Annotated in this window: 114 protein-coding genes (1 of these 114 running past the window's edge); 54 read left to right on the top strand and 60 right to left on the bottom strand. The window is 40.4% G+C overall.

Annotation, left to right across the window (positions count from 1 at the left end; genetic code table 11):
- Window positions 1-1,215: 1,215 nt before the first annotated feature.
- Together ACQQ5U_RS05170 and ACQQ5U_RS05175 are read left to right on the top strand one after the other, a co-directional pair.
- On the top strand, window positions 1,216-1,950 hold the full coding sequence (locus ACQQ5U_RS05170) for a LytR/AlgR family response regulator transcription factor (RefSeq protein ID WP_437395899.1): 735 nt from the start codon (window positions 1,216-1,218) through the stop codon (window positions 1,948-1,950).
- A 15-nt stretch (window positions 1,951-1,965) separates the two neighbouring features.
- A complete protein-coding gene (locus tag ACQQ5U_RS05175; RefSeq protein ID WP_437395900.1) occupies window positions 1,966-3,933 on the top strand; it encodes a tetratricopeptide repeat-containing sensor histidine kinase in 1,968 nt (655 codons plus the stop codon).
- Here ACQQ5U_RS05175 and ACQQ5U_RS05180 read toward each other — a convergent pair.
- A complete protein-coding gene (locus ACQQ5U_RS05180; protein ID WP_437395901.1) occupies window positions 3,923-4,495 on the bottom strand; it encodes a DUF3109 family protein in 573 nt (190 codons plus the stop codon). The genes ACQQ5U_RS05175 and ACQQ5U_RS05180 overlap by 11 nt on opposite strands.
- A gap of 122 nt (window positions 4,496-4,617) precedes the next feature.
- Between ACQQ5U_RS05180 and ACQQ5U_RS05185 the strand changes: the two genes are divergently transcribed.
- Together ACQQ5U_RS05185 and ACQQ5U_RS05190 are read left to right on the top strand one after the other, a co-directional pair.
- Entirely contained in the window at window positions 4,618-5,202 is a 585-nt protein-coding gene (locus ACQQ5U_RS05185) for a MarC family protein (RefSeq protein WP_437395902.1), read from the top strand.
- A gap of 14 nt (window positions 5,203-5,216) precedes the next feature.
- A complete protein-coding gene (locus tag ACQQ5U_RS05190) occupies window positions 5,217-5,417 on the top strand; it encodes a hypothetical protein (RefSeq protein WP_437395903.1) in 201 nt (66 codons plus the stop codon).
- Window position 5,418: 1 nt separating this feature from the next.
- Here the strand turns inward: ACQQ5U_RS05190 and ACQQ5U_RS05195 are convergent, their stop codons facing one another.
- The 4 genes from ACQQ5U_RS05195 to ACQQ5U_RS05210 all read right to left on the bottom strand — a co-directional run bounded on the left by ACQQ5U_RS05195 (window position 5,419) and on the right by ACQQ5U_RS05210 (window position 8,921).
- On the bottom strand, window positions 5,419-7,047 hold the full coding sequence (locus ACQQ5U_RS05195; protein ID WP_437395904.1) for a S41 family peptidase: 1,629 nt from the start codon (window positions 7,045-7,047) through the stop codon (window positions 5,419-5,421).
- Between the two features lie 15 nt (window positions 7,048-7,062).
- The gene (locus ACQQ5U_RS05200) at window positions 7,063-7,500 is read right to left on the bottom strand and encodes a deoxycytidylate deaminase (RefSeq protein WP_437395905.1); all 438 of its coding nucleotides are present in this window, start codon (window positions 7,498-7,500) and stop codon (window positions 7,063-7,065) included.
- Window positions 7,501-7,586: 86 nt separating this feature from the next.
- Window positions 7,587-8,171, bottom strand: a complete 585-nt coding sequence (locus ACQQ5U_RS05205) for a HupE/UreJ family protein (RefSeq protein WP_437395906.1) — start codon at window positions 8,169-8,171, stop codon at window positions 7,587-7,589.
- 12 nt (window positions 8,172-8,183) lie between these two features.
- A complete protein-coding gene (locus tag ACQQ5U_RS05210; protein WP_437395907.1) occupies window positions 8,184-8,921 on the bottom strand; it encodes a TerB family tellurite resistance protein in 738 nt (245 codons plus the stop codon).
- Window positions 8,922-9,044: 123 nt separating this feature from the next.
- Here ACQQ5U_RS05210 and ACQQ5U_RS05215 point away from each other — a divergent pair, with 123 nt between their 5' ends.
- From ACQQ5U_RS05215 to ACQQ5U_RS05230, 4 genes are all read left to right on the top strand, one after another.
- On the top strand, window positions 9,045-9,455 hold the full coding sequence (locus ACQQ5U_RS05215; RefSeq protein WP_437395908.1) for a BrxA/BrxB family bacilliredoxin: 411 nt from the start codon (window positions 9,045-9,047) through the stop codon (window positions 9,453-9,455).
- A gap of 80 nt (window positions 9,456-9,535) precedes the next feature.
- Window positions 9,536-10,270, top strand: a complete 735-nt coding sequence (locus tag ACQQ5U_RS05220; protein ID WP_437395909.1) for a lysophospholipid acyltransferase family protein — start codon at window positions 9,536-9,538, stop codon at window positions 10,268-10,270.
- Window positions 10,270-10,932, top strand: a complete 663-nt coding sequence (locus ACQQ5U_RS05225; protein ID WP_437395910.1) for an HD domain-containing protein — start codon at window positions 10,270-10,272, stop codon at window positions 10,930-10,932. The genes ACQQ5U_RS05220 and ACQQ5U_RS05225 overlap by 1 nt, the downstream gene beginning before the upstream one ends.
- A gap of 63 nt (window positions 10,933-10,995) precedes the next feature.
- On the top strand, window positions 10,996-12,420 hold the full coding sequence (locus ACQQ5U_RS05230) for a Gfo/Idh/MocA family protein (RefSeq protein ID WP_437395911.1): 1,425 nt from the start codon (window positions 10,996-10,998) through the stop codon (window positions 12,418-12,420).
- 282 nt (window positions 12,421-12,702) lie between these two features.
- Here the strand turns inward: ACQQ5U_RS05230 and ACQQ5U_RS05235 are convergent, their stop codons facing one another.
- The 9 genes from ACQQ5U_RS05235 to ACQQ5U_RS05275 all read right to left on the bottom strand — a co-directional run bounded on the left by ACQQ5U_RS05235 (window position 12,703) and on the right by ACQQ5U_RS05275 (window position 26,169).
- Window positions 12,703-13,776 (bottom strand): PA0069 family radical SAM protein, encoded by a 1,074-nt coding sequence (locus ACQQ5U_RS05235; protein WP_437395912.1) that lies wholly within the window; start codon window positions 13,774-13,776, stop codon window positions 12,703-12,705.
- 269 nt (window positions 13,777-14,045) lie between these two features.
- Entirely contained in the window at window positions 14,046-14,762 is a 717-nt protein-coding gene (locus ACQQ5U_RS05240) for a hypothetical protein (protein WP_437395913.1), read from the bottom strand.
- 183 nt (window positions 14,763-14,945) lie between these two features.
- A complete protein-coding gene (locus tag ACQQ5U_RS05245) occupies window positions 14,946-15,131 on the bottom strand; it encodes a hypothetical protein (protein ID WP_437395914.1) in 186 nt (61 codons plus the stop codon).
- A gap of 209 nt (window positions 15,132-15,340) precedes the next feature.
- Entirely contained in the window at window positions 15,341-16,891 is a 1,551-nt protein-coding gene (locus tag ACQQ5U_RS05250; protein WP_437395915.1) for a hypothetical protein, read from the bottom strand.
- Between the two features lie 24 nt (window positions 16,892-16,915).
- On the bottom strand, window positions 16,916-17,698 hold the full coding sequence (locus tag ACQQ5U_RS05255; protein WP_437395916.1) for an enoyl-CoA hydratase/isomerase family protein: 783 nt from the start codon (window positions 17,696-17,698) through the stop codon (window positions 16,916-16,918).
- Between the two features lie 48 nt (window positions 17,699-17,746).
- Entirely contained in the window at window positions 17,747-19,153 is a 1,407-nt protein-coding gene (locus ACQQ5U_RS05260) for a sensor histidine kinase (protein WP_437396670.1), read from the bottom strand.
- A gap of 114 nt (window positions 19,154-19,267) precedes the next feature.
- Window positions 19,268-19,813, bottom strand: coding sequence for a CopD family protein (locus tag ACQQ5U_RS05265; RefSeq protein WP_437395917.1), 546 nt, complete (start codon window positions 19,811-19,813; stop codon window positions 19,268-19,270).
- 18 nt (window positions 19,814-19,831) lie between these two features.
- A complete protein-coding gene (locus ACQQ5U_RS05270) occupies window positions 19,832-22,957 on the bottom strand; it encodes a VPS10 domain-containing protein (protein WP_437395918.1) in 3,126 nt (1,041 codons plus the stop codon).
- Window positions 22,958-23,034: 77 nt separating this feature from the next.
- Window positions 23,035-26,169: a WD40/YVTN/BNR-like repeat-containing protein gene (locus ACQQ5U_RS05275; protein ID WP_437395919.1), complete on the bottom strand. Its 3,135-nt coding sequence runs from the start codon at window positions 26,167-26,169 to the stop codon at window positions 23,035-23,037.
- A gap of 107 nt (window positions 26,170-26,276) precedes the next feature.
- Here ACQQ5U_RS05275 and ACQQ5U_RS05280 point away from each other — a divergent pair, with 107 nt between their 5' ends.
- The 9 genes from ACQQ5U_RS05280 to ACQQ5U_RS05320 all read left to right on the top strand — a co-directional run bounded on the left by ACQQ5U_RS05280 (window position 26,277) and on the right by ACQQ5U_RS05320 (window position 35,552).
- Window positions 26,277-27,062 carry a 3-keto-disaccharide hydrolase gene (locus ACQQ5U_RS05280; RefSeq protein ID WP_437395920.1) on the top strand — a complete coding sequence of 262 codons (786 nt, stop codon included), beginning with the start codon at window positions 26,277-26,279 and terminating at the stop codon, window positions 27,060-27,062.
- Between the two features lie 10 nt (window positions 27,063-27,072).
- Window positions 27,073-28,497 carry a Gfo/Idh/MocA family protein gene (locus ACQQ5U_RS05285; RefSeq protein WP_437395921.1) on the top strand — a complete coding sequence of 475 codons (1,425 nt, stop codon included), beginning with the start codon at window positions 27,073-27,075 and terminating at the stop codon, window positions 28,495-28,497.
- Window positions 28,498-28,499: 2 nt separating this feature from the next.
- Window positions 28,500-29,021: a DinB family protein gene (locus ACQQ5U_RS05290; protein ID WP_437395922.1), complete on the top strand. Its 522-nt coding sequence runs from the start codon at window positions 28,500-28,502 to the stop codon at window positions 29,019-29,021.
- Between the two features lie 64 nt (window positions 29,022-29,085).
- Window positions 29,086-30,159 carry a P1 family peptidase gene (locus tag ACQQ5U_RS05295; protein WP_437395923.1) on the top strand — a complete coding sequence of 358 codons (1,074 nt, stop codon included), beginning with the start codon at window positions 29,086-29,088 and terminating at the stop codon, window positions 30,157-30,159.
- A 65-nt stretch (window positions 30,160-30,224) separates the two neighbouring features.
- Window positions 30,225-31,061 carry a DUF4328 domain-containing protein gene (locus ACQQ5U_RS05300; protein ID WP_437395924.1) on the top strand — a complete coding sequence of 279 codons (837 nt, stop codon included), beginning with the start codon at window positions 30,225-30,227 and terminating at the stop codon, window positions 31,059-31,061.
- 105 nt (window positions 31,062-31,166) lie between these two features.
- A complete protein-coding gene (locus ACQQ5U_RS05305; RefSeq protein WP_437395925.1) occupies window positions 31,167-32,306 on the top strand; it encodes an SPFH domain-containing protein in 1,140 nt (379 codons plus the stop codon).
- A 188-nt stretch (window positions 32,307-32,494) separates the two neighbouring features.
- Window positions 32,495-33,589, top strand: coding sequence for a DNA helicase PriA (locus ACQQ5U_RS05310; RefSeq protein WP_437396672.1), 1,095 nt, complete (start codon window positions 32,495-32,497; stop codon window positions 33,587-33,589).
- A 3-nt stretch (window positions 33,590-33,592) separates the two neighbouring features.
- Window positions 33,593-34,525: an alpha/beta hydrolase family protein gene (locus tag ACQQ5U_RS05315; RefSeq protein WP_437395926.1), complete on the top strand. Its 933-nt coding sequence runs from the start codon at window positions 33,593-33,595 to the stop codon at window positions 34,523-34,525.
- Window positions 34,515-35,552 carry an SMP-30/gluconolactonase/LRE family protein gene (locus ACQQ5U_RS05320; protein WP_437395927.1) on the top strand — a complete coding sequence of 346 codons (1,038 nt, stop codon included), beginning with the start codon at window positions 34,515-34,517 and terminating at the stop codon, window positions 35,550-35,552. Before ACQQ5U_RS05315 ends, ACQQ5U_RS05320 begins: the two co-directional genes overlap by 11 nt.
- Here ACQQ5U_RS05320 and ACQQ5U_RS05325 read toward each other — a convergent pair.
- From ACQQ5U_RS05325 to hemH, 4 genes are read right to left on the bottom strand one after another with little or no spacing between them, the layout of a single operon-like run.
- Window positions 35,494-36,594 carry a lactonase family protein gene (locus ACQQ5U_RS05325; RefSeq protein ID WP_437395928.1) on the bottom strand — a complete coding sequence of 367 codons (1,101 nt, stop codon included), beginning with the start codon at window positions 36,592-36,594 and terminating at the stop codon, window positions 35,494-35,496. The genes ACQQ5U_RS05320 and ACQQ5U_RS05325 overlap by 59 nt on opposite strands.
- A gap of 54 nt (window positions 36,595-36,648) precedes the next feature.
- A complete protein-coding gene (locus tag ACQQ5U_RS05330; protein ID WP_437395929.1) occupies window positions 36,649-38,025 on the bottom strand; it encodes an MATE family efflux transporter in 1,377 nt (458 codons plus the stop codon).
- 53 nt (window positions 38,026-38,078) lie between these two features.
- Window positions 38,079-38,870 carry a DUF3050 domain-containing protein gene (locus ACQQ5U_RS05335; protein ID WP_437395930.1) on the bottom strand — a complete coding sequence of 264 codons (792 nt, stop codon included), beginning with the start codon at window positions 38,868-38,870 and terminating at the stop codon, window positions 38,079-38,081.
- Between the two features lie 30 nt (window positions 38,871-38,900).
- Entirely contained in the window at window positions 38,901-39,947 is a 1,047-nt protein-coding gene (hemH, locus tag ACQQ5U_RS05340; RefSeq protein ID WP_437395931.1) for a ferrochelatase, read from the bottom strand.
- A 146-nt stretch (window positions 39,948-40,093) separates the two neighbouring features.
- On the opposite strand from hemH, the gene ACQQ5U_RS05345 reads away from it, so the two are divergent.
- The 3 genes from ACQQ5U_RS05345 (at window position 40,094) to ACQQ5U_RS05355 (ending at window position 43,449) form a co-directional block, all read left to right on the top strand.
- Window positions 40,094-41,167: a mechanosensitive ion channel family protein gene (locus tag ACQQ5U_RS05345; protein WP_437395932.1), complete on the top strand. Its 1,074-nt coding sequence runs from the start codon at window positions 40,094-40,096 to the stop codon at window positions 41,165-41,167.
- An 85-nt stretch (window positions 41,168-41,252) separates the two neighbouring features.
- On the top strand, window positions 41,253-42,593 hold the full coding sequence (locus tag ACQQ5U_RS05350; RefSeq protein WP_437395933.1) for a hypothetical protein: 1,341 nt from the start codon (window positions 41,253-41,255) through the stop codon (window positions 42,591-42,593).
- Window positions 42,568-43,449 carry an N-acetylmuramoyl-L-alanine amidase-like domain-containing protein gene (locus tag ACQQ5U_RS05355; RefSeq protein WP_437395934.1) on the top strand — a complete coding sequence of 294 codons (882 nt, stop codon included), beginning with the start codon at window positions 42,568-42,570 and terminating at the stop codon, window positions 43,447-43,449. Before ACQQ5U_RS05350 ends, ACQQ5U_RS05355 begins: the two co-directional genes overlap by 26 nt.
- On the opposite strand, the gene ACQQ5U_RS05360 is transcribed toward ACQQ5U_RS05355, so the two are convergent.
- Window positions 43,435-44,193 (bottom strand): ThuA domain-containing protein, encoded by a 759-nt coding sequence (locus ACQQ5U_RS05360; RefSeq protein ID WP_437395935.1) that lies wholly within the window; start codon window positions 44,191-44,193, stop codon window positions 43,435-43,437. The genes ACQQ5U_RS05355 and ACQQ5U_RS05360 overlap by 15 nt on opposite strands.
- 10 nt (window positions 44,194-44,203) lie before the next feature.
- Complete coding sequence (locus tag ACQQ5U_RS05365; RefSeq protein WP_437395936.1) at window positions 44,204-45,082, bottom strand: helix-turn-helix transcriptional regulator; 879 nt, start codon at window positions 45,080-45,082, stop codon at window positions 44,204-44,206.
- Window positions 45,083-45,292: 210 nt separating this feature from the next.
- On the opposite strand from ACQQ5U_RS05365, the gene hemA reads away from it, so the two are divergent.
- The 15 genes from hemA to ACQQ5U_RS05440 all read left to right on the top strand — a co-directional run bounded on the left by hemA (window position 45,293) and on the right by ACQQ5U_RS05440 (window position 58,287).
- Entirely contained in the window at window positions 45,293-46,549 is a 1,257-nt protein-coding gene (gene hemA / locus ACQQ5U_RS05370; protein WP_437395937.1) for a glutamyl-tRNA reductase, read from the top strand.
- Complete coding sequence (gene hemC, locus ACQQ5U_RS05375; protein ID WP_437395938.1) at window positions 46,546-47,472, top strand: hydroxymethylbilane synthase; 927 nt, start codon at window positions 46,546-46,548, stop codon at window positions 47,470-47,472. Before hemA ends, hemC begins: the two co-directional genes overlap by 4 nt.
- Window positions 47,450-48,112: a uroporphyrinogen-III synthase gene (locus ACQQ5U_RS05380; RefSeq protein WP_437395939.1), complete on the top strand. Its 663-nt coding sequence runs from the start codon at window positions 47,450-47,452 to the stop codon at window positions 48,110-48,112. Before hemC ends, ACQQ5U_RS05380 begins: the two co-directional genes overlap by 23 nt.
- The gene (gene hemE, locus ACQQ5U_RS05385; RefSeq protein ID WP_437395940.1) at window positions 48,109-49,134 is read left to right on the top strand and encodes a uroporphyrinogen decarboxylase; all 1,026 of its coding nucleotides are present in this window, start codon (window positions 48,109-48,111) and stop codon (window positions 49,132-49,134) included. The genes ACQQ5U_RS05380 and hemE overlap by 4 nt, the downstream gene beginning before the upstream one ends.
- Window positions 49,131-49,616: a DUF6973 domain-containing protein gene (locus tag ACQQ5U_RS05390; RefSeq protein ID WP_437395941.1), complete on the top strand. Its 486-nt coding sequence runs from the start codon at window positions 49,131-49,133 to the stop codon at window positions 49,614-49,616. Before hemE ends, ACQQ5U_RS05390 begins: the two co-directional genes overlap by 4 nt.
- Window positions 49,617-49,625: 9 nt before the next feature.
- Window positions 49,626-50,153: a GNAT family N-acetyltransferase gene (locus tag ACQQ5U_RS05395; protein WP_437395942.1), complete on the top strand. Its 528-nt coding sequence runs from the start codon at window positions 49,626-49,628 to the stop codon at window positions 50,151-50,153.
- Window positions 50,143-51,045, top strand: a complete 903-nt coding sequence (gene hemF, locus ACQQ5U_RS05400) for an oxygen-dependent coproporphyrinogen oxidase (RefSeq protein ID WP_437395943.1) — start codon at window positions 50,143-50,145, stop codon at window positions 51,043-51,045. The genes ACQQ5U_RS05395 and hemF overlap by 11 nt, the downstream gene beginning before the upstream one ends.
- A 28-nt stretch (window positions 51,046-51,073) precedes the next feature.
- Complete coding sequence (locus ACQQ5U_RS05405; RefSeq protein ID WP_437395944.1) at window positions 51,074-51,862, top strand: PhzF family phenazine biosynthesis protein; 789 nt, start codon at window positions 51,074-51,076, stop codon at window positions 51,860-51,862.
- Window positions 51,863-51,930: 68 nt separating this feature from the next.
- Window positions 51,931-52,920 carry a porphobilinogen synthase gene (hemB, locus tag ACQQ5U_RS05410; protein ID WP_437395945.1) on the top strand — a complete coding sequence of 330 codons (990 nt, stop codon included), beginning with the start codon at window positions 51,931-51,933 and terminating at the stop codon, window positions 52,918-52,920.
- A gap of 11 nt (window positions 52,921-52,931) precedes the next feature.
- Entirely contained in the window at window positions 52,932-54,233 is a 1,302-nt protein-coding gene (locus ACQQ5U_RS05415) for a serine hydrolase domain-containing protein (protein ID WP_437395946.1), read from the top strand.
- 89 nt (window positions 54,234-54,322) lie between these two features.
- Entirely contained in the window at window positions 54,323-55,015 is a 693-nt protein-coding gene (locus ACQQ5U_RS05420) for an Ig-like domain-containing protein (protein WP_437395947.1), read from the top strand.
- Between the two features lie 20 nt (window positions 55,016-55,035).
- Window positions 55,036-55,893, top strand: a complete 858-nt coding sequence (locus ACQQ5U_RS05425) for a hypothetical protein (RefSeq protein WP_437395948.1) — start codon at window positions 55,036-55,038, stop codon at window positions 55,891-55,893.
- 76 nt (window positions 55,894-55,969) lie between these two features.
- Window positions 55,970-57,094, top strand: coding sequence for a CNNM domain-containing protein (locus tag ACQQ5U_RS05430; RefSeq protein WP_437395949.1), 1,125 nt, complete (start codon window positions 55,970-55,972; stop codon window positions 57,092-57,094).
- Window positions 57,094-57,564 carry a methylated-DNA--[protein]-cysteine S-methyltransferase gene (locus tag ACQQ5U_RS05435; protein WP_437395950.1) on the top strand — a complete coding sequence of 157 codons (471 nt, stop codon included), beginning with the start codon at window positions 57,094-57,096 and terminating at the stop codon, window positions 57,562-57,564. The genes ACQQ5U_RS05430 and ACQQ5U_RS05435 overlap by 1 nt, the downstream gene beginning before the upstream one ends.
- 9 nt (window positions 57,565-57,573) lie before the next feature.
- Window positions 57,574-58,287, top strand: a complete 714-nt coding sequence (locus tag ACQQ5U_RS05440) for a 3'-5' exonuclease (protein WP_437395951.1) — start codon at window positions 57,574-57,576, stop codon at window positions 58,285-58,287.
- A 185-nt stretch (window positions 58,288-58,472) separates the two neighbouring features.
- Here ACQQ5U_RS05440 and ACQQ5U_RS05445 read toward each other — a convergent pair whose 3' ends face one another.
- The 3 genes from ACQQ5U_RS05445 to ACQQ5U_RS05455 all read right to left on the bottom strand — a co-directional run bounded on the left by ACQQ5U_RS05445 (window position 58,473) and on the right by ACQQ5U_RS05455 (window position 64,536).
- The gene (locus tag ACQQ5U_RS05445) at window positions 58,473-60,668 is read right to left on the bottom strand and encodes a S8 family serine peptidase (RefSeq protein WP_437395952.1); all 2,196 of its coding nucleotides are present in this window, start codon (window positions 60,666-60,668) and stop codon (window positions 58,473-58,475) included.
- Between the two features lie 117 nt (window positions 60,669-60,785).
- Window positions 60,786-61,769: an endonuclease gene (locus ACQQ5U_RS05450; protein WP_437395953.1), complete on the bottom strand. Its 984-nt coding sequence runs from the start codon at window positions 61,767-61,769 to the stop codon at window positions 60,786-60,788.
- Between the two features lie 25 nt (window positions 61,770-61,794).
- Window positions 61,795-64,536: a M14 family zinc carboxypeptidase gene (locus ACQQ5U_RS05455; protein WP_437395954.1), complete on the bottom strand. Its 2,742-nt coding sequence runs from the start codon at window positions 64,534-64,536 to the stop codon at window positions 61,795-61,797.
- Between the two features lie 148 nt (window positions 64,537-64,684).
- Between ACQQ5U_RS05455 and hflX the strand changes: the two genes are divergently transcribed.
- Window positions 64,685-65,896 (top strand): GTPase HflX, encoded by a 1,212-nt coding sequence (gene hflX / locus ACQQ5U_RS05460; protein ID WP_437395955.1) that lies wholly within the window; start codon window positions 64,685-64,687, stop codon window positions 65,894-65,896.
- A gap of 268 nt (window positions 65,897-66,164) precedes the next feature.
- Here hflX and ACQQ5U_RS05465 read toward each other — a convergent pair whose 3' ends face one another.
- From ACQQ5U_RS05465 to ACQQ5U_RS05515, 11 genes are all read right to left on the bottom strand, one after another.
- Complete coding sequence (locus ACQQ5U_RS05465) at window positions 66,165-67,097, bottom strand: DUF3078 domain-containing protein (RefSeq protein ID WP_437395956.1); 933 nt, start codon at window positions 67,095-67,097, stop codon at window positions 66,165-66,167.
- 173 nt (window positions 67,098-67,270) lie between these two features.
- Entirely contained in the window at window positions 67,271-67,777 is a 507-nt protein-coding gene (locus tag ACQQ5U_RS05470; protein WP_437395957.1) for a DUF2480 family protein, read from the bottom strand.
- Between the two features lie 34 nt (window positions 67,778-67,811).
- A complete protein-coding gene (locus tag ACQQ5U_RS05475) occupies window positions 67,812-68,162 on the bottom strand; it encodes a four helix bundle protein (protein WP_437395958.1) in 351 nt (116 codons plus the stop codon).
- Between the two features lie 40 nt (window positions 68,163-68,202).
- Complete coding sequence (locus ACQQ5U_RS05480) at window positions 68,203-68,532, bottom strand: iron-sulfur cluster assembly protein (RefSeq protein ID WP_100816841.1); 330 nt, start codon at window positions 68,530-68,532, stop codon at window positions 68,203-68,205.
- 7 nt (window positions 68,533-68,539) lie between these two features.
- Entirely contained in the window at window positions 68,540-68,962 is a 423-nt protein-coding gene (locus ACQQ5U_RS05485) for a SufE family protein (protein ID WP_437395959.1), read from the bottom strand.
- A gap of 71 nt (window positions 68,963-69,033) precedes the next feature.
- On the bottom strand, window positions 69,034-70,260 hold the full coding sequence (locus ACQQ5U_RS05490; protein WP_437395960.1) for an aminotransferase class V-fold PLP-dependent enzyme: 1,227 nt from the start codon (window positions 70,258-70,260) through the stop codon (window positions 69,034-69,036).
- A gap of 27 nt (window positions 70,261-70,287) precedes the next feature.
- A complete protein-coding gene (sufD, locus tag ACQQ5U_RS05495) occupies window positions 70,288-71,604 on the bottom strand; it encodes a Fe-S cluster assembly protein SufD (RefSeq protein WP_437395961.1) in 1,317 nt (438 codons plus the stop codon).
- 80 nt (window positions 71,605-71,684) lie between these two features.
- Complete coding sequence (gene sufC, locus ACQQ5U_RS05500) at window positions 71,685-72,437, bottom strand: Fe-S cluster assembly ATPase SufC (RefSeq protein WP_437395962.1); 753 nt, start codon at window positions 72,435-72,437, stop codon at window positions 71,685-71,687.
- A gap of 18 nt (window positions 72,438-72,455) precedes the next feature.
- Window positions 72,456-73,334 (bottom strand): N-acyl homoserine lactonase family protein, encoded by an 879-nt coding sequence (locus tag ACQQ5U_RS05505; protein ID WP_437395963.1) that lies wholly within the window; start codon window positions 73,332-73,334, stop codon window positions 72,456-72,458.
- A gap of 12 nt (window positions 73,335-73,346) precedes the next feature.
- Entirely contained in the window at window positions 73,347-74,792 is a 1,446-nt protein-coding gene (gene sufB, locus ACQQ5U_RS05510; RefSeq protein WP_437395964.1) for a Fe-S cluster assembly protein SufB, read from the bottom strand.
- Between the two features lie 40 nt (window positions 74,793-74,832).
- Window positions 74,833-75,162, bottom strand: a complete 330-nt coding sequence (locus ACQQ5U_RS05515; protein WP_437395965.1) for a HesB/IscA family protein — start codon at window positions 75,160-75,162, stop codon at window positions 74,833-74,835.
- 249 nt (window positions 75,163-75,411) lie between these two features.
- Here ACQQ5U_RS05515 and thiL point away from each other — a divergent pair, with 249 nt between their 5' ends.
- Window positions 75,412-76,458 (top strand): thiamine-phosphate kinase, encoded by a 1,047-nt coding sequence (thiL, locus tag ACQQ5U_RS05520; protein WP_437395967.1) that lies wholly within the window; start codon window positions 75,412-75,414, stop codon window positions 76,456-76,458.
- A gap of 119 nt (window positions 76,459-76,577) precedes the next feature.
- Here thiL and ACQQ5U_RS05525 read toward each other — a convergent pair whose 3' ends face one another.
- Window positions 76,578-76,832: a hypothetical protein gene (locus ACQQ5U_RS05525; RefSeq protein WP_437395969.1), complete on the bottom strand. Its 255-nt coding sequence runs from the start codon at window positions 76,830-76,832 to the stop codon at window positions 76,578-76,580.
- A 230-nt stretch (window positions 76,833-77,062) separates the two neighbouring features.
- Between ACQQ5U_RS05525 and brnQ the strand changes: the two genes are divergently transcribed.
- Window positions 77,063-78,385 (top strand): branched-chain amino acid transport system II carrier protein, encoded by a 1,323-nt coding sequence (gene brnQ / locus ACQQ5U_RS05530; protein WP_437395970.1) that lies wholly within the window; start codon window positions 77,063-77,065, stop codon window positions 78,383-78,385.
- On the opposite strand, the gene ACQQ5U_RS05535 is transcribed toward brnQ, so the two are convergent.
- The 4 genes from ACQQ5U_RS05535 to ACQQ5U_RS05550 all read right to left on the bottom strand — a co-directional run bounded on the left by ACQQ5U_RS05535 (window position 78,382) and on the right by ACQQ5U_RS05550 (window position 81,184).
- Entirely contained in the window at window positions 78,382-78,996 is a 615-nt protein-coding gene (locus ACQQ5U_RS05535; protein ID WP_437395971.1) for a class I SAM-dependent methyltransferase, read from the bottom strand. The two genes, brnQ and ACQQ5U_RS05535, sit on opposite strands and share 4 nt — an antisense overlap.
- 8 nt (window positions 78,997-79,004) lie before the next feature.
- Window positions 79,005-79,637, bottom strand: a complete 633-nt coding sequence (locus tag ACQQ5U_RS05540; RefSeq protein WP_437395972.1) for a cation transporter — start codon at window positions 79,635-79,637, stop codon at window positions 79,005-79,007.
- A gap of 72 nt (window positions 79,638-79,709) precedes the next feature.
- Window positions 79,710-79,886, bottom strand: a complete 177-nt coding sequence (locus ACQQ5U_RS05545; protein WP_437395974.1) for a hypothetical protein — start codon at window positions 79,884-79,886, stop codon at window positions 79,710-79,712.
- A gap of 5 nt (window positions 79,887-79,891) precedes the next feature.
- Window positions 79,892-81,184 (bottom strand): aminopeptidase P family protein, encoded by a 1,293-nt coding sequence (locus tag ACQQ5U_RS05550; RefSeq protein ID WP_437395976.1) that lies wholly within the window; start codon window positions 81,182-81,184, stop codon window positions 79,892-79,894.
- 79 nt (window positions 81,185-81,263) lie between these two features.
- Here ACQQ5U_RS05550 and ACQQ5U_RS05555 point away from each other — a divergent pair, with 79 nt between their 5' ends.
- Both ACQQ5U_RS05555 and ACQQ5U_RS05560 read left to right on the top strand, forming a co-directional pair.
- Window positions 81,264-81,653 (top strand): DUF2721 domain-containing protein, encoded by a 390-nt coding sequence (locus ACQQ5U_RS05555; RefSeq protein ID WP_437395977.1) that lies wholly within the window; start codon window positions 81,264-81,266, stop codon window positions 81,651-81,653.
- 182 nt (window positions 81,654-81,835) lie between these two features.
- Window positions 81,836-82,267 carry a hypothetical protein gene (locus tag ACQQ5U_RS05560; protein WP_437395978.1) on the top strand — a complete coding sequence of 144 codons (432 nt, stop codon included), beginning with the start codon at window positions 81,836-81,838 and terminating at the stop codon, window positions 82,265-82,267.
- Between the two features lie 16 nt (window positions 82,268-82,283).
- On the opposite strand, the gene ACQQ5U_RS05565 is transcribed toward ACQQ5U_RS05560, so the two are convergent.
- Entirely contained in the window at window positions 82,284-83,174 is an 891-nt protein-coding gene (locus tag ACQQ5U_RS05565) for a RimK family alpha-L-glutamate ligase (RefSeq protein ID WP_437395979.1), read from the bottom strand.
- 174 nt (window positions 83,175-83,348) lie between these two features.
- On the opposite strand from ACQQ5U_RS05565, the gene ACQQ5U_RS05570 reads away from it, so the two are divergent.
- Genes ACQQ5U_RS05570 through ACQQ5U_RS05585 form a run of 4 tightly spaced genes read left to right on the top strand, consistent with a single transcriptional unit; the run spans window position 83,349 to window position 87,331 of the window.
- Window positions 83,349-84,014 (top strand): succinate dehydrogenase cytochrome b subunit, encoded by a 666-nt coding sequence (locus ACQQ5U_RS05570; protein ID WP_437395980.1) that lies wholly within the window; start codon window positions 83,349-83,351, stop codon window positions 84,012-84,014.
- A 2-nt stretch (window positions 84,015-84,016) separates the two neighbouring features.
- Window positions 84,017-86,020: a fumarate reductase/succinate dehydrogenase flavoprotein subunit gene (locus ACQQ5U_RS05575; protein ID WP_437395981.1), complete on the top strand. Its 2,004-nt coding sequence runs from the start codon at window positions 84,017-84,019 to the stop codon at window positions 86,018-86,020.
- A 6-nt stretch (window positions 86,021-86,026) separates the two neighbouring features.
- Window positions 86,027-86,773 carry a succinate dehydrogenase/fumarate reductase iron-sulfur subunit gene (locus tag ACQQ5U_RS05580; RefSeq protein ID WP_437395982.1) on the top strand — a complete coding sequence of 249 codons (747 nt, stop codon included), beginning with the start codon at window positions 86,027-86,029 and terminating at the stop codon, window positions 86,771-86,773.
- 45 nt (window positions 86,774-86,818) lie between these two features.
- Window positions 86,819-87,331, top strand: coding sequence for a very short patch repair endonuclease (locus ACQQ5U_RS05585; RefSeq protein ID WP_437395983.1), 513 nt, complete (start codon window positions 86,819-86,821; stop codon window positions 87,329-87,331).
- Here ACQQ5U_RS05585 and ACQQ5U_RS05590 read toward each other — a convergent pair.
- The gene (locus ACQQ5U_RS05590) at window positions 87,306-88,010 is read right to left on the bottom strand and encodes a helix-turn-helix domain-containing protein (protein ID WP_437395984.1); all 705 of its coding nucleotides are present in this window, start codon (window positions 88,008-88,010) and stop codon (window positions 87,306-87,308) included. The genes ACQQ5U_RS05585 and ACQQ5U_RS05590 overlap by 26 nt on opposite strands.
- Before the next feature lie 140 nt (window positions 88,011-88,150).
- Between ACQQ5U_RS05590 and ACQQ5U_RS05595 the strand changes: the two genes are divergently transcribed.
- The gene (locus ACQQ5U_RS05595; protein ID WP_437395985.1) at window positions 88,151-88,471 is read left to right on the top strand and encodes a hypothetical protein; all 321 of its coding nucleotides are present in this window, start codon (window positions 88,151-88,153) and stop codon (window positions 88,469-88,471) included.
- Here the strand turns inward: ACQQ5U_RS05595 and ACQQ5U_RS05600 are convergent.
- From ACQQ5U_RS05600 to trhO, 7 genes are all read right to left on the bottom strand, one after another.
- Window positions 88,457-88,975, bottom strand: coding sequence for a GNAT family N-acetyltransferase (locus ACQQ5U_RS05600; RefSeq protein ID WP_437395986.1), 519 nt, complete (start codon window positions 88,973-88,975; stop codon window positions 88,457-88,459). The genes ACQQ5U_RS05595 and ACQQ5U_RS05600 overlap by 15 nt on opposite strands.
- A 324-nt stretch (window positions 88,976-89,299) precedes the next feature.
- Complete coding sequence (locus ACQQ5U_RS05605; RefSeq protein ID WP_437395987.1) at window positions 89,300-89,953, bottom strand: CoA transferase subunit B; 654 nt, start codon at window positions 89,951-89,953, stop codon at window positions 89,300-89,302.
- 2 nt (window positions 89,954-89,955) lie between these two features.
- Window positions 89,956-90,657, bottom strand: coding sequence for a CoA transferase subunit A (locus tag ACQQ5U_RS05610; protein ID WP_437395989.1), 702 nt, complete (start codon window positions 90,655-90,657; stop codon window positions 89,956-89,958).
- A gap of 99 nt (window positions 90,658-90,756) precedes the next feature.
- Complete coding sequence (locus ACQQ5U_RS05615) at window positions 90,757-93,090, bottom strand: penicillin-binding protein 1A (RefSeq protein WP_437395990.1); 2,334 nt, start codon at window positions 93,088-93,090, stop codon at window positions 90,757-90,759.
- Window positions 93,090-93,581 (bottom strand): gliding motility lipoprotein GldH, encoded by a 492-nt coding sequence (locus ACQQ5U_RS05620; RefSeq protein WP_437395991.1) that lies wholly within the window; start codon window positions 93,579-93,581, stop codon window positions 93,090-93,092. Before ACQQ5U_RS05620 ends, ACQQ5U_RS05615 begins: the two co-directional genes overlap by 1 nt.
- Window positions 93,571-94,731 (bottom strand): PSP1 domain-containing protein, encoded by a 1,161-nt coding sequence (locus ACQQ5U_RS05625; RefSeq protein WP_437395992.1) that lies wholly within the window; start codon window positions 94,729-94,731, stop codon window positions 93,571-93,573. The genes ACQQ5U_RS05620 and ACQQ5U_RS05625 overlap by 11 nt, the downstream gene beginning before the upstream one ends.
- A gap of 103 nt (window positions 94,732-94,834) precedes the next feature.
- Window positions 94,835-95,866 carry an oxygen-dependent tRNA uridine(34) hydroxylase TrhO gene (trhO, locus tag ACQQ5U_RS05630; RefSeq protein WP_437395993.1) on the bottom strand — a complete coding sequence of 344 codons (1,032 nt, stop codon included), beginning with the start codon at window positions 95,864-95,866 and terminating at the stop codon, window positions 94,835-94,837.
- Window positions 95,867-96,141: 275 nt separating this feature from the next.
- On the opposite strand from trhO, the gene recA reads away from it, so the two are divergent.
- The 5 genes from recA (at window position 96,142) to ACQQ5U_RS05655 (ending at window position 101,031) form a co-directional block, all read left to right on the top strand.
- Complete coding sequence (gene recA / locus ACQQ5U_RS05635) at window positions 96,142-97,149, top strand: recombinase RecA (protein WP_437395994.1); 1,008 nt, start codon at window positions 96,142-96,144, stop codon at window positions 97,147-97,149.
- Window positions 97,150-97,245: 96 nt separating this feature from the next.
- Window positions 97,246-97,686, top strand: a complete 441-nt coding sequence (locus tag ACQQ5U_RS05640; RefSeq protein ID WP_437395995.1) for a hypothetical protein — start codon at window positions 97,246-97,248, stop codon at window positions 97,684-97,686.
- A gap of 28 nt (window positions 97,687-97,714) precedes the next feature.
- Complete coding sequence (locus ACQQ5U_RS05645) at window positions 97,715-98,248, top strand: RNA polymerase sigma factor (protein WP_437395997.1); 534 nt, start codon at window positions 97,715-97,717, stop codon at window positions 98,246-98,248.
- An 8-nt stretch (window positions 98,249-98,256) separates the two neighbouring features.
- Window positions 98,257-99,720 carry an outer membrane beta-barrel protein gene (locus ACQQ5U_RS05650; RefSeq protein WP_437395998.1) on the top strand — a complete coding sequence of 488 codons (1,464 nt, stop codon included), beginning with the start codon at window positions 98,257-98,259 and terminating at the stop codon, window positions 99,718-99,720.
- A gap of 195 nt (window positions 99,721-99,915) precedes the next feature.
- Window positions 99,916-101,031, top strand: coding sequence for a histidine kinase (locus tag ACQQ5U_RS05655; RefSeq protein WP_437395999.1), 1,116 nt, complete (start codon window positions 99,916-99,918; stop codon window positions 101,029-101,031).
- Window positions 101,032-101,046: 15 nt separating this feature from the next.
- Here the strand turns inward: ACQQ5U_RS05655 and ACQQ5U_RS05660 are convergent, their stop codons facing one another.
- Window positions 101,047-101,778, bottom strand: a complete 732-nt coding sequence (locus ACQQ5U_RS05660) for a lysophospholipid acyltransferase family protein (RefSeq protein ID WP_437396000.1) — start codon at window positions 101,776-101,778, stop codon at window positions 101,047-101,049.
- A gap of 57 nt (window positions 101,779-101,835) precedes the next feature.
- Between ACQQ5U_RS05660 and ACQQ5U_RS05665 the strand changes: the two genes are divergently transcribed.
- Window positions 101,836-102,078: a GlsB/YeaQ/YmgE family stress response membrane protein gene (locus ACQQ5U_RS05665; protein WP_437396001.1), complete on the top strand. Its 243-nt coding sequence runs from the start codon at window positions 101,836-101,838 to the stop codon at window positions 102,076-102,078.
- An 84-nt stretch (window positions 102,079-102,162) separates the two neighbouring features.
- Window positions 102,163-103,131 (top strand): tryptophan--tRNA ligase, encoded by a 969-nt coding sequence (trpS, locus tag ACQQ5U_RS05670; RefSeq protein WP_437396002.1) that lies wholly within the window; start codon window positions 102,163-102,165, stop codon window positions 103,129-103,131.
- Window positions 103,132-103,463: 332 nt separating this feature from the next.
- Here the strand turns inward: trpS and dprA are convergent, their stop codons facing one another.
- Window positions 103,464-104,570 (bottom strand): DNA-processing protein DprA, encoded by a 1,107-nt coding sequence (gene dprA, locus ACQQ5U_RS05675; protein WP_437396003.1) that lies wholly within the window; start codon window positions 104,568-104,570, stop codon window positions 103,464-103,466.
- A 105-nt stretch (window positions 104,571-104,675) separates the two neighbouring features.
- Here dprA and ACQQ5U_RS05680 point away from each other — a divergent pair, with 105 nt between their 5' ends.
- Entirely contained in the window at window positions 104,676-105,620 is a 945-nt protein-coding gene (locus ACQQ5U_RS05680; protein ID WP_437396004.1) for an SPOR domain-containing protein, read from the top strand.
- A gap of 58 nt (window positions 105,621-105,678) precedes the next feature.
- Window positions 105,679-106,194, top strand: a complete 516-nt coding sequence (locus tag ACQQ5U_RS05685; protein ID WP_437396005.1) for an acyl-CoA thioesterase — start codon at window positions 105,679-105,681, stop codon at window positions 106,192-106,194.
- Here ACQQ5U_RS05685 and ACQQ5U_RS05690 read toward each other — a convergent pair.
- The 10 genes from ACQQ5U_RS05690 to atpG form a co-directional block, all read right to left on the bottom strand.
- Complete coding sequence (locus ACQQ5U_RS05690) at window positions 106,191-106,733, bottom strand: hypothetical protein (protein ID WP_437396007.1); 543 nt, start codon at window positions 106,731-106,733, stop codon at window positions 106,191-106,193. The genes ACQQ5U_RS05685 and ACQQ5U_RS05690 overlap by 4 nt on opposite strands.
- 58 nt (window positions 106,734-106,791) lie before the next feature.
- Complete coding sequence (locus tag ACQQ5U_RS05695) at window positions 106,792-107,523, bottom strand: hypothetical protein (RefSeq protein ID WP_437396008.1); 732 nt, start codon at window positions 107,521-107,523, stop codon at window positions 106,792-106,794.
- Between the two features lie 56 nt (window positions 107,524-107,579).
- Window positions 107,580-108,416 (bottom strand): aldo/keto reductase, encoded by an 837-nt coding sequence (locus tag ACQQ5U_RS05700; RefSeq protein ID WP_437396010.1) that lies wholly within the window; start codon window positions 108,414-108,416, stop codon window positions 107,580-107,582.
- 4 nt (window positions 108,417-108,420) lie between these two features.
- Window positions 108,421-109,647 (bottom strand): murein hydrolase activator EnvC family protein, encoded by a 1,227-nt coding sequence (locus ACQQ5U_RS05705; protein ID WP_437396011.1) that lies wholly within the window; start codon window positions 109,645-109,647, stop codon window positions 108,421-108,423.
- Window position 109,648: 1 nt separating this feature from the next.
- Window positions 109,649-110,389 carry a DUF4292 domain-containing protein gene (locus ACQQ5U_RS05710; RefSeq protein WP_437396012.1) on the bottom strand — a complete coding sequence of 247 codons (741 nt, stop codon included), beginning with the start codon at window positions 110,387-110,389 and terminating at the stop codon, window positions 109,649-109,651.
- Window positions 110,390-110,427: 38 nt separating this feature from the next.
- On the bottom strand, window positions 110,428-111,351 hold the full coding sequence (locus ACQQ5U_RS05715; RefSeq protein WP_437396013.1) for a tetratricopeptide repeat protein: 924 nt from the start codon (window positions 111,349-111,351) through the stop codon (window positions 110,428-110,430).
- Between the two features lie 42 nt (window positions 111,352-111,393).
- Window positions 111,394-112,410: a sugar phosphate nucleotidyltransferase gene (locus ACQQ5U_RS05720; protein WP_437396014.1), complete on the bottom strand. Its 1,017-nt coding sequence runs from the start codon at window positions 112,408-112,410 to the stop codon at window positions 111,394-111,396.
- Window positions 112,411-112,499: 89 nt separating this feature from the next.
- Window positions 112,500-112,934: a dUTP diphosphatase gene (gene dut, locus ACQQ5U_RS05725; RefSeq protein WP_437396015.1), complete on the bottom strand. Its 435-nt coding sequence runs from the start codon at window positions 112,932-112,934 to the stop codon at window positions 112,500-112,502.
- On the bottom strand, window positions 112,924-114,393 hold the full coding sequence (locus tag ACQQ5U_RS05730) for a lipopolysaccharide biosynthesis protein (protein WP_437396016.1): 1,470 nt from the start codon (window positions 114,391-114,393) through the stop codon (window positions 112,924-112,926). Before ACQQ5U_RS05730 ends, dut begins: the two co-directional genes overlap by 11 nt.
- A gap of 135 nt (window positions 114,394-114,528) precedes the next feature.
- Window positions 114,529-115,343, bottom strand: the 3' portion of a protein-coding gene (gene atpG / locus ACQQ5U_RS05735) for an ATP synthase F1 subunit gamma (protein ID WP_437396674.1). The gene runs 46 nt beyond the window's last position; the window shows 815 of its 861 coding nt (coding positions 47-861); its start codon lies beyond the right edge, outside the window; its stop codon occupies window positions 114,529-114,531.

Raw genomic sequence — 115,343 nt, forward strand, 5'->3', positions numbered from 1 at the left:
ATTTGCCGATTCCCGGGGAGTACGTTCCCTGTGGCGATTTGCAAACATTGACCGGTGGGAAAGCTTGGTCGCTGTAGACTTTGTTCATCCATAAAATTTAAAAGCCTCCAAGATTGGAGGCTTTTTTATGTCATAAAAAAACACCTCGGAATGTTCCAGTGTGGGGTGAACTTATCCGAGGTATTAAATCAATAAACACTATCACACGTACTGATTATTTCAGTACAAATAAACTGTACATCTTAAAACTAACCAGTTCTAAAAAATTTGGTGCCAGACGTACAGTAAACTCTTTGTCCCAATAAAATCATCTTTAGTATTTCCATTACTGTATCTACCAACAATGGTTTTCCTAATACATGATATCTTGAAAACAACATCGGCAAAGATTTAAAAATGTCTTTAAACAGTAAAGGGTTGTACTACAAAAAAGGGTCAAAGTTTTTAACATAAACTGTTGATATCTAGACTCTGGACAAGATATTGGAAAGACAAAAGCCAAATTGTACGAAGCAAAAAAAAGACCAAGAAGTATATTGTGTTATACTTACCTGGTCTCGCTTTTATGATGAACTGGCCAAGGGCCACTATTACCAAAGAGTACGGCCTCTTCAATTATGGTTTTTTTAAATCTTTTTTTGTTTAGGTAGTTCCCCCGAAACCTAAAATCAAATCCAGATTAGGACCAAACCGAAGATTTAATTGTGCAAGCGGTTTATACAATCAAAAAGATTGGTTGCTGTGGCCGTACAATTATTGGTAATACAAAATTTCTAAGATCAAATATATTCTGGTTGCAAGTTTACTTCCTTGCAACTACCTCATTCCAATCCGAACCTAATTCCTTATTATTCTCTTCTGAAACTGCGGCAAAAATCAAAGCCACGATTAAAATCAGGAACAATACTGCACATTTTCTCATTTTCTGGCTATTTCAAATTGTCCTTACATTTTTTGACAGACCGAAGATAATTAACTATCGACCCCAAATATGGGCTCTATGTATAAACTGTTCTTTTTTATGTATAATTGGTTTTAATAATTTCGATAGTCTGTTGGTCTTTTCTCATAAAGCTTTGGCCGTCAAACTAAAAAGAGAGATTTTTCCCTTGGTTTTAGTTTTTATACCAATTATACGTGGTAAATATCCATTAACACATAATTTTATTGGGATGTAAAGAATAATCCTAAATTTGATATTACCTATTCTATACTATGCTAGAAGCCGTTATAGTCGATGACGAAATTAAAGCACTTCAGAGTTTAAGTTGGGAACTGACCAACTTGAGCGATGAGGTAGATATTATTGCATCTTTTACCGATGCGAGAGAAGCCTTAAATTATTTGGAACAGAACACTCCGGATTGTTTGTTCTTGGATATAGAGATGCCCTCCATGGACGGGTTTCAATTTATTAAAAACCTTAAAAACAAAGATTTTCCCGTTGTCATTACCACTGCTTACAACCAATATGCATTGCAAGCTTTAAAAAATGAGGCCATTGACTATTTATTAAAACCTATAGATACCGATGACCTTGAAGAAACTATTGCCAAGATAAAACGGTTCAATGCCAAAAATTTGACCGTTGAGCGGTTGGAAAAAATATTGCTCAGCTTCAATGCGGAATCACACAGCAAAAAAATAACCATCAATACTGATGGCAAATTGGTTTTCTTAAATAGTGACGATATACTTTATGCTGAATCCGATGGAAATTACAGTACCATTTTCCTAACAGATGGACAAAAGATTCTTCTTACCAAGAAACTAAAAGAGGTAAATGAGCTTCTTCCGACGAACTGCTTCTTTAGAATTCATAATTCGTATATTATCAATCTTAATAAAATAAAAGAATTCCTTAAAACCGACGGCTACGTGGTTTTGGAATCCAATCATAAAATCCCTGTTTCCCGGCAAAAAAAATCCGATTTTTTGGATATGCTTTAATCCCTCTATATTCCCGTGCCTATCGTAAAGTTCCAACAAATCGAAAACCTACATCGAGTACAAAGGACTACTCTACTGTTTCTATTGTTGTTTTCGGTTTTGAGTTCATTGCCAGCACAGGAAATCCCTGAAGAATTTCAAGAAAAAGCGGAAACACTTGTACAACTTCAACCCAAAACCTTCGAATCCCTGGATAAAGACCTTTATTCGGAAAAAAGGGATACTACATTCTTAAGGTACTTTGCCAATTTGAGTGAGGAATACGATTATTTGGAAGGTAAGGCCTATGCTTTGAACCAATTGGGCATGAAATACAGAAATATTTCTCAGTATGAAAAGGCAACAAATCTTCATGAAGAGGCTCTAGCTGCATCTGAAGAAGCCAATAATACCGAGCTCAGGGTTTTTAGTCTAAATATGCTCGGAGTGGTCTATAGACGCACAGACGCCATTAAAACAGCGTTGGATTACAATCAAAAAGCGTTGCAGTTGGCAGAGCAGGTAGAAAATCCCTCACACCATATTAAAAGAAGTATCAATGTTGCCCTAAACGGTATTGGAAACCTATACCAAACTTTGGAGCAGTATGATTTGGCCATTTTACAATTCAAAAGAGCATTAAAACTCGAGGAAGAACTTGGTAATAAACTAGGATTGGCCATCAACCATCAAAATATTGGACACTGTTTGGAAGAAAAGGGAGATTTGGAAGCAGCCCTTGAAAATTACAGAAAATCATTGGCATACAACGAAGAAATTGATTCCGATATCGGTCGTGTAATTTGCAAAAACAGCCTTGCCCAAATATATCTAAAACAAGATATGCCCTATCTAGCTTTGGTATTGTTGGAACCACTTCATGAAGAATCCAAAAGAATAGGTGACTTTTCAATAACCTCTGTTATTTTTATCAACACGGGATGGGCATATACCAAGTTGGGCAATTACAATAAGGCTGAAGACTTTATACAAGAAGGGTTGGAAATGTCTCAAAACCATAATATTCCGAGCAATATTCTGTATGGGTATGAGAAAAGGTCACTGCTAGAAAACACAAGAGGTGACTTTAAAAAGGCCTACGAGTTCTACAAAAAGGCAGATGAGTACGACAAGCAGATTTCAAGCGCCACCAATCTGCGGTATATGAATGACATTATCATAAAATACGAAAATGATAAAAAGAACAGTCAAATTGCTGTGCTGGCCAAAGAAAATGAAATTGTTCGCTTAAGGTTGAAAAAAAACCAGACCACACTATTGGTAAGCGCATTGATCGTAGGACTTATATCATCCATTCTTTATATCCTTTATCGCCAATACCAAAACAAAAACGAAAAAAGGGTGCTTACCTTGGAACAAAAGATGCTCCGCAGTCAAATGAATCCGCATTTTTTGTTCAACTCATTGAACTCGATCAAGCTTTACATTATAAACAACGAGCAAAAAAACGCTGTCCATTACCTAAACAAATTTTCTAAACTGGTTCGAAAAATTCTGGAGGCCTCATCACAAAAAGAGATTCCTTTATCCGAGGAGTTGGGAACCATGGAACTCTATATGAATATTGAAAACATTAGGTTCTCTAATGAAATCGACTTCAAAATAGAGGTGGAAAAAGACATCAATATTGACAATATCAAAATTCCTTCACTTACATTACAACCATTTCTGGAAAACTCCCTTTGGCATGGCCTATCCCCCAAAGAGGGTGAAAAGAAAATACAGATTAATGTAAAGCACAAGAACAGGGGGCATGTAACCATAGAAATTGTGGACAATGGTGTAGGTAGAACCATGGCAGAAGTAAACAAAGAAAACAGAGTGCTTAAGAGGAAGTCTTTGGGCATTCGTATTACCAAGGAACGATTGGCCAATTTTGCCAAGGACTATCAAAACAAATTTGATGTGGCCATAATGGACCTGTTTGACGAAAATGGTAGACCAAACGGAACCAAGGTAATCCTGGACATACCTACGATTTAATATTTTCTGCAGCTACTTCTTCCAATTCACGGTACCAATCTTCTCCAAATTTTTTGATCAAGGCATCCTTTACAAATTTATAAATGGGCACTTTTAATTCTTCTCCCAAAGCGCAGGCTGGGTCACAAATTTCCCATTTATGGTAGTTAACTGCTGTAAATTCGGAATACTCACGTGTCCTTACTGGGTATAAATAGCACGAAATGGGTTTTTTCCATTGGGTAGCACCGGCTTCATAGGCAGCTTCCAACCCGCACTTTGCAACTCCGTCTTTAGAAAAAATTACATAGGCGCACTCATTATTGTTCACTAAAGGGGTTTCCCATTCACCATCTTCTCCTTTCACAAAAGTTCCATGCTCTTCAATAGCGGCAATACCCTCGGGGCGTAAAAAAGGTTTAACATCCTGATAGATGTTCACCAATTTATCGGTCTCGGAATCATCCAATGGAGCTCCATACTCACCACCCACGCAACAAGCTCCTTTGCAAGCATTTAGGTTACATACAAAATCATTCTGTAAAATCTCTTCTGATACAATGGTTTTTCCTATCTGGAACATATTAAACCCTTACTTTTTTGACAAAGGTAGTTCAAAACCAAAAAATTGATGATTTATAAACATATTATGTAGTCCAAAAGTGTTTTTTACACGTAAATTTGCCGTCCGAAAAAAATAATGCAATGAATTTTAACTTTAAGGAAATAGCGACAGCTGGAATGATTTTGTTTGCTGTAATCGATATTTTGGGAAGTATTCCAATCATTTTATCCCTAAGGAACAAAGTTGGCCATATACAATCTGAAAAGGCCTCCATTGTTGCGGCGTGTATTATGGTCGCCTTTTTGTTTGTTGGGGAAAGCATACTTTCCTTAATTGGGATTGATGTAAACTCTTTTGCAGTTGCCGGTGCTTTTATAATTTTTTTCCTTGCCATTGAAATGATCTTGGGTATATCCCTTTACAAGGACGATGAGCCAGAAACCGCTTCCATTGTACCCATTGCTTTTCCGCTTATCGCAGGTGCCGGTACCTTGACCTCCATATTGTCCCTAAGGGCAGAGTATCATGTGGAGAACATTATAGTTGCCATAATTATTAACGTTATCTTTGTGTATATCGTTCTTAAATCAAGTGCGCGAATTGAACGGATATTGGGCAAAAACGGTCTTAATATCATCCGAAAAGTGTTCGGTGTAATTCTTATGGCCATTGCGGTAAAATTATTTGCAACCAATATTAACGAGTTACTTACGCACGGTGTTTAAAAATATTGACTGACATGAACAAGACCTTTGCTATCATTTTAATCATTTTGGCGTTGGGCCTTATCGCCTATAACGTGACTTTGGTAGATTTTGAAAACCCGCTTCAGGGTGATAGTACCATTGCTTTGATAGGAATAGTAGCTTCGTTATGTGCCATAGTCCTTATGTTGATTTTTATGACATCTAAAAAGATTGACCAAAAGCTCAAAAAATAAATTAAGGTTTTACTTCCACAGCACCAATTTGGGATTGGTCAACCACCGCATTATCCAAGGCTTTTACCTTTTTTAGCATAGGGTCATGATCACCTTTAATTTGAGCGGACAAATTAGGTGAGAATAATTGTTCAGCAATATTGGCCTTTAAATAGTCCTTTATTTTATCCTCATAGGCATAGAAATCCAACTTTATCTTACGGTCGAGTACAAATTGGATGAATTTGTCGAAAAGGATATCATCCACACTGAATTCGTCCAAAAATTGGTTTTGGTTATATCCATCGTACATGGTCCTGTCCTCTTCCAAGTGCTCAAAAACAAAACGGGCAAAGAATTGATAGGTATCGTCCATGCTCTCTATAGCTTCTTCTTGGTTGTTTCCAATCGGTACAAAAACATCCGGGATAATCCCGCCGCCGCCATAGACCACTTTACCTTTCGGCGTCACAAATTTTAACGAATCAGCTACCTTAATACTATCTGCTGAGATAAGTTCCCCGCTAGTATAGCGCTCCATGAATCTTTTGTAGTAATCATGGCTTCCATTTTTGTATGAGTTTTGAATGGACCTGCCGGTAGGTGTATAGTATCTTGAAACGGTCAAGCGAACTGCAGAGCCATCACCCAAATCCATTTCACGTTGTACCAAACCTTTCCCGAATGAACGTCTACCCACAATGGTTCCTACATCATTATCTTGTAATGCCCCAGCAATAATTTCGCTGGCAGATGCGGATCGTTCATTGATCAAAACATATACCTGCTTATCCTCAAAATCTCCTCTTTTGGTCGCATAGGCTTTTTTGACCCGCCCTTTTTTGTTCTTAGTAAAAAGTATCAGCTTGTCCTCACTCAAAAATTCATCGGCCAGTTTTTCAGCAATTTCTAAATACCCCCCTGGGTTGTCTCTTAGGTCCAAGGTTAATTTTTCTGCCCCTCTTAATTTCAATTTTCTGAGTGCATCCTTGAACTCATCAAAAGTGGATTCCGCAAAACGGTTTATTTTGATGTAGCCCATATCTTTGGTAAGCATGTAATAGGCTTCAACACTTCTGATCGGCACCCGGTCGCGAACCACGGGAACGTCCATCATTTTGTTATCGGTTTTTCTGAAAACCTTCAAATTGACCTTGGTCCCAATCTTACCTTTCAAGGTCGATACCACATCGTCATTGACAATTTTCCTACCGTAAAGAGTATCTTGGTCCGCCATTAAAATGCGATCTCCAGGCTTAATCCCACTAATATAGCTAGGACCATTCTTGATAGTTCTAATTACGGTAATAGTGTCCCTATACATGTAAAAACTGACACCGATACCTGCAAAATCCCCTTTCATGTTCTCGGCAACATCCTTCATTTCATCTTTTGGAATATACACGGAATGAGGATCCAATTTTCCTAAGATATTGTTCACGGTAACATCCACAATGCTATCGGTATCCACATCGTCCACATATTCGTAGTCGATATAATCAATAAGCCGATTGAGTTTATCCTTTTTGGAGTTCGTGGAGAATAGTTTCTCCGGGGAATCATTAAAATGGAGTTTGCCCCCGATAAAAATACCAAGAGCTACTGCCAAAGCCAGTAGTGTGGGCCAAATATATCCTTTAATCTTTTTCATATAGCAATGATGGTTTTAAACCATTTCTTCCAAAATGGGCAAATGGACGATTTCAACTCCTGCCCTTTCAAGAAATTTAATTCCAGAATCGTCTTTGTACGCTTTCTGATATACTACACGTTTTATGCCAGCTTGATGCACAAGCTTGCTACATTCCCTACATGGAGATAAGGTAATGTATAACGTAGCACCCTCACAAGATTGGGTAGATGAGGCAACTTTAAGAATGGCATTGGCCTCGGCATGGAGTACATACCATTTGGTGTATCCTTCATCATCCTCACAAATATTTTCAAATCCGGTAGGGGTTCCATTGTACCCATCGGAAATTATCATTCTATCCTTTACGATAATGGCTCCTACTTGCCTTCTTTTGCAATAAGAAAGTTTGCCCCATTCTTGGGCCATTCGCAAATAGGCTTTATCGTATTTTTCTTGTTTGCTCGCCTTCATAAATCCAAAAAAACGCTGATAATTAAATAAATATACCTGCTTTGAAAGACCCTTACAACCTTATTCGATAAAATTTAACGTAGATCCTATAAGGGGAACGTAGCAATAAGCAGGGGTATTGTAATGGCAATGATCAAAATTGAAGCAACAGCAATAAAAATGGTTTTTTTCACATTCAATAGGTTCAAAACCACATATGCAATAATCAAAATCACAAGTATTATGGTCACCTGAGACAACTCAATACCTGTTGCAAATCCTAATAAGGGCGTTATTTTATCTTCTTCTTCAGCCATCAGCATTTTAAAATAGTTCGAAAAGCCAAAACCATGAATCAATCCAAAAAAAGCTGTGGCCAAAATGTGAAGAAAAAGCCCTACATCCAAGGATTTCTTATAAACATATGCAAAATTGAATAGGGCCGTCAGCAAAATAGTAACCGGAATTAAAAACTCAATGAGACCCACATCCATAGTAACAACTTCGTATACCGACAATGCCAAAGATGTACAATGGGCAACGGTAAATATAGTAGCCAAAACCAATACCCGTTTCCAATTTTTAAAAGTAAAAGGAAGCGTTAAAGCTGATAAGAACAAAATGTGGTCATAAGCACCAAAATCCAGCACATGGTTAAGTCCTAATTTGATATAAAATAAAAATTCCTCCATGATTGGTTTTGATTAAGAGATTCCCCTTTCCTTTTGTATGGTTTCATAAGCTTTTTGCACTTCTTTGAATTTTTCCTCGGCGCCATTTTTAATAGCTTCATTTTCTGTCACTACACGGTCAGGGTGATACTTTTTGGCCATTGTCCTGTATGCCTTTTTCACCTCCTCATCCGTGGCCGATTTCTCGATTTCCAAAATCTTGTACGAGTTGTCCGCCGACTTTATGAACATTGCCATAATACTTTCAAAATCGTGCTGACCTACGCGAAAATACCCCGCAATTTCTCTCAATTTTTGCACTTCTGCTTTGCTGACCTGTCCATCCGACTGTGCAATCCCGAACAGAAAGTGCAACATTTGCAGCCTTACCTCATATCTTGTGCGCTGCACCATGAAGTTGCAGATGCGTTGAGTGGATATTTCTCTTTTTTTTATGACCTCGTTAAATGTCCTAAAAATGGCGTTTGCTCTTTCCTTACCATAAGTGCTTAAGAAATACTGTCGCACATAATCCAATTCCCTTTGGTTTACCTGCCCATCGGCCTTTATGATTATGGAACAAAGCGAAAGTAAATTCAACTCAAAATCGGCCGGTGATACCGTTTGTTTGGTAAATTCTTGGAATACCGACCTGGATCTATTGCCCGAACCTCCCAAATTATCCAAAAAAGTTCCCACGATAAATCCTAAAACCGCACCGGGAAATCGAAATAAAAAATATCCAAGAAAGGCGGCTATCCACTTGATCATGCTTCAAAATTTAAACCGCAAATATAAGGGTTTGATGGGCAAACAAAGCTTTAAGCAATGTTAACGGTGATGAAAAAAACCCAACAATACTGTATCTTTGTTGTTCTAATTAAAAAAAAACCTATGTATCCAGAAGAATTGGTAAAACCTATGCGCGAAGACTTGGCAAATGTCGGGTTTGAAGAACTACATACAAGCGAAGCCGTTGAAAATGCACTAAAAAAGGATGGAACCACTTTAGTAGTGGTGAATTCGGTTTGTGGTTGTGCCGCGGCCAATGCAAGACCAGCTGCTAAATTAAGTCTGCAAAACAGCAAGACGCCAAACAATTTGGTGACCGTTTTTGCAGGTGTGGACATGGAAGCAGTGCAAACAGCAAGAAACCACATGGTTCCTTTTCCTCCTTCTTCACCGAGCATGGCCTTGTTCAAAGATGGAGAATTGGTTCACATGATCGAAAGACACCACATTGAAGGTAGACCAGCTGAACTTATAGCAGAAAACTTGATGGAAGCTTACAACGAGTTTTGCTAAAATCAGGTAAATAAGATATTCTAAAGACCACCTTAAAGGGTGGTTTTTTTATTTTTACCGCAACCAATAAACATGTACCTGTGCAAAAATTACTGTCTTACCCTCTTACCATTATTTTCTTCCTCCTTTTCGGGTTGGTTTTGGTTATTTTCCATCCCATACAATGGATTTGTCTAAATGCGTTCGGGTACCGTGCGCACAAAGGGAGTGTTTCCATTTTAAACTGGTTTATTATGCGATGCACGAATGTGCTCGGAACCCGTTACAGATTTGAAAACAACCAAACTATTCCAACAGAAAAACCTCTCATTATAGTTACCAACCACCAAAGCATGTACGATATCCCGCCTATAATTTGGTATATGCGCAAATTCCATCCAAAGTTTGTAAGCAAAATTGAACTGGGAAAAGGAATTCCCAGTGTATCCTATAATTTAAGACATGGCGGTGCGGCGCTTATTGATAGAAAAGATCCAAAACAGTCCATTACGGAACTCCAAAAATTGGGGAAATACATTGAAGAGAACAATCGGAGCGCCGTTATATTCCCAGAAGGTACACGAAGTAGGACTGGAATTCCAAAACCTTTTAGAACCACAGGACTCAAGGTGATGATAAAGAATGCACCTTCGGCATTTATTATACCTATTAGTATAAATAATTCTTGGAAGCTGCTACGCTATGGCAAATTTCCCATGGGATTGGGTTCGCATGTTACTTTTGAAGTGCATCCGCCCATAGAAAACAAAGGAAATATCGATGAACTCATCACCCAAATTGAAAACCAAATTGTTTCTGGTGTTAAAACAAAATAATGAAAGAAAACCAACTGGTACAAAACACCATTGATTTTGTAAAAGAAGAACTCAAAAATGCCGAAGGAGGGCATGACTGGTTTCACATTGAGCGTGTTTTCAATACTTCGAAATTGATTTTAAATCACGAAGATGGCGATTCACTTATTGTGCAACTAGCCGCCCTGCTTCACGATATCGCCGACCCAAAATTCCATGGCGGGGACGAAAGTTTAGGGCCAAAAATTGCAGAAAAGTTTCTCGAATCTCAATCCGTTGATGAGGAAACCAGAGCTCATGTCGTGAACATCATCAAAAACATGTCCTTTAAAAACAGTTTGGAAAAGAACAACCGAAAAGCTTTTGCCTCAAAAGAACTTCACATTGTGCAGGATGCAGACCGTTTGGACGCAATTGGCGCCATAGGTATTGCCCGAGCTTTCAATTATGGTGGATTCAAAAATAGGGAATTGTATAATCCGGAAATTTCTCCAAACCTCAATATTACAAAGGAGGAATACAAAAAATCAACGGCTCCCACCATCAACCATTTTTATGAAAAGCTGTTGCTGCTCAAGGAAAAAATGAACACTCCCACTGGAAAACAACTGGCCGAGCAGCGGCATCAATTTATGTTGAACTACCTTGAACAGTTTTATAAAGAATGGAATGGTGATGAGTAATAGCTAGGTTTTCTGCAGGCCTTTTTTGTATCTTGGTGATTCACATAAATCAAACTAAACAAAATGCAAAGAAGAAAGTTCATCAAAAATGCCGCGGCCGCTTCGGCTGCGTTTTCTATTGTTCCGAGCCATGTGTTGGGCAAAACCCATATCCCCCCAAGTGACACCCTGTATGTGGCAGGTTTTGGTGTTGGAGGTAGAGGAAATGGGGTAATCAATGGTTTGAATGATACAGGTAGGGTGAAATTTGTGGCTTTTTGCGATGTGGATGACCGTCGCGCTCAACAAACTTATGAGCAGTTTCCAGATGTAAAACGATTCAAAGATTTCAGAAAGGTTTTTGATGCACATTTGAACGATATTGATGCCATTGCCGTTGCAACTCCCGATCATACTCACGCAACCATTTCACTCCCCTTTATGCGTGAAAAAAAACATGCCTACGTTGAAAAACCGTTGACACACAATATTTACGAGGCCCGACTGATGACCCAAGTTGCAAAAGAACAAGGTATTGTAACCCAAATGGGGAACCAAGGTGCTTCCAGCGATGGTAGCCGAATAGCTCGCGAATGGGTGGAATCGGGCATTATTGGTAAGGTACACACCATCGATTGTTGGACCAACCGTCCTGTATGGCCTCAAGGCCTTCCCCTGCCCACAAAAAAGGACCGTATTCCTAGGGAATTGGATTGGGACCTTTGGTTGGGCCCAGCAAAAATGAGGGACTACAATGATGCTTATCTTCCATTTAAATGGAGAGGTTTCTGGGACTTTGGGACTGGAGCGTTGGGAGATATGGGATGCCACATTATGGAAACTCCTTTTAGCGTTCTTGACCTTGGTTATCCTAAAGAAGCAGAAGCAAGTTGTACCACGGTTTGGGTAGATGATTTTGTGGAAGCTGATTACAGCCATTCTTGTCCTCCTTCATCTAAAATCCACCTAAAGTTTGAGCACGAAGAGCATGGTGATATTGCTTTGAACTGGTACGATGGTGGATTAAAACCTAATCTACCTGATGAACTTAAAGATGACGAAACAATAGGAGATAACGGAGGTGGAACTGTTATGTATGGGGATAAAGGCATCCTAGTATGTGATACCTATTCCCGAAATGCAAGATTATTGCCTTCGGAAATGATGGATCTCTATAAAACACCTGCTGCTAAGTATCCCAGGGTACCTGGAGGAATGAACGGGCACATTGCAAATTTTGTGGATGGCTGTCAAAATGGTACGCCAACATCTTCCAATTTTGAAAAGGCAGGAAGACTTACAGAAACAGTGCTCATGGGTAATTTGGCAGTTAAAGCTTATCAATACAAAGAATTGCAAGAAGGTAAAACCCCTAGCGATTGGAATCCATATAACTCACCTGGAAGAAGAAAACTTTTCTGGGATGGGGATAATATGAAGATTACCAATTATGAGAAAGCTAACGAATGGGTAACCCGTGATTACCGAGAAGGTTGGGAATTGAAATAGACCAAACTATATTCATAATGAAAATGGCCCTTTAGGGCCATTTTTTGTTTCTGTCATTCTGTGTGGAACGAAGAATTTCTTTTTAGTAAAAGAAGAAGCAAATACAAATGGCTCTAATTCCCTCAAATCCATTTATATTTTAACTCAGTCGTCATTCTGAACGCAGTGAAGAATCTTCACTTTGGCATCAAGGGTAAAAGTTAATTTGTTTACGAGATTTCTCGTCGCAAGCTATCTCGAAATGACATATTTTCATTGCTCATTGCTCATTGCTTCATTGTATTAGAACAGTTTCATCTGTCCATCTTTATATTGCTGATGCAATTCGGTGTTCAATTGTGGAAAGCTTCTCCCTTTAAAGTAGCGTTTTCTTGCCAGACCGGCCATTTCGTGTATCTGCTCTGCAATTTTGCCTTCTCCCTTGGTTCTTGTTCCAAAACGGCTGTCATTTAAGGTTCCGCCATGACACTCCTGTATTTGATGTAATACCTTTTCAGCACTATCCGGCATGGCTTTCTTAATCCAATCGGCGAATATTTGACCAATAGCTCCATTGAGGCGTACTACCGTTAACCCAAAGGAAAGTACTCCATGGTCGGCAACAGCCTTCGCCAGAGGTAACAATTCGTGCGAATTTATTCCTGGTATCATCGGCGCCAACATAGCGTTTACAGGAATATTGTTTTCTGATAACACCTGAATGGTTTTTAATCTTTTTTGGATGGATACTGTTCTGGGCTCTAGCTTTCGTCTTGTTTTTTCTAATAGTGAAGTGACCGATATATTGACACCTACCAATTGATGTTTGTTCAACTCCTTCAAAATATCAAGATCGCGTAAAACCAATGCGTTTTTGGTGATGATGCCTACCGGATGTCTATACTTTAAAAAAACCTCGAGGCATTTTCGGGTGATTTCAAACTTTTGCTCCGCAGGTTGATAACAATCTGTGTTCCCCGATAACACAATAGTCTGAGCCTTCCAATTTTTGTGCTTTATTTTGGCTTCCAAAAGTTCTGGTGCCGACTTTTTTACTAATACTCTTCTTTCAAAATCCAACCCAGCACTATATCCCCAATATTCGTGTGTGTTTCTGGCATAGCAATACACACATCCATGTTCACAACCTTGATAGGGATTCATGGAGAACATCATTCCAACATCCGGGCTGTCCACTTTGTTCACTATGGTCTTGGGAAAGATTGGAATGTATTGTGTTTTGTTGCTTTCGACTTCTTCCCCTTCCAATCTGCAGAATTCCAAAAAGTCTTCCCGCATTTCATACACATGCTTTAAAAACCGATTGCTCGTGTTTTGTTGAGCACCCCTTCCTTTCAAAAAATCTTTGGACAACATAAAATTGGATATGTTCCAAATATATGGATTATTTCCATTTTAAGATGATTATGAAATAATATTAAAGTTGAAAGGTTTTATCATTTCGAATTGAACAAAATACATGTGAGAGATTAAAAATAGGTAGAGGAGATTTCTCGACTGCGCTCGAAATGACATTTAAGAAGTAAAAAGTGAGGAATCCTAAATGCCTTTATCATAAAAAAAGCCGGGCAAATGCCCAGCTTTTTCTGTTCATGGTTAGTGTATCCTTTTTTTAGGACAATACTTTACTCCAATCCAAAATAATTAGCTACCGCGTTGTAATCGGATGTATCTACACCGGCAGCCTTTAGGTCAGCTATAAGACTCTCACTGTTTTTTGCGCCATTGGTCAATTCCATGGCCACGACTATAACTTGAGTAAACAACCCGTTAGGAACAACCGCAACTGTATCGTCTGGTGTATTAAAAAAGTCAATATAAAAACTATTACCTCCTGATCCAACGTCTGTATAAACAGTTGTATAATATTCATTATAAAGTGGTCCTGGTATGGAATATGTTAACCCATCAAAGTCTACTATGTAATAAAGGAAAGCATAGTTCGAAGGCTGATCAACAATGTTCAGTAAATCTAATGTAAGGTTACCATAATCACCAAACAAAGTAATGTCATAGGCAAACTGTTGTACATTGGCATTTCCATCAACTCCATTAGTGCCATCTGCGCCGTCTGCGCCGTCTGAACCTTGACAATCCAAAGCGTCCACTACTCCATCCAAATTGATGTCCTCATTGGTTTCATCTTCTGTAATATCGCCACTACCATTACCATTTAAATCCCAACAGCTGATTCCATCAGACCCATCCGACCCATCTGATCCATCTAATCCCGCCACACCTTGTTTACCTTGTGGTCCTGTTTCTCCATCTGACCCTGAACAGGATCCTAATGTAATCGCCAAGCCTATCAAGGCCATACTAACTAATCTAATTGTTTTCATGATTTTTTATTTAACTATTAATGATTAAAACTATGTGTCTCTACTAAGTTTCTTTGATGTCAATTGACGAAACACCCATATCAATTGATATATGCCCGCTGAGCATTGATACGTAGGTAAACATAGCCGGCCAAGGGACAGGCCTATCCTATCAAAACAAAACTCAAGAGGGTATTTTCTGTATTACAATCCAAAGTAGGTGGCCACGGCGTGGTAATCGGATACATCTACCGAAAATGATTTAACGTTAGCATTGCCGTTAGCTCCTGCCGGGCCAGGGAATCCGGATTCACCATCTTCACCGGAAAAAGAAACCAAGAGCACCGCCATACTGAGCATGACCATATTGAATAATTTTAAAGTCTTCATAATGACATAATTAGGGTTATTTACATGCCAAAAGTAGGATGGTTTCTTGGTACTATTTGGCCCTAACTGACCCATGTAGCTTGTGATTTGACGAATGCCAGAAATGAATTGATGAAAAAATATTTATGTCATATTTTTCCTACTTATTTGATTAAAGACAAAGAAAAAGGCCTCAATTGAGGCCTTTCCATGCTTAAATATTATCTTATTTAATTGAAATCGACTTTTACGAGTTGTTTTCTACTTCCCCGTTTTGCGTAAAAGAGCATTTTGTCCTCTGCTTGGTCCTTAAGCGGTTTGGAGACCATTAATGGTAATCTGGCTTCTTGCTGATCTATGATCTTTTCATAATCCATAACCCCATTTTCATCCAAAGAAATCAGGAATACGTTTCGGTTTCGGCTAAACCCTTGCTTAAAGATCAATCGCTCGTTGTTTATGAGTTGTGGGTGCTCCGAAGAAGTACATATAAAAAAATAGGTGTTGCCATCTTTATAATACGCACTATACGAAGCGTAGGCTCCATCTCCTTGGGTAACCTCGGTCTTATTAATGTTCCGTGCCCATTCCATCTCGCCATTTGGTCTCAATTTAACACTGACAATATCATTATAATGATAACGCTCAATCTTTACTCGTTGTCCCGCTCCTGTGACTTCCAATCCTGAGGTTACAAATTGTTCCTCGGCATTAAAGAAAATCTCCTGTTCATTGGTTACCTCAACTCCTTTAAAAACCAAGTTTTTGATGTCCTTATCGTCTTCCTTCCCAAATTTATCTTTCATAAACTGTTGCGAAAAGGGATTGTACTTCTGGGATTGAATCTCCAGCGTGTTTTGTTTTAAATCAAAATAGGCGATACCATTGTATCTATTATCCCTTCTATCCGCATAAAATCCCAAGCAGACCAGTCTGTCTTTTAAAATAACCGGATACAGCCCATCCGGATACTTGCCAGGATCCACAAAGGACTGTGTTTTGCTCCCGTACTGAGATACCTTGATCAATTCGTATTGAAATTTCCGCTCATCTACCCTGAAACGTCTCTTTTTAAAGTAGGCCTTACCCACGATGTAAGCTGTTTTTAGGTCTGGGGAGAAAGCAACATTTTCGAAAGCATAGTTTTTCTCTTCGATTTCATCGGAAAAATCATACTCAAACTTTTTGTTGAGGGCCGTGTCAAACAAATGAATCATGTGTTTGTTGCTCTTTCCTTTTTTGTGATGCGTACTGATCACAAATCCAGTTTTATCTTCATTAAAAAGAATGGCCGTGGTAAACCCTCGCGAGAAATCACGGTTATAATAGTTTTTGCCTACGGGATTGTTTACCTCTTCGGAAGCAATGGAAAGCATTTTCTTCTCCTTAAAGTTGAAATCGATAATTGGGCTAGTGTGCACCCAGTATTCATATTCACTTCTGTTGGGATTGTATTTTAGAAACAAAAGATTCAACTGGCCATTTTTAAGAAACCCGTTCACAAAATCCAATCCCTTGAGCTTGTAGTTGAATTCAGACTCCAGTTCTAAATTACTATTGTATTTTTCAATAAGGTATCCTTTGGGTTTAAGAATCAATCCTTGGTAATAAGCACGAACCAAAACATATCCTCCAGAGTCATCTTCATCAATAGCAACTAAATTGGAATATTGGTATCGGTCCTTATATTTCTCCCCAAAATCGTAGGAAACGGGCATTTTTTGCGCTTTGACCAATGTGGTGAGCACAAGACAAACAATAACAAATAGGTTTTTTTTCATGATCTGGCTTGGTTAAGCCAATGGTCATGATCCGGGGAAATCTGCTTTACGTTTTTCCAAGAACGCCGAGGTCCCTTCTTTAAAGTCCTCCGTTCCAAAGCAATTGCCAAAGGCATCTATTTCCACCGAATAGCCATCAGCGTCATACTTAAAACCTGCATTTATTGCTTTTATTGCGTGTTTTATGGCCACAGTAGAATTATTCGATATCCTGCTTGCAATTTTCATACAAAACGGTAACAATTCTTCGGAAGATACCACATGGTTGACCAATCCATAGCCAAAGGCTTTATCAGAATCGATCATTCCAGCGGTCATGATCATTTCCATGGCCCTACCCTTGCCAACCAATTGCGGTAAACGCTGGGTACCTCCATACCCGGGGATAACACCCAAAGAGACTTCCGGCAAGCCCATTCTGGCATTGCTGCTTGCTACCCTAAAATGGCATGCCATGGCCAATTCCAAACCTCCACCAAGGGCAAAGCCATTGATAGCTGCAATAACAGGAGTGGATAGATTTTCCACAAAATCAAAAAGATTGTTCTGTCCTGTAGCAGCTAATTGGCGACCCTCTTTAACCGAGAAGTTGGCAAATTCCGAAATATCAGCGCCTGCCACAAAAGCTTTCCCCCCGCTACCGGTAATAATAATTACCTTAACCTCATTATCCTCATCCAATTCTTTAAAGGCTACGTGTAGCTCTTCAATAGTTCTTTTGTTAAGGGCATTGAGCTTTTTGGGTCTGTTTATAGTTATAGTGGCCAAATTGTTTTCTTCTTCAATGTAGATGTTTTCGAAATCCATATATACTGATGTTTGAAACGGCCTATAAAATGTCCGCCATTATTATTTTTATTCTTTCGGAAATTTAATGCAAAAAACAGTTCCTTTCCCCTCTTTTGAGGTAAAGGTAATGGTTCCTCCATAGTTTTCCACAATGTTCTTTACCATACCAAGTCCCAAACCTGTACCGCTAGATTTGGTGGTGAACTTGGGTTCAAAAACGCGATGTTTAAACTCATCCGATATTCCAACCCCGTTGTCAGCCACCGAAATCTTAACCTCCGGTCCATCTGAAGCAACAGTGACCAATATGCGTGGAGAATCCACACTGGGCACTGCTTGTATTGCGTTCTTTACCAGATTGGTGATTACCCGTATCAGCTGGGTGCGATCTAGTTTGGCAATAATTTCTTCTTCATCGGTTATAAAATGAATATAATCCTCATTAAAAATCTCCAGGGCCAATCGTACCACTTTCACCACATTCAAGGTCTCGTTTTGCTGGGCAGGCATATCCGCAAAGCTGGAGAATGCAGTGGCAATATTGCTCATGGTGTCTATCTGCTGAATCAAGGTTTTGGAAAACTCCTTGACCTTTTTCTGTATATCAGGGTCTTCTGGGTCAAACTTACGTTCAAAACTCTGCACCGTAAGACGCAAGGGCGTTAAAGGGTTTTTTATTTCGTGCGCCACCTGTTTGGCCATTTCCCGCCAAGCTTGTTCCCGTTCACTTCTGGCCAATTTTACCGCACTTTCCTCCAACTCATCAATCATTCGGTTATACGAATCCACCAGTTTGCCGATTTCCTCACCTGGGCTTTCCAAATAAATTTTTTCATTCTCCCGGGTCAGGTTTGTCCGATTCATCTTATCCGATATGGTCTGAAGGGATCTTGTAATATATTTTGAAATGAAATATGCCAGGATAATGGCAACGATAAGCATTAGAACATATACCAATCCCAATCTGAAAAGGAATTCTTTCAACTCCATATAATTGAAGGTATTATCTTCAAAATAGGGCAGGTGCAATATACCGATAGGCTTAAACTTGAGGTCGTAGATATAGGTATAGGTTGACTGATAGTTATCTCCTGCGGCCCTTTTTTCCTCAATAAATCGGGCTTCGCTACTTTCTCTCAAAAAATTGAGCACTTCTGCATCAAGACAGGTCGCAATTGTGTTCGAATCAAAACTGGGTCTTGAGTTTTTGATCAAATTACCCTCTAGGTCGTAAATATTGAAGTTTACATTTTGAATGTTGGCTATCTTATAAATGTCTTCACTGAAAATAAGATGTAGATTTTCTGTGGTTACGGGGTAGGTAGTCTCCTTTAAGGTATAGTTGATGCTTTTGATCAACTGTTCCTCCTTTCGCTCCAATCTTTCCGTGTGGTAATCGTTTCCCTGCTCTTTGTACTGATAGACCGTTACCCCGGCAATCAAGATAGAAGCGACCACCACCAATGTAATCATGGCAAAGAATATGCGTGACCGTAAGGAAAGTTTTCTTAACAAGCTCGCTTGATTTGATGTTAAATTTAAGCAATTATCGAGCCAAGCCGTGATTTCTTTCGAGTAGTTTTTCAGCTAAGCGTTGGGGTTTCGGTCCCTTACCTTTTTATACCATCGAATGCCCAACATCAAAAGTATCATTAGGACAAACATGCCCACAATGCCATAGACCCAATTGAAAGCATCTTTTAAAATGACCAAAAACACGACAGCAAAAAGAATAATGGTAGCCACTTCGTTCCACATCCGCATAAATTTGGACGTGTATTTCACCTCATTCCGCTGTAATTGCTTAAAAATTTGATGGCATTTAAAATGATACCCGAAAAGCAATACCACAAATGCCAGCTTCACATGCATCCAAGGTTGTTGCAACCATGCAGGCATCAAAACCAACAGCCAAATGGCCGTAAGCGTACATAAAATAGCTGACGGCCAAGTGATGATATACCACAATCGTTTCGTCATCAACTTTAGTTGATCGGAAAGGATTTCCTTGTCCGGTGATGGTTTTTGCCAAGCTTCAATATGATAGATAAAGAGCCTGGGTATGTAGAACAAACCTGCAAACCAGGTTACCACAAAAATGAGGTGCAACGATTTTATATATGGATATAGCAATTGCTCAGTTTTTATGTTTTACATCCGAATAGCGCCAATGCCATTCTCCCATAGTTTGGCATTAAAATTAGGTATTTCTGTATTCATTATAACTTCTGCGCGCTGTTTTAATCCAACCCATTGCGCATCCAGTTCTGCCTTTCTATCTTTTGATGGTTGATTGATTTGAGGCAAACCACTATTACTGTGGTTCATTACGAACAGGTATTCCGCAGTAAATTTATTGGGGAAGTTCTCCACATCGTCATAAGCCTGCGATTTACGCTGTACCATTTCTCCATCCCATGTTTTTAATTTATCCAACAGTGCCTGACCTTCTTTTTTGAGGTCATCATCATCCAAATCCTTTAGTAATTTCTCCAATTGACCTTGCACTTCTTTCAATTTATTCACTTTATTGTGCATCTCGGTTAGCTTGGCCTCGAAATCGTTCATGATGGCATCATATTCAGTAAAACGTTCCGGAGTTACATTTGTATCCGGTGTCGGAACAATGGCTCCCTGAGAAGAAACAGTCTCCCCTCCTGCTTTTATGTTGATAGTGTAATCTCCTGGTGGTACTTTGTGGCCTGTAAAATTGGCTTCAATATATACGCCTGGAATGCCCGGCACTATCGGAGTTTTTAAATCCCAAACAAAACGGTTCAATCCTTTATCGGTTCCTAAAACAGGAGCTGGTGGAGCGCCCCCCCCATTATGTGGAATATAATCTTCATCTTTTTTAGATGTAAAACTTCTGACTACCTTACCTTGACTGTTCAAAATCTCCATGGTTACCTCGGTAGAATCCATTTTTTCTGGAAGGTTATAGTAAATCACCATGCCATTGGCCGGGTTTACCCCTTCAAAAGAACTGGTTCCCGTAACGCTTTTGGATGTACTGTTCAGTTGACTTCCCCAATTACCGTGAATGGCTACTTCAGGCTTGTAAATTCGCAATTCTTTACCATTTCCTTTGTACTGAGAGAGTGTAGTGATATTGTCCAAAATCCAGAAAGACCTTCCCGATGTTGCCACGATCAAATCTCCTTGATGCACCTTTAAATCAGTAATCGGAGTTTTAGGCAGATTTAATTGCAACGGTTCCCATTTTTTTCCATCGTTCCATGAAACATAAAGTCCTTTTTCGGTACCAGCATACAATAATCCTTTTTGATCTTCGTCTTCACGCACTACTCGCGTAAAGGCTCCGTAAGGAATCCCTTCGCTATTGTTCGTCCAACTTTTTCCGTAATCGGTACTCTTGTACAAACCTGGGGTATAATCGTTGAACTTGTATCTTGTAGTGGCAATATAAATAGTGCCTGGGTCATGCGGTGATACTTCAATGGCGTTCACCAAACACTCTTTTAATCCCTTTGGGGTTATATTCTCCCAAGATTGCCCTCCATTTTTGGTAATATGCACCAAGCCATCATCACTACCCGAAATTAAAACTCCTTTTTCATGCGGCGATTCAATAAGATAGGCTAAAGTTCCGTAGTTTTCAGCACCTACAGCCTCGTTGGTGTAGGGGCCACCACCCTTACCTTGCAGTTCATCTTGATCTCTTGTGAGGTCAGGGGAAACTTCTTCCCACGTAACACCATTGTCCCTAGTACGCAAAACCAATTGCGCACCATGATAAAAAGTTCCCGGCTCGTGCTTGGACCAAATTACCGGTGCATTCCAGTTGTAAAGGTATTTCATGTCGCGCGCATCTCTTCCTAAATATTGAATAGGCGCAGCCATCACATTGCTGGACATTTTGGATTCCATATCCAAGAGTTCAATAGTTCCCAGATAGCTTCCTCCCATTACATAGCGAGGATTTTCCGGGTCAAAAGCCAAAAAGGCACTCTCACCCCCTGCGGAGTAGTGCCAATCCTCTTGGCTGATGCTCCATCGACCTACGGAAAGACTCGAAATTTTAACCGAAGTGTTATCCTGTTGGCCACCATAAATATTGTACGGAAAAAGATTGTCCGTATTGATGCGATAAAACTGGGCCGTTGGCATGTTATCTTGAAGCGTCCAATGTTTTCCGTAATCAAAAGAGATGGTTGCTCCACCATCATCTGCCAACAAAATATTTTTGGAATTGTCCGGATTGATCCACAAATCGTGTGTATCGCCATGGGGTACGGAAATGGTCTCCCATGTTTTCCCTCCATCCTCTGAACGGAACATGGAAGCACTCAATACATAAACGGTGTCTTCGTCATTAGGATCCGTAAATACTTCAATATAGTACCAAGCACGTTGCACCAATCGGTTATCTCCGCTTACCATGTGCCAGCTATCTCCAGCATCGTTGGATACGAACAAACCACCTTTGTCTTGGTTGGAATCACTTTCAATTAAAGCATATACCTTATCCGAATTTGCAGGGCTTACGGAAATGGCCATTTTTCCTTTTTCCTCAGGAAGACCTTTGGTCATTTCTTTCCAAGTATTACCCCCATCCGTACTTTTGTACAATCCACTTCCAGGTCCACCACTAATAACTTTGTTGGGTTTACGCTGATGCTCCCACATCGCCGCATACAAAACCAAAGGATTATTTACGTCCATAGAAAGCTCTACTGCTCCAGTACCTTCGTCCACGTATAGAATCTTCTCCCAACTTTTCCCTCCATCCATGGAACGATATACCCCTCGCTCTTCGTTTGGAGCATACAAGGCTCCCTGAGCGGCTACGTAAACAATATCTGGATTGGTCGGGTGAATAATGATTCTGGAAATATGCTGCGTTCTTTCCAACCCTAACTTAATCCAGGTTTTTCCAGCATCGTTGGATTTGTAAACACCATCTCCATATGACGTCATAACTCCTCTAGGGGCATGCTCACCCATACCACAATAAACGATGTTTGGATTGGACTGCGATACGGAAACAGCACCCACGGAACCCATTTCAAAAAATCCATCCGAAATGTTTTCCCACTGACCTCCTGCATTAGCGGTTTTCCAAAGACCTCCTCCCGTTGTTCCCATGTAATAGGTAAGCGGGTCGCCCACTACACCACTGGCTGTTACGGAGCGTCCTCCCCTAAACGGGCCGATGTTCCTAAATTTCATGGGTTCAAAATACTCGTTGGCAGTCTGGGCAAAGGCAGAGGTGCCCAATAATATAATCAATAGTAGAAGTAATCCTTTTTTCATGGTTAAGGTTGGTTTATAATGCTGGAATGTATTGTAAAAAAAAAGCCCTTATGCAAAAACATAAGGGCTTTATCCATTTATTCTTCGATGCTTAAATAATCTAATTTAAGTTGATTGAACTCTGCATTGAAAGCCGAGATTTCCTTATCTACCAAGGCATCAAAAGCGTTCAATTGCGCATTTATCTTCCCTGACATTTCATTTTTAACAGCGATATCCTGCTCCGTTGGCGGGAAATCATCGAAGGAAACCAAACTATTCAAATGTGCCAATTTGTTGGTCAGTCTGATGGGAAAGTTCAATGGATCTTGACCGCTTCTGTTTTTGGTTTGATATAGTTCTTTCTCGATAGACCCGAATTCTTCCTTCATCTTTTTGGCTTTCTCTACCAAAGCTTTGGTTGCTTCATCATCTTTATACTTTTTGATGAATTCATCCAACTTGCCATTGATTGCTCTAATTTTCTTGATAGATTGATGTGCCCTGTCCACAGTTTCGTTGACTTCGGTGATAAAACTGTATTGCTTTTGCATGTCAGCTACCGTAACCTCGGCCCTAGGGTCGGGAAGAATGGTAAATTCCTCTGTTTGATCAGCTCCGTTTACATTTAAACTGACCTTGTATGTTCCAGGAACGGCTTTTGGTCCTCTTAAATTGGCCCCCCAAAGAATCATACCCTTCAACATTTCGGCTCCTTTGCCACGGGTATTCCAAACGTAGGTGTTACCTCCTTTTTTTGCCTCCAGTTTTTTATCCTTCTCCTTGGCGTATGTACTGTAAGTAGCCAAAGTATCTCCGTTCATTTGGGTGTAGGTCAGTGCAATGCTGTCTTTTTCTGAAAAGTCCTTAAGGTAAAAATGAGTAATTACACCATTGGCCAAGTTTTGCCCTTCTGTCTTGGATGGTCTACTTGCTGCTCTACCCTTGGTTCTGTAACTATTTCTTGGTTTGTACAAAATGGCATCTGCCGATTTCTTGGCATCATCCAATTGGTGTAATACGGTAAGATCATCTATCACCCAAACACTTCTTCCTTGGGTGGCTACAATCAAGTTGTCGTCTTTAATGGTCAAATCCGTAATGGGAACAATGGGTAAGTTCATTTGAAATTTTTCCCAGTTTGTTCCATCATTAAAAGAAATATACATACCTGTTTCGGTTCCTGCATACAACAACCCTTTTCTTTTTGGATCTTCTCTTACCACACGGGTAAAGTGCTCGTCCTCTATTCCGTTGGTAGTTGTTGTCCAAGTTTTTCCGTAATCGGTAGTTTTGTACAAGTAAGGTGTAAAGTCTCCCAGTTTGTATCGTGTAGCAGCTACATAACAAGTACCTTCATCAAAAGCAGAAGGTTCAATACTATTGATCATGTTCCACTCTGGCATGTTAGGTGGGGTAACATTTTCCCAGGTTTGACCCCCATCTTTGGTTACATGAATTAAACCATCATCACTACCTACCCAAAGCAAACCTTCCTTTAATGGACTTTCGTTAGCTGCAAAAATAGTACAGTAATATTCCACACTAGTATTATCTTGTGTAATCGGCCCACCACTGGAAACCAATTTTGTGGGATCGTTACGAGTAAGATCATCACTCAACAATTCCCAACTTTGACCTTCATTGGTAGACATGTGCACGTGGTTAGAGAAAGTGTATAATTTTTTAGGATCGTGCTTACTGAACATGATAGGGTAGTTCCACTGAAAACGATACTTCATTCCTTCTGCGCCATAGCCCATAGGGTTGTCTGGCCAAACATTTATCGCTCTTCTGGTATTTTTAGCATGGTTAATGCGGGTAAGAAATCCTCCATAACTACCTCCGTATACAATATCATCGTTAGTTGGGTCTACGGCAATATGGGCTGACTCGCCCCCTGCTGTTGATTCCCAATCATCCTCTCCAATGGAACCATCGTCGCTTCTATAATTGATTCTAACCGTAGAGTTATCTTGTTGAGCTACGTATATGCGATATGGAAAAGCATTATCCGTAGTAACCCTATAAAACTGGGCCGTAGGCTGGTTATGATAGGTACTCCAGGTTTCGCCACCATCGTAACTTACTTGGGCTCCACCGTCATCGGCCATGATCATACGGTTGGAATCCTCTGGGGCAATCCAAAGATCGTGGTGATCACCATGCGGAGCATTGGAGGTTTCAAAGGTTTTCCCTCCATCCGTACTTTTGTGGTATTGAACGTTGAGTACATAAACCATATCTTCATCATTTGTGTCGGCATACACCCTTGTGTAGTACCAAGCACGTTGTCTTAGTTTACGCTCACTATTGATAAGGGTCCATTTTTCACCTCCATCATCTGAACGGTACAAACCTCCCTTATCCTTATTTTCTACCATGGCCCAAACCCTATTACTGTTTTGGGGTGATACGGTAACACCAATTATTCCCAAAGTATCGGTTGCAAAACCTTCGTTTTTAGAAATCTCTGTCCAAGTTTCTCCGCTATCGGTACTTTTCCAAAGTGCAGAGCCTTCGCCCCCACTATTTAAACTATATGGGGTACGTTGAATTCTCCATGTTGATGCATATAAAATTCGTGGGTTGTTCGGGTCAAAAGTCAAATCAACCGCTCCCGCCATATTATTTGCATAAAGCACTTTTTTCCACGTCTCTCCTCCATCTGTACTTTTATAAACGCCCCTTTCTTCGGTGGGCTTGTATAAATTGCCCATCACAGCGGCGTACACAATATTATGATCTTTTGGGTGGATTCGCATACGTGAAATATGTCTACTTTTATCCAAGCCCAAAGATTTCCAGGTTTTTCCCGCATCTTCAGTTTTCCAAACACCATATCCCGATGAAACGTTACCTCTGACCGTTTGTTCTCCTCCACCTACATAAATCACATTGTGGTCGCTTTGGGATACTTCAACGGCACCTATACTACCACCAAAATAACCGTCGGAAATATTTTCCCAGGAACGACCTCCATCTGTAGTTCTCCATACACCACCACCTGTGGCTCCAAAATAAAACAAATTAGGTTCTCCGGGTACTCCTGTAACTGTACCGGAACGACCTCCACGGAATGGCCCGATCAATCGGTATTCCAAGCTTGAGTAAAGTTCTTCGGGATACTCCGGTGCACTTTGTTTTTTGTTCCTACGTTGGGAATGCATTGGAGTAATAAACAATGTAGCGGTAAGCAAGAGCATACCGAATTTAAAAAAGCAAGTCTTCATTTTTAAAGTGTTGAGTTAGTCAGCCTTAAAAGTAGTGAAAAAGGCGCAAAAAAAGTTATTCAATATTTTGTACTTTAACCTCGCAGATAAAAATCAAAAACTAAACCATGCTCAAATTTTTTAAGTTCGCAATTTTACTTTTGATAGTTGCATCTTGTAAAAACCGATCAAACAAAAAAGAACAAACAACAACCCAATCCGACGACAAAAAATCTGAATGGACCTACCTTTTTGATGGTACCAATTTGGAAGGCTGGCGCGGCTACAACATGGACTCCCTTCCTCCCGGATGGACGATAAAAGACAGTGTCCTCACTTTTGACACCGAACTGGGACTGGAACAAGATTATACTGGCGGGAAAGATATTATTTATGGTACTGAAGAGTTCGATAATTTTGAACTCTACTTGGAATGGAAAATACCCGAAGGAGCCAATAGTGGAATCTTTTATCATGTAAAAGAAGGATATGATGGCCCTCCAGTAGTAGCCCCAGAATATCAGTTAATCGACGATGAAAACTATGCCAGCATCCACGATTTGGTAGGATACAATTCGCAATTTGGTGCCGAGCACCCAGAACTACTTCAAGACTGGCAAAAAACGGGAGCCGATTATGCCATGCATACAGCGGACGAATCACAAAAACAACTGAATCCTGTAGGGGAATGGAATTCATCAAAAATTGTGTTCACTCCGGAAAAGGTGGAACACTGGCTCAATGGCAAAAAGTTATTGGAATTTACGCCATGGTCAGAAGATTGGCAAGCCAAAAAGAATTCGGGAAAATGGGACAATGCCCCCGATTATGGAAAATTTAAAACAGGCTACATTGCCCTTCAAGATCATGCGAGCCCAATTTGGTTCAGAAACATAAAAATTAAAAAACTATAACCTCCAGACCATGAACAAAAGAGAATTTATCAAGAAAAGTAGTGTGGGAGCACTAGGAATTATGCTTGCTCCTTCCATTTTAAAAGCAGGATTTCCAAAAGATAAACTTAGAACGGCCCACATTGGGGTCGGTAATATGGGAATGGAGGATTTAAAGGCGGTTTCATCCCATAAAGCAGTTGAGGTAATTGCACTCTGCGATGTAGATGCCATTAATCTCTCGGCAGCACATAAAATGCATCCGGGAGCTCGTATCTTTTTTGATTACCGCACCATGTTGGAAGAAATGAGAGACGAAATTGATGCCGTTATCGTTTCCACGCCCGATCATACGCATGCGCCAGCAGCTTTGATGGCGATGAATATGGACAAGCCCGTATACTGTCAAAAACCGCTGACGCACTATGTGTCCGAATCCAGAGAAATGAAAAAAGTTGCCGCAGAAAAAGGATTGGTAACCCAAATGGGTATTCAGGTGCATTCATTTTACGATTACAAACTGGCCACACTTTTGATTCAATCTGGAATTATTGGAAAAGTACATACCGTGCATGCATGGTCTCCAAAAAACTGGGGGTACGATGGTCCTTTACCTAAAGGAGAAGATTCCGTTCCAGACCAATTGGATTGGAACCTTTGGTTAGGCACCTCAAAAGAAAGACCGTATAAAGATGGAATGTACCACCCTGGAAATTGGAGAAAATTGATGGATTATGGCTGCGGTACCTTGGGTGATATGGGGGTTCACATTTTTGATACGCCATACAACGCATTGGAGCTGGATGTTCCAAGAACCATTATGACCCAGTGCCGACCCACCAACGGATTTGGTTTCCCAGAAAACAATACCGTTACCTATGAGTTCCCCGGTACCGAATATACTGGCAAATCCTTGAAATGGATTTGGTACGATGGCCCCGGCGCTCCAGAAATGCACGAAGATCTTATGTTACCAGGAATGGAAATGAAAAAGGACGAAAAATCCAAAGATGATGGTGATGAGAATAAAATTTCGTTGGATGCCGGTATAGCCGCTGAAAACGAATTGCCGGAACAGGGTGCCATGTTTGTCGGAACCAAAGGACGTTTGTTGCTACCCCACTTTATGCAGTTACCAAAGAAAATACGAAAAGGGAAATACGTGGATATCTCCAAAGAAATTGCCAAGGTCTCTGAAGAACACAATTTGGGTGAACCTATCCGAAACTATGGTACTGAAGGACCTAAGCACTACCATCAGTTTGTGGATGCCTGTTTGGGCAAGGATACCACCACTGCTCCTTTTGATTATGCGGCCAGGTTGACCGAAACTATTTTATTAGGCACGATTGCAGGTCGATTCCCTGGTGAGACATTACATTGGGACGCAGAAACCGCCCGATTCAAAGAAGAAAAAGCCAATAAATATTTGGCAGGAGATTATCGAAATTTTTAACCATGAATAAACAAAGTTCGATATCACCTCCCGAGGAGTATTGGTTGAGCGGTCCCATACCTGAAATATCCCCGCTTTTGCAACCAGCTGCACATGCATTGTTGCAATCGGTTCGAGAAGTAAAAACCTATTTACTTGATTTCCCTGAAGAAAAGCTTTGGGAAAAACCGTTTGGCAGGGCTTCCGTGGGGTTTCATTTAAAACATTTGACAGGGGTTTTAGATCGATTGCTCACCTATTCGAAAGGGAAATTGTTGACTACCGAACAACTGGAATACCTAAAAAAAGAAGGGGACGGACAGGACGCTCCATCATCAAAACATCTGATTGACAATTTTGAAGAGAAGGTCACGGAAGCGTTGAACCACCTTAAAACCATTCCTGATACCATGCTCTCCGAAGAAAGGTTTGTGGGAAGGCAAAAACTGCCATCAACGGTAATCGGTTTGCTTTTTCATGCAGCTGAACATAGCCAACGACATGTGGGTCAATTGCTGGTGACGGTAAGCACCCTAAAAGATTAATCTTGCGGATATCACCATGCAAAACCGAAGTCTTTGTTTTTTGTTATTCATATTTCCAATAGTAATGCTTTCACAAAATCGGCTTCGGGACCATGGGATTGAAATTGGGGTACTACAACCGGGGACTTTGAATGCCATTACAGATGTACCAGGCGTTCAGGTTGGCCATACCACCATAATTCAAGGGGAAGATATTAGAACTGGAGTCACATCCATTTTGCCCCATTCCGGTAATATTTTTCAGGAAAAGGTGCCCGCAGCTATCTATGTGGGCAACGGATTCGGTAAACTCGCAGGTTATACCCAAGTAAAGGAACTGGGCAATCTGGAAACCCCGATTATTTTGACCAATACCTTGAGTGTTCCCACAGCCATGAATGCCGTTATTGGGTATACGCTCCATCAGCCCAAAAACGAAAATGTCCGTTCGGTGAATGCTATTGTTGGTGAAACCAATGATGGCTACCTCAACGATATTAGAGGTCGTCATGTTACAGAAGAGCATGTACTAAAAGCCATAGAAAATGCAAAATCGGGACCTGTCACCGAAGGTAATATAGGTGCGGGAACCGGAACTATCTGTTTTGGATTTAAAGGCGGTATTGGAACATCTTCCAGAATATTACCGAAAAAATCCGGGGGTTATACGGTGGGTGTTTTGGTACAAACCAACTTTGGAGGGGTCTTGCAAGTGGCTGGTGTTGAAGTTGGCAAGAAGTTGGGACATTATTCCAATAGTTTTAAATATTCGCCAGATGGTTCCTGTATGATGGTGGTTCTCACCAACGCTCCTTTGGATTCTAGGAATTTGGAACGCTTGGCCAAAAGGGCCATGATGGGTCTTTCAAAAACAGGGGGCATTGCCAGTAATGGAAGCGGCGATTATGTGATTGCTGTTTCCACGGCAGAGGAATGCAGAATTCCTTATCAAAGTGAAAATCCCATTCAAACTGTGCCGACTTTACGTAATGAAGCCATGACCCCTCTTTTTTTAGCCACTATTGAAGCTACAGAAGAAGCCATCCTCAATTCCCTTTTTGCAGGGGAAACCATTATTGGGCGAGATGGGCACAAAATTGAAGCACTTCCCAAGGAAAAAGTATTGAAAATGCTGAAGGAAGCTGGGAAAATGAAGTAGTAACTCTTGCTAAAACAATATCCTAAAACCAACCCCGTTTCAATTTAAACGACTAACCAAATACAATGACAAGAGCTGAACGATTGGTTTCTTGCAAACAATGCAAAAACCGCCACTTAGACTTCAACAAGGGACTACTATGCAATCTTACTGGTAAAGAGGCTGATTTTGAAGGGAAATGTCCAGACTTTGAACAAGATGCATCAAACACTTACATCAAAAAACCTAAAGAGGCAATTCGACCCAATACGAAAAGAGCACAATGGGCGCAATATCTTATTTGGGCCATACTAGGATTCAGTTTATTGTCCTTAATATCCTCCTATCTTCAATATGACCTATTGTTAAAAGTCCAAGAAGGATTCTATGTATCCGAACATGAATTAACGAACAATGACCTAAGGGAAGGAGTCATAGGAATCATTACTGTGGTGCTGTATATTACCTCAGCTGTTTTATTCATTAGATGGTTTCGGAGGGCCTACTATAATTTAAATAACAGAACCGATACAAGGTATGATGAAGGTTGGGCTGCAGGCAGTTGGTTCGTGCCAATAATAAATTTATTTAGACCTTACCAGATCATGAAGGAAATTGATGACGAGACTTGTTTATTAATTCAAAAATATAATCAACAACCTATTGCCAAAAGCTCAGATATAATAGGGTTTTGGTGGACCTTTTGGATTATTGCAGGCATTTTAGGGCGTTACATTTTTAAATCCAGTCTAAAAGCAGAGACCCTTCAAGAACTCATGACTAGTACACAGGCCGACATGATTGGTATAGTAGTCGACATTCCACTATCCTTATTGGCCATCTTTATGATCAAGGCAATTTCTAAAAAGGAGAATCTTTTACTTCAGTTGGAAACAAAATCCCAAGAAGAGACCGAAATTTAGTTTTTCCACATGCCCCGTAACATTTCCGACCGATTTCACACTAATCTAACGGAAGCAATCTTCTTTTTTTATAAATTAAGCATCGAATAAACTAAAAACACTACCATGGATATTTTTGGAAAAATCAAGGAAAAACTCAGTAATGAGTTTATCGACATTATCGAGTGGCTCGATTATACCGATGACACTATCGCTTACAGATTTGAGCGCTACCAGAACGAAATAAAGAACGGTGCCAAACTAATTGTCCGTGAAGGGCAGACCGCTGTTTTTATTAACGAAGGACAACTGGCCGATGTCTTTGAACCGGGCACCTACGACCTTACCACAAAAAACTTGCCCATACTTGCCACTTTGAAAGGTTGGAAATATGGTTTTAATTCTCCTTTTAAAGCGGAGGTGTACTTTGTGAACACCCACCTTTTTACCGATGAAAAATGGGGGACCAAAAGTCCTATCACTTTAAGCGATGACCGATTTGGTCTGGTTGAAATAAGAGCTTTTGGAACCTATGCTTTTAAAATTGCGGATGCTGGAAAATTTATTAAGGACATTGTTGGGACGGACAGTAACTTCACCAATTTTGAAATTAACGAGCACTTAAAAAGTTTGATTGCAACACGATTTACAGATACCGTTGGCGAAGCCAACCTTCCAATTGAACTTTACGCTGCCAATACTTCCGAATTGTCCGATACGTGCCGTGAGGTAATGGCCCCGGAATTTCAAACAGTAGGTATTTCTTTGGAAAAATTCTATATCGAAAATGTCTCCATGCCCGAAGACCTCAAAAAAGAAATCTTCGAGTATAGCCGAATTGACAAGCTCGACCTTGATAAGTTGACTAAATTCAAAACAGCCAAAGCCATCGAGGCCGCTGCCCAAAACGAAGGTGGCACCGCAGGTGCCGGTATGGGCATGGGTATGGGATTTGTGCTTGCACAGCAAATGGGCGGTATGATGGGCGGAACCATGCATGCCAATCCTCAGGGAGCTACACAACCATTGCCTGGAGCCGTGCCCCCACCAATGCCAACACAAACCATGTATTACTACGCAGCAAACGGAGTACAACACGGCCCTGTAAGCTTTGAGCAAATGCAATCCCTATTTGCTTCGCGAACCATTAACCGCGATAGTTTGGTATGGAAACAGGGAATGTCCGCTTGGATGGCCTTAAAAGAGGTGGACGATCTAAAATCATTCTTGGGAGGCAATACACCGCCACCTTTACCAACGGAATAGTTTATTATTCAATGTTATTTCGAAATGAGTTGCTTAGCAACGATTGAGAAATCTCAACTTTCTGATTTAGATTTCTCAGTCGCAGACTCCTTCGAAATAACAACCAAAAAGTCAATTACCCTGTCATTCCAGTGAAAACTGGAATCCAAAAAAATCATCAAGATTCCCGCCTCCGCGGGAATGAAGATATGGAAGATCAAAAAATCCAAAAATCCGAACTCAAAAAAGCCTGCACTAATTGCGGAGCAGAGCTCAAATACAAGCCCGGTACCACAAGTATCAGTTGTGAATATTGTGGACATGAGGAGACCATCGCTGTAGATAAAAATGGGTTTAAGGAATTGGAACTTGACCCTTTCCTAAAGGAAATGGGCGCGCAAAAGCACAGTGAGGAAATTTCCATGCTGCATTGCAAAAATTGCGGTGCCGACCAACATGTGGAAGAAAACTACAAATCGCTCCATTGTGTGTATTGTGGTCAGCCTTTGGTAATAGAAGACGCCTACAAAGAAAACTGGATTTTGCCCGGTGCAGTGTTACCCTTTCAAATTGATAAAAAACAATCTTTCACCATTTTTAAAAAATGGGTAAAACGCTTATGGTTTGCACCGAACAACTTAAAAAAAGCATCGTTAGACCCTCAGTTCACAAAAGGTCTTTATTTACCCTATTGGACTTTTGACGCACAACTCTACGCCTCCTACACCGGTCAACGGGGCGAATATTATTACGAAACCAAAAGGGTTCGTAACGCCAATGGAAAGATGGTGACCCAAAGGGTCAGGAAAACAAGATGGTACCCAGCATCTGGTCAAGTTTCCGGATTTGTAGACGATACTTTGATCAAAGCTTCGCACCAGAAAACCGGGAGAATCCCAGATAAAATTGCCTCGTGGGATTTAAAAAAGCTTCAACCTTTCGATAGTGGATTTCTGTCCGGATTTGTCACCGAAAAATATACCATTCCTCTAAAAGACGGTCATCTGCATTCGAAAGAAGTAGCAAAAGATATCGCCGATACATGGTGCAGGCATGATATTGGTGGAGATACCCAACGTGTGCTCTCTATGGACATGGAATTATCCGAGGAGACCTTTAAACACATTTTGTTGCCCGTTTATGTGAGTGCTTATCGATTCAACGGTAAGGAGTACAACTTTTTTATTAATGGGGAAAATGGACGGATATCGGGCACACGACCCTACAGCTTTTGGAAAATCTTCTTTACCGTGCTGGCTGTGTTGGCGGTTATTGGTGTTATTGTGTTCCTTTCAAAAAAATAAACAATGAAAAAGATTCTATTACTTTTACTTCTCATTCCTATTGCTTCTTGCGCCCAAGACGGAAAAATTATATCAAAAGAATCTCTTGTCCTTTCCGACTCCATAAAAATACGATTGGCCAAAAGAGTGCCCCATCTTGATTCCATTCAATTCTCTAGAATAACCTATTTATCGGACGGCCTAAAGGTTACCGGATACATTGCCGAGCCAAAAAAACAAGGTATTTATCCCTGTATCATATCGAATCGTGGCGGCAATAGAGATTTTGGGGAGTGGACACCTTTGAGCATTGGTTTTTTTATGGGTAAAATGGCCAGCTGGGGATATGTAGTGGTCGCCAGTCAATATCGGGGTAACGATGGTGGTGAAGGATTGGAACAGTTTGGTGGCGATGATGTGAACGATGTTTTGAATTTAGTGCCTGTCTTGAGTCAACTGCCGAAGGCGGATACGACTCGAATTGGGATAGAAGGAGGTAGTCGCGGTGGAATGATGACCTATTTGGCATTAAGAAAATCCTGTACATTCAAGGCAGCAGCAGTAATTGCCGGAGTGGCGGATTCGCATCTCAACATATTAAAGCGACCGGAAATGGAAGAACATGTGTATTCAGAACTTGTTCCCAATTACATTACGGACAAGGAAAACCAATTGGACCAACGTTCCGCTGTGCAATGGGCCGATGAGATGTGCAAAAGCACCCCACTTTTAATCATGCATGGGAGTGCTGATTGGAGGGTTTCCCCAGAAGAATCGCTGCACCTGGTGAATCAATTGTACAAGTACAAACATCCAACGCGGTTTATCCTTTTTGAAGGAGCCGACCACGGTATTCGAGAGTATCGGGAAGATAAGTTCCATGCGATAAAAAATCACTTTGACCGATATGTTAGGGATAAAAGCCCACTTCCCAATATGGAACCACATGGAAGATAATTTCAAGAAAATTATGTGCCCCAACATAATTAAAACAATTTGTTTAGGGTTGTTAATTAACTTCATATCCTGTGCTAAAAATCCATCATCTACACTTTTGTATATTGAAAAGGATTTGATTCCAGAAGGCATAGCCATTGACCCCGTTTCAGAAAAAGTATTTTTGAACAGTCTTTATAAAAACAAAATTGTGCGGTTTGATTTGGATGGAAGACACCCTCAGGATTTCATACAAAAAAATCAATTTGGTTATTTACCAGGTTTTGGAATGACCGTTAAGAGAGACACGCTTTATGCTTTGGGCAACAGCCATACCACACCAAGCAACCAATCTATTTTGTTATTGTTAAAGGTTTCTACCGGGGAATTGATCAAAAAATACACCTTAAAAAGTTTGGGTAAAACTTACCTCAACGACATTGCTGTGGACACCAACGGTAAATTTTTCATAACCGACTCCGAAAGTTCAGATATTTATTCCCAAAATAGGGAAACTGGACATTTGGAAACATTTTTTTCAGATGAAAATATAGCCCATTCAAATGGAATCGCGATTTCTCCAAATGGCAAATTCCTTTATATAGCTTCTATGGAGAGTGGACTGCGCGTTTTGGACATCGCCTCAAAAAAATTAATCAACCGACCCAATAAGTTTAAAGGCATTGATGGATTGAAATTTTACAAAAAAAATTTAATCGCTATCGTTAATGCAAGAAAAGAACCCGAAAAAAACGGAGTATTTCAATATAAATTGAATCCAAAAGGTTCTGAAATTATTGGCCCCTCCAAACTAATGGCATTTGAAAGCCCCACAGACATTCCAACCACCTTTGCCATTTTTGATGACCATATGTATTTTGTCTCTGACTCTCAAATGGACTTGTTAAATGACAGCGCAAATAAAATTATTGATTCTACAAAACTTGAAGCCTACCGATTGATTAAAAGAAGTCTCTTAAAACAAACATTTATTTCAAAAACACCAAACAAACCGGATTGGGGTGTCCGGTCTCATTCAAAAAAGTAAGTGTCCCTTTTTCCACATCTCTTTTAAAGACAGTAATATTGCTGGTCTTTTTATTGGCGACCAACAAAAATTCCCCTGTTGGGTCCATAGAAAAGTTTCTAGGCCAATCCCCATGAACCGATTCCCTGCCTACCAATTCCAATTCACCGGTAGAGTCATCAACAGCAAAAACAACGATGGTATTCTCCCCACGATTGGAACCATATAAAAACTTTCCATCGGGCGATAAATGAATGTCCGCACAAAAGCTTTCCCCATCAAAATTAGCATCCAAGGTCGGAACCACTTGAATTTCTATATAATTTCCATTCTCAACATTTTCAAAAACGGAAATTGAACTGTTCAACTCATTTATGACGTAGAGTATTTTTCCATTTTTACCATAGGTAAAGTGTCTTGGGCCAGCTCCATCCTCAAATGGTATGGAAGCTTGTTCTGCAGGCACAAAAGTTCCATCTTTTTGCACATATCTTTTGATGGCATCCAATCCCAAATCTGTCACCATAAGTCCATAAGCATCGAATTGGGCCATGTGCGCATGGGAGGTTTTAACCGTGTCCAAGACTTTGTGGTCAATTACTTGCGGGTCGTTTCCAAGAGAACCATCTGTATTCAATGAAAATAAAGAGACATTACCCCCTGTGTAATTGGCTACGGCCAATTTTCCATCTCCAGAAAGGGAAACATGGCATGGATGTGCCCCTTGGGTGCCCATGCTGTTTTGAAGTTCCAATATGTCATTGTTCAAACTAAAGGCCGTAACACCGCCACCCAAACTGTCAAAATCAGCTGTTTCCTGGACGGCGTAGAGGTTCTTCTTGTCATTTGAAATGGCCAAATAGGATGGGTTTGCCAGCTTTGCCGCCAGTTTTTCGTTGGAAAGCTCACCTGTGTTTGTATCAAAAGTATAGGTGTAGATGCCTTCACTATCACCATCGGTATAGGTTCCAACAAATAGGGTATACATGGGTTTTTCTTCAGGTTTTTCGTTGCAGGCGATTGTCAAAATAGCAATAAGCCCTGCCAGAATAATTTTTTTCATGGATGCTTGGTTATGGCCATCCAAATTAAACATTCTATATGAAAGAATCGATATCTAGGATAGTTCGGATTTGATTTCCTTTTGAAGAAAGAAGCCCGTGACAATGGTAGAAAGTACATCTGCTATACAGAAAGATAACCATACCCCTATTTCTCCCATAAAATTAGGAAGCACCAAGATCAAAGGGATAAAAAAGAATCCTTGTCGTGTTAACGTCAACAATAAAGCTGGAATCGCTTTTCCAATGGCTTGAAAATAGGCGGCCCCTATCAACTGTATGGCAATAATTGGGGTTGCGGCGAACACCAAACGCATGGCCAAGGGTGTATGCTGCAGTACAAAATTGTTGGCTTCTATTTCTTCCGCGGATAATTCGGCCCGATTACTCAAAAACAATGAGGCAATTTCTGCAGGGAAAACCATCAGCACCACAAAAACAATAGTTGCCATCAATGCGGCATATTTAATCGCTGTATAAATGGACTCTTTTACCCTATCGTACTTGACCGCACCATAATTATAGCCTGCGATGGGCAAAAAACCTTGGGTAACCCCAAAAACAGGGAAGAGAGCAAACATCAACATTCTACCGATAATGGCATAAACCGCCACCATGGCCTCACCTCCCAAGTTGAACAATATATTGTTCATCAACAAATAGGTGATACTGGTTACTGCCTGTCTGGCCAAAGTAACAAAGCCCAATGAACCGATCTCTTTTAAAATGGGACGATCTAATCCGAAATGAGAGATATTAATTTTTAATTCTGAATTATCCGATAGAAAAAAATAAAACACATAGAAGAAACAAAGCAAATAGCCTACCGTGGTTGCCCATGCAGCACCATGCATACCCCAATCAAAAACATAAATAAAAATGTAGTCCATGAGCAGGTTTCCAATGGAGGGTATGATCATGGCAATCATTGCAAACTTGGGTTTCCCTTCCGCTCTTATTACCGTATTTCCCATCATACAAAGGGCCAAAAAGGGAACCCCGTACAAAATGATCGTGTAATATATTTTTGCTGGATCAAAAATGGAGCCTTTACCTCCAAAGGTCGGAATCAGGTCGTCCACATAATAAAGTCCCAGTGCCACCATGGTTATGGTAACCACTAAGGTCAATGTGATTTGGTTTCCAAATGTTTTAAGTGCCTTTTCTTTATTGTTGGCACCGAGCGCCCGGGAAATAATACTGGAACCCCCTATACCAATAGCCATTCCCAAGGCCGCAATAAAGAAGGAAACTGGCAACACTACATTTATGGCGGCAATGGCAATGGAGCCAATCCAATTCCCAACAAAAATGGAATCTACCAAAACGTTCAAGGACATTACCAGTATGCCGATTGAAGCGGGCACTGCCTGTTTGATCAGTAATTTTCCTATGGGTTCTTCACCGAGATCGTTAGAGGTTATTTTGGCCATGCCAGAGAAATTCTTTGGGTAAAAAATAAAGTGAATAGTCTATCCCTTCAAATCTACGACGCATCCACCAAACTACCTTTGTTCTCGGTTAGTTTTTTGGCAATACTGTCCCATAGTTCTATTCTTAACTGAAGGGCTTTTTTACTGAACTCGCTCACATCGTTCCATTTTTGCTCATCGGAACCACATAGGGCATTGATCATACGCAATGCCAAAGGACCATGTTCGTCTCCATCCAACTCAATATGCCTTTTGAGATAGTATTCGAGTTTTTTATACTTACGCGGACCATCTTCTCCACTATTTTCGATGATTCCCAAGAACATGTCTGGAATCAAATCTTCGCGACCAAACGTAAAGGCAGCTGCGATAATGTGCGGTTGATGGCTTTTAATGACATCAAAAGTGAACTGTAGAAAATTATTTTCTGCTTCATTAAGTCCAGCTTTTTCAATTTGGTTTGATATTACTTCCAGATCCGTGAAGGATGAAATAACCCTTTGAACTTTTTGGGTATCGGCATTGACTTCTTGCATCGCATCCAAGTACATCTCAAAATGACTTTTGGCTTCTCCCTTTTCGTTGAAATCGCTTTCTTCTTCCAAAACAATCTCATTGATGAATCGTGTCACCGAAGTATCGATAGCTGGATGCCAAGGTAATCCCACACAGGTCAAATGTTGCTGAAGGGCTTTTAAGAGCGACATAAAATCCCAAACGGCATACACATGGCTCTCCATAAAGATTTTAATATCATCCACAGACTCTAGTTGTGCGTATAGCTCGTGATTTTTGAGTTGCTCCCGAAAAGGGTGAAGCTCCTGCTCCAGGTTTTCAATCTTCATAGTGATATTTTTCTCTTCTTTTTAAGGAGTTTATCGGATGTTGGTTTCTGGCAGGGCATCTTTTTCTTCCCATTCCTTTATCCATTTAGCCATAAGTTCGGCCCAATCATCACGATCGTTCAAGCATGGAACGTGAATGTATTCCCTACCGCCTGCTTCTTGGAATTGTTCTTTTCCTTCCATAGCTATTTCTTCTAAGGTCTCCAGACAATCGCTAACAAATGCTGGGGTAATCACCGCTAAATTTTTAATTCCTTCTTTGCCGAATCGTTCAAACTCCTTATCTGTAAATGGCTGTAGCCATGGGTCGCTGCCCAATCGTGATTGGAACGAAGTGCTCACCTTATCTTCGGGCAGGTCCAATTCTTTTTTTACCAATTCGGTGGTATCGTAACATTGGTGTCTATAACATGTATGGTGTGCAACAGAATTTGTTTTACAGCACTCCCCATTCAGTTGGCAATGGAATTTTGTTGGGTCTGATTTTTTAATGTGCCGCTCTGGAATCCCGTGATAAGAGAACAATACATGATCGTAATCAAAACCCTTTAGGCCTTCGGCGATGCTTTTTGATAATATTTTGATGTAATCCTGATTGCTGTAAAAAGCGGGCAAGGTGGTCAAGTGCATTTCGGGAAAATCCTCTTGTTGCACCTCAAGTGCTTTTACCACCACTGTTTCGTACGAGGACATAGCGTAATGCGGATACAGCGGAACTAAGAATACTTCATCTACCCCTTTGTCTTTCAATTCATGTAATCCCTTTTTTATGGACATGGAACCGTATCGCATTCCCAAAGCAATTGGAAGGTCCGTTTTCTGCTTAACCTTTTCCATAAACCGTTCAGAAATAACAATTAAAGGAGAACCTTCATCCCACCAAATTTTGGAATAGGCTTCGGCTGATTTTTTGGGACGTGTGTTCAAAATAATCCCTCGAACTATTATGTTTCTAAGGATAGGGTTTACATCGATAACACGTTCGTCCATCAAAAATTCATCCAAATATGGCTTAACATCCTTGGCGGTTGGGTTATCTGGCGAGCCCAAATTAACCAATAAAACTCCTTTTTTCACGGCTTTTCTGTTTAGGCCGCTAAAATACAACACGAAGAGGACTTCACCTTTTCCGTATTCAAATACTTTCTTATGATGAAATAATGATTCTCGATTTTGTTTGAGCTTAATGTCTTACGAAGACTTTTCTACCTTATTTTTGGAATATGGAGTCCTTTTACGACAATGTTTCCAAAGAATCTCTTATCTATTTGGGTGTGGCCCTCGTTGTACTCATCATCCTTTATTGGAGCACTTCCATACTAATGAAACGTTTGGGTAAAAACCCAAAATACTTGTTGCCTAAAAGTGCCTTCAAAAGATTGGCAACACCTTTGGTGTTGATCTTTGTTTCGGTTCTGCTCCGGTTGAAGGCTTTGCGTGACCTTTTAAATTTGGAAGATGCCGGGTTCTGGTTTAAAAAAGCAAGTACAATTCTCTTCATTTTTGCAATGGCCTGGCTAATGATCGCTTTGCTCAAAATCATAAAAAAGGTAGTCATACAAAATTATGACATTGGAGTGGCGGACAACCTAAAGGCACGAAAGGTATATACGCAGTTCACCATTCTGGAACGTATTTTTATTTTCATCATAATTCTGTTGGCAACCGGGTTTGCCTTAATGAGTTTTGAGGAAATCAGAGAAGTGGGCATCAGTATTTTTGCCTCCGCAGGGGTCGCTGGAATTATCATCGGTTTTTCTGCACAGCAGTTTATCGGAACTATTTTAGCAGGTGTCCAAATTGCCATTGCCCAACCCATAAAACTGGATGATGTGGTAATCGTGGAAGGTGAATGGGGACGAATCGAAGAGATTACCTTGACATACGTAGTGGTGGGCATTTGGGACAAAAGACGCCTAATTGTACCTACACCCTATTTTATAAATCAACCTTTTCAAAACTGGACCAAAACTTCCTCCGACCTTTTGGGAACCGTTTTTTTGTATGTGGATTATAATGTGCCTTTTGATAAACTGCGTGAAGAACAAACCCGTATTCTAAAGAATACCGACCTGTGGGATGGCAAGGTGGATGTGCTTCAAGTTACCGACACCAAACCCAATTATGTTGAGATAAGATGTCTTATGAGTGCCAAAGATTCACCTACTGCTTGGGATCTACGGGTGCTTGTTCGCGAGAAACTTATTGGGTTTTTGCAGGACAATTATCCTGAAAGCATTGCAAGAACCACCCGATTGACGGTTGAACAAAAGAATGAAGGCCAAACAAACTCATAAGTTCAACTTCGTTTTTTACTATTGGACAGAATTTTCTACGGTATTTTATTGAGATACTTATCTTTAGTGCAACTAAACTATGCACATGAAAAATCTATTTCCAATGTTGTTGGGGATCCTTTTTATTTGTTATGGATGTTCCAAAGATGAATCACAACCACCCAATCCCAATCCTACAGAAGGAGAAGAACCAACAACGGAAAACCCTGAAGAACAAGAGCCGGAAATGGTGACCTATTTTACTTTTGAGGCTTTAACCAACACCGGTGATACAGATGATTGGGTCATCATTCATGATGAAAATGGCGTTTTGTTAGACTTTAAATCTTTCGAGTTTGGAGACAATTTTGAATTTCAGGTTTTAAAAGAAGAACCCCATCCCGATAATTTCACCATTACACTATTCAACTACAAAAATTCAGTTGAAGGTGAAATGTTGCATACCTTCAAATCGTATCCAAATATATCGGCGGAATCTCATTGGAAATATACATCAAATGCTGGGGCAAACAACGATTCTGCTAGAGATTCTTCCACGGGTAGCTTCAATATAACAATTAAGAATGTATCACCAAAATACCGATGGATTTCTGACAGAAATGGGATTCTTGTAGCGACTGGTGGGCCAGACCTTCCAGGATTTACCGGCAATTATACCCATGAAAACATTCCAATTTATGATAACCCTGATTTCTTTTTTACGATATATGACTCAAGCAATAATTTAAAATACTACTCAATAGAAAATGTGAGTGACGGAGATGATATTACCTTGGACTATTCGGACTTTAAGTCTTTTGATAGCTATTTGGAGGTTGAGTTGCCCAACACAACTTCAACATATAAACTATCATCCATTTCAGCTGTTTTTGAAGATGATCAATCAATGAACTTGAGTGGCGGAAAATTCACATCATATTTTTTCGCAGATGCGGAGCCTCCCAGTCCACTCAAACTTGGTTACTTGGATACTTACTCTAAATATTTAAGTATTATAAGTTATAATAGTGATGAGTTTTTATATGCTTACACAAAATTCGGCGATAGACCTGATGAAATTATAATTCCAGAGAACAAATCAATCACTATTTTAAACGAGTCCATTTACAACTATCAATTTGAGACGAACTTAGATTTTCAAATGAAAGATGTTTTATGGGAGGTTACAGAAGGTGAAAGATATGTCGATTTGGTTCAAACAACTTGGAACATCTTTTCCGCCCCTAGCTTTTCAGGAACAATTGGGGAAATACCCACAGAAATTCAAGAAGCATATTCAAATTTAAAAATTGAAGACCTAAATTTGACCTCAACATCCTTACATTTAGATTTCATCAATTATACTGACTTGATTCAGGTGGAATTTATCACTCCAGAATTAAAAACATATTACAAGCCTCATGAATATTTTAAATTTAAACATTAAGGCAGGCCACATTTTATGTCTGCTTTTCTTTCTAGGGCTTTTATCTAAAACTTCGGCCCAACAAATCACTTGTTCCCCAGAAGACAAATCTCTTTTCGAGGTTAAGATGTCCGATTTGGAGCAAACAAAAGCATCAAGCTTAGGTGATACCATAGCTTTGGTAGGGCAATCGTTTATGGGAACACCCTATGTCGAAAAAACTTTGGAAGTTGGCGATACGGAAACCTTGGTCGTGAATTTTGGAGGGCTGGATTGCACCACCTTTGTGGAAAATGTATTGGCTTTTAGCCTTATGCTCCAAAATCAGCAGACAGCTTTTGAGAATTTTACCGATAATTTAGAAACCGTTCGGTATAGAAATGGGAATTTGCAAGGGTACTCCTCTCGTTTACATTATTTTACAGAATGGATTCGGAACAACGAGAAAAAAGGGTTGGTCAAGGACATAACTAGAGAATTGGGTGGTGTTGAACTGGAAAAACCCATTAATTTTATGGGAACGCACCGCAATCTTTATCCATTTTTGGCCAGCAACGAGAACTTTGAAGCCATGTTGAAGGTCGAAAAAGAACTTGCCAAAGAAAAGCTCTGTTATTTACCGCAAGACCAAATTGAAAGTAAGGAACATCTTATCAAATCAGGTGACATTCTTGCTTTGGCCACTTCTATAAAAGGATTGGATGTAACCCACACGGGAATTGCCATCCATCAACCGGATGGAAGGTTACATTTATTGCACGCCTCCAGCAAAAATGGCGAAGTTGAAATTTCCGAACTGCCTTTGGCAGATTATTTGAAAAACATCAAGAGCAATATTGGGATTATTGTAGCGAGACCAACCCTACTTTCGCTTTAAGCACCATTCGATTGCTCCCAAAAGATGCTTTCGGAACATAGGTTCGTCATAAGCGTCCTCTGTATGGCCTCCTCCTGTGTAAAAAGACCGCCCTCCGTCAAATTCGTGATACCACGCAATAGGATGGTTGGACCCATTGGTACCGCCTTCGTAGCTGCTCTCATCCAAGTTGAGTAAAACAGTGGTGTTCGGGTTTAGGTTTTTATAGTTATACCACTCATCTGTCCTTGTCCACGAATTTTGCAAATGCTCTGTAGATGGATGAGCTTTGCTTACCACATCTATTTTAGCCTTTCGAACATTCGGGTCATTGGGATGTCCGTTAAAATATCCTCCTACCAATTTTCCATACCAAGGCCAATCATATTCGGTGTCACATGCGGAATGAATACCGAGAAAACTTCCACCCGCTTTAATATAACCTTCAAAGGCAGTTTGTTGCGCATTGTCCAATACATCGAGTGTGGTATTTAAAAACACAACCAGTTTGTAGTTCTTCAGGTTCTGAGCAGTAAAATCTTCCCCCGATTCTGTTTGTAATGCAATAAAGCCATTTTGTCGACCCAATTCTCTGAGGGTTTGCACGCCTTTTTCAATGGATTTATGTCTCCAACCCTCAGTTTTGGTAAATACTAGTACCAATTCGGGCATTTTTTGAGTTTCATCTTCAGTTGTAGGCCCATCTTGTGCTGTTATTTGAAAGGTAAAACAAAAAACGAGCAGGGACAGTGCAAATAATTTCATAGTTGTTTGTTTAAACGTTTGAAGTTAAATATTTTTTGGGAGTGGTACCAAACTTCTTTTTAAAGGAAGCTATAAAATGACTTGCAGTACTATAGCCCACTTTTAACCCTACTTCATTTACATTGTGTTTGCCGGTTTCCAACATTTTTCTGGCATATTCCATTTTATAGTCGAACAAAAATCCAAATACGGAATCCCCGTAGATCTGTTTGAAGCCTTCTTTCAACTTTTTAAGACTTAATCCAACTTCCTTGGAAAGTTCGGCCAAAGTGGGCGGCTCGGCCATGCGTGAAATCATGATTTCCTTGGCCATACGAATTCGCCGCACATTATCTTCATCTGCCAAGTAAGGGCATTGTTCCAAATCGGCATCTTCTGTCTTGTTGAAGTAGAGGGAAATCAGTTCGTATACCTTCCCTTTCAAATACAATTTTTTGATGGATGGATGAAGATTGAAATTCATTACCTGACTCAACACCACGGCAGTTGCCGGTGACACCATTTCCTGTGAGTAATATTTTTTTTCCTTGTTATCATCACTTAAAAAAGGTATATAATCAGCTTCATCTGAAAACAGGGAATGAAACTTCCTGATAGTCATTACTACTGATACCAACCAAGAACCTGGCGAAACAACAAGATCTAATGGCAAATCCTTTTGGGTATTGTATAAGAGTAATGAGTTTTCCTCATTAACCTCCAAATAATAGTTCCCCTCGTTAAAATTAAACTTGGATTTTCCTTTTAAACAAAAGTGGAATTGAATGTATGAGCTGTCGATATCACGTTCAATGAGTTTTGGTTCTTTGGCATCATTTTGAATTTTTAGTATGAAAATCCCGTCTTCGACCAAAATTTCATCATAGGAACCGCTAGCGATATTTTTCATGTTATTTTTCAATCGAGTTTTGTCCTTAAGTTAATTTAGAATCACTCTAAATTGTGTTTTGTATTATCAAATATATCAATAATAACAATGCTTTCAACCATTATCATAGAAAATAAAAGATAAAATAGTACTAGCTGTAATTTATAGTTCCGCTAGCGTTATTTTTTGACCTATAACCCTATTACTTTTGTCTTGCGATTTATATCCTTTATGAGGAACTACCATATTTCAAAACATAATTCCTTCTATGCCATTGGTTTGAGTTACAAGAAGGCGGATGCAGAGGTTAGAGGAAAGTTCAGTCTGGATGTTCCTGCCATTGACCATATTTTGGGCAAGGCCAAGGAAATTGGAATTGATGGCCTTTTGGCCATTTCCACCTGTAACCGAACCGAACTTTACGGTTTTGCGCAACATCCGTATCAACTTATCAAGTTACTATGCGACCAAACGAATGGAACGGTCGAAGAATTTCAAGAGGTGGCCTATGTGTACAAAAATCACGATGCCATCTCCCACATGTTCAAGGTAGGAACTGGTTTAGATAGTCAGATTTTAGGGGATTTTGAAATTATCAGCCAAATCAAACAAGGTTTTTATCGCTCCAAAAAGCAAGAAATGGCCAATCCGTTCCTGGAACGTTTGTGCAATTCTGTGATTCAGGCCAGCAAGCGCATCAAAAACGAAACGGAATTATCATCGGGTGCTACATCGGTAGCGTTTGCCTCGGTAAAATATATTTTGGACAATGTCGACGACATTGCCAACAAGAACATCTTATTGTTCGGAACGGGAAAAATTGGAAGAAACACCTGCGAAAACCTAGTAAAGCATTCCAACAATTCCCATATTACCTTGATTAATCGAACTCGGGAAAAGGCGGAAGATATTGCAGGCAAGTTTCAGTTGACCGTAAAGGATTATGGTGATCTGCAAACTGAAATTCGAAAGACCGATATTCTTGTAGTAGCTACGGGAGCACAATTACCTACCGTTTCCAAAGCATTGATCTATCCGAAAAAGCCTTTGTTGGTTTTGGACCTGTCCGTTCCCAAAAATGTGTCGGACGATGTAAAAGAATTGGACAATGTGACTTTGGTGCATTTAGACCAACTCTCACAGATTACGGATGAGACCTTGGTAAAAAGAAAAGGATACGTTCCCAAAGCAGAAGCTATCATTGAAAAGGTGAAAAAGGATTTTCTAAAATGGTTGGAAACCCGAAAGTTCGCCCCAGTGATCAATGCGCTCAAGGATAAACTGAACACCATGAAGGCCGAAGAAATCGATTTTCAAACCAAAAAAATCGAAGGATTTGACCAAATTCAGGCGGAAATCATCTCAGATAGAATCATTCAGAAGATTACCAAACAGTTTGCCAACCACCTAAAAAGCAATGAGGTCGATACTGAAGATAGTCTAGAGCTTATCCAAAAAGTGTTTCAGCTAGAACTACATTCCAAATGAGCAAAATAATCAGAATTGGTACCCGCGACAGCGAACTCGCACTGTGGCAAGCAACCACCGTGCAACAAAAATTGGAAGAGTTAGGCTACGATACCATTTTGGTTCCCACCAAATCCATGGGCGATCAAGTTTTGGACAAACCATTGTATGAACTTGGCGTAACCGGGATTTTTACCAAAACCTTGGATGTTGCCCTGCTAAAAGGCCAAATAGACATTGCGGTACACTCCATGAAAGATGTGCCCACGCAATTACCAAAAGGAATTGTACAAGTGGCTGTTTTGGAGCGCGCTATTACCCACGATATTTTAGTGCACAAAGGTTCTGGGTTTCTGGAATCCGACACACCTGCAACCATCGCCACAGGTAGTTTGCGAAGAAAAGCTCAATGGCTGAACAAATACCCTAACCATAAAGTGGTGGATTTAAGAGGAAATGTGAATACACGACTTATAAAACTGATTGAAAACGATTGGCAAGGGGCCATTTTTGCTCAGGCAGGGTTGGAGCGTATTAAGCTTTTGCCAAAAGATGCAGTTCAATTGGACTGGATGATTCCAGCACCAGCCCAAGGAGCTATGTTGGTAGTGGCCAAAGAAGAGGATGATTTTACCAAAGAAGCATTGGCAAAATTGAATCATTCCGAAACCGAGGTAGCAACTACCATTGAACGAGACTTTTTACGTACGTTGGAAGGTGGTTGTACCGCTCCAATAGGCGCTTTGACTCAAATAAAAGGCCAAACAGTTTATTTTGAAGGCGTTGTTTTCTCTTTGGATGGGAAACAGAAAATTGACATCAAAAAAGAAGTAAAATTGTCTGATGCCAAAGATCTTGGTAAAACTTCTGCCGAAGAAGTCTTGCAAAAAGGAGGCGATAAATTGATGCAGGAAATCAGAAATGAAAACAGTACTGTCCACTAAAATGTTGAGCTTGTCCCAAAAGGAGCTTTTTCTAAATTCCGGTTTGGGATTGGTGGAGTACGATGCCCTAAAAATAGAATTCCTGAATGTAAAAATTCCTTTGGACTTCACTAACTACATTTTTACCAGTAAGAATACTGTAAAGGCTTTTTTGAATCAAACTAAACACTTGGATAAATCTAAATTTAATCCCTTTTGTGTTGGTGAAAAGACGAAAGCTCTTTTGGAGGAAAATGGAGTAAATGTGGTTGAAATGACTCAAAATGCATCAGAATTGGCTGAAATTCTTGTGAAAAACCATCAAAATGAGTTTTTTTTATTTCTATGCGGCAACAAAAGAAGGGATGAACTCCCCGATATGCTAACAAAAAATAACGTTCAGTATAAAGAGTTAGAGGTATATCGTACGAATCTAAATCCAAAGAGGTTTCAAAGGGATTTTGACGGTATTCTTTTTTTTAGCCCAAGTGGCATCCGAAGTTATCTTTTGGAAAACACCATAGAAAATAGCACCTTGTTCTGTATCGGTGAGACCACAGCTGCTGAAGCTCAAAAACATTCAAAAAATATAATTATAGCTAACAAACCAACAGTGGAAAATGTGTTGGTTCAGGCCATAAATCATTTCAGATACTTATGATAAAAAACGATTTGTTCCTAAAAGCTTTAAAAGGTGAAACTGTTGAACGTCCACCCGTGTGGATGATGCGACAAGCGGGGCGCTATTTGCCCGAGTTTATGGAACTCCGTAAAAAATACGATTTCTTTACCCGATGCCAGACTCCAGAATTGGCCTCCGAAATTACCGTGCAGCCCATTCGCCGATACGGAATGGATGCCGCCATTTTGTTCAGTGATATTTTGGTAATTCCACAAGCAATGGACATCGAGGTGCAGATGAAACCCAATTTTGGACCTTATTTACCCAACCCTATCCGCTCGCAAGCCGATTTGGATAAAGTAATCGTTCCCGATATTCAGGACACTTTGGGATATGTGATGGATGCCATAAACATGACCAAGGAAAAATTGGATGATGAAGTTCCATTGATTGGATTTGCAGGTTCTCCGTGGACACTTCTTTGTTACTGCGTGGAAGGCCAAGGCAGCAAAAGTTTTGACAAGGCCAGAGGGTTTTGCTTCACGCAGCCCGAGGCTGCGCACGAATTACTTCAAAAAATAACGGATACCACTATTGCCTACTTAAAGGCCAAGGTTAAAGCTGGCGTAAATGCCGTTCAAGTATTTGATTCGTGGGGAGGCATGTTATCTCCTCAAGATTATCAAGAATTTTCCTGGAAATACATTCAGCAAATCGTGGATGCATTAAAAGATGAGGCCCCTGTAATCGTTTTTGGAAAAGGATGCTGGTTCGCTTTAAAGGAAATGGCAAACTCAGGAGCTTCGGCCGTTGGGGTCGATTGGACCTGTTCTCCCCAAAATGCAAGATACTTAACGGGAGGAAATGTGACCCTTCAAGGTAATTTTGATCCAGCCCGATTACTTTCGCCGCCCGATAAAATTAAGGAAATGGTCACACAAATGATTCGTGATTTTGGCAAGGACAAGTATATCGTAAACCTAGGTCACGGTATTTTGCCAAACATTCCAGTGGAAAACGCAAAAGCATTCATTGATGCGGTAAAAGAGTACCAAGAGTGAACCTTTTTGCAGTACTAAAACGAGTTGATTTTAAAAATATACTGAAAGTTATTTTTATAGGTTTGAGCCGTCCTCACTTTATATTGCCAACTATTAAAGCTACCAAGGATTGCATAGCCATCTCGACCAAAAACTACGGTAAGCTCCACCATAAAAATGGGCCTGCCAATGCGTTTAGACATGCTTTTTGGAATTATTTGATTGCCAAACAATGCTATAAATGGCAGCAAAATGAGAAAACCGTTTTGGCGTGGGCAAAAAAAGTAACCGATTGGCATGAGGATTCATTCCCCAATAAAAAATTGCCAAAACGAATGGATTTGCATAATAACGAAGTGGGGCGCTTCATTTTTGAGCAAAACATGGAAAACACCGAAAAGGAAATTATTGAATTATTAAAGCAAATGGCTTTGGAGTCAATTAAAATTGATGAAAGTTCAGTCCTTTCCGAATATAAAAATCGAATGGTTCATATCCTTTAAATCCAAAAAATGTCCAAGGCGTTCGAAATAAATTATTTGAATGAAAGCGATGCAGAAAGCTTATGTTTTCTAATGACTTCGAATGCTGCTATTTTTAAACGCTTTTTCACTAAAACGCTATCCCTAAACCAATCCATTGAAAGTTCTCGACTATATATTTCCAAAAAAAAGAAGGAAATAGATCAGAAAGTGGAGTTTACCTTTGCGATAAGAGACGAAAGCAATGAGGTTGTTGGGCTTGTAATCCTAAAGGATATCCATTGGGGTTCAGGAGAAGGAGAGTTGGCCTATTGCATAGATAAACATCAACAAGGAAAAGGAATTGTTTCACAAAGTGTAAAATATGTCTCTGACATTGCTTTTAAAAAGCTAGGACTTAAAACATTAAAGATATTTGCACATAAAAGCAACTTGCCAAGTATCAGAGTTGCTGAAAAAACAGGTTTTCTTTGGGTAAAAACAATGTCCAAATCATATCAACCTCCAAATGAGGCTCCCTTGGATATGGAACTTTACGAATTACATTATGAAAAATAAGTTTTACGATTACATTCAACATCTGCAGGACAGTATTACTTCAAAATTGGAAGAACTGGACGGAACCGCTAAGTTTCAGCAAGACCTTTGGGAACGCGAAGAAGGTGGTGGTGGTAGAACCCGTGTTATCGAGAACGGAACTGTTTTTGAAAAAGGCGGGGTAAATATTTCTAAAGTACATGGCCCATTGCCAAAAAGCATGCAAAACTATTTCGGAGTCGACGATGTAGATTTTTTTGCCTGCGGACTTAGTTTAGTGATTCATCCGAAAAGTCCGATGGTTCCCACCGTACACGCCAACTGGCGTTATTTTGAGATGTACGACAAGGAGGGCAACATCGTAGATCAATGGTTTGGTGGCGGACAGGACCTTACCCCGTATTATTTGTTCGATGAAGATGCTACTCATTTTCACGCGATTTGCAAAAGAGCCTGCGATGCCCACAATCCTGAATTTTATCCAGCTTATAAAAAGAAATGCGACGATTATTTCCGGAATTCCCATCGAAATGAAGCTCGTGGGGTAGGTGGATTGTTCTTCGATTATTGCAAAGCAACCGAAAAAACAAGCATGGAGGACTGGTACAATTTTGTGACCGAGGTCGGGGATAGTTTTTTGGAGGCTTACGCTCCCATAGTTGAAAAAAGGAAAGACTTACCCTACTCGCAGGAACATCGCGATTGGCAGGAAATTAGACGGGGACGTTATGTGGAGTTCAATTTGGTACACGACAAAGGCACCCTTTTTGGCCTAAAAACGAATGGACGTATTGAAAGTATATTGATGAGCTTACCGCCTCACGTTCAATGGCGATACGACCATCATCCCGAAAAAGGAAGTGAAGAAGAGAAGTTGATAGAAGTACTGCAAAGCCCAAAAGATTGGGTTTAATCCGTAGTTTTGACTTGAAACCAAGCCTATGAGACAGAAGATTTACCAAATAGATGCATTTTCCAATCAGACTTTTGGTGGAAACCCCGCTGCGGTCTGCATTTTAGATTCGTGGTTGAGTCCAGAATTGATGCAAAAAATAGCTGAAGAGAACAACTTGGCAGAAACTGCATTTGCCGTCAAAAGGGATGAGCTTTACGAAATTCGATGGTTTACCCCAGAAATAGAAGTGGATCTTTGTGGGCACGCGACCTTGGCAACAGCCTTTGTACTCTTTCATTTTTATGAGCTGGAAAAAGATACCATTCAGTTTTATTCCAGTCGAAGTGGTGAACTTACGGTGAACAAGGCGGACAATGGTTGGTTGACCATGGATTTTCCGTCGGACACCCTTATTGCCATCAAAAATATTGATGAAATTGACAATGCTTTGGGAAAAGCGCCCATAAAAACATATAAGGGAAAAACCGATTATATGTTGATTTATAAATCCCAAAAAGAAATCGAGGAACTTGATCCCAACTTTTTCCTTTTGGATCAAGTGGATGCAAGAGGAGTAATAGTAACTGCCCCAGGGAACGAAGTTGATTTTGTTTCACGTTTTTTTGCTCCCTCCTGTGGCATTCCCGAAGACCCTGTGACCGGTTCGGCCCATACATCGTTGACCCCATATTGGACTAAAGTATTCGACAAAACTAAAATGACGGCCAAACAGCTTTCCAAACGAGGAGGTGACTTGGTCTGCGAATATTTGGGCGAGCGCGTTAAAATTTCAGGCAAGGCCGTGCTTTATTTAACAGGGGAAATTGATATATAAATAAAAACATCGCTAAAAACTTAAACAAAACAGCTTGAAGCTTATGGCTTACAGCTTAAAACTAAATTATGTATCCACTTATACGAAACAGAAGACTTCGCGCATCCGAATCCGTTAGAAGATTGGTTCGGGAAACCACATTGACCCCGGACGATTTTTTGGTGCCCCTATTTGTGACTGAAGGAAAAGGCATTAAAAAGGAAATCCCTTCCATGCCCAACTATTATAATCTTAGTTTGGACCATCTGGAAAAAGAAGTGAAGGAATTATGGAAAATGGGTCTTTGCTCCGTTTTGCTTTTTGCCAAAGTGGAAGATCACCTAAAGGACAACAAAGGTACAGAAGCGTTAAATCCAAACGGTTTGATGCAACGTGCCATAAAAACGATTAAAAATGCCTGCCCACAGATGTTGGTCATGACCGATGTGGCAATGGACCCCTTCTCCTCTTATGGCCACGATGGTATTGTGGCCGAAGGACAAATCCTGAATGATGAATCTGCAGAAATTTTAGCAGAAATGAGTGTATCACATGCCAAGGCCGGGGCGGATTTTGTAGCACCAAGCGATATGATGGACGGTAGAATATTGACCATCCGTGAGGCGTTGGAAGACGAAGGCTATACCAATACGGGCATTATGGCCTATTCCGCCAAATATGCCAGTGCCTTTTATGGCCCGTTCCGGGATGCCCTAGATTCCGCTCCCGTGGATATCGCCGATGTGCCCAAGGACAAAAAGACCTATCAAATGGATTATGCCAATCGGCATGAAGCAATCAAGGAAACCCAAATGGACATTGAGGAAGGGGCAGATATCGTCATGGTAAAACCTGGATTGTGCTATTTGGACATTGTTCGGGGAATCAAAAATGAGGTAGAGGTACCTGTTGCCGTATACCAAGTTTCTGGAGAATATGCCATGGTAAAAGCCGCTGCCGAAAAAGGCTGGTTGGACCACGATGCTGTAATGTTGGAACAGCTGACAGCCATAAAAAGAGCCGGTGCGGATATTATTGCCAGTTATTTTGCAAAGGATTTTATCCGAACTTTGGGCTAAACCTCGACCAAATGAAAAAACTGGCGGTTTCGTTCCTTTTCATCACTTTAGTGATGCCCTTTGCATTTGCCCAACGCGAACTTATCCACGCTTTACCTTCCAAATTAGGGTTCGATAAAGCTTTCATCAATCAAAAGGTGGATTCCATTATGAAAATGGGCATCGATAGCCTGGCTTTTCCGGGAGCGCAACTATTGGTCGCCAAGAACGATACTGTTATTTTTCACAAAGCATACGGTTTCCATACCTACGATAGCATTCAGCCCGTGGCTTTAAACGATTTGTACGACCTAGCTTCGGTTACCAAAATTTCGGGTCCCTTGCCCGCTTTGATGAAATTAGTGGACGAAAAAAAGCTCGATTTGAACAAACCCTTTAGCACGTATTGGAAACCCTGGCAGCACCGAAAAGACAAAAAACACCTCACGCTTCGTGAGATTTTGGCGCATCAGTCAGGTTTGGTTCCCTACATTGTCTTTCTACAGAAGGTGCTTCGGAAAAATGGCCAAATAAAAAAAAGGTTTGTACACCGTTCATCCGGTAAAAAATTTCAAGGGCAAGTGTACGATGGGCGCTACGTCAACAATCGGTTCGAGCGAAAAATGAATCGTATCATCAATCGGTCCAAAGTTTCGGATGAAAAGAAATACAAATATTCCGGGCTTACTTTTCTTGTTTTTCCAAGTTTGATAGAGCAAATCACAGGAATGGACTATCAAACTTATTTGGATGAAAATTTCTATCAACCTTTGGGGTGTCATACCTTGGGATATCTGCCCAAAGAAAATAACTACGTGAACGCAATTGTTCCTACCGAAGTGGATTCGCTTTTCCGAAAATCTTTGGTAAAAGGTTGGGTGCACGACGAAAATGCATCGCTCAAAGGTGGTGTTTCGGGTAATGCAGGTTTGTTTGGCACAGCAGATGATTTGGCCAAATTGATGCTCTTTTATCAAAATTATGGTGAAGTGGATGGCAAGCAGTTCATTTCAACGAAAACCGTAAAAGAGTTTACAGAAGTGCAGTATCCCGAAAACGAAAATCGAAGAGGATTGGGCTTTGACAAACCTTTGCTTGATAACGCCGAACTTTCTTTGGAAGAAGCTTACCCCTCACCTTTGACGAGCCCCAAAAGCTTTGGGCATTCTGGTTTTACGGGAACGTTTGTATGGGCAGACCCAGAAAATAAATTGACATTCATTTTTCTTTCCAATCGGGTGTATCCGTCCAGAGAACACCGAAACTTGTACGAACTTAACATACGAACCACGCTTCAGGATGTTTTTTATAGCGCACAATTGGTAAATCAATAACAATTTTATCTTTTTTAAAGAAGTTTTGTAAGCTTTCAATCAGAGGGATAACTAATAGGAAGATAATTCCTTCAAAAAAAAAGCAAAAAATGCCTTCTATTCCTGTGAAAACCCATTTAGTTTGGGTTGTGATGCTTTTTCTCTGCCTTGGCTGCATTGGAGAGGATTATATTGACGATTTTGTAGAGCCTACCATCCGAATCAATAATCCCATAACAGGGCTACAGATTTCAGCTATGCATTCCTACATGGCCACATATCTGAATAATATTGGTCAACCCGAGGACGCCAACATCATGTGGTCAAGTTCCAACGAATCCATTGTTACCATTAACGAACAAGGTTTGGCTACAGCAGTTGCCGAAGGCGAGGTCACTATTCGCGTTTCCGTCACGGTAGATGGCAATAGCATTACCGATGAGGATACAATCACTATCTCCTCCAATGAGATGGAAAACAATGAAGAATCCAATAAAAGCGGGACCATTACTTCCACCAGTGGGTATGCTTTGGAAGGAAGTTTTACCTTGGAAGCAAGTGGAAATAACCTCATCCTGTCCATAGACGATGATTATTCAGCAACATCCAGCTTGCCGGGACTTTATCTATATCTCACCAACAATCCCAACTCGATCAATGGAGCTTTGGAGGTTGGCCCTGTCACGGTTTTTCAAGGTGCCCATTCCTATATTATTAAAAATGCAGGAATCAACGACTACCAATATCTTTTGTACTGGTGCAAACCCTTTAGTGTGAAAGTCGGCGTGGGTCAAATCAATTAAACACAACACCAAATCAAATCATGAAAAAACAGCAGCTACTTCTTATTGGGTTCTTTGCGCTATCTCATTTATTCTACGGACAATGGACACGCGAAAAGGGTAATGGCTATTACAAACTGTCTGCTTGGTATCTGGAGGCGGATGAACATTATACCGATACCGGTGCCATTGAGCCCAATGCCACCCGTGGCCAATTCAATATAAATCTTTATGCTGAATATGGCTTGACCAATAAGTGGAACGTGGTGGGTTATATTCCTTTTTTCGCGCGCACCTATCAAAACGATATCTTTTCCCGGACTACCAATGAGCTCATTACCGAAGGTGAATCCGTAAATTCGATTGGAGATATTGATTTGGGTGTTACCTATGGATTGGTCCAAAAAGAAAAATTGGCCATATCAGCGACCCTGTTGTTCGGTCTTCCAACTGGAAATGATTCCGGAGGGAGCGATGGCAGTTACCAAAACGGAGATGGGGAGTTTAACCAAATGCTACGCGTTGCTATGGGCACGCCCTTTGCCATTGCCAAATTACCGGCTTATGGCAAAGCTTATGCTGGTTATAACAATCGCACCCAGAATTTTTCGGATGAACTCAGATTTGGTGCCGAAATGGGGATGCAATTTTTTAATAGCTTCTGGGTAGCAGGTAAGTTGGATATAATCCAATCTCTCCAAAATGGTAGCCTGAGTGCCCAAAACAACCAAGGAAGTATCTTTGCCAACAATGTCGAGTTTGTTGGCCTCGGTGCTGAAGTCTCCTATTACATCACCCAAAAATTAGGGGTGTCGGCCAATTATGGGGGCGCTTTGGATGGACGCATCATTTACGCCGATCCATCCTTCTCAATTGGGGTTTTCTTAGACATAAAATGATTCATTGATAAAATGAAGGGCGCCAAACCTCTAGCTCAATAGAATTTTAGCTACTTTTGAATCTATACTTTGATTCATGGGACTACTATTATTTTACGCCCTTATTTCCATCTTCTTTTCGTTCCTCTGCTCCATTTTGGAAGCAGTGTTGTTGAGCATAACACCTACTTTCATTAATGTAAAAAAGCAAGAGGGAAAAGAGTATGCGGCCACATTGGAAATCCTTAAAAAGGACGTGGACAAACCACTCATTGCCATCCTCACCCTAAACACCATAGCACATACGGTAGGGGCCATTCTGGTCGGTGTACAAGCCAAAGTCGCCTATGCAGAAATGTACGGAAGTACGGAGCGTACCATTTTTGGGTTCTCACTTACCGAAGATCTTATGGTCGGGATCGTATCGACCCTTATGACGATATTGATTTTGGTAGCCTCAGAGATCATCCCGAAAACAATTGGAGCCACTTTTTGGAAACAACTGGCCAACTTTACGTCAAAAGCATTGAAAGCAATGGTTTTCGTCTTAAAATGGACAGGGCTATTGTGGTTGTTGCAACTCTTTACCAAGCTGGTCGGTGCCAAAGGAGAGCATGGAGGTAGTGTATTGAGCCGCGAAGATTTTAGTGCCATGACGGAAATAGCACACGAAGAAGGGGTATTCAAGGAATCGGAATCCAAAATGATCAAAAACCTACTTTATTTTGATGAAATACTGGCACGAGATGTAATGACACCGCGAACCGTGATGAAGGTGGCATCTGAGGACACTCCGATAAAAGAGTTTTTTGAAAAAAATAGACCCTTGCGCTTTTCAAGAATTCCATTGTACAAAGACCGCATGGATAACATTACAGGTTTCTTTTTAAAAGATGAATTGTTGGAAGCTATCATCAATAACAAAGGAAATGAAACTTTGGCTACCTTAAGAAGAGAATTACTGGTCACCAACCGAAGCAAGTCCATTAACCAACTTTTTAAAAAATTTGTGCAAAAGAGAGAGCATATTTCATTGGTGGTGGATGAGTATGGTTCGGTAAGTGGATTGGTCACTATGGAAGATGTGATCGAAACCTTGCTCGGATTCGAGATTATGGATGAAAGCGACAACGTAGAAGACCTTCAAAAGCTTGCCAGAAAGAATTGGCACGCCAGAGCCAAGCGTTTAGGAATTATTGAAGATGAAGATGAAATAGAGTAATGGAAATTGCTTATATACAGACTCCTATTGGAACAGCAGAGTTAAAAGGCGATAAAAATGGTCTTGCTTCCGTCACTGTTTTGGATGATAAAAAACCAATAGGTACATTTCCTGAAGTTTTAAAGGATGCTGTTGAGCAATTTCAAGAATATTTTAACGGAAACCGAACGGTATTTGACCTTAAACTGAATCCATCGGGGACTGATTTTCAGAAGAGGGTTTGGGATGCCCTTTTAAAAATTCCTTTTGGAAAAACCATTTCTTATTTGGAACTTTCCAAACAACTCGGTGACGCAAAGGCCATTCGTGCAGTAGCCTCGGCCAATGGCAAAAATCCACTTTGGATTGTGGTTCCTTGTCATCGTGTGATAGGAACCAACGGAAACCTCACAGGCTATGCAGGAGGACTGTATAGAAAAAAATGGTTATTGGAACACGAGAGCCCTGCAAAGCAGACCACTCTCTTTTAATTTTTTACCATGCTTTATAAACTTAACCTGGAACATATCCTCTTTTTGGATATAGAGACCGTACCCCAACAACAACATTTTAGCGACTTGGATGAAACCGTCCAGCTATTATGGGAGCAAAAAACGCAATACCAACGCAAAGATGAGTTTACTGCCGAGGAATTCTATGAACGTGCCGGGATTTGGGCCGAATTTGGTAAAATCGTCTGTATTTCGGTTGGATATTTTGCCCACAAAGGAGAGAATCGAAATTTTAGGGTCACTTCTTTTTATGGTGACGAAATCAAACTTTTAAAAGAATTTAAACTGCTGCTCAAAGAGCATTTTAGCCAAGTTAAACACCTTTTGTGTGCGCATAATGGCAAGGAGTTCGATTTTCCCTATATCGCTCGTAGAATGGTTATAAACGGCATCAACTTGCCCTACAAACTGGATTTGTTTGGAAAAAAACCGTGGGAGGTGCCTCATTTGGACACCATGGAGCTTTGGAAGTTTGGTGACTACAAGCATTACACTTCCTTAAAACTGTTGGCCTACGTACTCGGTATTCCCTCTCCCAAAGAAGATATGGATGGTAGTATGGTGAAAGATGTATTCTATAAAGAAAATGACTTGGACAGAATTGTAACCTATTGCGAATTGGATGTGGTGACCACCGCTCAGGTCTTCTTACGATTACGAAATGAAGAGCTCTTGAACGATGATGAGATTAAAAAAGTTTGATGTTTTATTGGATAAAGGGTACCAGGTCAAATGCAAAAGAAAAGGACGAAAAAATTCTCGACTGCGTTTGAACTGACATTCATATTCAATTAAGCATTAAAACATTTCAATGATCAATGCCATTCTGAACGTAGTGAAGAATCTATTGTGAATTGATTATTGGACACTGTAAATTGAGCCTGCGACTAGTTTTTATAAAACTTAGTACTCTTGATTCCTGAGTAATCCTGAACTACCAAAACATATAAACCAGAAGATAGCGAAGACACGTTAATGGAACCTTCGGTCTTACCTTTTTTAATAACATTCCCAGAAGTAGTCACAATGGAGAATTCTGCATCCTTGGACAATTCAGCGTTCACGTTCAAATAGTCTACGGCGGGGTTCGGAAACACAGAGACATTCAGTTCTTGTGGGATAAATAAAGGTGTATTTTTTATTAAGGTTGTTTCTTCACCTTGGAATTCAAACTCGATGGTTTCAGAAAACTCCGACACCACATTTTCAGTACAAATGGAACGCACACGGGTTTCGTACACTTTCCCTTCTTCCAAAGCCGTAAGCTCAAAACTGTTTTCCCAAATCAGTTCACTTTCCCATACGTCCGAATCGATACTCTTATACTGCACTTCAAACAAGGTTTCCTCAGCTTCGCTCCAAGAAATGGTAGTGCTTGTGCTTGTGGATTTTCCTAAATCAACATCTGAAGGGGTCTCAATGGAACAATTAGAAACTTGTGCGCCCGAAACAATCAAGGAAAAATCCTGTTGTCCATTTTTTAAACCTCCTTTGTGAGAAATGGTAATCGTATAGGTACCACTCCCATTTTCTACCTCAACACGTTCAAAGGGATCAACTTTGTTGTCACCTTTGGCAGCATTATCGTTCGCTTTGGCCGGGTTTAATTTCCAAGGAAAATAGGTTTCGCCATCTTTGGTGATTCTAATGTCCAAATCGTTTACCAAAGCCGCAGTTGTACTATTAAGTTCTCCTCTGTTCACAGTTTCTGCCTCTGGGTCTGTCCAAGAAATGGAAGCAATTAAGTCTTCACCATCAGTTGCTGTTACAGTTAATGTAAATGTCTCGCCATCTAACAGGGTTTCTTCATTTACCAATGAAGTGTATTCTCTATTTTGAAGCACTTCGGCCGCAGATTTGGCATTCATTATACCCCAACCCATTTTATAGTCGGGTCCTTTGGCGTCCACATCATCGGCAGTGTGAAGTGCAAGTCCTTTTAGGGTTGCTGCTTTCATATAAGAACCAAAAAGTTCTTCGTGATACTGCTGCAATAACAAAAGGGACCCTGTTACCCCTGGTGCAGCCATTGAAGTTCCAGAAGAAACCTGATAACTGCTATTGGTAGCAGAGCTCGTGGAAAGTATATTTCCTCCATCGCCCGCCAAATCCGGTTTTACACGGCCATCATCCACAGGTCCAAAGCTGCTATATCCGGCAACTGAAGCTTTTTTCAATTCTCCGTTACTATCAATTTCCGTGTTGGCACCTGCAATGGTGAGTCCATTTTTAGTTGTGGTAAAGCCTAACAAAAGGTCAAAACCATCAGCTGTTTTACCATAATTTGGAGCTTCGTTATCGTAGGAGTTTTGCGCATTGCCCGCAGCGGTCACCATCAAATAATAAGGAGCATTATACATTATCCTATCCCAATCTTGAGCAACTTTAATGTAAGCGCCAAAATACCAATCAGGTACTCTGTCCGACAAAATTCCATAGGAATGATTACTCAACAAAAGTCCATTCGCCGCTGCTTCCGCTACTTCAATTTTGTCTCTGCTCCAATCGTGGGTCAACGCCTTTGCACCGTAGGCAACACCTTTGGCATTGGGTTCCATACCAGCAGAGATAAGATTTCCTGTTACCAAAGTGGCATGCAGGCTAATCTCATCGGCATCATCGGCATTCTTTGCACGAGTATCAAACTCTTGGTGCGAAGTCAATGCTACCCCTGAATCCCAAACACCTACTTCCATATTGGCTCCAGTCAAACCTAAATTCAAAAGCCCTTTATCGTAAAGTGTATGCGCTCTAGAGGTTTGGGTAGCTGGATCGTTGAGTGTAGTATAATATAATGGAGTGCCATCGGTACCGATATCTTTAAGTGCTATTTGGATACCGTTATTTTTTTTATCTGAAGCTTTAAGGCCTTTGGACTTTACTAAATCACCTATTTTTTTAAGTTTCGTTTGGTGCTCTATTTCCAATTCGGAAATAAAAGAGGAAATTTCCCCTTGGTCGTAGGAAAAACGAATTTGCTCTTTGGCATTGTTTGATTGGGCAAGTAGGGAAAACCCGCTTAAAAGCGAGAATAAAATGGAGAAGATCACTCCCTTGGCCCCTAAAGGAAATCTGTAGTCCATAATTAAGTTTAGGTAAGACTTGGACTACGAATATATTATGAGATGTTCTATTCATCGATAAAGTTCCTACTTTATTCGACGAAATACATAGTGAATTACTTCTTTATGTTGTGAAAATTAACTTTTATGTGGTGTATCTCTTTTCTTACAATTAATTTTATTTTCATTCAAAACGATATAAACCGGAAAATGATCACTATATCCACCTAAATATTTCTTTCCAGCAAAGGTTCGGAACGGGTTTCCCTTGTATCTACCATTCCATTCTTTTAAAAATCGAGGTGAAAATATCTTCGCCTTTATAAAACTGTGGGTATCTATCTCATAATTTAAAAAACTATGGGTTAACAATATTTGATCGAACAAACTCCATTTACCCTTATAGTTGGCACTTCCCTCAAAAGGGGAAAGCAGTTTCTTCATGGGGTTGATGAACATTCCAGTACGCATTAGGGTTTGTAAACTTTCTGAATTCGGATCATCGTTAAAATCACCCATAGTAATAATGTTCGGATGGTCATCTTGTATGCCTTCAATTTTTTGCAGAATGGTTTCCGCTGCCTTGATACGCTTATAACTAGTTTCTTTAGCTCCTTCCCTTCGGGATGGCCAATGGTTTACAAAAACATGTATCTCTTCTTGATGCAATTTACCTTGTACGTACAAAATGTCCCGGGTAAAGTCTCGATCACCATTGGTATTTTGTACTATCAAAGGAATAGTCTCAGTATCCAGCACCTCAAAGTGCTTTTTATCATAAATAAGTGCCGTATCGATGCCCCGTTCATCAGGTGAATCAAAGTGAATGACGTCATAATCAATATCCCTAAGTCTTTTGGATTGCAACATGGTTTGGATAACCCCTTTATTTTCCACTTCTGCCATACCGAGCAAAACCGGAGGATAATCACTTTCATCCAATCCAATTTTGGAAATAGCCTTGGAAATCTTCTTTACCTTCTTCCTAAATTTTGACTTGTTCCATCGCCTAAACCCTTTTGGAGTAAAATCATCATCGAGCAAATAGGGGTCGTCCTTAGTGTCAAAAAAATTCTCGAGATTATAAAATGCAATAGTATACCTGTTCTTCTGTTTCTGCAATTCTTCTCTTTCTTATATGGTTTATCTAATCTTGACTATTTTCTTTTTCCGGTGTTGACGTACTTGTCAATGTTTGCCATTCTTCAGGTACATCACGCACTACACCCGATAATTTATTGGCATACAACAATGCATTAAAAAGTGTTCTGTACGTACCCATAGGCTGGCCACGCCATTGAGGTTGATATCCAAAAAGGAGCACATGCCCCTTGCCATGTTTCACATCCAAAGCGGCGGCATTTCCATTCATATATTTTTCACCTACCAAGAATCCGGACATTAATGGAGAACCATTTTCCTGATATTTAGCTAATACCTCACCGTTAAAGCCTTCAAGAGTGTTAAATATGGGGCTATTATAGACAAATACATTTGCCTTTTCCTGCATTCCTGCCATCACAGGGTGTTGTGGATTTGTTTCTACTTGCATAATGGACCCACCTGTAAAGAATTTGGCCCTATCAACCTTATCGATTACATTTTTAACAGGGAGATGCAAAGCATTAATTGCAAAATTGGAGCTCCTGTTCAAGGTAATCAAGGTTCCTCCTTGTTCCACAAAAGCATTCAGGTTGCGTATTCCCAATTCGCCCAATCCTCCGGCATATTGTGGTGGAGCGGAACCAGGTTCCAATCCGTTTTCAATGGAGCCCGGCCACTCGGAGGCCATCACAATAACATCAAAACGGTCTTTTAAGTTGTTGGACATAAAATCCGCATTTCGAACAGATGCATAGGGAAACCCGAAATTATCAAGCAACCATCGGGTCCATCCCATATCCATACTTGCCGTCCATGGACGGTACACTCCTATTCTAGCTTTTACATTGGCATTACCTGAGCCCGACCCCATTTTCCCGTTAATTGCGTAATCCCTAATCCATTGATCAATTTTACTCCGAGAGGCACCTCTAACACCATATTTTCTGGCGTCAGCATCATAGCTAATGGCTAAACCATCTTTCATGGCCTCTGCCAATACACGGAAAATATTGTTCTCTGTTGGATCTAACCATAGTGTACTTCCACTGCCACGAAGGGTACCCGGCAATGGCCTAATTCCAGCCGCTACTTTATCGGTATCAAATCCGACACCAGGAGCAAAATCTGTTTTATTAAAGTCTTGTTCTACATTATCGGTGGTTTCCAGTGGAGTGCCTTCTACAGGGGTCAATGCTTCTCTAAAAGCATCCGACAAAGGAACTGTTCCCGTAACAACATCGACCTCCATTTGAAAAGGGAGTGTCCATCCCGCGGCGTCATACGGTTGTTCTAGAGGTCCGTCCGGAGACTCCCTCAAATCTGGATACACTTGCACATCCAAAACCTGTCGTGCCATTTCCGCAAACTCTTGGTCCATCGGTATTACCCAAGTTCCCTTCGGATACTTCACGCCAGAATACTCCATCGGTTTATTCAATTGCAATATTTTGATTCCATTAAAAGCCAAGCGTTTCAACAATTCTACCGGACGGGACGGGTCTCTTTGTTTTTGTGGTATGATGTAAGCATAGGGCGGCTCATTCTTATATTTTTCGATGGTTGTCATCGCGGCTTGATACTTATTAAAAAGAAGCGTTTCCTTGTATTTGGCAGAATAATCCAACACCGCGATGGAAGCTGTTTGCATATATTGCATGGCATCGCTCAAGCGCCACCAACCGCCTTTCCAAGGGCTGTTGTACAAAGATTCGACTCGCAAATCTTTTCTGTGTTCAGGAAAATCCCGAATGGTATAAAAATATGGCGTAGCGTATCGGTACAATGCCGTTTCTGTCCAAAAAGAGGGAATATTCTGCATAACAGGCAAGTAATCAATATAACCTGGGTACCACGCATCAAAACCTTTTCCCATATGTACGGCTCCTGGCAAGCCTTCGGTTTCCAGCTCCTGTGCCATGGCCATCCCGATCATGTTTACCTCGCGTGCAACTATGGGTGGTGTTTGCGGTGCAATAGGCTCGGCAAAAGGTGGCAGCCAAATTCGGGTGGGAAATGGAGAGGATTGATGGTGAACATGAATAACATTGGGTTCCCATTCTCTCCAAGTTCTGCCTACAACTCGAGATTCCAACATATTGAGCATATACGCATCCCGATTATTGTCGTGACCCACATATTTTTGATAGAGCCAAGGAGTTCTTGCTGTTTCGTAAGGTGTTCCCACGTTGGACATGTACCAGTTGGCAATGATATCTTGCCCGTCCGGGTTTAACGATGGCCATAAAACCAAAATGACATTATCCAAAATGGGTTTAAACTTTTTGGTTTCGGCTTCGCTTACAATTTGATGCGCCAATGTAATAATGTGTTGTGCCCCTGCCACTTCCGAAGCGTGCAACCCCCCACTTAAATCCACAATGGCCTTGCCTTCCTCTGCCAATTTTTGGGCCTCTTCACGCGACATCCCTTTAGGATGGGCCAATTTTTGGGAGATTTCTTTATAATGGTCGATCTTGGCCAAATTTTCTTTGGAGGAAATCAAAACGTAGTACCATGTTCTACCTTCAGAAGTTTTTCCAGTTTCCCGCATTTCTACCAAATCACTTGCGGCATCCAACTTTTTAAAATACTCGATGGATTGCTCATAGGTAGCCAAATGAAAATCGGAACCTACTTCAAAACCGATTACATCATCGGGATCCGGAATGGATGAATCTTGTGCCTTGAGTCCAAATGACATCAAGATTGTCATCAATAAAAAACCACTGAAATAGCTTGAAAAAGCGTTCTGTTTTGAGTTGGGGGGAGCTTGAATTTTAAACATTGTGTAGTGTTAGGTTGGTTTAAGGCGTTAAGATAGCGAACAATACAATTAAATAATAGACTTTTCCCCTGTTCATCAGCCCTTAAAAGGCGAAAAGCACAAAACAGCTTCCAAAACATTGTGTAGATTTGCATTCTAAATCCATTTGATGCTAGAAAAGAAGTCAATAGAGTATGAAAAGGCGGTACTTATTGGTGTAATGAATCAACACCAGAATGAAGAAAAGGTAAAGGAGTACTTGGATGAGCTTGAATTTTTGACGTACACTGCAGGTGGCGAAGTTGAACAAAGATTTGTGCAACGTATTGATGTGCCCAATCCCAAAACATACATTGGAAGTGGGAAAATGGAGGAAGTGCGCCAATTCGTAAAGGAAAATGAAATAGGCTCCGTAATCTTTGATGATGAGTTGTCACCCGCACAACAGAACAATATTGAAAAGCTCCTACGCTGTAAAGTTCTGGATAGAACCAGTTTGATTCTGGACATATTTGCCCAAAGAGCCAAGACCAGCTATGCTCGGACCCAAGTTGAATTGGCTCAATACGAATATCTTTTACCTCGATTGACCGGTCTTTGGACCCACTTGGAAAGACAACGTGGTGGTATTGGTATGCGTGGTCCAGGTGAAACGGAAATTGAAACGGATAGACGTATTGTTCGTGACCGAATTGCATTGCTTAAAAAGAAACTTGCCAAAATAGACCGCCAAATGGAGACCCAACGGGGTAACCGAGGCTCATTGGTTCGCGTTGCTTTGGTAGGATACACCAATGTTGGCAAATCCACTTTAATGAACGTGATCAGCAAGAGCGAAGTATTTGCCGAGAACAAACTTTTTGCCACGCTGGATACCACGGTTAGAAAAGTGGTGCTGGGGAACCTTCCTTTTTTGTTGAGCGATACAGTAGGGTTTATTAGAAAATTGCCCACCCAATTGGTGGAAAGTTTTAAAAGCACCTTGGACGAAGTTCGTGAAGCTGACCTTTTGCTTCATGTTGTGGATATTTCCCATCCTAATTTTGAAGAGCACATTGCCTCGGTAAACCAAATTTTGGATGAAATTGATAGTTCCGGTAAGCCCTGTATCATGGTTTTTAATAAAATAGACCAGTACACTCCGGAAACAATTGATGAGGATGATTTGGTGACAGAACGAACCACTGCCCATTTTACTCTTGAGGAATGGAAAAATACGTATTTCAACAAACTTGGTGACAAGGCCTTGTTTATATCTGCATTGAACAAAGAGAATATGGACGAATTCAGAAAACGTGTATACGACGCGGTTCGGGATATCCATGTAACCCGTTTTCCGTACAACAACTTTTTGTATCCTGAGCATTTAGACGAGTATTGATTCTTTTTAGGCCAAGGGCCAGCTTATTTCGACGAACTGCACGCGCTGGATGCTTCACAACATTTTCTGGCCAATTCACAACAAAAATTTAGGGTGTCGCCACAATAGAACTACATTCACATTGTTTTTAAGTCATTTTAGTGTCATGCACAGATTTTACAGATCTTAACCTACTTTGACCATGGTCTTAAAAACACGAAAAACATTTTTCACCCCACAAAAAAGCCCTCGGTAAAGAGGGCTTTTTTTGTTTGTATGTTCAATGCTTTTAAAACTTGTAGCTAAGTCCCAAGGTCCAATAGGTCTGTAGTTCATTGTCAATAGTATCGAAGGTAGCATCAGGGTCTGGTGTAGGCGCATTGTTTACGATATAATTCAAGGTTTCCTGTTTGTTGTTTCTCAACCCAAAATCGAACCCGACACCAATCATTTTCCAAAGCGTGTAAGAGAAAGAGTTCGTCCACGTCCAGTTACTTAAATCGCTGCTCTTATAGCTTTGGAACATCGACAAATTACTTTTAAAGTTTATCGCGCCTATTTTTTTGGTATAATCCGCCACTATTTTGGCACCCATGGACGATTCAAAAATGGTGTCCTCACTACTGAACACAAAATTGTAGTTGAGTGGATGCATCACAACAACCAAGTCCGGGATTGGGGTCCAAGTAGCACCCACACCCAAATCAAGATAACCTGGATTATTGAAATTGCTCAAAATTGTGGTCCTATACTCTGCCAGTGCAGAAATGGCAAATTTCTCGCTCAGTTTTCTGCCATATAAAGATGAAATATTGAACACATCGGTAGCTTCACGAAAGCTATCATTATCGGTTGGGTCGTCTTTGTCATCCAACTTTACCCAAGACAGATTTACGTTAGCGGCATTTCTCCAAAAAAACTTTTCTTCTTGAAGGTTGGCAAAAGCATTGATGGTAAATCCAATATTCCCAGATGAGTTGTTAGGGATTCCTTGTGCGAACCAGTTGTTGAATTCTGAAATACTTCCGCCGATAGTTCCAAAAGCACCTACTTTCCAGCCTGGCAGCGCATCCAATTTGGCTTGAAGGGCATCTACCCTTTTTTGTATAGCGGCAATGGAGTCTTTTTTAGGTCCCATTTCAGCTTTGATTTCTTCTGCGGTCTGTGCGGTGGCAAACGACACCACAAAAATAGTCAAGGAGGCCATTAGCAATTTTTTCATAGTATGGAGTTTAATGTTTAGAACCGTAAAAATAAGAAATGTCATTTCTTTTTAATTAACAATGATCAATCATCAAATGACAGTAAATAATGCTTGTAGTTGACTATGTGAAGAGCCAAGCCTAAAACTTTCAGGTTTAACCACCAGAACTCTGGCTTCTGCGGAATAAAGAATTACTTCTTTCTTTTAAACAAGGGCACTGAAGAACAAGCTTCTCCATACATTACGCTTTTGGCCACTTCTTGGATTTTGGCCACTGCCATGAGATAGGCATTTTTAGGTACTGGTTTATTGGAGCACCCTTTTATGATTACCGGTTTATCAGTGAATTCGGAAACATCCAGGTTTTCCAAAATAGTTTGGTAGAGAGCGGTATCAAGGTTCTCCAAGCTTCCTTGAACTACTTTTTTGGCATAAGGCTGCAGTCGGGAGGCAATCAACATAAAAGCCCAACCCGGAACTATGGCATCAGTAGAGCATTGTAGCGCTACATAAGCATCTTGGTAGGCAGTCCAATCGTGCTCTTCCACGTGGGTTCGAAATTCCTTTTCTCGTAAAATAAAGCCTTCGTACAACCAATCTTTAATGTCGAGCACCTTTCGCTCCCCTTCGAGATAATAATCCTCAAGGTCAAAGGTCATCAATTGGCTTTGGGCTACCCTATTTACTATTTCAGACATAAGATTTCAGATTTCAGCAATTAGACTTAATGCTTCAGTATGTACTCTCTAAATGTTTTATCAATCCATGAGTAGTTTTGGAAATTTCATCACAAAGAGCATAAGTACTTCTAAATACTTCATTATCAACATATTTAATATCCATGGCCAAATATAATTGTGATTTAACCTCATAACAGGAAGCTTTGGCCACATTCAAAAAATAAATGAACCCATTGTTGGTTTTTCTTCCGTATCCTTCGGCAATATTCGAAGAAATAGAAATGGATGCTCTCCGTATTTGGTCTCGCAGCGCAAAATCCCTTTTGAATTCACCATGACAAGTGATTTTGTAAATCTCCTTGTTCAGCTTCCTGGCCTTGTTTCCAAGAAACAATCTATTCAAAGTTCATCAGAATTTCTGATATCTTACATCTGATATCCTCCTAAAGTAAACCCAATTCCAACTTCGCCTCCTCGCTCATCAGCTCTTGGGTCCAAGGAGGATCAAAAGTGATTTCCACTTCCACATCTTTCAACACATCTATAGATTTTACCTTCTCCTCTACCTCCACGGGCAGGGTTTCGGCCACGGGGCAATTGGGCGAGGTAAGGGTCATCAATATTTTTACTTCGTACTCCTCGTTCACGAACACATCGTAGATCAATCCCAATTCATAAATATCCACAGGAATTTCCGGATCGTAAATGGTTTTTAGGACTTTTACGATTTTTTCGCCTAGTTCTTGTGTATCTATAGTAGTTTCTTCGCTCATCCTGATTTTATTTTAACTGTGTTTGATAGGCAACCGCATACAATTTCAATTGCTTGATCATACTGACCAATCCGTTTGCCCTGGTTGGTGACAAATGTTCTTTAAGGCCAATTTCATCTATAAATTGCGTATCGGCATCCATGATATCCTGTGGTTTTTGATTGCTGAAAGCCCTAACCAATATGGCAATGATGCCTTTGGTGATAATAGCGTCGCTATCGGCGGTAAAAACCAATTTATCTCCATCCAGTTCGGCATGTACCCAAACCTTGCTCTGACATCCTTTGATGAGGTTGTCATCGGTCTTGTATTGTTCCTCTATCAATGGAAGCGACTTTCCAAGTTCGATCATATATTCGTAACGCTGCATCCAGTCGTCGAACATGGAAAATTCATCAACTATTTCTTCCTGTATATCTTGTATGCTCATGTCGCTGTTTTGTTCAAAAGTACAAAGTGAAATGTTGTGCGTCAAATCGAGGCTTTAAACATAACCTTTGGTTATAAAAGCATGTTCTTGGCCCGTTCGACCCCTTCTACCAACTTGTCCACCTCTTCCTTGGTATTGTAAAAACTGAAACTGGCTCGTACCGTTCCTGGAATCTTGTAAAAATCCATAATGGGTTGTGCGCAATGGTGCCCAGTACGAACGGCGATGCCCAATTTATCCACAATGGTACCTATATCGTAAGGGTGAACTCCCTCAATATTAAAGGATATCACCGAAGTTTTGTGTGCTGCGGTTCCGTAAATTTTTAACCCATCAATGGTGAGCAATTGTTCTGTGGCATACTCCACCAACTCATCTTCGTATTGGGCAATGGCATCAAAACCGATACTGTTCATATAATCCAATGCGGCACCAAAAGCTATTCCTCCACAGATGTTTGGAGTCCCTGCTTCAAACTTATGGGGCAGGTCAGCGTAGGTGGTCTTTTCAAAAGTAACCTCGGCAATCATTTCGCCACCTCCCTGATAGGGTGGTAGTTTTTTAAGCCATTCTTCTTTTCCGTACAACATTCCAACCCCAGTGGGTCCACACATTTTATGGGCAGAAACGGTATAAAAATCAACGTCAAGCGCTTGCAGGTCCGCTTTGATATGGGCTGCTGCCTGTGCCCCATCAATTAAAACGGCTGCTCCCACTTTGTGCGCAGCATCGATAATTTCTTTTATTGGATTGATGGTTCCCAATGCATTGGAAACGTGGTTACAAAATACCAACTTGGTCTTTTCGGACAACAACTTGTGGTATTCCTCCATCACCAATTCTCCATCCAAATTCATTGGAATCACCTTCAATACCGCCCCTGTTCGCTCACACAACATTTGCCATGGCACAATATTGGAATGATGCTCCATGGCTGACACCATAATTTCATCTCCTTCCTTTAGAAAGGACGTGAAACCCGTTGCCACCATATTGATACTGTGAGTTGTTCCCGAAGTAAAAATCACCTCATAGGGATGGGCAATATTAAAGTGCTTTTGGATTTTTTGACGCGCGATTTCGTATGCATCGGTAGCTTCTTGTGACAAGGTATGTACCCCACGGTGGATATTGGCATTATAATTTTGATAGTAATCAACAATACAATCGATTACCTGCTGAGGTGTTTGCGAGGTAGCTGCATTGTCCAAATATACCAAGCGCTTCCCATTGATCTCTCTTTGGAGGATGGGAAAGTCCTTTCTAATGGCCTGTATGTCCAAAGTGGTCTCTATCATTCAAACGTTACTGTGAAATATTTCAAATTATAGGTCGAATCCCATACGTACACCTAACTTGTCAGCGATAATCTTGTTGATTCGTGACTTTAGTTCTGGAATACGAACACTTTCCAACACGTTGTTGGCAAAAGCGTACATCAACAAAGCCTTGGCTTCTTTTTTAGGAATTCCCCTTGATCTTAGGTAAAATAGGGCTTCTTCATCCAACTGACCAATGGTACATCCATGCGAACATTTTACATCGTCCGCAAAAATCTCCAATTGGGGTTTTGAGTTGATGGTCGATTTATCGCTCAACAAAATATTGTTGTTCTGCTGGAAGGCATCCGTTTTTTGGGCAATCTTGTCAACTATAATCTTCCCATTGAACACTCCTGTGGAACTGTCGCCAAATATTCCTTTGTAATCTTGATGGCTCTCACAGTTCGGCTGCGCGTGATGCACCAAAGTGTGATGGTCCACGTGCTGTTTGCCGCCCAAAATAGTGACTCCTTTCAAAGTAGAATCGATGCGTTCACCGTTTTGATAAAAGTTCAGGTTGTTTCGAATCAATTTTCCTCCCAAAGAGAAGGTGTGTACCCTTACAACACTGTTGTCTTTTTGTGAAATATAGGTGTTGTCCACCAAAGAGGCAGTAGGCTCGTCATTCTGAACTTTATAATAATCCACGTTAGCATCCTTGCCCGCAAAAATTTCCGTTACAGAATTGGTAAACACTTCGTTGCTTGTTAAGCTCTGGTGACGCTCTATAATTTGAACCTCAGCGTTGTCCTCTGCAACAATCAGGTTACGCGGTTGTAGCATCAAAGCTGCCTCATTGCCAGTGGCCAAATGCAAGATTTGGATAGGCTTTTTCGGCATTTTGTTCTTTGGAATATAAATGTATGCTCCTTCCTTACAAAATGCGGTATTCAAAGAGGTCAAAGACTCATCCTTGGATGCTACTTTGTTGAAATATACTTCTATCACCTGTTGGAACATGGGCTTGCTGAACGCAGAACTCATTAGGCAAACATCAACTCCATCGTGTGTGGTTTCTGATAGATACGAACTGTATACTCCGTCTACAAACACAATTTTGTAGGTATCTATCTCGTGAAGGAAGTACTTCTTGACATCTTTGTATTCCAAAGTGGTCTCTTGCTTTGGAAAGATGCTGAAATCTACCTTTTGCAGGCCTCTCAAGGAGGTATATTTCCAAGCTTCATCCTTTTTGGTGGGAAAGCCTTTTGTCTCAAAGTTCTTAATGGCAGTGTTACGTTCTTCGTGTACCGGATGGTCCAAATCCAGGCCATCTTCAAAAGCCATAAAAGAGGAGACTAATTTTTCCTTTAAATCCATATTTCTTCAGTTTTCAGTCGTCAGTTTTCAGCTATAAGTTTTCTAAAACCTGATCTCCGAAGTCTTAAATTTCTTTTTTTTTAAACCGCTGCTTCTTCTTTTAACCAGTCGTATCCTTTTTCTTCCAGTTCCAAGGCTAAATCCTTGGTTCCCGATTTCACGATTTTACCGTTGTAGAGTACATGTACAAAATCGGGGACAATGTATTCCAACAATCTTTGGTAGTGCGTAATCACGATGATGGCGTTGTCCTTGCTACGCAATTTGTTTACACCATTGGCAACAATTCGAAGGGCATCGATATCCAATCCGGAATCGGTTTCATCCAAAATGGCCAATTTAGGTTCCATCATTGCCATTTGGAAGATTTCGTTACGCTTCTTTTCACCTCCAGAGAAGCCTTCATTCAAAGAACGAGAAAGAAATTTTCTGTCAATTTCCAACATCTCGGACTTCTCACGAATCTTTTTTAGCATTTCGTTGGCTGGCATATCCTCCAGACCTTGTGCTTTCCTAGATTCATTGATGGCAGTCTTCATAAAGTTGGTTACGGACACCCCTGGGATTTCGACAGGATATTGGAACGATAAAAACACACCTTTGTGAGCTCTTTCCTCTGGAGAAAGTTCTTCCAAATCCTCTCCTTCCAACAGGATACTTCCTTCCCCTACTTCAAATTCTTCTTGACCGGCGATTACCTCTGCCAAGGTACTTTTACCTGAACCATTGGGTCCCATAATGGCATGTACCTCTCCTGCGTTCACCTTTAGGTCGATTCCCTTAAGGATTTGTTTATCTTCTACGCTTGCGTGTAAATTTTTGATTTCTAGCATGCTATTCTTCTTCAAATATTATTTTAAATAGTTGGGTGCCTTTGGCAATTTTTCAAAATCTTGTTTGGAGTGCTGTAAATATACTTCTGCCCCTTTTTCTTCGGCAAACTTCTCAAAAGCTGCCATACTTTCTTTGGTCTGGGCCACATCAAAATTGAAAATAGGAACTCTTCTAAATTCCCGGTTCTCATAAAAGTGGTACATATCACCAGACAGCAAAAGTGGACCGTACTCTGCCAAGTCCACGAAAAGTACTTGATGGCCTGGCGTATGACCCGGCATAAATTTCATGACAACCGTTCCATCGCCAAAAACATCATAATCTGTGTTGGCAATTTTTTTGATGTTGGTCAGGTCCTTGATTGCGGCATATATGTCTGGATTGCTCTTTTGGTTCTCCTCACTGGTCACGAAGTCATATTCCTTTTCCTGCACCAACCAAGTTGATTCAGTAAAGGCATTGGCATGACCGACATGATCGAAATGAGTATGCGAAAGAGCCAAGTAATCAATGTCTTCGGGGGTCATCCCTATAGTTGCCAATTGATTGGCCACGGAATCCTTTCTTGAAACTGTAAAAGCTCCATCGGGAGAGGTATAAGGTTCTTCCATGCCCACTAAACTTTCGGGTAATCCTCCGTCCCACATCAAGATTCCCTTTGGATGAACGATTACATAAAAAGCATCGGCAAATATTTTGGATTGGCCAGTGTACGTAGTATCCTGAGAAAATAATTCCAACATATTAGCACTCACTGTGCCTCCGTTGAATGCATAAAACTTTATTTCGGGGGCCATGGATTCCTCCGCGGCTTCTTCCGTTTTAGCAGTCTCTTTTTTGGCCTGCTTACAAGCAAAGGCACTAACAATCAAAAGTGATAAAAGTATTTTTTTCATTTATCCATTCTTTTATCCTACAGAACCTTCCAAACTGATTTCCAATAGTTTTTGGGCCTCAACGGCAAATTCCATCGGTAGTTTGTTCAACACTTCTTTACTAAAACCATTTACAATCAAGGCAATGGCTTTCTCGGTATCGATTCCCCTTTGGTTACAATAGAAAATTTGGTCCTCACCAATTTTACTGGTGGTTGCCTCATGTTCTATCTGTGCTGTTTTGTTTTTTACTTCAATATAAGGGAACGTGTGGGCTCCACAACGGTTACCCATCAACAGGGAGTCACATTGCGAGAAGTTCCTTGCGTTTTCTGCCCTGCTGTTCACCTGTACCAAGCCTCTATAGCTGTTTTGGGATTGACCTGCAGAAATACCTTTGGAAATAATGGTGCTCCTGGTGTTTTTACCTAGGTGAATCATTTTTGTTCCAGTATCTGCTTGTTGGAAATTGTTGGTTACCGCAATGGAATAGAACTCACCGATAGAGTAATCTCCTTTTAAGATACAAGATGGATATTTCCATGTTACCGCAGAACCTGTCTCCACTTGTGTCCAAGAAATTTTGGCATGATTCTCACAAAGTCCACGTTTGGTTACAAAATTGTAAACACCACCTTTTCCTTCATTGTTCCCTGGGTACCAGTTCTGAACCGTGGAGTATTTGATTTCTGCATTGTCCAAAGCAATTAACTCCACAACGGCTGCGTGCAATTGGTTCTCGTCTCTAGATGGAGCGGTACACCCTTCCAAATAACTTACGTAACTCCCTTCTTCGGCGATTACCAAAGTTCTTTCGAACTGGCCGGTTCCCGCTTGGTTGATTCGGAAGTAGGTAGAAAGTTCCATTGGACATCTTACTCCTTTTGGAATATAACAGAATGATCCATCAGAGAAAACTGCGGAATTCAATGCCGCATAAAAGTTATCTTTTTGTGGGACTACACTTCCCAAGTATTTCTTTACCAATTCAGGATGCTCCTTAATAGCTTCGGAAATGGAACAGAAAATAATCCCTTTCTCCGCCAATGTCTTTTTAAATGTAGTTGCCACAGAAACGGAATCCATAACAATGTCCACCGCGACACCTGCCAATTTTTTCTGCTCATCCACAGAAATACCCAACTTTTTAAAAGTATCCAGCAATTCCGGGTCTACTTCATCCAAGCTATCGTACTTAGGCTTTTTATTTGGAGCAGAGTAATAGGAAATATTTTGGAAGTCGGGTTTTTGATACGTTACGTTGGCCCATTCTGGCTCTTCCATTTGTTTCCAAGCACGAAAAGCTTCCAATCGCCACTGCGTCATCCAATCCGGCTCCTCCTTCTTTTTGGAAATGGCAATAACAATGTCTTCGTTCAACCCTTTGGGAAGGGTATCCGATTCAATATCCGTGTAGAAACCATACTCGTACTCCTTGGTTTCCAGCTCTTTTTTTAATTCTTCCTCTGTATAAGCCATATATCTTTAAGTTAGCCAATTACAGGCCTTATGTCAAAATTTATAATGAAAAACTTTCTCCGCATCCACAGGTTCTTTGGGCATTGGGATTGTTAAAAACAAAACCTTTACCGTTTAAACCTCCAGAATATTCCAATGTGGTACCTACCAAATACAAAAAGCTCTTTTTGTCCACAATGATTCTCACATTGTTATCCTCAAAAACCTTATCTGTATCTCCTGCAGAATTGTCAAAAGTCAATTCATAAGACAATCCGCTGCACCCTCCACTCTTTACGCCAACACGTACAAAATCCGTAGTCACATCAAAACCTTCTTCGGTCATGAGGGACACTACTTTGTGCCTTGCTGATTCTGAAACCTTAATCATCTTACTTGTATTTAATCTAAATAGCCCACAAATATACTGTATAAGTAGGGTTTTACCATAGTAACTAACATTAATATAACGAATGATTCCATAGGTGTTACCTATGAACATTCCGGTCAATTTGGCCATAAGGCTTATCAAGCGTGTATTAGCATGAATTTGCCCCGGTTTTTGGTTCTGCTTCTCCGAAAAAAATTTTATGTCCTGTCCGACACCAGAATTTACGATTATCCTCATTATTTTTGCAAAATGCTAGAAGACAAGAATCAAGAACGTACCTCATTGGAAAAATTGGGCGAATTTGGCCTAATTGATCATCTTACAAAAGACTTTGAACTCAATCAACCATCGTCCATAATTGGCGTAGGCGATGATGCAGCCATAATGGATTATAATGGAAAAAAAACCGTTGTTTCAACCGATATGTTGGTAGAGGGAGTTCATTTTGATTTAAGCTATATGCCCCTAAAGCATTTAGGGTACAAATCGGTAATGGTAAATCTTTCAGACATTTATGCCATGAATGCCATGGCCACCCAGGTCACGGTTTCTTTGGCCATTTCCAATAGGTTTCCATTAGAGGCGCTTGAAGAATTTTATGAAGGCGTTGCCCTAGCTTGCAAATTGTACAATGTTGATTTGGTCGGAGGCGATACTACTTCTTCCACCAGAGGAATGATCGTTAGCGTAACGGCCATTGGAGCCGCGGACGAGACCGAAATTGTTTGCCGAAAAGGCGCCAAGTCTAACGACTTATTGGTGGTAACCGGTGATTTAGGTGGCGCTTATTTAGGACTGCAAGTACTGGAACGCGAAAAAGAGGTCTTTAAGGTTAATCCGAACAGTCAACCCGACCTTGAGCCTTATTCCTATATCGTGGAACGACAGCTAAAGCCAGAAGCCAGAAAGGATATTATCGATCTACTAAAAAAAATGGAGGTAAAGCCTACTTCCATGATCGATATTAGTGATGGACTTTCCTCAGAAGTCATGCATTTGTGCAAACATAGCGAAGTGGGCTGCAACGTTTTTGAGGATAAGATTCCTTTAGATCCCACAGTGATTTCCGCTTCTGAGGAATTTAAAATGGACAGTACCATGATTGCCTTAAGTGGCGGTGAAGATTATGAGCTTTTGTTCACGATTGACCAAGCTGATTTTCCTAAAATAAAAGGGAACCCGAACTTAACGGTAATCGGCCATATGACGGAGAAGAGCGAAGGGATTCATTTGATCACAAGGGCCGAAACCAAAATTCCGATTACGGCTCAGGGATGGAATTCGTTCAAAGAATAAAAAATCCCGAAAATCAAGGGCATCCCTACATCATGGCATTGGGGCACGCAACCATTAGCAGTAGGCAATTACTTAAGTTTCCGGGATAAGATTTGGGCCTTTTAAAAAATAAAAAAGGGCTATGCCACTTGGTGCACTACCCTACTTTTTCGTTTTCTGTACATGTCTTCCAATGTACTGTTTATTTCTTGCATTTGGGGAGTCAAAGCGGATAGTTTTCCGCTAACATCCGTGGTGACCTCTTTTTGGCAGTGAATACATTTGTATTCTTTAATGTGCTGCGTTACTTTTTTGGAAACTGCGTAATGGTGCCCAAACAGACTGCAAAAGAAAGAAGAGAATTTGTTGCCATGCTGAGTAGTAGTTGTTTTCATAAGCTGGTAATGTTTGAAGAAAAGCTATAGTTCACGAATTGGGGCTTCGAAAAATGCTTAAATTGGTTAATTGTAATTTTTTGATATAACAAAAATGTTTTAAAGTTTGTCTTTTTTAAAGGAACGAATGTTGATAACTTTTTATTTTGTGATTGTCCCGATAAAACTTTTTTTTCGATGAAATACCGTAAAATCGACAAAAAGTCATCTTTTTCCGTCAAAAAACACTTTTGAAATATACCACATTGAAAACAAATTATCAACAACCCTTGAAGAAAAAATCCTTAACAGTAACTGCTTTCGCCCTTTTTTCTCTCTTTTTTGGAGCAGGAAATCTTGTTTTACCTCCTTTATTAGGTTTCAAATCAGGTGATTTGTGGTGGCTGGTCACGTTCGGGTTTTGTGTTTCAGGTGTGCTTATTCCCATTTTAGGGATTATGGCACATGCAAAATTACAGGGTACCCTATTCGATTTTGCCAAAAAAGTATCCCCATTATTTAGTGTGGTTTACTGTTATTTGATTTATGCAATTGCCATAGCATTACCTTCACCTCGAACCGCATCGGTGACACATGAAATGGCCATCCAACCCTTTTGGGATTCATCATCATTACTTACCAGCCTTATCTATTTCATGCTGGTATTTATCTTTGCCATCAATCGTTCCAAGGTTTTGGACCTTTTAGGAAAGTTGTTGACTCCAGGCATTCTTATTATCCTATTAATCATGATAGCAACTGCTGTCTTCACCTTGGACTTTAACTTTGTACCGTCAGAAATGGTTCAACCATTTAGCTCTGGAATTTTAGAAGGTTATCAGACTTTTGATGCGATTGGGGCCGTGGTCGTTGGAGCCGTAATCATTATTTCCATCAACATAAAGGAAAAATCAGCTTCATTTGAAGAAAAAAAGAGATTGATCGGAAGAGCCGGTCTTTGGGCTGGAATAGGCTTGTTTTTGGTGTATGGAGGCCTAATATTAACGGGTTCCTTATTTGGTGGGTTTTTTGATTCAGAGATTTCCAGAACCGCTCTTTTAAGAGGCATTAGTACCAAAACTTTAGGGCAAACTGCCAATATTTTGCTCAGTATTTTGGTGAGTTTGGCCTGTTTTACCACAGCGGTAGGGATTGTAACCGGAACTTCGGACTTTATAAAAGGGCGGTTCGGCAATTCTATTTTTGCCTATCGAATTACCTCGTTTTTGGGTTGCTTGCTTGGTGTATTGGTAGGTCAATTTGATGTAGGATATATCATTACCGTAGCCGTTCCCTCCCTAATGTTCATTTATCCCATCACTATTGTTTTGATTTTACTGAATGTCGTCCCGGAAAAATGGGGTTCACCAAAGGTGTTTAAACATGTTGTTTGGACAACCATCTTGTTTAGTATTCCCGATTTTTTGGGAAGCATTGGGTTTGGCGAACCTATTTCACCTTATGTTAATTGGATTCCATTGAACCAGCATCAAATGGGATGGGTTCTTCCAGCTTTGATTGCTTTTATTATTTCCAACATCAGCAACAGTAAAGAACTACGCTCTACTAATTAATCCAACTTTCTTTTAAAACTGCAAAAGATGAAATTCTGCGTGGTTCCAAATGGAGTGGTATGGTCTTCCATCTTGCATTCGATTTTAGCGAAACCTTTAAATGTGGCTTCCATTTGCTTTTCATTGTACTGTTTGATGTCGAGACCGCTACATTTTTTTGGTCCATTTTCTGAGAAAGTTCCCAAGACCATATAACTCTTGACCGCTTTCTTGGTCAAAGCTTTATATTTTTCAATCTGGTCTGATGATGTCAGAAAGTGAAATGCCGCCCTATCGTGCCAAACATCATACATTTCTTTCGGCTCAAATTCAACAATGTCGCATTCAATCCATTCAACATTTTGGGCCCTGTCACCTAATCTTTCTTTCGTTCTTTCTATGGCCTTGCCGGAAATATCAAGGACAGTAATATTCTCAAATCCTTCATCGAGCAAAAAATCAACGAGTTTGCTATCGCCACCACCAACATCAATAACTTTGGAAGTTTTGTCCAATCCAAAAGAATGAATAAAATCCAACGAAGTCTGTGGAACATTCTGTGTCCAACTTACCTCATCCGGATTCTTGGTTTTATAAACGGTTTCCCAATGATTTTTTCTATCCTGATCCATATTTAATCCTATTCTGTACAACCACAGTGTTTATTGGTGCGGGCTTTCTCAAAACATTCCTTTCCTTCTGAAAATGCAAAATATGCCAACCCTAACGTACCTATACTATCTATATAAGGGATTTTAAAAATCTCATATACTCCGCTGCTAACCAATAGGATTATTGACATATACACACAGACCAGTGTGCAATTGGCATCGGCCAAAATAGGGGCGGAATTGAGTTGACGACCTACCTTTCGTTTCCACCAAACCAAAATCCACATGATGAGTATGGATATTGCCGAAATAATGACTCCCCAAAAAGTGGTCACCGGTTTGTGCCCCGTCCAAATATTGTAAACACTGGAAACAACCAATCCCGCGACCAATAGGTAAAAAGCCACTCCAGTAATCCGAAGTGCGGTTCTTTCAAAATTATCTCGATTACTGTCCGGATTCTTTTGAATACGCAATATCATATGGGCAATGCCCAATCCTGAAATCACCTCAATAAAACTATCGCTACCAAACCCAAACAGGGCCAAACTTTCATCTTCAAAACCCAAATAGGTGGAAACAAGCCCTTCCACAATGTTATAAAAGATGGTAAACATTGCCAGAGCAAATGCAGTTCGGTAAAGTTTGTCCTGCTTTTCCAAAGTTATATGATTATGCTTTGATGAAGTTTAGTGTTTTATTTGGAAAGGCCATACCTGATGTCTGTAAATAGTTTATTCCGAGCCGCGTTTTTTCTTATTATATCGATAAATGGCATAAGCAATGCCTGCCAACACAACAAAAGGGAGATAACTCCCGATGACAACGCCTATTTCGTAAGCACTGTCGGGAGCTTCCTGCATCTTTTTTTCAATATCGGTCTGTTGTACCAATAATAGTAAAAGCTTCATTTAGTCTATTTGTTCATCAACTCCTCTATCTCTTCAATCTCGATAGGAATGTTACGCATTAAGTTAAAAGGCTCTCCTTTTTCCTGAATGACAACATCATCCTCTAAACGGATGCCCATTCCCTCTGCTGGAATATAAATTCCAGGTTCCACGGTAAATACCATATTGGCTTTCATTGGTTTTTTCAATTCACCATAATCGTGTGTGTTTAATCCGATGTGGTGACTGGTGCCGTGCATAAAATATTTCTTGTACGCTGGCCAATCCGGATTTTCGTTTTGAACATCTGCTTTGTCCAGCAATCCCAAACCAATCAACTCTGAAGTCATCAACTTACCAACTTCTTTGTGGTACTCCGCCCAAATAGTCCCGGGCACCAACATTTTAGTGGCTTCGTTCTTTACACGAAGAACTGAGCTGTACACTTCTTTCTGTCTTGCAGTAAATTTCCCGTTTGCCGGAATTGTACGAGTCATATCACTGGAATAATTGGCGTACTCGGCAGCAAGGTCCAGCAAAATCATATCACCGTCTTTTACTTGCTGATTGTTTTCCAAATAATGGAGCACATTGGCGTTATTTCCAGATGCAATAATCGGACTATATGCAAAGCCTTTGGAACGGTTTCGGATAAATTCGTGCAAAAATTCGGCTTCCATCTCGTACTCCCAAACACCAGGCTCTACAAACTCCAATATTCTTCTAAACCCTTTTTCGGTAATATCGCAGGCAGTTTGCATTAACTCAATTTCTTCCGGTTCCTTTACGCCACGGATATTTTGCAAAATTGGGTTGCTTTTCGCCCATTGATGTGCTGGATATTCCTTTTTACATTTTTCTATGAAACGATCCTCACGGGTCTGGGTTTCCACGGCTTGACGATAATGCTCATTAGTATTAAAGTAAATCGTGTCGGCCTCGGTCATGAGATCAAAGAAAACCTTATCAAAATCAGTTAGCCAATAAATCGTTTTTATACCTGAAACTTCAGTCGCTTTTTCCTTCGTAAGCTTGGCGCCTTCCCAAACTGCAATATGCTCGTTGGTTTCTCTCACAAAAAGGATTTCCCTGTGTTTTGGGTCCATGGCATCGGGGAACATCAATAAAATGGTCTCCTCTTGATCTGCTCCACTCAAGTAAAAAATATCACGGTCCTGTTCAAAAGGCAAGGTACTATCTGCACCAATGGGATAAATATCGTTGGAATTGAATACCGCAATACTTTTGGGTCTCATTTGAGCCATAAATTTCTTACGATTCTTTACAAAAAGATTGCTGTCTATTTGAGCGTATTTCATATCTAATCATTGATTTGTCCAAATGTAGCCAATTGCGTTATCGAAGACAAATTCTTACCTTCAATATCAAATTGAAACCATGCAACTCAACCTAAGTATTCCCGCTCTTCTTTTTCCTGCTATTTCTTTGACAATGCTAGCCTACAATGCTAGGTATTTGGCCATTGCGACATTAATCAGGCAATTGCACAAACAGTTCGAAGAAACCTCGGCCCAACCCTTAAAACAACAAATCAACCAATTGCGTACCCGTTTGGGAATTATTAAAAACATGCAGGCTTCTGCCATTATTAGTTTTTTATTGGCCGCGATAACCATGTTCATGATCTATGTAGAAAAGAACGTATGGGCCAATGTGATTTTTGGATTTAGCTTGGTTTTTTTAGTGATTTCGTTGGTGTTATCGCTATTGGAAGTACAGCTTTCTACAAAAGCTCTGGGAATTCAACTAAAGAGCATGGAGAAATAATCAGTTAATAACACAATTTACGTAGGAATACTTCTTGTCCAAATAAAATTCGGATTATACGCCATCAATTGAAAAACTCCATATACCAATCCGTATGGGGCATTGGTGAAATCAGCTCAAATATAACCTTTGCTTAAATCTACTTTTGATGATAACAACGACACATCAAAATGAATGGTGATATGCGGCGCGTAATGGATTTAGAGTTTTTCAAGACCATAAGGGAAATCAGAGAATACAAGTTTGGAATTTTCTATTTCTTTGATGGATTAGTGATTTCCGAAATGAAGGAGGGTGAGGTTTTTGATTGGTCGATTGCTGAAAAAATTATTGATGTAGCTTATGAAGTGTTGGGCAAGGACAAGCCAATCGCCTATATCAGTAACCGCATCAATAATTACTCCGTTGTACCAACAGATTGGTTGAAATTCTACAAACATCGTCACCAATTGGAATTTTATTCTGTTGTGGCTTACAATCAAGGTGGATTGGCCAGTCTGGTTTTGGAAAAAATGTTTTTCAGGAATAAAATACGTCAGTTCTCCAATCTGGAAGATGCCATAAAATGGAGTTTGGAAAAAGTCAACAAAAAAACAATGGGACTGCCCGCATAAACAATAGTGGCTTCAACTACTTTCTGGTTCTTTTTCCATGTCTTTCCACATACTGAACAATACACTTCGCCACATTTACCCCCGTGGCCTCCTCGATGCCCTTTAATCCGGGAGAGGCGTTCACCTCGATCAAAAGAGGACCGTTATTGGAACGGATCAAATCCACGCCAGCCACGCCAAGGCCCAAATGTTGGGTTGCATTAATGGCTATAAATTTTTCTCTTGGTGTCAATTGCACCTTCTGGGTTGCCGCTCCCCGGTGAACATTGGATCTAAAATCATCCAGTCCACTCGTCCTTTTCATGCTGGCCACAATTTTGTTGCCCACCACTACTATTCTAAGATCTTCTCCATTAGCCTCCTCAATATACTCTTGCAACAAAATGCTGGTATTCATATTATATAATGTATCTATCACAGATTTTGCCGACTTTTTACTTTCCGCCAAAATAACCCCTTTGCCTTGGGTACCTTCTTGTAATTTAATGATGACCGGAGCTCCCCCCAAAAGCTCTATTTGAGCATCCACATTGTTTGGGTTGATGGAAAAAACGGTTTTTGGCACAGGTATTCCTTTTTTAGACATCATTTGCAAGGTAGCCACCTTATTTCTTGCCCGAACAATTCCCAATGATTTGGCTGTACTGAAGACATGGTTCATCTCAAACTGCTTTACAATTGCAGCTCCGTGCCGGGTTACCGTGGTGCCAATTCTTGGTACAATGGCATCAAATTCATCGGTAATATTATCCGTTCCAAAAAAAATCCGAGGCTTGCTTCCTCCTAACTGTACCGAACACTTTGTATGGTCAATGTGTTCAACGTAATGTCCTGCCTTTTCAAATTCATCTGCAATCCTAGCCGTAGAATATACATTGAGGCTCACCGAAAGAATGGCAATGTCCATGATTTTTTGAATTGTTTTGAAAATCAATCGTAATATCGGTCAAAATTCCCATAATAGAATCTAGATAAGCCAAATACCAATAGCTTATAATGAGTCTAAATAAGTGTTTTTACAATGTTGAAAGCTTGTTAAAAACTCATCCGTACCGTAAATTTGTTAAAAAACTAACTTCTAATGAGTTTGATAAAATCTTCGCTGGCCCGAAAATATGTCATGGCCCTATCGGGTCTTTTTTTGGTCACATTTTTGATTCTTCACGTAACCATCAATTTGGCCTCGGTATTTTCCCCCGATTTTTTTAATGAAGCATCCCATTTTATGGGCTACAATCCGATTGTCCAATTTTTGATGCAACCTATTTTGATCATAGGTATTGTAGTACACTTTGTTATGGGCTTTGTTTTGGAAATCCAGAACAAAAAAGCACGAGATGTAAGCTATGTTAAGTACAAAGGCAGTGCAAACGCGCCTTGGGTTTCCAGAAACATGATTTACTCAGGTCTGGTTATCCTTGCTTTCTTGGCATTGCACTTCTACGATTTTTGGATACACGAAATGGCCTACAAATATGTCGAGGCCACACCAGAAGACCCAACACGTTACTACCACGAAACTGTAGAGAAATTTGCTCCTTTCTGGAGAACCGTTCTTTACGTGATTTCCTTTGTGTTGCTAAGCTTGCACTTGTGGCACGGCTTTGCCTCTTCGTTCCAATCCATGGGTGTAAACAACAAATACACTGCTGGATTCAAAAAATTTGCAAAAATATTCGCGGTAGTGGTACCCTTGGCGTTTGCATTTATCGCCTTATACCACCACCTTAACCCAATAACACATTAAGTATGGGCATATTGGATTCTAAAATTCCATCTGGGCCATTGGCCGACAAATGGACCAAGCATAAAAACGACATCAATCTAGTTAACCCTGCCAACAAAAGGAACATCGATATCATTGTTGTAGGTACAGGACTTGCAGGCGGTGCCGCAGCAGCCACGTTGGCCGAGTTGGGTTACAATGTAAAAACATTCTGCTACCAAGATTCTCCACGTAGGGCGCACTCCATTGCTGCCCAAGGGGGAATCAACGCGGCAAAGAACTATCAGGGAGATGGTGATAGCAATTACCGTCTCTTCTACGACACCATAAAAGGTGGGGATTACCGCTCCAGAGAAGGCAACGTTTACCGTTTGGCAGAGGTCTCCGGAAATATTATCGACCAATGTGTGGCACAAGGTGTTCCCTTTGCCCGTGAGTATGGCGGTATGTTGGACAACCGTTCTTTTGGTGGCGTACTTGTATCGAGAACCTTTTATGCCAAGGGACAAACGGGACAGCAATTGTTGCTAGGTGCCTATTCTGCTATGAACCGTCAAATCAACCGTGGTAAGATTCAAGCTTACAACCGTCATGAGATGATGGATTTGGTATTGGTAGATGGCAAAGCAAGAGGGATCATTGCCAGAGACTTGGTAAGTGGAGAAATTGAAAGACACAGTGCCCACGCCGTTGTTTTGGCCACGGGTGGCTACGGAAACGTGTTCTTCCTTTCTACCAATGCCATGGGAAGTAATGTAATGGCCGCTTGGAGAGCACACCGTAAAGGAGCTTTCTTTGCCAACCCTTGCTTTACTCAAATTCACCCAACTTGTATCCCAGTTTCAGGTGACCATCAATCCAAGTTGACATTGATGTCCGAATCACTTAGAAACGACGGACGTATTTGGGTGCCAAAGAAAAAAGAAGATGCCATCGCTATCCGTGAAGGCAAATTGAAACCTACAGAACTTTCTGAAGAAGATAGGGACTATTACTTGGAAAGAAGGTACCCCGCTTTTGGTAACCTTGTGCCCCGTGATGTGGCATCTAGAGCTGCCAAGGAACGTTGCGATGCCGGTTTTGGAGTAAACAAAACTGGAGAAGCGGTATTTTTGGATTTTGCGTCCGCTATTGAACGCTATGGAAAAGAGAAGGCTTTGACCTCTGGCATCAAGAATCCGGATAAAGCAACCATTACCAAATTGGGTGAAGAGGTTGTAGAAGCCAAGTATGGTAACCTGTTCCAGATGTACGAAAAAATCGTGGATCAAAATCCATATAAAACCCCAATGATGATCTATCCTGCAGTACACTATACCATGGGAGGTCTTTGGGTAGATTACAACTTACAGACCACAATCCCTGGATGTTATGCAGCTGGAGAGGCCAACTTTAGCGATCACGGTGCCAACCGTTTGGGAGCTTCCGCTTTAATGCAAGGTTTGGCAGATGGATACTTTGTTTTGCCATACACCATTGGTGATTACTTGTCCGATGACATTAGAACAGGTGCCATTCCAACAGACTCTAAGGAGTTTGACGAAGCTGAACAACAGGTTCGTGATAGGATGGAGAAGTTGATGAGCGGTTCTGGAATCCATTCCGTGGATTACTATCACAAGAAACTGGGTAAGATCATGTGGAACAAATGTGGTATGGCCCGTAATGAGAAAGAGTTGAAGGAAGCCATCAAGGAAATTTCTGAGCTTAGAAAGGACTTCTGGGAAAACGTAAAAATAACTGGAACTATAGACTCCAAAAACCAAGAGCTCGAAAAAGCAGGACGTGTTGCCGATTTCTTGGAATTGGGTGAGCTTTTCGCTAAAGATGCATTGCACAGAAACGAATCTTGTGGTGGACACTTCCGTGAAGAGTACCAAACCGAAGAAGGCGAGGCACTCCGTGATGACAAAAACTTTAAATATGTAGCCGCTTGGGAATATAAAGGAGAGCCAAAGGATGCGGAATTGCACAAAGAAGATTTGGTATACGAAAACATTGAACTGAAGACACGATCCTACAAATAAGAAACTATGAAATTATATCTAAAAATATGGCGTCAGAAAGACGCGTCCACACCAGGAAAAATAGTTGATTATACCCTTGACGGTGTAGAAGGTGATATGTCTTTCTTGGAGATGTTGGATATCCTAAATGAAGAATTGGTCTCCAAAGGAGAAGAACCAGTAGAGTTTGACCACGATTGTAGGGAGGGTATCTGCGGAACCTGTTCCCTACAAATCAATGGTGAACCACACGGGCCGGATAGATTGGTTACCACTTGCCAATTACACATGCGTAAGTTCAACGATGGGGACACCATTGTAATTGAACCTTTCCGTGCCAAAGCATTCCCTGTAATCAAGGATTTGATTGTTGACCGAAGCTCATTTGACCGAATCCAACAAGCTGGGGGCTATATCTCTGTGAACACATCCGGTAACACGATTGATGCCAATACCATTCCAATTAACAAATACGACGCGGACGAAGCAATGGACGCTGCTACCTGCATTGGTTGCGGGGCCTGTGTGGCTGCTTGTAAAAATGCAAGTGCCATGTTGTTCACCTCTGCCAAAGTTTCTCAATTTGCCTTGTTGCCACAAGGACAAGTTGAAGCCACAGAGCGTGTACAAAATATGGTTCGCCAAATGGACCTGGAAGGTTTTGGAAACTGTACCAACACCGGAGCATGTGAGGTGGAATGCCCTAAAGGTATTTCATTGACCAACATTGCCCGTATGAACCGTGAATACTTATCCGCTACGTTAGAGGGATAAATGCAATAACATTTCAATTTACAAAACCCAAATTCCCATAGGAGTTTGGGTTTTTTGTTATCTTACGGTATGCCCAAAGAATACCCGAAAGAACGGATTAAAGTACCTCGATTTAATGAGGAATCCGGTTTTTACACCACGCCGGAACGTTCCAAGATTATGGGAAAGATTCGCGGCAAAAACACCAAGCCAGAACTCGCCTTTAGAAAAGCGTTGTGGCAATCGGGCTATCGATATCGTATCGACTACAAAAAGCTCATAGGAAAGCCGGATATCGCCTTAAAAAAGTACAAGACGGTCATATTTATAGATGGTGAATATTGGCATGGCTATAATTGGGAAGAACGAAAAGAAAAAATCAAGACCAACCGAGAGTTCTGGATCCCAAAAATTGAACGTAACATGCAACGGGATACAGAGGTAAATCAAGCTTTAAAAGAAAAAGGATACAAAGTCTTCCGCTTTTGGGAAACCGAGGTGAAAAAAAACCTAGATGAATGTTTAGAGGAAGTGCTAACCCATTTAAATAAGGTCAAAGCTGCTTTTTCACAATCTTGAAGACTTGCAACACATCATCCAAAGGCAACTCAAAGTCCTGAAATTCGGGTGATGTATTCAAATTATGGCACAAAACCGCTTTGCTTTTCTTATTATACCCTGTAAGCTGTTTACAGATAATCCTATTCGCACAAACCAATATATACGATTGGTTCCAAAAGGTATCACTAGCACGCACAAAAGACGCTTTCTTTATTTCCAACCCTAGTACATATGCCTTATTCGGAACCGCCTCTACGCTGGAATCGTTCATGGAATCACCGGACACCTCAAATATGCGATGGGGTTCATCACTTAAAAAATCAATAATAAACCCACCTTGAAAAGGATTACTGAGATTATCTTTCCGTAAACTCTCAATATACTTCTGATGCCATTCTACCAAAACCAATGGTGACATCACCAAGTATTTTCCATGTTCCAGAGGATAAAAAACGCTGCCATGTTTGGTAAAAGGTTGTCGTTTGGTGTAAGCCTCACCCATATCGTTCACCTCATGCATATAAAGCTCGGCTATGGTGAGCCCAAAGTACTCCGCAATTTTAGTGAGATTTTTTATGGGAATATTGGCATCCTTCCTTTCATAGAGCTGAATGGTACGCAAACTAACTCCAATTTCTTTGCCCAATTGTGATTGGCTGATATTATTTTTTCGTCTTAATTGCTTAATTATATACATTATTTTCTATATTGTGTAATATTGTTACGCAATACGCACTTATCGCAGCAATTTATCTAGTTTTCTGTAATTGGGTTACAGGCCAAATATAGAAAATAGGATTTGACCCCGACATATAATTATTTAAACAGGAATTATATATGGGCTCTATTAAAGGTCTTGGACCACTTTTAAAAAGCGAATTAATCTTTGGAGAGGAAGATTATGGAAAACCAATTAGCGAAAGACTGTCTGAAGTACTTCGAAGAAACGCCACCAAAAACGATTTTGCCAATATTGCCATTCAGAGCAATGTGAGCTTTTCGACCATAAGGGATGTGGTGTATCGTACCAATAGCTTGACCAAGCTGAACGCCAATGCCATTTCTTTATTGGCGCATGCTGCTTTTGAAAACTCCTTTGCCTACAAATTACAAGCTGAAGGTGATATTCTATATTTGGGAAACTTATTGAAGCTCTAAACGCAAGAGCCAGTCGGTCTGCTTGTCCGTTCCAATGTAGTAGGGATGCTCAGCAAATTTGTTGAAACCATGTCTTTGATAAAAACGAATGGCCTTGGGGTTATGTTCCCATACTCCAAGCCAAATGTATTCCATCTCCAATGTCCTGGCCTTCATAATGATTTCTTGAAGCATCCACGCCCCTATTTTTTTGCCTTGATGGGCTTCAACCACATAAATACGTTCTATTTCCAAAGCGTTAGGATCATGAACATCGGTCTGTGCAGACGCTACATTAAGTTTAAAATAACCTACTAACTCCCTATCTTCAAAAACAAAATGAAAAAGGCAGTCTTTGTTCGCCAATTCTGCAGCCAATGTTTTCGGAGAAAAAGCTTTTTCAATATAGACCATAAAGTCTTTTGGGTCATTGTCCTTTTCAAAAGCAGCGGCAAAGGTCTCCTTTGAAATTTTGACCAAGGTGTCCAAATCGGTACTAACACATTCCCGAAGGTGTAATGGCATCAGAAGAAGTTTTGTCTAAAATTATCGCAAAAAAAAGAGCCTAACAAGATGTTGGCTCCATATTTTTCAGGGGGGATAAATACTGATCTATAGCATAAAAAGCTTCTTGATCAAAAGCATAAAACCTGTGAAAAAATCATTTCTGTAAACTTGTACATTCTCGTCCATCGTAGTTTTTGATTTTAGGGCCATGGTATATAGGTTTTAACGGTGTTAATTTGGGTAAAAAATTCGATATAACCAAATATATACTCGATGAATGGCAATTTAAAACTATTGTTGTGTAATCCCTTGTTTTTGTTGTAAAAAAGCCTCGGGTATTTATCAAATGTTCATTTCGGGAATGTCTCCGTCAACCACCAAATTTCCTTCCGTCGCTTCCTCGATTTCTTTCACAGAAACTCCAGGTGCTCTTTCCAATAATTTGAATCCTTCAGATGTCACCTCCAAAACAGCAAGGTTGGTCACAATTTTGGTTACGCAGCCAACCCCGGTCAATGGTAAGGTACATTGCTTTAATAATTTAGATTTTCCTGCTCGGTTCGTGTGCATCATAGCCACAATTATATTTTCAGCTGATGCCACCAAATCCATAGCGCCGCCCATTCCTTTCACCATCTTTCCAGGAATCTTCCAGTTGGCAATGTCCCCGTTTTCAGCAACTTCCATGGCTCCCAAAATGGTCAAATCAACATGTTTGCCCCGTATCATTCCAAAACTCATGGCCGAGTCAAAAAATGATGCTCCCGGCAAGGTGGTAATAGTCTGTTTACCTGCATTTATAATATCCGCATCCTCCGCCCCTTCAAAAGGAAAAGGTCCCATGCCCAACACTCCATTCTCGCTCTGGAATTCAACACTTATATCGTCTCTAACAAAATTGGCTACCAGAGTAGGTATCCCAATGCCAAGGTTTACATAATATCCATCCTTGACCTCTTTTGCTATCCTTTTTGCTATTCCGTTTTTATCTAACATAATTAACTTTTCTGTCTAACTGTTCGCTGCTCTATCCTTTTCTCAAATGATTCTCCTTGGAAAATACGCTGTACAAATATTCCCGGGATATGGATTTCGTTTGGATCTAAACTTCCTGCTGGAAGCAATTCCTCCACCTCAGCTACAGTAATGGTAGCAGCACCACACATACAAGGATTAAAGTTTCGTGCCGTTCCCTTGAATATTAAATTCCCGGCCTCATCTCCCTTCCATGCCTTTACAAAAGAAAAGTCTGCTTTAAAAGCAGGTTCCAGCACATACATTTTTCCATCAAATTCCCGAGTTTCTTTTCCTTCCGCCACTTCAGTTCCATAACCTGCTGGTGTATAGAAAGCTGGGAAACCGGACTGTGCCGCCCTACATTTTTCAGCCAGTGTTCCTTGCGGCGTTAATTCGACCTCCAATTCACCACTTAACATTTGTCGTTCGAACTCATCGTTTTCACCCACGTAAGAGGATATCATTTTTTTGATTTGATGCTTCTGCAAAAGCAGCCCGAGGCCAAAATCATCTACACCGGCGTTATTGGATATACAGGTGATGTCCTTAATGCCCAACCGAACCAATTCGGCAATTGCATTTTCCGGTATTCCACATAGGCCAAACCCACCCAGCATAAAGGTCATGCCGTCTTCGACACCCCTTAAAGCCTCCGTAACATTGGCAACTGTTTTATTGATCATATAATTCGTATTTATATTGCCTGAAATTACGATTTAAATAAAAAAGCCCCAAGCAAATTAAGATATGCTTGGGGCTTTATTTTATCAAAATGGGTTTGGCTAGAAATCCAAATCGTCCAAATCGTCTTCAATATCAATTTTTTTCTCCTCTTCGTCTTCCTGTTCTTTAGAACAATCTATATTGATGGACATTTCCTCTGGTTCCTCGAATGCATCTTGGGATACACCTATTTCCTCATTGGCATAATTCTTCTTCATATACAAAGCCCAAATCGGCAATGCCATAGCGGCACCTTGCCCATACAATAGGCGGTTAAAATGAATCGCCCTATTATCACCACCTACCCAAACTCCTGTTACCAAATTGGGAACCATACCCATAAACCAACCATCACTTTGGTTTTGAGTAGTTCCTGTTTTACCGGCAATCGGGTTGGTCAACTCATACGGATAGCCAGTTATAATTTCTTTGTAAACCGTTTGATTCTTTCCAAAGGTGTGCCTTAATCTTCCCCCGGAACCATATTGTGTTACCCCTTCCAATAGATTTACCATGGCATAGGCCACATCCTTACTTAGTACATCCCTTGTTTCAGGAGTATATTCATAAAGTACGGTGCCGTTTTTATCTTCGATACGGGTAACCATTACAGGCTTCACATATACCCCTTGATTAGCATAGGTTCCAAATGCCCCGACCATTTCATATACACTTACATCGGGTGTACCCAATGCGATGGATGGCACTTCAGGAATTTCCTTTGTTACCCCCATACTTTTGGCTATGGAAGCTACAGAAGCTGGCCCTACCCTATCAATTAACTGCGCTGTTACCGAATTTACCGAATTGGCCAAGGCGCTTTTTAATGTCATGTTCTCTCCAGAATAGGTCCCATCAGAGTTATCAGGGCACCACATTTCCATGTTCCCATGCTTTCCCGGTTCAATACAATATCGATTGTCTGGCAAAGTAAAACATGGCGAGTAACGCAATTGATCAATAGCAGCTGCGTATACAAAAGGCTTGAATAAAGAACCCGCCTGCCGTCCTCCTTGGATTACATTGTCATATTGAAAATGTTTGTAATCTATTCCACCCACCCAAGCTTTTACGTGACCAGTTTGTGGTTCCATGGACATCATAGCGGTACGCAAGAATGTTTTATAATACCTAATGGAGTCCATCGGGGTCATAATGGTGTCTTTCTCGTAGGAATCACTATTCCAATCAAAAACTGTCATTTCGGTTTTCTTGTGGAAGGTCGCTTCGATATCTTTTTCGGAAAGTCCTTCCCGTTTTAAGACCCTCCATCTTGGCGAGCTTTTCATAGCCCGTTCCATAATAGTGTCTATTGCCCCTCTTGTCAAATCTAAAAAAGGTGCAGTTGGGTTACGGTCGGGAGTATTTTGGTGGAAGAACTCAGCCTGCAAATTCTTCATGTGTTCTTGAACCGCTTCTTCTGCATTACGCTGCATTCTAGAGTCTACGGTGGTATATACTTTTAAACCATCAAGGTAGATGTTGTACTTTTCGCCATTTGGTTTCGGGTTCTCCTCCACCCATCTTTTCAAAAAGCGCTGCATATACATTCTAAAATATGTGGCCAACCCTTCTCTGTGCGATTCTGGATTAAAATTGATATTCATCTCCAAACTTTGGAGCGAATCCTTTTCTTTTTCTGTTAAATAGCCATACTTGGCCATTTGCCCAAGAACCGTATTACGTCTGTTGAACACCAATTCTTCACGGCGTATGGGATTGTAGAGCGATGAATTTTTAAGCATCCCAACCAAAACGGCAGATTCTTCCGTTTTCAGCTCAGCAGGTTCCTTTCCAAAATAAATTCTGGCAGCGGAACGAATACCATCTGCATTGTACCCAAAGTCATAAATATTAAGGTACATGGCTATAATTTCTTGCTTGGTATAGTTACGTTCCAAGCGTGTAGCGATAACCCACTCCTTGATTTTTTGGGTTACTGCCTCAAACAGGTTTCTTGATCTTACCCCTACAAAAAGTTGACGTGCCAATTGTTGCGAAATGGTACTAGCCCCTCCTTTGGTTCCTAAATAAGCCAAAGCTCTTACAAATCCCCGAGCATCAATTCCGGAGTGATCATAATATCGAGCATCTTCGGTAGCCACAAGGGCGTTTACCAAATTTTGCGGAAGGGTTTCATAATCTACCCATGTTCTGTTATCGTCCAAATAGAGTTTTCCCAAGGTCTCCCCATCTGATGAGATAAACTCTGTTGCCAAATTGGTCTCGGGATTTTCCAAACGTTCAAAGGTGGGCATCTCCCCAAAGACTCCCCAAGAAGCCAATAGAAAAATCAGAACAATGGAAAGTACTCCTGCTCCAAATAAAATCCAAAACCATTTAATGAAAGGAAAAAAATTCTGCTGTTGTTTTTTTTGACGCTTCTTTGCCATTATAATTTGGGTGCTTTTTCTATTTCCAAACCAACATCTGTTACGCCTTCTAAAATATGAAGGCCTTCCACATCGCCATTTTTGCGCATGGCATGGGAGATATTCACTTTATATACGCCAGAATTCGGAAAATCGATGTTTTCCTTGTACCAAAGTTTGTTTTCCTTGACACCGCCCATTCCTTTTCCGAGCCATTCCCCAGTGGGTTCGGCCATTCTATATTCCAACGTGTCCTTAACGGTATTGCCGCTCGGATATTCTAACTCAGTAATCAAAAATAAATTGCTGAAGGCAAAAGTATCATCGTTTCTTATGTTGATGAACATATTGTATGTTTCCGTAGAATCCAGTTCGGAAAATTGAAAGTCTACCCTTTGACCTATCTCCCATTTCCCTTCTTTAATTGGTTCATACTCGGAATAAACCAGTAACTCATTACAGGATGATAATGCAAGAACTGTAATAAGAAGAAACAAAAATTTATTTCGCATTGGAGGATGCTTTAGATTTTGGTTTTCTGCGTTTTTTCTTTCTTCGCTTTTTATTCTTGGGTCTATCAAAGCGAGTAAGACTGTCTTGACCTACAACATTTTCAAAAGTTGTTTTTTCTTCCTCCACATTGTCCGCGGCATATTCCTCTAAACTGGCAACTTTTTCATTTTTCTTGTTGATTTCCAGAATTTCCAATACTTGATCCTTGGACAAGGTATGCCATGTTGCAGGTTCATCTTTATAAGAAAACCAAAGCGTTTCCTTAAAAATATCCGCTTTTTGGCAAAAGGCCAATCCTTTTTGTGTTTTTAGCTTACAATCGGATGGAGGAAAGTTTTTGAGCGCCTCCAAGTACATATCCAACTCGTAGTTGAGGCAGCATTTTAGTTTTCCACATTGACCTGCCAACTTTTGAGGGTTCAAGGCCAATTGCTGGTAGCGGGCAGATGCAGTACTGACCGATCTAAAATCGGTTAGCCACGTAGAGCAACAAAGTTCCCGACCGCAAGAACCGATACCTCCCAAACGCTGGGCTTCTTGTCTGTAGCCGATTTGGCGCATTTCAATTCGAATACCAAAGGCTTTGGCCATATCCTTGATCAACTGCCTAAAGTCCACGCGGTCTTCCGCTGTGTAGTAAAATGTGGCTTTGGAGCCGTCTCCTTGAAACTCCACATCGCTCAACTTCATTTGAAGTTTTAACGAGATAGCTATTTCTCTGGAGCGTTTTTTTATTTCCTCTTCCCTATCCCTACATTTTTGCCAAATGTCAATATCCCTTTGGGAAGCTTTTCTATAGATTTTAGGAATGGTTTTATCTTCTGGAGATACTTTTTTGCGTTTCATTTGAATCCGCACGAGTTCACCTGTAAGAGTCACCACCCCAACATCATGTCCGGATTTGGCCTGAGTGGCCACAACATCCCCAATGGACAATGTGAGATTCTCCGTATTCTTGAAAAATTCCTTTCTACTATTCTTGAAACGTACCTCAACGCAATCAAAAGGTTTTTGACCGTTGGGCAACGACATATTGGAAAGCCAGTCAAAGACTGTCAGCTTATTACAACCATCAGTGCCACAAGTTCCATTGTTCTTGCAACCACGCGGTTGTCCATCCTTGCCGGTTGAACAACTGCTACACGCCATATTTAATATCTTGATTTAAGGAAGTTTAAAAGCACCTCCCTAAAAAGGGTTCATAAAAATTACTAATGGTAAATATACTACAATTTGTTGCAGCAGTGAAATGCTAATTTTTGTATTTCAACACAGGTGAGCGTCCTTTTTTGAATATTTTATTACTGGCTCCCTTACCTTTTCGCAAACGTTTTTGCTCCTCAAACGGCAATGCATGAACTTCCATGCAATCCACCGAGCAACAATTGTTCATGGTATCTGCGCATTCTTCACACTGGATAAAGAGTAAATGACAGGCTTCATTCGCACAATTTACATGTGTATCGCAAGGTTTGCCACATTGATGACAATGTGCTATCACCTCATCAGAAATACGTTCCCCCCTTCTGTGGTCAAAAACAAAGTTTTTCCCCAAGAATTTATTTTCCAATTGCTTTTCCCTTACTTGTCGGGTGTATTCAATAATCCCGCCTTCCAGCTGATAAACATTTTTGAAACCTTTGTGTTTGTAATAGGCACTTGCCTTTTCGCAACGGATACCACCGGTGCAATACATTACCAATTTTTTATCATCCTTATGCTCGGCAAGATCTTTTTCAATAATATCGAGAGAATCACGGAAGGTATCAACATCGGGGGTAACGGCATTTTTAAAATGGCCTATCTCACTTTCGTAATGGTTTCGCATATCCACCAAAACAGTGTTTTCATCTTCGATAAGTTCGTTGAACTTCTCGGCATCTACGTGGATTCCTTTGTTTGTAACATCAAAAGTGGCGTCGTTCAACCCATCGGCCACAATCTTTTTACGGACCTTCACTTTTAATTTCAAAAATGATTTATTATCCTGTTCAATGGCGATATTCAATCTTACATTTTCTAAAAATGTAATGGTGTCCAAATGTTCTTTAAAAACATTAAAGTTTTCAGCGGGAACCGAAAGTTGCGCATTTATCCCTTCGTGGGCTACGTAAATTCGACCGAGAACATCCATATCGTTCCAAGCCAAGAAGAGATGGTTCCTCAAAACATGAGGATTACCTATATGTGCATATTTATAGAAAGAGATGGTAAGCCGTTCTTTTCCAGCTTCCTCAATAAGGGCTTCCCTTTCTTTTGCACTTAATGTATTGTACAGTTGCATGCTATACTTGATTAAGTTAAAGAATGGTTCTTTTTAATTTGCGACAAAGATAGAAATTAAAGGGAAAGTAAAATCAAAAGGGCCTTTGAACAGGCCCTCCTAATCCTTTACTTCTTTCTCATAGCTGAATTTTCTTCCTCCTAGCAATTGTGAGCTATAAATAGCTCTATATATATGAGTTAGTACACCTAAGATGTAATGTTATTAAAAAGGTTGCGTGGCCTTTGTAGCATGTTGAAAGAAATGGTATTTTAGCCTTCCTAATAATTTTTACCATGAGCAAAGAGAAAGAAGCAAAATTAAAAGCCCTTAAACTTACATTGGACAAGTTGGACAAAACCTATGGCAAAGGTGCTGTCATGAAAATGGGGGACAGTGTTGTTGAAGATGTTGAGGTAATTCCTTCTGGCTCATTGGGATTGGATATTGCCCTGGGCGTTGGAGGTTACCCCAGAGGTCGGGTGGTTGAAATCTACGGTCCAGAATCTTCTGGTAAAACCACTTTGACCTTACATGCCATTGCGGAAGCTCAAAAAGCCGGTGGGATAGCAGCTTTTATTGATGCAGAACATGCCTTTGACCGTTTTTATGCCAAAAAATTGGGTGTTGATATCGATAATTTGATTATATCCCAACCCGACCATGGGGAACAAGCGTTGGAAATTACAGAAAACTTGATACGTTCCGGTGCCATTGATATTGTAATCGTGGATTCCGTAGCTGCTCTTACACCCAAAAGTGAAATTGAAGGTGAAATGGGAGACTCCAAGATGGGGTTACATGCCCGTTTGATGTCCCAGGCATTGAGAAAGTTGACCTCCACTATAAGCAAAACCAAATGTACCGTAATCTTCATTAACCAATTAAGGGAAAAAATCGGTGTAATGTTCGGGAATCCGGAAACCACCACCGGTGGTAACGCCCTAAAATTTTACGCTTCGGTAAGATTGGATATTAGAAGGTCTACCCAGATCAAAAATACAGACGGAGATGTTCAAGGTAACAAAACACGTGTAAAAGTTGTAAAGAACAAGGTTGCTCCACCATTTAGAACTGCAGAATTCGATATTATGTATGGAGAAGGAATATCCAAAATCGGAGAAATACTCGATTTGGGAGTTGCTTATGAAATTGTTAAGAAAAGTGGTTCTTGGTTCAGTTATGGAGATACCAAATTGGGACAAGGAAGAGATGCCGTAAAATCACTGCTTATGGACAACCCAGAACTATCCGAAGAATTGGAAGGAAAAATCAAGGAAGCCATTGCTGCCGTGAGGGAATGATCCTTTTACCGATTTTTTGGGTAGATTAACTTTTGGTTACGAAAATCCCACGCAACCCTTGTTTGTGCCGCACATCTAAAGGGTAAAAGGATTAATATGAAAAAAGTGCTAATGCCCTTTATTTTGATTGTGGCATGCTCATGGTTTATCTCTTGCGAGGTGGATGATGATTCCCCCAACTTTTACTTTACTGCCTTAAATACGATTGAGGCCGAAGTACCCGAATCATTTGAATTTGGTGAAACTTACGATATTGAAGTAACCTTCTTAAGACCAAATGGTTGTACCTTTTTTGAAGGTTTTGATGTGGTACAAACAGCGGAAACCAGCCGTGACGTAGTGGTCATAGGCTCAGTGCTTACAGATGAAAACAGAGTTTGCACCCAAGCTGTTGAGGAAGTGGTTGCCACTCTTAAGTTCAAAGTAATTTACACCGATGATTATATCTTTAGGTTTTATGCTGGGGATGATGCCGATGGCAACGCCACATATTTGGAATATACCGTGCCAATAACCGAAGGGGTATCATCAAATTAGAAATCAATAATCCAAAATTGACCAACATTTGGATCTTGAAGAACTGATACATAACTGTCAAAAGGGAAACCGACAGGCGCAATCTGAGCTATACCAGAGATATTCCGGTATCCTTTTCGGAATGTGCCTGAAGTACTCTCGCAACAAAACGGAGGCCGAAGACAACCTCCACGACAGTTTTATGACCATATTCGATAAGGTCGATCAGTTCAGTTTTAAGGGGTCTTTTGAGGGTTGGATCAAAAGGATTACCGTAAACACGGTACTACAGAAATACAGGAAGGACCAATACCTTAACCTAGTTTCGGAAAACACCGAAGAAGAGGAAGAGGAGGTAGATACTGAGGATGCCGATATAAGTCTATCTACTTTATTGGGATACATTCAAGAACTTCCACATAAATACAGACTAACATTTAACCTCTATGTACTGGACGGTTATAGTCATAAAGAAATCGGTGAGATGTTGGGGACATCCACTGGAACCTCAAAATCAAACTTGGCACGGGCCAAAGCCATTTTGAGGGATAAAATAGAAAAAACTAAAATAAACATTGCTTAAATAGATTAATGATGGGGAAAAAGAACTTAGAGCAATTGTTCAAAGAACGCTTTCAGGACTTTCAAGAAGTTCCAGATGCAAAAGTCTGGAGCTCTATTGAAGCCTCTTTGGACAAGAAACAAAAAAAGAGAGGCATTCCTATTTGGTGGAGCCTTGGGGGTGTAGCCGCTGCCGTGGTAATTCTACTGTTGCTCATAAACCCGTTTGCGGAAGAATCCGCTCAAGAACAAACTGTTACGGAAAGGGAAAACACTGCCACTCCCAACGAATCGGACATTTCAGAAGAAAAGGACAGTAAAGGTTTTAATAGTTCCGACATTACTGCTGAAGAACAAAAGGGGTTGGCTAAAACTTCCGAACAGGAAAGCTTGGTACAAAAAGCCACTCAAACCTCAAAGACTGACTTCCATATTGGTGATGAAACGGCAGTTGCAGTCAACACGACATCCAATTCAGAAAGAAATGGTTCTACAGAAAAACAGCAATCAGTAAATAGCAATTTGGTCCAATCCAAAACCATTCTCACTGAAAAAGGTAATGACTCCGAAAACAATGATGCTATCGCGATGAATAAGATTGATACTAGCTCCATCCACCAGAAGCAGTCGATCACAGAAGCTGATGAGAACAATAATGAGATTGCCCAGAACACGGTAAAAAAAGGTGATGTTGAAAAAAAATCCCTTTATGATGCCATTGAGGAGCAAAAAGAAGTAGAAGAAACGGTTGCGGAAAACAAATCAGGAAAATGGTCCGTTGGCCCTTCTTTGGCCCCTGTATATTTTGATGCTTCCGGAGATGGTTCCCCCGTAGGTTCAGATTTTACTTCTAACTCAAAATCGGGAAAACTTAATTTAAGTTACGGTCTTACAGTTGCTTATGAAGTCGGCAAAAAACTAAAAATACGTTCGGGAGTGCACCGTGTAGATTACGGTTACAGTACCAACGACGTGGTTTTCTCCTCTACCTTGCGCGCTGCCTCCACGGATAAAATAGCCAATATTGATTATAGCAAAAACTCTTCCACAATAGTGGTTCAGAGCAAAGACAACGCCAAAAACACACCCGCTATCAATTCCAAAGAGATTGCCTTGAGCGAGGTACCTGCCCTAGATGGAAAAATGGTTCAGCAGCTGGGCTATATCGAGGTTCCTTTGGAACTAAACTATGCCCTTCTTGACAAAAAATTTGGTGTTGACCTAATTGGAGGAGTAAGCTCCCTTTTTCTGGTGGACAATTCAGTTTTGTTGGAGTCCAACGAACTGGTGACTGAAATTGGAAAGGCCAATAATATTAATTCGTTGAATTTTAGTGCCAATGTGGGCATGGGACTCAATTATCAATTTTCACCAAAAATCAGAATCAATGTGGAACCTGTATTTAAGTATCAACTAAACACATTTTCCAATGTATCAGGTAATTTTCAACCTTATTCCATTGGGGTTTATAGCGGATTTAGTTTCAGGTTCTAGAAATAAAGAAGTTGGTTAGGAAGATTGCTCCTTAATGCAATCAATTGGGCGCTCTACTAAAATGGGGCGCTTTTTTTATATCAAAAAACATACGTATATTTTTCTTACATTCAATGCCTAAACATTAACCAACCTATTGACACTGTGAAACATCAGCAGTTTGAAGACGTCCTAATATATTTTTCCAAATCACTCATGGGAAAGGAAAATGAAGAAGATATTCTTTGGGACGTGGCCAAAAATTGCATTTCCAAGTTAGGCTTTGTGGATTGTGTAATTTATTTGGTGGACGATAATGAAAATATACTCGTACAAAAAGCTGCGTACGGCCCAAAAAGCCCAAAGGACCGGACACTTTATAATCCAGTAAAAATAACTGTTGGAGAAGGAATTACTGGAAGTGTTGCAAAAACAGGAAAAGCAGAATTGGTTCTCGATACATCGAAAGATCCACGTTACATAGAAGATGATGACAATAGGCTCTCGGAAATATGTGTCCCCATCATTTACGAAGATATCCTCTATGGAGTGATTGACTGTGAGCACCCAGAAAAAGGTTTTTTTACAGATCGTCATCTTAAATTACTTTTGGCAATCGCTTCAATTTGTGCCATAAAGATCAGGAGTGTTAGGGCAACTAAAGAACTTATCGACAAACAGGAAAAACTAATGTCCATAAAAGAAGAGATGTTGGAGCTTAAGTTAAGGGCATTCAACTCGCAACTAAATCCTCATTTTGTTTTCAATTCTTTGAATGCAATTCAATATTTCATTACTACACAGAACACAAAATTCGCATTGGATTATTTTTCTACTTTCAGTAGGCTTGTGCGCTTTTTTTTGAAACAACTTGGAAAGGACTCGGCTTCCCTTTACAACGAAATTGACATGTTACATTGGTATCTTAAGCTTCAAAAGCTTAGATATGACGGTTCCTTTGACTACACCATATCCATTGAAAAGGAAAACAATGATTTAAAGGAGGCTGTTATACCATCATTTGTAATCCCAATGCTTTTTGAAAATATTGTTGAACAATCCAATATATACAACGTAACCAATCAACACTTCAACATTAACATAAAAGCTTTAAAGACTGTTGTGGAAATAGAAATTCAATATCAGTGTAAAGGTTTAGAACCTGATATTATGGAAAAACACGATTATAGGGAAGATATTGTTAAATGGGAGGATCAGGTTGAATTGCTGAATACTGTTAAGGGTTATGATATCTCACATAAAACTTCCAGTTCTTTTAATGATGGCATTCATAATAGAAATATAATGTTACAGCTTCCCAATCTTGTGTAACGTACACCCAAAAGGTCAGGTTAATTCCTTTAGAATTACCCCCCTTACCTCTTCCCTCAAAGTCGAAGTATCTTCCGCACTCAGAATGCCTGTTTCAAAAAATGGGTGGATAATTGCCCTGATTTGTCCGGGTCCACCGCTATAAAAAGTGAATGAAAACCGTTTTTTATTATCCATAAAAGTCATGGGCACCACTGGAATTTTATGTGCAATGGCCATTTTAAAAGCTCCGTCTTTGAATTTATCCAGAATAACCTCCTCTTTCGGCACCCCTCCTTCGGGAAATATACAAATGCTCAATCCTTGATCTAATCTTTTTTGAGCACGCCGATAAACTCCAGTTCTGCTGCGAACATTTTCCCTATCTACCAAAATACACACTCTTTTGTAGAAAAATCCAAAAATGGGAATATTCACCAATTCCTTTTTGCCCACAAAAACAAAAGGATTTCTACTAACATGAAGCATCAACATAATATCGAGCATACTGGTATGGTTTGCGACCAACATATAACTCTTTCCTCTTTTCATTTTTTGTTCGCGTACAATTTTGGGAAAGCAACCCATACCATACAAAATGGGCCTTGCCCATAAATTGCGGGCCAACCAAAAAAATTGGGGGTAGGTCTTTTCCGAAATAGTAAAGATGAGCAAAAAAGGGAAAAACAATAGAATGGGAACAGTAACCAGCACATAGAACCATACCCTGTACAACACATAACCAACGTTTCTGATTATTCCAACCATGGGCCAAAAGTAGAATTTTTGAATATCTTTATAGGACTAACCATAAAATCTTATAGCATGGGTATTTTATATGCATTGTTAATCGGGGGGCTCGCAGGCTGGCTTGCCGGTAAAATTATGAAAGGTGGCGGATTTGGTGCCCTATTGAACATTATTTTAGGAATTGTTGGGGGCGCAGTTGGCAACTGGTTATTTGGAGCTTTGGGGATTCATATAAGTTCAGGTATTCTTGGCGATTTAATCACTGGAGTAATTGGTGCCGTGGCAATTCTTTTTATAGCAGGGCTTTTCAAAAAATAACTTTGTGCCCATAAAACATTTTAGCGTTCATATCCGCTTTTTTTATATGTACGGGATGCTTACTTTTACGGGCAAAAATTAAGCATGGCCCGAATTCTGACAGGAATACAAAGTACAGGAACACCGCACTTGGGGAATATATTGGGTGCCATTGCACCTGCCATTGAAATGGCGGAAGATCCCAAGAACGATTCGTTCCTCTTTATAGCTGATATGCACTCCCTGACCCAGATTAAAGATGGGGAACTGCTGAGAAATAATACTTACGCCATTGCAGCCGCTTGGCTCGCCTTTGGGCTTGACATTGAAAAGACTGTTTTCTACAGGCAGAGCGATATTCCACAAACCGCAGAACTGGCTTGGTACCTTAGCTGCTTTTTTCCCTATCAAAGATTAACATTGGCCCACTCCTTTAAGGACAAAGCGGATAGGCTGGAAGATGTAAACGCTGGCTTGTTCAGCTACCCAATGCTTATGGCGGCTGATATTTTGTTGTATGATGCAGACATTGTTCCGGTAGGGAAAGACCAACTCCAGCATTTGGAAATGACACGTGATGTCGCCTCACGCTTTCACAACCAAATGGGCGAAACTTTTGTGATGCCAGAAGCCAAGGTGCACGAGCAGACCATGTATGTGCCAGGAACGGATGGTGAAAAAATGAGCAAAAGCCGGGGCAACCTCATTAATTTGTTCCAAACGGATAAAAAGCTGCGCAAACAGATTATGGGCATTGTTACGGACAGCACGCCCATGGAAGACCCTAAAGACCCAAGTAAAGACAATGTGTTTGCCTTGTACAAGCTTTTGGCTTCTCCTGAACAGATTGAGGAAATGAGTGCCAACTACTTGGCAGGAAATTACGGTTACGGACATGCCAAACAGGCTTTGTACGAACTCATATTGAAAAGGTTTGAAGAACCTCGGGAAAAGTTCGAATATTACATGAACCACAAAAGTGAAATAGACGAAGCTTTAGCTTTTGGTGCAGAAAAAGCGCGAAAAGTGGCCAATGAGGTTTTGGGGCGCGTTCGTGAAAAGTTGGGATATTAGTTTTTTGTCGAACATTAAGCTTGTTACCTTCCCTTTTGATTTATTTAAAAGTTGCTCAAAGCACTCGTTTTAAGTGCTTTTTGCACAAAACTCTCGATTTTTTGCGGTAAGTTCCCGTTAAACTACACCCAAAAACAGAGTGACTGTTCTGTTATCATTCAATACAATAAACGGTTATCTTCAGGATGATTTCACAGTTAATACTGGCTGAATTCAAGCTCAACTGCTTAGATTTTTCGGTCAATTACCTCGCTTTTTTTCAATTTTAATAGTTGGCAGGTCAATACCTTCTATTTGAAAATTTTCACCCCTTAAACCTAAAAATAGTAGGCTTAGACCGCCTCAAACATTTTACCGGGCAATGGTCGGATCACACCCTTCATTTCCATGTTCAGCAAAGTGGACGAAACTTTAAAAATGGGGAGATTACATTCCAAAGCCACGGTATCGAGCATCTGTTTCCCGTTCAACTGCAAATAAGAGTAGATTGACTGTTCTGTTTCATCCAACTCGATGAAAAGCTGTTTTTGTACCGTTTTTTTCCGCTCTTCCTCCCCAATTTCCCATCCCAATAGGTAAATCAGCTCGGCAGCGGAGGTAAATAAATGCGCTTTTTGGTATTTAATAAGATCATTACAGCCTTTGCTCCATTTATCGGTTGCCCTTCCGGGAACGGCAAATACCTCTCTGTGGTATCCGTAGGCCAAATCCGCCGTGACCAAGCTGCCTCCTTTTTCAGCAGATTCGATGACAACGGTCGCTTCACTTAATCCGGCAATAATTCGGTTGCGTTTGAGGAAATTTTCCCTGTTGGGCCGACTGTTGCTCCAAAATTCAGTCATAAAACCGCCATTCGCTTCAATTTTGGATTTGTATTTGGAATGCACCTTGGGATAAATCTGATTAAGTCCATGCGCCATACAGGCAATAGTTTGTAACCCTTGGTCCATGGCCGCTTTTTGAACGGCTATATCCACCCCATAGGCCAATCCGCTCACAATAACAGGGTTCAATGGGGCAATCTCCTCAATAAATTGATTACAAAACGAGGCTCCATAGTTGGTTATGTTCCTGGTACCGACCACACTAATGACTTTTTGATGCTTCAAATCGATATTGCCACGTTGGAACAACAAAATGGGCCCATCTACGCAGTGCTTCAAACGAATGGGATAGTCATCATCCATAAAATAGGAAGTGACAATGTCCTCTTTGGTCAAAAATTCAAACTCTTTTTGGGCTTCTTCAAGATGGATTGAATCGTGTAGCCCTTTCAAGGTCATCTTGCCAATGCCGTCAATTTTAAAAAGATGATGCGGTTTATCCTCAAAAACGGCTTTTGGGCTTCCGCAGTGGGCAATTAATTTTTTGGCAGTAACATCCCCGATATTGGGAATACTTTGCAGCCGCAAAGCCGCAATAATTTCAGGTTCAGTCATTTGATTTGGGAGTCAAAGTTGTTCACAAAATACAGATTTTCAAATGTTAATAAAAAGTTATCCAGCATATTTTGTACTGTCCCTTTTTTTGCAATATTTGTGCCTATGCGGATTGATTCATACATAGAAAAACTATTGTTCGACTATAATTGTGTTGTAGTACCGGGTTTCGGCGCTTTTTTGGCACATGGTAAATCCGCAGAAATTGATTCGGCCACCAATACTTTGGTGCCACCAAGCAAGACCATTTCCTTTAATGCCCAACTTTCCAAAAATGATGGATTGTTGGTTTCCCATATATCCAAAGAAAAGAATTTGGGATACGAAGATATGCTTCAGGAAGTGGAGAACATTTCCAAAGATTGGAACCATAAATTAGCTCAGGGTGAAAGCATTGAGCTTTTTGGCATCGGTAAACTTTGGCATAACAGCGAACAACGTATTCAGTTCCAGCCTGAGGAAAAAATCAACTTTTTGACATCTTCTTTTGGTTTATCCTCCTTTGCTGCCACACCCATTCAGCGTGAAATCATCAAAGAAGAGATAGTGGAGTTGGAAGAACGTATTCCATTTATCATCACGCCGGAAAAAAGACAGCAAACTTCCTTTAGACCTTGGTTAAAGTATGCCGCCGTCTTTTTATTGGCTGTTTCCTTAGGGGTAACTTCTTATCGCACCTATGGTGACCTTCAACAAAAAGAAGTGGCCGCTCAGCAAGATGCTCAACAAGAAGTATCCCGTTTGATTCAAGAAGCTACTTTTTTTGAAAGTGCTCCGTTGGAATTGCCTGCCATCAACATTAACGTGACCAAAAAACAGTTAGGCAAACACCACGTGATTGCAGGAGCTTTCCGTGAAGAACAAAATGCCGAGAAAAGGGTAAACCAACTCAAGGAAAAGGGATACAATGCATTTTATTTGGGCGTGAACAAATATGGGCTTCACCAAGTAGCTTATGATAGCTTTGAAGACCCGAAAGAAGCTCTTGTCTTTTTGAGAAAGGTAAAGATTGAAGATTCAAGGGATGCTTGGATGCTTTCCGAGAAATAATCCTGCTTTCCTTTAAAACCACTCCACACTTCAATATCTTTGCGCAAAATTTAAAGGTATGCGCGCTAAAACTCCTAGTGAATCCCGTACGGTAATGACCGATTTGGTATTGCCCAGTGAAACCAACCCGCTCAACAATCTTTTTGGTGGGGAATTATTGGCTCGTATGGATCGAGCTGCCAGTATTGCTGCCCGTAGACACAGCCGTAGGATTACGGTGACCGCTTCGGTAAACCACGTAGCTTTTAATCGCGCCGTACCGCTGGGTAGTGTTGTAACCGTAGAAGCTGCTGTTTCACGAGCTTTTAAAACTTCCATGGAAATTTTTATCGATGTATGGATCGAGGACCGCTTTACGCAGGAGCGTACAAAGGCCAACGAAGCGATTTATACCTTCGTAGCCGTTGATGATACAGGAAAACCTACCGAAGTTCCCGCTTTGGAACCAGAAACGGACTTGGAGAAAGAACGCTTTGCCGCAGCACTTCGAAGAAAACAGCTGAGTTTGGTACTTGCCGGTAAAATGAAGCCTGGGGATGCCACAGAGCTAAAGGCTCTTTTCTTGGATAACTAGAAAAAATATAGTCTTATCCCGATAAAGGGTGACAATGTTTGGGTCCTTCTAAAAAAATTTTCCAATTCTGGCGCTGTATATACACTTAAAAAATCCCAGTAGTGATCTATTTTCAGATAGATTCCAAAGGAATTACTCAATTTATAGGCTATGTCAAAATTAGCGACAATGGAAAAACCATCGTCTTTGAACTTGGTGGTGCTTTGGCTATGCCTGTATAGTACATATCCAGTTCCTAGCCCTGCTCTTATGCTCATACTTTTGTTTTTCTCCAAAAGAGAATAATTTCCGGTTGCAAGTAAATGGCTTACACTTGTGTTATCTATTCCGCCAACCTTACTTATATTCACAACGTCACCTTTATAATGACTCCATTGGGTTCCAATTAACCATTTGGATGATACCAAAATTTTTGCGTCCAAATTAAACCCATTTCCAATATCATATCCCTCTGCAAGAAAGTTATGGCCGAAACTGAAGGGCTGACCATAAGCTACACCTAGTTCACCTGTCACTTCGCTTTCCAACTCTTTTTTCACTTCTTGTGCAAACAAAAACGAATGCGTCAGACATAGTATAAAGAATATTATAACTCTTTTAAAAATCAAACTCGTACCCATTGATTTCTTTGTTGTAGTGCACTTTGGAATCATCCTGTTTAACAATGCCGTTGTTAATCAAAGAATAGCTAACTTGAATGGAATCTCCCCTTGAAACTCTCAGAGGGATTTCTTTAGTAAGCTCTGAAGGATATAGCTCTCCATATTCTTTCATTTGCCATATATTGACCTCAAACATGTCGTGGTCAATATTAATTTCTTTAACGGAAGCGTTATATTGTATTAAATATGCAAGGGTGTCTTGTATATTTGATATTCTATTTATTTGCAGTCTAGAGTTTACTACTCTTCCTATTTCAACCTCAGGAATTTGATATTTGAAAGTTTCCAGTGGCAAAGATTTGATTCCATTTATTACCAAAGTGGGCCAACCACTGTCATATCCATCCTCTCCTTCTGCATTAATAACCAATGAAAGGTAACTATTGTTTTTAGGTGAAATTGTAGTGATTTTATAATTTCCATCAGCCATTAATCTAGTTGAACCTATCAAATCAATATCTTCTTGTGTGAGAGGAAATAAAGGAAGTGGTATAAATGAACTTATAAATTCACCAGAAGCATAACCATCAACTGGTAGCTGGGGCAAATCTTCATTCTCAAAGGAAATAATTTGACCGACAATTAAAAGGCGCGTATTATCTTCATAAGTTAGTTCGCATGAAGATATTGCCATGCCCATCAAGAAAAGAAGTAGGTTTCTATTCATTCAGCTAAAGATATGTCGGTAAAAATCTGGGGTGATGAAAGTTACATTAAATAACTTTAAAAATCAAAATTGTCGGGATCTGGGCCAAATCGTTTGCCTTTGTCCAATCCATCCAACAGTTGCACATCTTCTTCGGAAAGTTCAAAATCGAAAAGGTCGGAATTGGCTATAATTCGCTCTTTTTTGGATGATTTTGGAATCGTGACCACCCCTTTTTGAAGGTCCCATCGCAAAACTATCTGTGCAATGGTCTTGTTGTATTTTGCAGCCAAATCCTTCATTATATCCAAATCAAAGATGTTGCCCTGCATCATGGGGGACCATGCTTCATATTGAATTCCTTTGGAATTACAGAAATCTATCAAATCCTGTTGTACCAAATAGGGATGAAATTCCATTTGGTTCACCATGGGCACAATCTCCGCCGAAGTCAATAAATCTTCTAAATGATGCTGCAAAAAGTTGCTCACGCCTATGGCGCGAACTCGTTTTTCCCTGTACAGTTTTTCGAGTGCTTTCCAAGTTTCTTTGGACAGTTCTCCTTTGGGCCAATGTATCAAATACAAATCTAAATAATCGGTTCCCAATCGCTCTAAACTGGCATCAAATGCTTTTAGTGTGGTATCATATCCTTGGTCGGTGTTCCAAACCTTGCTCACCAAAAAAACATCCTTTCGATCCACATTACTTTCTTGGATTCCTTTACCTACCCCTTCTTCATTATCATAAACGGATGCTGTATCGATATGCCTGTAACCATGATTCAAAGCCTCCTTTACTGCATTAATGACTTCACTTCCATCTTTGGAAAGATAAACGCCCAATCCAAAATAGGGCATCTGGACCCCATTGTGCAATTCAAAGGAGCCTTGTAAATCTGTTATTTTCTTCATAATGCTAGAGTTGGTAGATCCAATCTTCGGGATTTAACCGATTGGAGTCTTTATATAGATAAAACTTCAATTTAGTAGTACCGTCAAACCGATTGGTATTTATTTCGCCCAAAACCTCTTTAACGGCAACCCTGTCGCCTTTTTTAACGTACAGGTTGGATAAATTATAATACGTACTGATATAGTTGCCGTGCTTTATCTGAACCCCTTTACTGCCACCGGGAACTGATAAAATGGCGATAACCTCTCCTTCAAAAATGGCCCTGGCCTTGCTACCTTTGTCCGTAGTTATGGTCACCCCGTTGTTTCGGTGCTTTATTCCAGGATAAAGTTTATCCGCATATACCCCATATCCTTGGCTTTTTACCCCTTTTTCCACTGGCCAGATCAATCTTCCTTTGTTGGACGAAAAATTGTCCGCCAACAATTTTGCCTCCGGCGTTAAGGCAAAAGTTGCACTGGTTGTAGATTTTCCGGAACTCTTATTGGAACTGGCGATGGCACTTTTGATCAATCTTTCAATCTCCCGATCAATTTTACGCGCCTCTGCTTGCTTATTTGCAATTGCCGTGGTGTATTTAGCCTCATTTTGTTTGATGCTCGTCAAAAGGTTCTTTTGGCTCTCTATTTCCTTCGAAAGTTCAGCCTTGGCTCTTTGGTTTTCAGCTAGGAGCTGTTCCTTTTCTTTACGTTGACGAACTAAATCCTGATTCAGTTGTGTGAGTTCATCGGTTTTTTTGACGATTCCTTCACCTTGTTTTTTTCTATGCTTTGCATACTGCTGCATATATTGAAGTCTTTTAAAAGCCTGAAAAAAGTTTTCGGCAGACAACAAAAACATCAATCTATTACTTTGGGATTTGTTCTGATAGGTTTTTTGAATCAGGTTGGCGTAATCATCCTTTAGGATTTTTAGATCCTCCCTGAGCTTACTAATATTCCTAATGTTGACATTAATTTGTCTATTGAGAAGATTTGACTGTTGATTAGTAACTCGAATTAGCTCTTGACGAACATTGATTTTATTGTCCAAAGCCTCCATTTGATCCAAGACAGAACCTTTTTCTTTCCTTTCCGCAAAAAGCAATCTATTGATTTCTTTGATTTCTTTTTGCAAACGTTCCCGTTTTGCCTCCAGCACTTTTTGTTCACTCGTTTGAGCATACGAGGTTGTTGAAATAAAAAGCGTAACTAATAGACAATAAATAAAATATGAAATTTTACCTTTCATATTACTTTAATGTAATTTTATCATATCCCTTTGGCACTTTATAGGGAAAATTCATAGGTTTATTAAGTTCTAAATTACGAAAACTCAAATCTATGGTGGTTAAATCACCCGCTTCTTCGGCTATAATCTTTACTTCGTCGGGCAATACGTTTCCAGAAATATCCTGATAGGTATATTTAGCCATTAGCTGTCTTGCGTTTTCCGGTTGCGATATTTCTTGTTCGGCAATTTTAAAATTCTTTGGCTCCAGTTGAAACAATATTTTAAAAAGTTCTCTGGCCTTTTTCGGTTTCAATTGGTAATTCCCATTATACACTTCTGAGTTGAACTTCTCTTTTCTCAAGTCCAAAACAGCATTTCCAAGCAATAGGTTCTGTACCTTTTCAAAATCGAGTTCCGTTCCTAGCAAATTGCTTAAATAACTAAAATCTCCATCAAAATACTCGTTTTGTAGTTTGTTATAAAAAGATACCCTGTTTGGAGTAATGTGGACTTTGACCACACCAAGAGGTGCACTCATCCAAATTACCTTATCCTTTTCCATGCGAAGACTCACATTTACGCCTTGCGAATCGTCGCCATTGGCATAATCAATCTTAACCCTACCTCTTAATGTTTTAAATTTTGGCTGATTGGAATAATGCGCATTGATAATATTTTTGGCCGACATTTTTGCATTAACCTCTCCGCCCGAAATAGACTTGGTACTCTTACAAGACCCGAAGGTGAAAAGGAAAACCATTAATATGGAAATTCTAGATATGTTTTTATATAGGTGCATTATAATCCTGAATTAATCTTGTTCAAATATTCGTTCGCCTTTTGGGTGTTCCCAATTTTGGAATACCCGTCGGAAAGCTGCTTATAGATCTTGTTCTTCAAATTTTCATCATCCAATAGGTAATCAAGTCCGCTTTCCAAGACCTCTATTCCCTTATTGAGATTCCCTGTATTGTTCAAAGCAGTGCCATAAGCGTAATAAAAATAGGGTTGCAAAGGATAAGAATCCAGTGCTTCCTGAGACTCACTCAACAGTTTTTTAAAGTCAGAAGCTGCTATCAATTGCTCCATCTGTGCCTTTAACTGTGTCAAAGGGTCATCATCTACATCTTCCCTTTTTTTCTGAGCTATTGGAGCAATTTGTTCATGCTTCCCTTTTTCGAGGGAATCGTATATTTTCCGATTCAAGTCCGATTTCAATTGGGAATCTTCTAACCCGCTTAATACTTTTTGTGCATCCTCGTATTTCTTCATTTTGAAAAAAGCGACGGCCATATTTTGCTGAAGCTTTTTGTTCTCGTAAGGTATTCGCTGCTTTACGGTCTCCATCGGACTTCCTTGTTTGTCTAAAATGGTCATTAAATTGTCCAAATACCAATAATCGGTCGGTTCAGATAGTAATGCTTCTATGGCATAATCTTGGGCCTGTACATATTTTTTATCCAACATATAGGCTTTGGCCAATTCGTAGTTAACCACACTATTATCGGGCTCCAATTGTTTGCATTTCAGGAACAAATCCACAGCCCTGTCGTAGTTCTGGATGCCTTTTTGTTTTAAGGCCTCAAAGAAGTTCTCTTGAAACTCATCGGTATATTCTTCTAGGTAGACATCGGCACTTTCCTGTTCTTCTTGGGCATAGGTACCGTAATGCATCATTATCGACACTCCCAAAGCCAACCAAACAAGAAGTTCTTTTTTCATAACATCCTAAGTCCCCATCAAACTAAAAAATCTATTCTAAAGTTATTCCAAAATGGAATAATCTCCAATACTAATGGTCTCAAAATTACCATTATAAACAACATGGTTACCAATCATTGCATTGTCCAAATTAGCATTGCTTATTTTACTGTCGCTCTGGATCAGACTATTTTTTATTGTTGAATTTTCTATAACCGTATTTGCGCCGACCGAAACGAAAGGCCCAACAGTAGTGTTTTTGAGTACCACGTTCTCTCCGATGAAACAGGGTTCCACAATATTCGCATTTTCCTGTTGTACAGAGTTGGCAATCATACTTTCACCTTCTTTCTCCAAAAAGCTCAACATGCGCTGATTAGTCTCCACTGTAACATTTTTATTGCCACAATCCATCCACTCATCTACCTTACCTGGTACAAATTTCATGCCCTTTTGCATCATTCGTTTAATGCCATCATTAATCTGATATTCACCACCATGGGTTATATCATTATCAAGCACATGCTGAAGTTCATTTTTAAGGACTCCAACATCTTTGAAATAGTAAATACCGATTACAGCCAGGTCAGAAACGAATTCTTGTGGTTTTTCAACCAACTCAACAATTTCATTGGAATCATTAAGTTTTACCACTCCGTAAGCCTCTGGGTGCTCCACTTGTTTCACCCATATAACGCTATCTGCAGATTTGTCCAAATCAAAGTCGGCACGAATCAATGTGTCGGCATAAGCAATAACTGCTGGACCATTCAACGATTCTTTGGCGCTCATAATGGCATGCCCTGTGCCAAGCGGTTTGTCTTGACGGTAAATCGATCCTTTGGCTCCTAATTCACCAGCCAGTTCCATTAAGCTTTGCACCACATCTTCGCCAAAAAAGGCAGGGTCGCCCAAAATAAAGGCAACTTCGTCAATGGGTTCTCTCAACACCTTGGCAATATCGCTCACTAATCTGTGAACAATAGGTTTTCCTGCAACCGGAATCAATGGTTTTGGAACTGTTAATGTGTGTGGCCTTAAACGGGATCCTCTTCCCGCCATTGGAACGATTATTTTCATACATATACCCGCGAAGTCGGGTGTTTTTTTAAGGTTTTACTCTATTTAATAAAGGTCTCGACTATGCTCGAACCTGACATTACTTCTTTTTACTTGGTACCCGTACTTCCAAATCCGCCTGCACCCCTATCGGTATCCGAAAGGGATTCTACTTCTTCCCACTCGGCACGTTCGTGTTTGGCAATCACCATTTGAGCAATACGCTCACCATTTTCGATGGTAAAGTCTTCATTGGACAGGTTCACCAAGATGACCCCTACATTCCCGCGGTAATCGGCATCAATGGTACCTGGAGCATTTAAAACTGTTATGCCCTTTTTGGCCGCCAATCCACTGCGTGGTCTTACTTGCGCTTCATAACCTACAGGTAGTTCCATAAAAAGTCCTGTTGGGACAATGGCCCTTTCCAAAGGTTTTAAAGTGATGGGCGATTCTATATCCGCCCTTAAATCCATCCCTGCGGAGGCAAGGGTTTCGTAATGTGGCAACTTATGTCCTGATTTGTTTATGATCTTAATTTTCACGTCTTATTAATATGCTTCGTAATTTATCTCCTTCCATTTTATACACTAACCCCAAAAATAACAAAAGTAGTATGCTGCCCGCTATTAAATTTCTATTAAAAACATAGAATGAAAGTATTGAAAACACGAGCGATACGGAAAGGTAGAAGATTATCTTTCGCATATTGTAAGGAACGGGATAGTATTTTTTACCGAAGTAATAGGACAAGAACATCATGCTGCCATAGGCAGCTAAAGTGGCCCAAGCCGATGCCATATATCCAATTTTTGGAATAAGACTTATATTGATGACCAAGGTAATAATGGCTCCTACGGATGAGATATAGGCTCCAAACTTGGTTCGGTCCGTTACCTTGTACCATACGGATAGATTATGGTAGATGCCCAAACAGAAGCTCGCCAAAAGTATAATTGGAACTACGTCCAAGGCTTCCCAATATACTGGATTGTTAAGGAGCAGTTTACCCAATACATCGATAAATACAATAACGCCCAAAAGAATGATGCTACCCAGAATTACGAAGTAATTGGTTATCTGCGCATAGGTTTTTTGTGGTTTTTCGCTTTTGGCATGACTAAAGAAAAAGGGTTCAACTCCCATTCTAAAAGCAGTACCGAACAAGGTCATAAACAAGGCCAATTTATAACAGGCTCCATATTTACCCACTTCGCTCTCAGCAATATCGGACGGAAGCAGTTCGGTGAGCAAAATCTTATCCAATACTTCGTTTATCGTAAAAGCTATTCCTGCCACTAGAATGGGTCCCGCATATTTCATCATTTGTTTCCAGACATCAAAATCGAACTTATAGGACGCCTTGATGTAAGTCGGAAGCAAAATTAAAAGCGTTACACCGCTTGCGATCACATTAGAAATCAAAACGTAATGGATTTCCCAATTCGGCTTATAAAAAGAGACTAAAAAGCCTGTATCGTTTTCTTGGGCCATTTTTGGCAATATAAGTAGAAAAAACACATTGAAAGCCAAGTTAATGGCGACATTAACGGTTTTGAGCACTGCATATCGCATGGGCTTTTCGTTGGCCCTGAGCAATGCAAACGGGATGATTACCACGGCATCCAACACCAAAATATAGGTGGTGAATTTTAGGTAATCAGGATTTATGTTAGTAACTCCGGAAAGCCATTCTTTAAGAGAAAGGGCTAAAATTAAAAACAACAATGACGTACCCAACAAGGATATCAACGATGTAGAAATTACTTTAGCTTTGTTCTCGCTTTTATGATAAAAACGAAAGAAGGCGGTTTCCATTCCATAGGCCAAAAAGACATTAAAAATAGCTATCCAAGCGTATATGTTGGTATACTGTCCATAGCCCGAAGCATTTTCAAAAACAGTCGTATACAATGGAAGCAAGAAAAAAGAAATGACCCTCGGCAATACCGTGGCCAAACCGTAGATAAACGTCTGTTTAAAAAGCCTTTTAAGTGGATTCAATAGGTGTTGCTTCTTTAAAAACTTGATTAGTGGCTACAAGTTACGCAAAAGCCATTATTACCTAAACCTTATTGTCCCAAGAAAAACAAAAAGGCCACCGAATGGGTGGCCTTTTGATAGTATTATTATGGACCCTTAATTGTTCAATGCTTCTGCACCACCAACAATCTCAAGAATTTCATTGGTAATCGCTGCTTGACGTGCTTTGTTATAGGTCAATTTTAATTCATCTCTAAGTTCGGCGGCATTATCGGTTGCTTTGTGCATCGCTGTCATACGAGCTCCGTGCTCACTCGCAAAAGAATCCCTGATAGCCTTGAACAACTGTGTTTTCAAAGATTTAGGTATCAATTCCTTAACGATTTCCTCTTTTGATGGTTCAAAAATGTAATCTGCAGCAATTGCATTATCACCTTCATCACCTACGATTGGCAGAAATTGTTCGGTCATAACAATTTGAGTAGCTGCATTCTTGAACTTGTTGTACACCAATTCGATTTTGTCGTAATCACCTTTGGTGAACAAACGCATCAAAAGTTCAGCGATTTCGGCAACATTCTCAAAGGTCAAATCATCGTACACCTTGCTTTGGTCACCCAAAATCGTGTGTTTTTTACGAAGGATATCGTTTCCTTTCTTACCAATGGTATAAAAATCAACTTGCTTTCCTGGGTACTTGTTGGACACCAAGTTATTGCTCTGCTTGATGATATTGGAGTTGAATCCACCACAAAGACCACGATTGGAAGTAATGGATACTACCAAAACTTTGTTTACAGGTCTATTATCAGCATATTCACTACCACCGTCACCTTCCAAGCTAGCACTAAGCCCTTGCAAGAGCTCGGTCAGCTTGTCCGAATAAGGGCGCATTGCCGTAATAGCATCCTGTGCCTTTTTCAACTTTGCAGCAGAAACCATTTTCATGGCACTTGTTATCTGCATTGTTG

It is taken from the genome of Flagellimonas lutimaris, from assembly GCF_051494225.1.
GTDB classification, from domain to species: domain Bacteria; phylum Bacteroidota; class Bacteroidia; order Flavobacteriales; family Flavobacteriaceae; genus Flagellimonas; species Flagellimonas lutimaris_A.

What these genes read in the sequence shown, in the direction of transcription:
- ACQQ5U_RS05170 (WP_437395899.1), top strand. Translation starts at nt 1,216, where the DNA reads ATGCTAGAAGCCGTTATAGTCGATGACGAAATTAAAGCACTTCAGAGT.
- ACQQ5U_RS05180 (WP_437395901.1), bottom strand. Translation starts at nt 4,495, where the DNA reads ATGTTCCAGATAGGAAAAACCATTGTATCAGAAGAGATTTTACAGAAT.
- ACQQ5U_RS05185 (WP_437395902.1), top strand. Translation starts at nt 4,618, where the DNA reads ATGAATTTTAACTTTAAGGAAATAGCGACAGCTGGAATGATTTTGTTT.
- ACQQ5U_RS05190 (WP_437395903.1), top strand. Translation starts at nt 5,217, where the DNA reads ATGAACAAGACCTTTGCTATCATTTTAATCATTTTGGCGTTGGGCCTT.
- ACQQ5U_RS05195 (WP_437395904.1), bottom strand. Translation starts at nt 7,047, where the DNA reads ATGAAAAAGATTAAAGGATATATTTGGCCCACACTACTGGCTTTGGCA.
- ACQQ5U_RS05200 (WP_437395905.1), bottom strand. Translation starts at nt 7,500, where the DNA reads ATGAAGGCGAGCAAACAAGAAAAATACGATAAAGCCTATTTGCGAATG.
- ACQQ5U_RS05205 (WP_437395906.1), bottom strand. Translation starts at nt 8,171, where the DNA reads ATGGAGGAATTTTTATTTTATATCAAATTAGGACTTAACCATGTGCTG.
- ACQQ5U_RS05210 (WP_437395907.1), bottom strand. Translation starts at nt 8,921, where the DNA reads ATGATCAAGTGGATAGCCGCCTTTCTTGGATATTTTTTATTTCGATTT.
- ACQQ5U_RS05215 (WP_437395908.1), top strand. Translation starts at nt 9,045, where the DNA reads ATGTATCCAGAAGAATTGGTAAAACCTATGCGCGAAGACTTGGCAAAT.
- ACQQ5U_RS05225 (WP_437395910.1), top strand. Translation starts at nt 10,270, where the DNA reads ATGAAAGAAAACCAACTGGTACAAAACACCATTGATTTTGTAAAAGAA.
- ACQQ5U_RS05230 (WP_437395911.1), top strand. Translation starts at nt 10,996, where the DNA reads ATGCAAAGAAGAAAGTTCATCAAAAATGCCGCGGCCGCTTCGGCTGCG.
- ACQQ5U_RS05235 (WP_437395912.1), bottom strand. Translation starts at nt 13,776, where the DNA reads ATGTTGTCCAAAGATTTTTTGAAAGGAAGGGGTGCTCAACAAAACACG.
- ACQQ5U_RS05240 (WP_437395913.1), bottom strand. Translation starts at nt 14,762, where the DNA reads ATGAAAACAATTAGATTAGTTAGTATGGCCTTGATAGGCTTGGCGATT.
- ACQQ5U_RS05245 (WP_437395914.1), bottom strand. Translation starts at nt 15,131, where the DNA reads ATGAAGACTTTAAAATTATTCAATATGGTCATGCTCAGTATGGCGGTG.
- ACQQ5U_RS05250 (WP_437395915.1), bottom strand. Translation starts at nt 16,891, where the DNA reads ATGAAAAAAAACCTATTTGTTATTGTTTGTCTTGTGCTCACCACATTG.
- ACQQ5U_RS05255 (WP_437395916.1), bottom strand. Translation starts at nt 17,698, where the DNA reads ATGGATTTCGAAAACATCTACATTGAAGAAGAAAACAATTTGGCCACT.
- ACQQ5U_RS05260 (WP_437396670.1), bottom strand. Translation starts at nt 19,153, where the DNA reads ATGATTACATTGGTGGTGGTCGCTTCTATCTTGATTGCCGGGGTAACG.
- ACQQ5U_RS05270 (WP_437395918.1), bottom strand. Translation starts at nt 22,957, where the DNA reads ATGAAAAAAGGATTACTTCTACTATTGATTATATTATTGGGCACCTCT.
- ACQQ5U_RS05275 (WP_437395919.1), bottom strand. Translation starts at nt 26,169, where the DNA reads ATGAAGACTTGCTTTTTTAAATTCGGTATGCTCTTGCTTACCGCTACA.
- ACQQ5U_RS05280 (WP_437395920.1), top strand. Translation starts at nt 26,277, where the DNA reads ATGCTCAAATTTTTTAAGTTCGCAATTTTACTTTTGATAGTTGCATCT.
- ACQQ5U_RS05285 (WP_437395921.1), top strand. Translation starts at nt 27,073, where the DNA reads ATGAACAAAAGAGAATTTATCAAGAAAAGTAGTGTGGGAGCACTAGGA.
- ACQQ5U_RS05290 (WP_437395922.1), top strand. Translation starts at nt 28,500, where the DNA reads ATGAATAAACAAAGTTCGATATCACCTCCCGAGGAGTATTGGTTGAGC.
- ACQQ5U_RS05295 (WP_437395923.1), top strand. Translation starts at nt 29,086, where the DNA reads ATGCTTTCACAAAATCGGCTTCGGGACCATGGGATTGAAATTGGGGTA.
- ACQQ5U_RS05300 (WP_437395924.1), top strand. Translation starts at nt 30,225, where the DNA reads ATGACAAGAGCTGAACGATTGGTTTCTTGCAAACAATGCAAAAACCGC.
- ACQQ5U_RS05305 (WP_437395925.1), top strand. Translation starts at nt 31,167, where the DNA reads ATGGATATTTTTGGAAAAATCAAGGAAAAACTCAGTAATGAGTTTATC.
- ACQQ5U_RS05310 (WP_437396672.1), top strand. Translation starts at nt 32,495, where the DNA reads ATGGAAGATCAAAAAATCCAAAAATCCGAACTCAAAAAAGCCTGCACT.
- ACQQ5U_RS05315 (WP_437395926.1), top strand. Translation starts at nt 33,593, where the DNA reads ATGAAAAAGATTCTATTACTTTTACTTCTCATTCCTATTGCTTCTTGC.
- ACQQ5U_RS05320 (WP_437395927.1), top strand. Translation starts at nt 34,515, where the DNA reads ATGGAAGATAATTTCAAGAAAATTATGTGCCCCAACATAATTAAAACA.
- ACQQ5U_RS05325 (WP_437395928.1), bottom strand. Translation starts at nt 36,594, where the DNA reads ATGAAAAAAATTATTCTGGCAGGGCTTATTGCTATTTTGACAATCGCC.
- ACQQ5U_RS05330 (WP_437395929.1), bottom strand. Translation starts at nt 38,025, where the DNA reads ATGGCCAAAATAACCTCTAACGATCTCGGTGAAGAACCCATAGGAAAA.
- ACQQ5U_RS05335 (WP_437395930.1), bottom strand. Translation starts at nt 38,870, where the DNA reads ATGAAGATTGAAAACCTGGAGCAGGAGCTTCACCCTTTTCGGGAGCAA.
- ACQQ5U_RS05345 (WP_437395932.1), top strand. Translation starts at nt 40,094, where the DNA reads ATGGAGTCCTTTTACGACAATGTTTCCAAAGAATCTCTTATCTATTTG.
- ACQQ5U_RS05350 (WP_437395933.1), top strand. Translation starts at nt 41,253, where the DNA reads ATGAAAAATCTATTTCCAATGTTGTTGGGGATCCTTTTTATTTGTTAT.
- ACQQ5U_RS05355 (WP_437395934.1), top strand. Translation starts at nt 42,568, where the DNA reads ATGAATATTTTAAATTTAAACATTAAGGCAGGCCACATTTTATGTCTG.
- ACQQ5U_RS05360 (WP_437395935.1), bottom strand. Translation starts at nt 44,193, where the DNA reads ATGAAATTATTTGCACTGTCCCTGCTCGTTTTTTGTTTTACCTTTCAA.
- ACQQ5U_RS05365 (WP_437395936.1), bottom strand. Translation starts at nt 45,082, where the DNA reads ATGAAAAATATCGCTAGCGGTTCCTATGATGAAATTTTGGTCGAAGAC.
- hemA (WP_437395937.1), top strand. Translation starts at nt 45,293, where the DNA reads ATGAGGAACTACCATATTTCAAAACATAATTCCTTCTATGCCATTGGT.
- hemC (WP_437395938.1), top strand. Translation starts at nt 46,546, where the DNA reads ATGAGCAAAATAATCAGAATTGGTACCCGCGACAGCGAACTCGCACTG.
- ACQQ5U_RS05380 (WP_437395939.1), top strand. Translation starts at nt 47,450, where the DNA reads ATGAAAACAGTACTGTCCACTAAAATGTTGAGCTTGTCCCAAAAGGAG.
- hemE (WP_437395940.1), top strand. Translation starts at nt 48,109, where the DNA reads ATGATAAAAAACGATTTGTTCCTAAAAGCTTTAAAAGGTGAAACTGTT.
- ACQQ5U_RS05395 (WP_437395942.1), top strand. Translation starts at nt 49,626, where the DNA reads ATGTCCAAGGCGTTCGAAATAAATTATTTGAATGAAAGCGATGCAGAA.
- hemF (WP_437395943.1), top strand. Translation starts at nt 50,143, where the DNA reads ATGAAAAATAAGTTTTACGATTACATTCAACATCTGCAGGACAGTATT.
- ACQQ5U_RS05405 (WP_437395944.1), top strand. Translation starts at nt 51,074, where the DNA reads ATGAGACAGAAGATTTACCAAATAGATGCATTTTCCAATCAGACTTTT.
- hemB (WP_437395945.1), top strand. Translation starts at nt 51,931, where the DNA reads ATGTATCCACTTATACGAAACAGAAGACTTCGCGCATCCGAATCCGTT.
- ACQQ5U_RS05415 (WP_437395946.1), top strand. Translation starts at nt 52,932, where the DNA reads ATGAAAAAACTGGCGGTTTCGTTCCTTTTCATCACTTTAGTGATGCCC.
- ACQQ5U_RS05420 (WP_437395947.1), top strand. Translation starts at nt 54,323, where the DNA reads ATGCCTTCTATTCCTGTGAAAACCCATTTAGTTTGGGTTGTGATGCTT.
- ACQQ5U_RS05425 (WP_437395948.1), top strand. Translation starts at nt 55,036, where the DNA reads ATGAAAAAACAGCAGCTACTTCTTATTGGGTTCTTTGCGCTATCTCAT.
- ACQQ5U_RS05430 (WP_437395949.1), top strand. Translation starts at nt 55,970, where the DNA reads ATGGGACTACTATTATTTTACGCCCTTATTTCCATCTTCTTTTCGTTC.
- ACQQ5U_RS05435 (WP_437395950.1), top strand. Translation starts at nt 57,094, where the DNA reads ATGGAAATTGCTTATATACAGACTCCTATTGGAACAGCAGAGTTAAAA.
- ACQQ5U_RS05440 (WP_437395951.1), top strand. Translation starts at nt 57,574, where the DNA reads ATGCTTTATAAACTTAACCTGGAACATATCCTCTTTTTGGATATAGAG.
- ACQQ5U_RS05445 (WP_437395952.1), bottom strand. Translation starts at nt 60,668, where the DNA reads ATGGACTACAGATTTCCTTTAGGGGCCAAGGGAGTGATCTTCTCCATT.
- ACQQ5U_RS05455 (WP_437395954.1), bottom strand. Translation starts at nt 64,536, where the DNA reads ATGTTTAAAATTCAAGCTCCCCCCAACTCAAAACAGAACGCTTTTTCA.
- hflX (WP_437395955.1), top strand. Translation starts at nt 64,685, where the DNA reads ATGCTAGAAAAGAAGTCAATAGAGTATGAAAAGGCGGTACTTATTGGT.
- ACQQ5U_RS05465 (WP_437395956.1), bottom strand. Translation starts at nt 67,097, where the DNA reads ATGAAAAAATTGCTAATGGCCTCCTTGACTATTTTTGTGGTGTCGTTT.
- ACQQ5U_RS05470 (WP_437395957.1), bottom strand. Translation starts at nt 67,777, where the DNA reads ATGTCTGAAATAGTAAATAGGGTAGCCCAAAGCCAATTGATGACCTTT.
- ACQQ5U_RS05480 (WP_100816841.1), bottom strand. Translation starts at nt 68,532, where the DNA reads ATGAGCGAAGAAACTACTATAGATACACAAGAACTAGGCGAAAAAATC.
- ACQQ5U_RS05485 (WP_437395959.1), bottom strand. Translation starts at nt 68,962, where the DNA reads ATGAGCATACAAGATATACAGGAAGAAATAGTTGATGAATTTTCCATG.
- ACQQ5U_RS05490 (WP_437395960.1), bottom strand. Translation starts at nt 70,260, where the DNA reads ATGATAGAGACCACTTTGGACATACAGGCCATTAGAAAGGACTTTCCC.
- sufD (WP_437395961.1), bottom strand. Translation starts at nt 71,604, where the DNA reads ATGGATTTAAAGGAAAAATTAGTCTCCTCTTTTATGGCTTTTGAAGAT.
- sufC (WP_437395962.1), bottom strand. Translation starts at nt 72,437, where the DNA reads ATGCTAGAAATCAAAAATTTACACGCAAGCGTAGAAGATAAACAAATC.
- ACQQ5U_RS05505 (WP_437395963.1), bottom strand. Translation starts at nt 73,334, where the DNA reads ATGAAAAAAATACTTTTATCACTTTTGATTGTTAGTGCCTTTGCTTGT.
- sufB (WP_437395964.1), bottom strand. Translation starts at nt 74,792, where the DNA reads ATGGCTTATACAGAGGAAGAATTAAAAAAAGAGCTGGAAACCAAGGAG.
- ACQQ5U_RS05515 (WP_437395965.1), bottom strand. Translation starts at nt 75,162, where the DNA reads ATGATTAAGGTTTCAGAATCAGCAAGGCACAAAGTAGTGTCCCTCATG.
- thiL (WP_437395967.1), top strand. Translation starts at nt 75,412, where the DNA reads ATGCTAGAAGACAAGAATCAAGAACGTACCTCATTGGAAAAATTGGGC.
- ACQQ5U_RS05525 (WP_437395969.1), bottom strand. Translation starts at nt 76,832, where the DNA reads ATGAAAACAACTACTACTCAGCATGGCAACAAATTCTCTTCTTTCTTT.
- ACQQ5U_RS05535 (WP_437395971.1), bottom strand. Translation starts at nt 78,996, where the DNA reads ATGGATCAGGATAGAAAAAATCATTGGGAAACCGTTTATAAAACCAAG.
- ACQQ5U_RS05545 (WP_437395974.1), bottom strand. Translation starts at nt 79,886, where the DNA reads ATGAAGCTTTTACTATTATTGGTACAACAGACCGATATTGAAAAAAAG.
- ACQQ5U_RS05550 (WP_437395976.1), bottom strand. Translation starts at nt 81,184, where the DNA reads ATGAAATACGCTCAAATAGACAGCAATCTTTTTGTAAAGAATCGTAAG.
- ACQQ5U_RS05555 (WP_437395977.1), top strand. Translation starts at nt 81,264, where the DNA reads ATGCAACTCAACCTAAGTATTCCCGCTCTTCTTTTTCCTGCTATTTCT.
- ACQQ5U_RS05560 (WP_437395978.1), top strand. Translation starts at nt 81,836, where the DNA reads ATGCGGCGCGTAATGGATTTAGAGTTTTTCAAGACCATAAGGGAAATC.
- ACQQ5U_RS05565 (WP_437395979.1), bottom strand. Translation starts at nt 83,174, where the DNA reads ATGGACATTGCCATTCTTTCGGTGAGCCTCAATGTATATTCTACGGCT.
- ACQQ5U_RS05570 (WP_437395980.1), top strand. Translation starts at nt 83,349, where the DNA reads ATGAGTTTGATAAAATCTTCGCTGGCCCGAAAATATGTCATGGCCCTA.
- ACQQ5U_RS05575 (WP_437395981.1), top strand. Translation starts at nt 84,017, where the DNA reads ATGGGCATATTGGATTCTAAAATTCCATCTGGGCCATTGGCCGACAAA.
- ACQQ5U_RS05580 (WP_437395982.1), top strand. Translation starts at nt 86,027, where the DNA reads ATGAAATTATATCTAAAAATATGGCGTCAGAAAGACGCGTCCACACCA.
- ACQQ5U_RS05590 (WP_437395984.1), bottom strand. Translation starts at nt 88,010, where the DNA reads ATGTATATAATTAAGCAATTAAGACGAAAAAATAATATCAGCCAATCA.
- ACQQ5U_RS05595 (WP_437395985.1), top strand. Translation starts at nt 88,151, where the DNA reads ATGGGCTCTATTAAAGGTCTTGGACCACTTTTAAAAAGCGAATTAATC.
- ACQQ5U_RS05600 (WP_437395986.1), bottom strand. Translation starts at nt 88,975, where the DNA reads ATGCCATTACACCTTCGGGAATGTGTTAGTACCGATTTGGACACCTTG.
- ACQQ5U_RS05605 (WP_437395987.1), bottom strand. Translation starts at nt 89,953, where the DNA reads ATGTTAGATAAAAACGGAATAGCAAAAAGGATAGCAAAAGAGGTCAAG.
- ACQQ5U_RS05610 (WP_437395989.1), bottom strand. Translation starts at nt 90,657, where the DNA reads ATGATCAATAAAACAGTTGCCAATGTTACGGAGGCTTTAAGGGGTGTC.
- ACQQ5U_RS05615 (WP_437395990.1), bottom strand. Translation starts at nt 93,090, where the DNA reads ATGGCAAAGAAGCGTCAAAAAAAACAACAGCAGAATTTTTTTCCTTTC.
- ACQQ5U_RS05620 (WP_437395991.1), bottom strand. Translation starts at nt 93,581, where the DNA reads ATGCGAAATAAATTTTTGTTTCTTCTTATTACAGTTCTTGCATTATCA.
- ACQQ5U_RS05625 (WP_437395992.1), bottom strand. Translation starts at nt 94,731, where the DNA reads ATGGCGTGTAGCAGTTGTTCAACCGGCAAGGATGGACAACCGCGTGGT.
- trhO (WP_437395993.1), bottom strand. Translation starts at nt 95,866, where the DNA reads ATGCAACTGTACAATACATTAAGTGCAAAAGAAAGGGAAGCCCTTATT.
- recA (WP_437395994.1), top strand. Translation starts at nt 96,142, where the DNA reads ATGAGCAAAGAGAAAGAAGCAAAATTAAAAGCCCTTAAACTTACATTG.
- ACQQ5U_RS05640 (WP_437395995.1), top strand. Translation starts at nt 97,246, where the DNA reads ATGAAAAAAGTGCTAATGCCCTTTATTTTGATTGTGGCATGCTCATGG.
- ACQQ5U_RS05650 (WP_437395998.1), top strand. Translation starts at nt 98,257, where the DNA reads ATGATGGGGAAAAAGAACTTAGAGCAATTGTTCAAAGAACGCTTTCAG.
- ACQQ5U_RS05655 (WP_437395999.1), top strand. Translation starts at nt 99,916, where the DNA reads ATGGGAAAGGAAAATGAAGAAGATATTCTTTGGGACGTGGCCAAAAAT.
- ACQQ5U_RS05660 (WP_437396000.1), bottom strand. Translation starts at nt 101,778, where the DNA reads ATGGTTGGAATAATCAGAAACGTTGGTTATGTGTTGTACAGGGTATGG.
- ACQQ5U_RS05665 (WP_437396001.1), top strand. Translation starts at nt 101,836, where the DNA reads ATGGGTATTTTATATGCATTGTTAATCGGGGGGCTCGCAGGCTGGCTT.
- trpS (WP_437396002.1), top strand. Translation starts at nt 102,163, where the DNA reads ATGGCCCGAATTCTGACAGGAATACAAAGTACAGGAACACCGCACTTG.
- dprA (WP_437396003.1), bottom strand. Translation starts at nt 104,570, where the DNA reads ATGACTGAACCTGAAATTATTGCGGCTTTGCGGCTGCAAAGTATTCCC.
- ACQQ5U_RS05680 (WP_437396004.1), top strand. Translation starts at nt 104,676, where the DNA reads ATGCGGATTGATTCATACATAGAAAAACTATTGTTCGACTATAATTGT.
- ACQQ5U_RS05685 (WP_437396005.1), top strand. Translation starts at nt 105,679, where the DNA reads ATGCGCGCTAAAACTCCTAGTGAATCCCGTACGGTAATGACCGATTTG.
- ACQQ5U_RS05695 (WP_437396008.1), bottom strand. Translation starts at nt 107,523, where the DNA reads ATGAATAGAAACCTACTTCTTTTCTTGATGGGCATGGCAATATCTTCA.
- ACQQ5U_RS05700 (WP_437396010.1), bottom strand. Translation starts at nt 108,416, where the DNA reads ATGAAGAAAATAACAGATTTACAAGGCTCCTTTGAATTGCACAATGGG.
- ACQQ5U_RS05705 (WP_437396011.1), bottom strand. Translation starts at nt 109,647, where the DNA reads ATGAAAGGTAAAATTTCATATTTTATTTATTGTCTATTAGTTACGCTT.
- ACQQ5U_RS05710 (WP_437396012.1), bottom strand. Translation starts at nt 110,389, where the DNA reads ATGGTTTTCCTTTTCACCTTCGGGTCTTGTAAGAGTACCAAGTCTATT.
- ACQQ5U_RS05715 (WP_437396013.1), bottom strand. Translation starts at nt 111,351, where the DNA reads ATGAAAAAAGAACTTCTTGTTTGGTTGGCTTTGGGAGTGTCGATAATG.
- ACQQ5U_RS05720 (WP_437396014.1), bottom strand. Translation starts at nt 112,410, where the DNA reads ATGAAAATAATCGTTCCAATGGCGGGAAGAGGATCCCGTTTAAGGCCA.